This window comes from Pseudoalteromonas sp. SD03 (genome assembly GCF_040937955.1).
Taxonomy (GTDB): Bacteria; Pseudomonadota; Gammaproteobacteria; order Enterobacterales; family Alteromonadaceae; genus Pseudoalteromonas; species Pseudoalteromonas tetraodonis.
The window spans coordinates 2,074,536-2,189,878 of sequence record NZ_CP162514.1; the positions used below are offsets into that span (position 1 = coordinate 2,074,536).

The following is a 115,343-nucleotide window of genomic DNA, read 5'->3' on the forward strand; positions in this document are numbered from 1 at the left end:
TTGCCGATGGCGCGCAAGTTTATTTAGGTGACGTTGCCACCATAAATGATGGCTTTGAAGAAGGCCTGCAATACTCAAAATACAATGGTAAAAACTCATTGTCGTTTGAAGTAAACGCCTCTAAAGATCAAGATATTACCGATGTTGCTAAAGTACTTAAAACCTATATGGCTGAAAAAGAATCGCAACTGCCTGCAGGTGTTAAGCTCTCTCCTATTGTTGATTTAACTTACTACCTCGAAGGTCGCCTCGATATGATGGTCGACAATATGATTTGGGGTGGCTTATTAGTTATGTTGGTATTAGCGCTGTTTTTACCATTACGTTTAGCTTTTTGGGTAATGATGGGTTTACCTGTGTCATTTTTAGGTGCCTTTTTGTTTATGCCAATTGGCTTTTTAGATGTCACCATTAATTTAGCCTCGTTATTTGCCTTTATACTGGTGCTTGGGATAGTGGTTGATGACGCCATTGTTGTGGGCGAATCTGCTAGTGCTGAAATAGAAAAACACGGCCATACACTCGATAACGTAGTACGCGGCGTAAAGCGCGTGGCAATGCCAGCCACATTTGGCGTACTTACCACTATTGCGGCATTTTTACCGCAAACTCTTGCCACAGGCCCTGGTGCGGCTTTTTCTAAAGCCATTGGTGGGGTGATTATTTTATGTTTAATTTTCTCACTGATTGAATCAAAACTTATTTTACCAGCACATATTGCAGCAATGAAAGACCGTAAACCAAATCCAAAAAACCCGCTTCACCGTGCACGTAAAGTAATGGATAACGGCCTAAAAAGTTTTGTTGATAACTACTACACCCCGTTTGTTGGTCGCTGCATTCATTATCGCTATACCGTAATTGTCGGTTTTATGTGTTTACTGATTGTCAGTGCGGGAATGTTTGCCGGTGGTTTAGTTAAATTTGTGCCTAATCCTAAAATACCGCACGATTTTCCTCGCATTGATATAGAAATGAACTTAGCGTCTTCTGAGCAAGCAACGCTTGAGACAGCTAAAAAAGTAGAGCAGCTAATACTGAGCGTTGATAACCAGCTCAAAGAGCAATACGGTAAACCGATGATCCGCGATTTATCAGTTAGCTTACGTGGGCGAACGCAAGCAAACATTATGGCTATTTTAGTTGAACCCGACCTGCGCCCTATTGATACCTTTGCACTGAGTGCCTTATGGCGCGAACAAATGCCTAACTTACCGGGTGTTAAAACCCTAACCATTCAAGACAGTATTATGAACGGGGGTCGAGACGATGGCGATGTAAGCTTTAAACTCGAAGGTAAAAATGCACAAGTACTTAAAGAAGTTGCTGGTAAGCTTAAAACCAAGTTGCAAAGTATGGAAGGCGTAGGCGATGTTAATGACTCAATGCAAAGCGCTACCGATGAAGTACAGCTAGATTTAAAACCACTTGCTTACAGTATGGGCTTAACCCTTGCTGATGTGGCCTCTCAAGTAAGCTTTAGCTATTACGGTCTTGAAGCACAACGTATTCTTCGCGAAGGTGAAGAAATTAAAGTGATGATCCGCTACCCAGAAGATGAGCGTAACTCAATCAGTGATATCGACAGCGTACGTATTATCACCCCAACAGGCGCTGAAGTACCATTAAGTGAAGTTGCTAATATTTCATTAGTTGATGGGGTTAATCGTATTCGCCGTGAAAATTCAAAACGTACAGTAAACGTGTGGGCTGCGGTAAATACTGACCAAGTAGAACCCTTTGCCATTGCACAACAAATTCGTGATGAGTACTTACCTTCATTACTTAAAAACTACCCAGGGGTACAAAGTAATGTGGCTGGTCGTATTCAAGAGGAAATGGATAGCGCTGATGAGCAATTACGTGACTTTGCGCTATCGATGATCATAATTTTTGCATTATTGGCTATTCCTCTGCGCTCTTACTCGCAACCATTAATTATTATGTCGGTCATTCCATTTGGTGTGGTTGGCGCCATGTTTGGCCACATGGTACTAGGTATGACCATGAGCAGCTTATCGATGTTTGGCATTATTGCGGTAGCCGGTGTGGTGGTTAATGATTCACTTGTTATGGTGGATTTTGTAAACAAAGCCCGTGCAGAAGGTGTGGCAATAAAAGAAGCGGTAATGCAAGCCGGAGCGCGTCGCTTTAGAGCGATATTACTAACCTCTGTTACTACTTTTATTGGCGTAATGCCCATTATTATGGAAACCAGTTTACAAGCAAAAATTGTAATACCTATGGCCGTATCACTCGCCTTTGGTGTGCTGTTTGCCACAGTAATTACGCTTATTCTTATACCGTGTCAGTACGTTGCGCTTGAAGATTTGAAACGAGTGATACGTAAATTTCGAGGTAAAGAGTCGACTTCGGATACGAAACTGAGTAATACCATAATGGTAGATAAAACCACCCCTTCTCACTAATAAATTTGTTATCCCAACCAACAAGCCCGAGCTATTTACAACTCGGGCTTTTTATTGCAAAAAATAAAAAAAAACAAGCTGAACACAAAATTGCAACACGAAATAAGTTTACTTTTCATACTAACCACGCTAAAAATTCATTTTAAAACAAACAATAATAATTAAGGAAAATTATGAGTCACAAGACTAGAGTTTGGCTAACTCAATTATTAGCTATGAGTGTACTTTTTATATCTACAATAAGCTTAGCCGCTAATAAAGCCACAGAAATTGATTCTTTCATACAAGGCTTTCATGAGTTAAAACAATTTAATGGTAACGTGTTAGTTGCCAAACACGGCGAAGTTATTTTTGAAAAAAGCTATGGTTACGCAAACTTTGAATGGGATATTAAAAACACATCACAGACCAAGTTTCGAATAGGCTCTATTACAAAGCAATTTACAGCCCTACTCATTCTACAATTGGTTCAACAAAACAAAATACAGCTCGATGCCCCTTTAAGCACTTACCTACCCGGCTATCGTAAAGATATTGGCGATAAAATTACCATTCGCCAAATCCTTAACCATACTTCAGGCCTAAGTAATTATACTCATGCAAAAGCATTTAGAGATGATTACAGCCGCAACCCTTACAGCGTTGATGAGTTTATAACGCTGTTATGTAGTGATGATTTATTATTTGAGCCCGGTACACAATTTCGCTACAGCAATTCAGGCTACTTTATTTTAGGTGCCGTGATTGAAAAGGTCACTCAACAAACATACCAAGACGTACTGCAGCAGAACATTTTTACCCCGCTGAATATGCACAACAGCGGTTATGACTCTCATGAAAAGCTGCTCAAGCAACGTGCATCTGGTTATAACAATAACTTAGACGGTTACACTAATGCCGATTATCTAGATATGTCTATTCCCTATGCCGCGGGGTCTCTCTATTCAACCGCCCGCGATCTCGTAAAATGGGACCAAGCACTTTATACAAATAAGCTAATAAATGAAGAGCTAAAAAAGCAAATGTATACCGTATCGCAGCAGCGTAATTACGCATTTGGCTGGGAAGTTAATCAATTAAGTGCTTATAAATATGGCAAACCACTAACACAAGTACAACATGGTGGAGGTATAGATGGATTTAATGCATTTATTAGTCGTATATTGGAAGATCAGCTACTTATCGTGATTTTAAATAACACTGGCGGAGCTCCGCTCACGCCTATGACGAAAGGCTTAACCAATATTGTTTATGGTAAATCTTACGAGGTAGCAACCGAAAATGTTGATAGCATGCTGTTTCAGGCAATAAAAAGTGGTGGCATTAGTGAGTTAAATAAGAAATACGCAGAATTGGTCTCTAGTGGCGATACTCCTCGCGAGCGCTCAATTAATTATTTTGGCTATGAACTACTCGAAATGAAGATGATAAAAGAAGCCATTGCTGTATTTAAACTCAATGTGCAAACAAATCCAGACTCTGCGAATGCCCACGACAGTTTAGCGGAAGCATATTTAGCTGATGGTAACATTGCAAAGTCACTTGAGTTTTATCAACAAACTTTAGAGCTCGACCCTACGAGTGAAAATGCATCCCAGGCAATTAAAACACTCAGCAGCAAACTTTAAATCAACATGCACTTGGCTGGAAAAACATCATTCAAGTGCACTTTTTGCTAAAACACCTTTATCAACTAACTGTTGTAACAAACGAGTAGCTTTTTCTCTGCACACATCTCTTAGCAATCTCACTGCTGGCGTAATGGATTGGCGGCTTGGGCATATTAACCAAAGTTCGCCACAGGTGTGTTGATAACCAGGCATCAGCGTGATCACGCGATCATTTAGCAAATCATCTGCAATATCTAACGCTGATTTAACCGCTAAACCTTTACCTGCCACACACCAGCGCCTTACTAAATCGCCATCGTTTGAGGCACGTCTGCCCTGCATTTTTACTTTGTATTTTTTTTGGCCATCGGTAAACTCCCATACATTATTGATAATATCTTGCAGCTGATAAAATAACCCTTGATGCTGCGCTAAATCATCAGGGTGCTCTGGCTCACCATATTTAGCTAAATAGGTAGGTGTAGCACAGAGTAGTCGCGGTACGTTGCAAATTTTAAATCCATAAACACTGCTATCACTTGGGGAGCCATAACGCAGTGCAATATCAACCGAATCACGAAAAAAATCGATATTGCTATCGCTAATGTGCGTACGCAAGCTCACACTTGGGTACCTATCCATAATGTCATCAATCCAGGGGATCACTAGATTGCGCCCTAAATCAGATGAAGTAGCCACCCGCAATTCTCCCTCAATAGCATCATGTTCTCCTTTGAGGTTTTGCCTTGCCGTTTCAAGTACAGCCAGCGCTTGTTCGCATTGGGGTATGTACCGCTCCCCTGCACTGGATAAACGCAAATGGCGAGTTGTTCTAATAAATAATTCGCAGCCAAGGGCTGATTCTACGCGCTTAATAGCCGCACTGGCGGTTGCTGTGCGCATATCTAACTTAGCAGCAGCTAAAGTAATACTTCGACACTCTGCTACTTTTAAAATCAGTTTTAAGTCATCAATCTGCATATTATCTATTTTTATTTGATAATGATTCAATAATTATGCTGTTTATTTTAAATAAAGCAAATTGTATTATGTTGCTCATACACTCAGTGAACACTGTTTATTAGCCCTTTTTTATTATGGAGAGACTATGACTCACCCTATTATTCGCGACCTTGAAAGCCGCCATACTGCTAAACGTTACGACGCGACAAAGCGCATTTCTCAAGACGATTTAACGGTATTGTATGATGCTATGCGTCTTTCTCCTTCGTCAATTAATTCGCAGCCTTGGAAATTTGTAGTGATTGAATCAGACGCTGCAAAAGAGCGTATGCACACTACCTTTGCTAATAAGTTTCAATTTAATCAGCCACACATTAAAGCGGCGTCGCACATTATTTTATTTGCTCATAATCCGCAATATACTCGTGAAGATTACGGACACGTAATTGATGCCGATATAAAGAATGGCCGAACTCAAAAAGAAAACCGCGAGCAAGCTTTTGGCGCCTTTGCGTTTGTTGATTTAAATACCGATGAGCAAGGTAATAATGCCGCGTGGACCAAAGCACAAACCTACATTGCTTTAGGCAATACTATGCATGCAGCAGCACGCTTAGGGATTGATACCACGCCTATGGAAGGCGTTGATGCACAGCTGATTGGTGAAGAGTTTGCAAGCGAATTAGACGGCTACATCTGTGATGTGGCACTTGCGCTGGGTTACCATGATGCAGAAGAAGACTATAACGCTAAGTTGCCAAAGTCACGTTTAAGCAAAGAACAAGTAATTCAGGTTTTATAAGTTAAAGCTGCTCGCTTTAAATTGTTAGTGAGCAGCTTACTTTATTAGGCTAGTTTTGTAACCACAGATGCATTGGTCACTTTGCCTTGATCAACATCTGCGGTAACAGTGCACAAAGCTCCATTGATTAAATTTAAATTAGGAGGGATGTGACCAATATCGGCATCAATGATCACCGGAAATAAACACCCGCCAAAAGCGGTATTTAAGCCTTGGCGATAATCAAACCCCGGATCTTGCCCCTGTAAGGTTACATGGCGGCCAATAATAACCCCGTTTATATCATCAAACATACCGGCTAATTTGAGTGACAATAAAAACCGTGCAACCGTCGCAGGCGTAAGCTCTGCGCTTTCTAAATAAAGCACAATACCTTGCGAGGCATTATGCTTTTTAAACTCATGTAGTGCTAAAAAAGGCGAATCAAGCAACAGCCCTACCGTATCAAGACATCCACCAAACAATCGCCCTGACATTTCGATACTGCGTTTATCGGTGTAATTTAAACATTGCCACTGGGTTGGCGCGCTGTGATCAAATAATACGTTTGGGTTTTGTGCATAATCAGGCTTGCTATGTTGATGGTAAGTCGAGGGGGCTTGCTCAAACTCACTATTAGCCTCATAGCTTAGACTTTCAAAAATTTGTAAACAATACGGATCTTTTTCATCGGGGTGTAACTGAATTAAATTGGCGCTATGCAGTGTTGCCCAATTACATTTTGCTGTCAGTGCACAGGCAATCGTGCTGACATCTGAATAACCCACCAACCATTTAGGTTTGGCATTTTTAATTGCGCCAAAATCAAGTAACGGCAATATTTCCATTGCCAGCTCTCCGCCCATTGGCGGCATAATCGCATCTATTTTATCATCTAATAAAAAGTCCATTAATTGCTTGGCATGCTGCTTAGCAGTAAGTTGAGTTCGCGGCTCGTTTTGACGTAAAAACTCCCCCTCAACAACCTCATAACCTCGATGTTTTAAGCCATTAATGACGATGTCTAACCGTGGGTGATATTTTGATTTGATCCCCGCTGATAAAGAACACACGGCGATTTTAGATCCCACTTTTAAAGGTGCTGGATACAGTATATTTGCCATATTATTTCCTTATTGAAGAATAGGTTACTACCATAACAACATAGCCTACATTTACAAACAATGAATAATAATTGACCTGTATCTAAACCAAATATAAAAACCAAACATAAAAAAACCAGTGCTTATTGCTAAACACTGGTTTTTATAAAACGTTAAAGTGAGTTAACTAATTAAATATACTCAACCTCAATGATTTCGTACTCTACATCACCTTTTGGCGTTTTGATAATCACAGCGTCATCCGCTTGTTTACCAATTAAGCCGCGAGCAATTGGTGAATTAACAGAGATTAAATTACTTTTAATATCTGCTTCATCATCGCCAACAATCTGATATTTAACTTCAGCGTCGGTTTCAACATTAACGATGGTTACTGTAGTACCAAAAATCACTTTACCTGTATTAGGCATCTTTGTTACGTCAATCATCTGCATGTTTGAAAGTTTTGCTTCAATTTCTTGAATACGGCCTTCACAAAAACCCTGTTGCTCACGCGCAGCGTGATACTCAGCATTTTCTTTTAAGTCACCGTGTTCACGTGCATCAGCAATATCAGATACAATTTTTGGACGGGTAACAGTTTTTAATTCGTTAAGTTCATCGCGCAATAATTTTGCGCCACGAACTGTCATTGGAATTGATTGCATACTTTTCTCACTTAATCCCAAGGCCGTGGTTACGGCCTTGGCACATTTCCTTAGTTCAATCGCAGGTGTAGTTCTTGAACAGACGTCACTTTACTGCGGTCATCTGCTTGGTTAGCAGTACAGTTAGCAAATGCCGCATTCAATGTCGTAGTATAATTGGTTTTGTGCTGCAATGCACCACGACGTAACACCTTCGAATCTTCAATCGCTTGGCGACCTTCGGTGGTATTAACGATATAGCTATACTCGCCATTTTTGATTCTATCAAGAATGTGCGGACGACCTTCATATACTTTATTTACACGGCGAACCGTAATTCCAGCATCTTCAAGTGCAGCAGCTGTTCCACCTGTTGCATCTAGCTCAAAACCAAGGTCTGTCATGGTTTTAGCTAGTTCTACAATACGTGGCTTATCGCTATTACGTACAGATAGTAACGCGCGACCACCACGTGGTAAAGTGTTGCTTGCACCTAATTGTGCTTTTGCGAACGCTTCGGCGAAAGTATCACCAACACCCATTACTTCACCCGTAGAGCGCATTTCTGGGCCACGGATAGGATCCACACCTTGGAACTTAGCAAATGGCAATACCACTTCTTTTACGCTGTAGTACGGTGGAATCACTTCTTTAGTAATGCCTTGGCTTGCTAAAGATTGACCTGCCATACAACGTGCCGCAACTTTTGCAAGTGCTACACCCGTTGCTTTAGATACAAATGGAACTGTACGTGCTGCACGTGGGTTTACTTCGATTAAATACACTTTGCCATCTTTAACCGCAAACTGTGTATTCATCAAACCAACTACACCAAGCTCAAGGGCCATATCAGTTACTTGCTTACGCATTACATCTTGTACTTCTTGCGTTAGCGAGTGAGCTGGTAATGAACACGCTGAGTCACCAGAGTGAACGCCCGCTTGTTCAATATGCTCCATGATGCCGCCGATGATGACTTGCTCGCCATCACAGATAGCATCAACGTCAACTTCGATTGCGTTATCTAAGAAACGGTCAAGTAACACGGGTGCTTCGTTTGATGCAGATACGGCCTCGGTCATGTAACGACGTAAGTCTTGCTCATCGTATACAATTTCCATCGCACGACCACCTAATACGTACGAAGGACGTACTACCAGTGGGAAACCAATTTCAACTGATTTTAAAATAGCTTCTTCAGTTGAGGTTACGGTGGCATTTTCTGGCTGCAGTAAATCCAAACGCTCAACAAGTTGTTGGAAGCGTTCACGGTCTTCTGCACGGTCAATCGCATCTGGCGAAGTACCAATTACTGGCACGCCGTTCGCTTCAAGCTCACGCGCAAGTTTAAGTGGCGTTTGACCACCGTACTGTACGATAACGCCTTTTGGCTTTTCAACACGTACAATTTCAAGCACGTCTTCAAGGGTAACTGGTTCGAAGTATAAACGGTCTGACGTATCGTAATCGGTAGATACCGTTTCAGGGTTACAGTTAACCATAATAGTTTCGTAACCGTCTTCACGAAGCGCAAGCGCAGCATGAACACAACAGTAGTCAAATTCAATACCTTGGCCGATACGGTTAGGACCACCACCAATCACCATGATTTTATCACGGTCAGATGCGTTCGCTTCACACTCTTCATCGTAAGATGAGTACATGTAAGCTGTATCTGAGCTAAATTCGGCAGCGCACGTATCAACGCGTTTGTACACAGGCACAATATTGAGTTGATGACGCTTTTTACGGATTTCAGCTTCTGACACACCGGCAATTTCTGCAATACGCGGATCTGCAAACCCTTTGCGTTTAAGTTTACGCAAGAAGTCTGCATTTAAGCCGGCCATACCGACTTCTGAAATTTTAGCTTCGTCTTTTAAGATATCTTCAATTTGTACTAAGTACCAAGGGTCAATCTTAGTTAATTCAAATACATCTTCAACGCTCATACCATGGCGCATTGCATCGGCAATGTACCAAATACGCTCTGCACCTGGCTCACGTAATTCACGAATGATTTTTTCTTTTGCTTTAGGGTCATCAAGTGCCACAATTGGGTTAAAGCCTGTTGCGCCTACTTCTAAACCACGTAATGCTTTTTGTAATGACTCTTGTTGGTTACGACCAATCGCCATTACTTCGCCCACTGATTTCATTTGCGTCGTTAAACGGTCGTTTGCACCGGCAAATTTTTCAAAGTTAAAGCGAGGAATTTTTGTTACAACGTAATCGATTGAAGGTTCAAACGACGCTGGGGTTTTACCGCCAGTGATATCGTTTTGAAGCTCATCTAACGTGTAGCCTACCGCTAACTTAGCGGCGATTTTAGCAATAGGGAAACCGGTTGCTTTAGAGGCCAATGCAGATGAACGTGATACACGTGGGTTCATTTCAATGATAACCATACGGCCATCAACGGGGTTTACACCAAATTGTACGTTTGAACCGCCGGTTTCAACACCAATTTCACGCAATACGGCCATAGAGGCATTACGCATGATTTGGTATTCTTTGTCGGTTAATGTTTGTGCTGGAGCCACAGTGATTGAGTCACCTGTGTGCACACCCATTGGGTCAAAGTTTTCAATAGAACAGACGATAATACAGTTGTCTTTTTTGTCACGAACAACTTCCATTTCGTATTCTTTCCAACCAATTAACGACTCATCTATTAATAACTCGCTGGTTGGTGAAAGGTCTAAACCGCGCTCACAGATTTCTTCAAACTCTTCCATGTTGTAAGCCACACCGCCGCCGGTGCCGCCCATTGTGAAAGAAGGACGAATAATACACGGTAAGCCGATACGGGTCATGGTATCGCGCGCTTCATCCATTGAATGGGCAATTTCAGCACGTGGACATTCAAGGCCGATGTTACGCATAGCAACATCAAAGCGTTCACGGTTTTCTGCTTTATCGATTGCATCGGCTGTTGCGCCAATAAGCTCAACGCCATGCTTAGCCAATACACCATGCTTGTCTAAATCAAGCGCACAGTTTAATGCTGTTTGGCCACCCATTGTAGGCAGGACAGCATCTGGCTTTTCTTTTTCAATGATTTTTTCTACCACTTCCCAGTGAATTGGTTCGATGTATGTTGCATCGGCCATTTCTGGGTCAGTCATGATAGTTGCTGGGTTTGAGTTAACGAGTATAACTCGATAGCCTTCTTCTCTAAGTGCTTTACACGCTTGAGCACCAGAGTAGTCAAATTCACAAGCTTGACCAATTACAATTGGGCCTGCGCCTAAGATAAGAATGCTTTTTATGTCGGTACGTTTTGGCATTATTACTCCGGTTAAATTAGTGGTTACGCGCTTGCATCAAATCGATGAAGTGGTCAAATAATGGGGCTGCATCGTGCGGACCAGGACTCGCTTCAGGGTGACCTTGGAAGCTAAATGCTGGTTTATCCGTACGGTGAATACCTTGCAATGTGCCGTCAAATAACGATTTATGCGTTGCACGTAGGTTATCTGGTAATGTGGCTTCATCTGCAGCAAAACCATGGTTTTGTGCGGTGATCATTACGACATCGCGCTCAAGATCTTTAACTGGGTGGTTACCACCATGGTGGCCAAACTTCATTTTTACTGTTTTAGCACCTGAGGCAAGCGCTAATAGTTGATGCCCTAAACAAATACCAAAAATTGGCGTATCGGTTTCTAAAAAGGTTTTAATTGCATCAATGGCATAAGTACATGGCTCAGGATCGCCAGGGCCATTTGATAAGAAAATACCATCAGGGTTTAATGCTAGTACGTCAGCGGCAGAGGTTTGTGCGGGTACAACCGTTAGTTTACAACCACGATCTACAAGCATACGTAAAATATTACGTTTAACACCGAAGTCGTAGGCAACAACGTGAAACTTTTCATCGTCAGCGTGTAAGGTTTTAAACCCTTCGCCTAATGTCCAGCTTGATTCGCGCCACTCAAAATTTTCCTTGGTTGAGACAACTTTTGCTAAATCCATGCCTTTTAAGCCTGGGAAGGCTTGCGCAGCTTCAAGCGCTTTTTTCTCGTCTAGTTCGTCACCGGCAACGATACAGCCATTTTGTGCGCCTTTATCACGCAAAATACGGGTTAGTTTTCTGGTGTCGATGTCCGCAATACCTAAAATATTACGTTCTTTTAAGTAATCATCTAACGATTGCTCGTTACGAAAATTACTCGCTAGCAGTGGCAAATCACGGATCACTAGGCCTTTAGCCCAAATATGACTCGCTTCTTCGTCTTCGCTGTTGGTACCCGTATTACCGATATGTGGGTACGTCAAAGTTACGATTTGTTCCGCGTACGATGGATCAGTCAAAATTTCTTGATAACCAGTCATAGACGTATTGAATACTACTTCACCGACTGACATGCCGTCAGCGCCGATTGCAGTACCGCGAAACACTGTGCCGTCTTCTAGGACTAACAGAGCGGATTTAGTCAAGTTAAACCTCCTAACAGTAAAAAACGGGAGTAAGCAAATTGCTTAACACCCCGCCAATACTCAGATAATTGGTCAAAACCTGATTTCTGTGAGCTTAAATTGTTTTACGCAGTCTTAAATGATGCCGATGTAAACCACTAAACCTTCATTCATTTTTCTTGCCTAAAACTCTTTTCATTCCCACACAAACCCCGGTTTTGCTAACCATATGAGTATAATTGGAAACACGCATTTAGTAATTTTTGGCAAATTGGCTGCATTCTACATGAAGTTGGCTTTTAGGTCTAACGCTAATTAGTAAATTGTAATAAATAAGTGGTTATAGCAAAAAACCACTCCAAAGCGTTAAAAAAGGAACTTAACTACTTTAAATCTAGCACATCTTGCATATCATAAAGTCCTGCAGGTTTATTTTTCAACCACTGCGCAGCTCTTATAGCACCTAGCGCGAAGGTCATTCGCGAACTTGCTTTATGGGTTAATTCAAGTCTTTCGCCCATTGTAGCGAAGTAGGCCGTGTGTTCACCTACTATATCACCGCCCCTTAGCACCGAATAACCAATTTCATTTTGTGATTTGGCCTGCTCTATGTTGTTGCGATCATAAACGGCAACCTCATCATGATCCCACCCTTTTGCCTGAGCAATCGACTCGCCAATGGCAAGTGCAGTGCCCGATGGCGCATCAATTTTATGACGATGATGTGCTTCAAAAATTTCTATATCTAAATCATCGCCTAGTTTTGTCGCTGCCGTTTGCACTAAGTTAAGCAGTAAATTTACGCCCACGCTATAATTACGCGCAAATACAATCGGAATATGTTTAGCGGCATCCGTTAATAGCGCCATATCGTCATGAGTTAAGCCGGTGGTGCCAATTACCATAGGTGTTTTTTGCTCAACGGCTGTTTTTAAATGATTTCTCATGCCTTCAGGCAAAGTAAAGTCTATAAGCACATCTACATTTTCAACCTGCTGTTCACTGCTAAACTTAATCTCTTTTGCCGCTGCGCTATTAAGCTGATTAACGGGCAGGTCTAATAACGGTGACTGACTGCGCACATAGGCCGCCGCTAATTGTGAATTTTTATTGATTGTTGCTGCTTCTACAAGTGCCAGTCCCATACGGCCATTCGCACCAAACACACCTACTCGATTCATCTTTTTACAACCTATGTATTTTTTAGTTAGCTAGATTTTATCTAAAACTCATGTAATAGTCAGGAAAGCTTATAAAAAAGCTTCGATTATTTTAGGGTCTGTTGACCTTTGCGGATTAAAATTTGTTTAAACTAGGAGCGGTTTAATCGTGGCGCGAGGTTTGTAACCTAGTGGGCTAAGTAAAAACCGAGCAACAAAGAGTAAATCGCTCCTAGGCAGAACCCTTCGGGCAGCGCCTGTTTGGCATTGATGCTGCGTTATCGCCTATTTATGGGGAATACCACACCACATAGGCTCTGCCTTGCCTAAATACCAAACAGACTGCTGCAAATTTAACCTTGAAAGATCAACAGACCCTCATAATAATAACAGATAGTCTTTGCATTTAGCCATCTATACATTTAAACTTCTTTTTTTGCGCCGATTTGGTCTTTGGCTTGCGGGCGCTGTTGGATTACTTATCTGGTTAGATAGTAAAACAAACAACTAAATTCAGCTAAAAGAGGGATGCTTTGGCTGTTTAATATATCAATCGACTTCGATTGCTATGAATAATTAACGAGGATTATGATGCAGCCATCATTTGATAAAAATAAAGCAAGATTTTCTTTGCTTCCCCTACTCACCTTTGTTGCTATTTTTTTAGGCTCAGGCTTATATTTACAATCTCAAGGGGTTGATTACGCGTTTTATCAACTCCCAGCACCAGTCGCTATTTTACCCGCGATTGTTTTAGCCTTTATTTTAAATAAAACCAGCATCAACCAAAGCGTAGAAACCTTTATAAAGGGCGTAGGTAATAACAATATTATTACCATGTGTCTTATTTACTTACTAGCGGGTGCTTTTTCGGCGGTTGCTGGTGCAACCGGCGGTGTAGATGCGGTTGTTAATGCCGGACTTTCACTTATTCCCCCTTCGTTACTACTACCTGGTTTGTTTTTAATAGCGGCGGTTATTTCTACTGCTATGGGCACATCAATGGGAACTATTGGTGCTATTGGCCCAATTGCCTATGCAGTATCTATTAAAACAGGAATTGATCCTGCTTTAATGGCCGGTACCATTGTATCTGGTGCTATGTTTGGTGATAACTTATCAATAATTTCTGACACCACGATTGCTGCTACGCGTACGCAAGGCTGTGAAATGAAAGATAAGTTTAAAGAAAACCTTAAAATTGCTGTTCCGGCCGCCATACTCACTATTGCATTGCTATTATTTTTAACGCCTGCAGCACAAGTAGTTGATACCAAAGACTACGATATTTTATTAGTACTTCCTTATGCCTTTATTTTAGTCCTGGCGGTAATGGGCTTTAATGTGTTTGTAGTGCTGTTAAGCGGTATTGTGTTTGCCGCATTAATGGGCTTTACCGGCAGCTATGAAGGTGCAAGCTTTGTAAAAGATATTTACAAAGGCTTTAGTGAAATGCAGGAAATATTTTTACTGTCTATGTTTATTGGTGGCCTCTCTGAGTTTATTCGTATTAATGGCGGCCTCGACTATATCGCTCAAAAAATTCAAGCTATTACTAAAGTTATTGCCAAATGGCACCGTAAAGTAGCCGATCAGTTAGGGATCGCGGCATTAGTTGTAACCAGTAATATGTGTATTGCCAATAATACCGTGTCTATTATTGTGACAGGCCCTATTGCTAAAAAACTGGCTGATGATGGCGAAATTAGTGGTAAACGCTCTGCCAGTTTATTAGATATTTTTGCCTGTGTAACCCAAGGGTCTTTGCCTTATGGCGCGCAAGCATTATTACTCGGTGCTACATTTAAAATTAGCCCGTGGGATGTTTCAACCTCATCTTACTACTGCTTTATTTTAGCCTTTACTGCTATTGCTGTTATTTGTTTGCGCCGCAATAAAGCATAATCTCCTTTTTTACAGTGTATTAGCTGTGTGCTAATACACTGTTTATCACAATAAATAATTAACAAATTAACCGTGTTTGCTATAATGTGATATTCAGCGTGTCACATAAAATATGGTTATGAAAATTAAAAACTTACTTCCTCTCGTTGCACTAAGTGCGTGTGCCTTAAGTTCAACAGCTACCGCTGCTAATTGGAGCAATACGGCGCTTCATTTTAATAACGGCAACCACAAAAACCCATTTACTGAACAAAAATCTAATACCACGGTGTACTCAATTGAGCATGCTTCTGGGCATGATTATGGCGATAACTTTTTCTTTATTGATTACAGTACCGACAGCAACGATGATGGCTTTCAAGATCAAGACTTTTACTTTGAAGGTTACTCTACCCTTAGTTTATCTGCGGTAATGGACGAAAAAGTAGCGTCAGGGGCGCTTGTTGATGTTGGCCTAACCATGGGTATTAATGCTGCAGGCGATGCCAAAGTAGTTAAATATTTACCAGGCGTAAAATTAAGCTGGGATGTGCCTGGTTTTAATTTCTTTTCAACCCTTATCAGTGCATACATTGATGATAGCGAAGGCGTTGCAAAAGGCGGTGCACCCATTGAAACTAACAGCTGGATGTTTGATGTAGCCTTTGATTACCCGTTCATGATTGGCTCGCAAAAGTTTAACGTAAAAGGCCATGCAGAGTACATTGCTGAACGAAAAGATGAGTTTGGTAACGATGTGCGTGCTTGGTTTTTAGCCCAACCTATTATTGTATGGGATATGGGGCATGCGCTAGAAATGAAAGAAAATACCTTACTGTTAGGTATGGAATGGCAATACTGGCACAATAAATTTGGTACTGATGTTAGCGAATCCGTGCCGCAAGTTCATTTAGAGTGGACTTTCTAATATATAATTGAATGTTTTAATTATAAAAAATAAAACCTGTCATTAGACAGGTTTTTTATGGCTGATCACAACTTACACTGCGGATTTTTACCTTGTGCTTTAGCTGTTTTTTGCTCGCTAAGCGCTTTACTCATTTGCGATTGTAAATTTGCAATACGGCTCGTTGGTGCTGGGTGAGTTGATAAAAACTCTGGCGTAGCCCCACTGCCCGCTTGGCTCATATTTTGCCAAAGCGTTACAGACTCTTTGGGATTAAACCCTGCTTGCGCCATAAGATCTAAACCAATTGTATCTGCCTCTGACTCATGTGAGCGACTAAAGGGTAAAACCACACCATATTGAGCGCCTAAACCAAGGCCTTGCATAATTTCATTACGGTATTGCACGTTACCCATTTCAAGCGCCGCATTGCCCAGCTGCATACCCGTTTGTAAAATAGAACTTTGTGAGACCCGTTCATTTGAATGCTCAGCAATCACGTGTCCAACTTCATGGCCTAAAACAGTGGCAACCTGATCTTGATTTGTGGCTATTTTTAAGAGCCCCGTATGTACACCAATATAACCGCCAGGCAATGCAAAGGCGTTTGCAGATTCATCTTCAAATACCACCACTTCCCAATTTTGAGATGCATATTCTGTAGGAAGCACGGCCACTACTTTTTCAGCAATGCAATTGACGTAACTGTTTACTTTTGGATCTTTATTTATCGGCTGCGTTTTTTTCATCTCTGCAAAACTGGCAGTGCCCATTTGAGTCATTTGTTGATCTGAGTAAAGCGCAATTTGCGTGCGCCCAGTTGGTGATGTTTTACAACCTGCTAATACTGCACTGGCTAGAACTACCAAAACCAATTTTTTCATTGTGTTACCCTAAAAAAGTTTGTTACTAAGTATAGAATAGCAAACGCGGTGTTAGTTTAAAATCTTTGCTTTTTGCAATTAAACAATTAAGTTAGCAGGCAAACTAAGTTTATCCAAGGCTATTGCCCTGCTATAATGCTGGGCCTATATTCGTTGTTTTGAGTTTTTAAATGAGTGCTTCGGCTTCTTCTTTTAATACCCGTATTTTATTGCCTTTATTAGCCAGTATTGTCGCGATCACGCCTTTAGCCATTGATATGTATTTACCGGCGATGCTGGTGATTGCCAATGATCTCAATACCAGCATGCCAAATGTTCAAATATCGTTGAGTATATACTTAGCGGGTTATGCATTGGGCATGTTATTTTTTGGCCCCATAGCCGATCAAATTGGCAGGCGTAAACTGGCACGGATAGGTCTCAGTTTATTTGGCTTAAGTTCACTGGCGTTAGCATTTACCACTGAAGTGCATACTTTTTGGCTGTTAAGAGCTGTACAGGCATTTACAGGCGCGGCCGCTACGGTTGTCGTCCCTGGGATCATTAGGCATATATATCAAAAAAATACTGCTAAAGGTATGTCTTACGTGTCTATGATTATGATGATAGCACCGTTACTTGCCCCCTCTATCGGCTCGGTCATTTTAGGCTTTTCGGTATGGTCGACTATTTTTATTGTTTTAGCGACCTATAGCTTTGTTATTTTACTTTTTGTGCAACGTTACTTAATCGATATTCCAATATTTAAAAATGAGCGAAAAGGATTAGCATTATTCTTCTCAAGTTATAAAGTGGTATTAAGTAATACGCACGCCCGCGCCGATATTTTAAGCTCGATGTTTGTGTCGTTTGGCTTTTTTTGCTTTTTAACGTCCGTCCCTTATATTTACCTCGACCTATTTAAAGTATCAGAACAATTGTTTGGCCTGTTATTCGCTTTTAATGTAATGGCGTTGATGTTTGGTAATTTTTTAAATACTCGCGTAGTGCCACGTATTGGCTCACGCAAAATGCTTTATTATGGCTTAATGTGTGGCTTTATCTCTGGCGCAGCATTACTTAGCTTTAGCGTATTAAACTTGTCACTTTACTTTATTGTTGCGGCTATTGCTCCGTTGATGATGAGCCTAGGTATAATAGCAAGTAACGCAGATTCATTGATTTTGATGAAATTTGAGCAAAATACAGGGACTGCAACGGCGGTTATTGGCACCTTACGTTTTGGTAGTGGCGCATTAGTAGGCCCTATATTAGCGGTAATGCATGCACAAAGTGCAGTTCCATTTTCAAGTTTAATGTTCAGCGCAGTTGTACTCACTATCCTAGTGCAGTTAGTTCATTATTTTAAAGACAAAAAAAATGCCTCATAATGAGGCATTTTTTAATTGTATACTTAATTAAGCATCAGCTGCTTTAGATACCATAACCATTGCAGGACGTAATAAACGACCGTTTAATGTGTAACCTTTTTGCATTACTGCTAACACAGTATTAGGCGTCACATCATTACTTGGCTGAATCGACATTGCTTGATGAAAATCTGGGTTAAACTGCTCACCTTGTGGGTTTACAATTTCAACGCCAAATTTAGCCACTGCATCGTTAAAGCTTTTTACTGTCATATCAATACCTTCTAACAAAGGCTTAAGCGTTTCATTTTCTTTATCAGAGAACTCAATAGCACGCTCTAAGTTATCTATAACAGGAAGTAATTCGTTAGCAAATTTTTCAAGTGCAAATTTGTGCGCTTTCTCAACATCTTGTGCAGCACGACGACGCATATTGTCAACGTCAGCAGCAGCGCGAACGACGCTATCTTTCTGATCTGCAATAGTTTGTTTTGCCGCTTCTAACTCAGCATATAACATTGCAATTTCTGCTTCAGGGCTTTGCTCTTGCTCGGCGTGTTGTTCTGCTGCTTCTACTGCAGCCTCAACGTCGGCTTCCATTTGCGCCACTTCTTCGTTCAATTCTACTTCTTGCTCTGGGTTTTGTGTCTGCTCAGACATAAAATATACGCTCCAATTCTTTACAACTGCGGTAATTATGGGGATTGAATAAAAAGATTCAAGAGCCCGATGGCTCTAATAATTTAAATTCTTGGATTATTTTCTCTAATTGCGCTGATTTCGGACAAATAACACAAAAACGACTTTGATATTCCTGATTTTGAAAGTACGGCACAGTGATCACAATGAGATCATCACAAGTACTAAAAGGTAAATTTTCAGCACTGAGTATAGAGACCCCGTTTTTAAATGCGAGCTTATCTTCCACAAAATTTAAAAATGAAACACCAATATTAAGACTTTGCTCACAATCTATTTTTTTATAAAGGTAGTTTTCGCCCACCACAATACTGTTATCTGAGCCTAATTTTTGGCTTAACTCACGCGTCCATTGAGTTAAAGAGTCATGACAATTACGCGGTGCCGTATTTGCCATGGCCTGCATTCTGTATAGCCCTTCAATGAGCGTTTGCTGGCTAAATACAGTGTTAAGCCAAGTAGCAAACTCGTAGCGTTGGCCGTCACTGGGATCATCAGGCTTGTTAATGCAAATATTATGGCTTTGCCCTGCTCTGTCTAAAAGTAAGATAAGCCAATTATTAGCGTCAAAGTCGAGTACTTCTACTCTAAATACCTGCTGAGTTCTAACTTGTGGTAGCCCCACACAACAGCATACTTGATAACGTTGACTCAAGCCATGTGCCAATTCGACTAGCTCAGCCTGCTCAGGCTGCCAATAATTAGCAATAGCACCCAAAGTAAAAAACTCATCAAACCAATAGTCAAAGCCATCATTGGTGGGGACTCGTCCTGCAGATGTATGTGGTGAATACAATAAGCCTATTTTTTCAAGGCGTGCCATCGCGTTGCGAACAGTGGCAGAACACACCGCCATACCTTTTTGTTTTGCAATTTTTGTTGAAGGCACAGGTAAGCCATCACCATTACAGTACAGGCTCATAACAGCGGCAAAAATTTGCTGGTCTCGAGGATTTAATTTCATGTTATCTACATCTTTACGCATGACTGTTATATCGGGGCTAGGTATTATTATTTCAAGTATAAGAAATTTAATAAATCTAAATTTTACAGTGAATTAATTAAATCAATTAGTCACTATTAAGCTCTGTTATTTTTGCGGATTAAAATTTGTTCAAACTAGGGGCGATTTAATCGCGATACGAGCTTTGTAACCTAGTGGCCGAAGTGAAAACAGAAAACAAAAAGTTAATCGCCTCTAGTCAAAACCCTTCAGTCAGTGTCTGTTTCGCATTGAAAGGACAACAGACCCTAAGATCTGTGTTTTCAAACACTTCTGTTTTAGGTTACTCTACCAATACCGAAACTTTCAGTGTATTTATTATGGACTCTCCCTTTAACACTATTGGCTTGATTGGTAAGCCAAATCATCCTAATGCAGCCGCTACGTTACAACGATTACATACGTTTTTATTAGCTTTAGGCTTTGAGGTGATTGTTGAAAAACGCACGGGAGGTCAACTTAGTGATGTACCTGAGGAGAAGCTCGTAAAACTCGTTGATTTGGGAGCGCGCGCCGATTTAGCCATTGTGGTTGGTGGTGATGGCAATATGCTTGGCGCTGCAAGAGTACTCGCCCGTTTTGATATTGCGGTAATCGGTGTAAACAGAGGCAATTTAGGCTTTTTAACCGATTTAAATCCAGAAGGATTTGAAGGCAGTTTAGAACAAGTACTCAGTGGCGATTACATTGAAGAAAAACGTTTTTTATTAGAAGTAGAAGTGTACCGTCATAACGAACTTAAAAGCGCTAATTCGGCAGTAAACGAAGCGGTGCTTCATGCTGATAAAGTAGCACACATGATTGAGTTTGAAGCATTTATTAACGATGATTTTGTATTCTCACAACGCTCTGATGGATTAATTGTATCGACTCCAACAGGTTCAACAGCCTACTCTTTATCGGGCGGCGGCCCTATTTTAACCCCAGAACTCAACGCCATGTCATTGGTTCCTATGTTCCCGCATACTTTATCAAGCCGCCCTTTAGTGGTAGATGCCGATAACGAAGTACGTTTAAAGCTTAGTTTAGAAAATACCGATAGCTTACAGGTAAGTTGCGACAGCCATGTTGTACTTGCCGTATTACCCGGTGATGAGGTCGTTATTCGCAAAGCAGATAGAAAATTACGGTTAATTCACCCAAAAAATTACTCTTATTATAATGTGCTTCGTAAGAAGTTAAACTGGGGTAGCCGTTTATACTAAAAACGGTTGAGCTTTTAGGACTGAGAGTTGTTTAATTGAGAGGCGATGTAATCGCAGCAAGAGATAGTTAATCGAGTGGACAAAGTAAAAAGCGATTAAAACTACTGCGCATGCTCATATCCCTTGCCTCTAAACAGGTAGGCAAGGCTGAGTCTCTTTGAGTGTGCATGTTTCACCCCAAAAGATAAACAATCTCTCAGTTATTGCCAAACATGCAACTTTAGAGCAAAATATCGGGCTAGATTATTAATCATCACCATCAGGAAATTGTAGCAATGACTTATGTAGTATTTCTTGCTTTATTATTGTTAATTACTTTACTTGGCAGTTACTTACTCATTGAAAGTAATCGTAAAAAGACTATTGAAGCAAAGAAAAAGCTGTTTAACGAGCGCGTTGCAAGTACTCAATCACGTTTAAAAATAAAACTTAACGAGTTACTTGATGCAAAAGTCATTAGTGCTAAACACCTTCCTCGAATTCAAGCCGTTGTCAGTAATTTTTTTGTGGTACAGCCACACACTGATGAAAATTTAAATAAGCTAGAATCGCTATGCGATTTACTTATTAATATACTTAACGAAGAACTAATAAAAACCTATAAAAATAATAACAGCCAAGCTTTTTCCGATACCACTCAATATTTCATAGCAGAGTTACCAGCTCAAGGTATTTTATATAATAAAAACTTTTATCAAGAAGTCCTTCCTACGCTAATTTTAAAGTTAAAAACTGAAGACATAGCGCAACCAGTTGATAGTATTGACCTTAACGATGAAAACCTCCCTATTGATGAAGAAAAAAAAACATTAATTGAGTCCAGCCTTGCTTAAAATATAGAAATTTAATTTGCAAAAAACCAAAACACTGTATAAATTAACAGTTAATTCACTGGATGGATGAACAGTATGTTAATTGGTTTAGAAATTAAAAATTTTGCAATCGTAAGTAATTTAAGCACAGAATGGCATTCGGGTATGACCGCTATCACCGGTGAAACGGGAGCAGGTAAATCAATCGCCATTGATGCATTATCATTGTGTCTTGGAGAGCGAGCAGAAGCGTCTGCTGTGCGCCCAGGTACTGATAAAGCAGAGGTAAGTGCACAATTTGATTTAAGCAATTTACCACTCGCTCATGCTTTTTTAGAAGAGAACATGCTTAATAACGACGACAACGAATGTTTACTTCGTCGAGTTGTTTGTAAAAATGGTCGCAGTAAAAGCTACATTAATGGCAGCCCAGTTACCGCTGCACAACTAAAAGAGCTAGGCCAATATTTAATTTCTATTCATGGTCAACATGCGCACCAGCACCTATTAAAGGCAGAGCATCAGCTACAATTACTCGATGCATATGCAGGCCATCATAATCTTGTTAATGCTGTAAGCCAGCGTTATAAACAATTTGCTGACTTACAAAAAGAATTTAAACAGCTAGAACAACAGCAGCAGCAACAAGCCGCACAAAAGCAACTATTGGAGTATCAAGTCGCAGAGCTTGATGAATTTGCATTGCAGGCAGATGAATTTGAGCAAATAGAAGCCGAACATTATAAACTCAGCAATAGCCAAACTATATTGCAAGTCTGCCAGCGCGAGTTGCAGCATTTATATGAAAATGATGAACAAAATGCGTGTTCCATTATACAGCACAGCGCCCAACAATTTACTGAACTTGCACAGTATGATGAAAGCTTAGCCAGTGTGGCAACATTATTATCAGAAGCCGCTGTTCAAGTTGAAGAAGCAAGCCGAGAAGTTCGTAATTACACTGAACAAGCCGACTTGGATCCTCAGCGATTAACTGAAGTAGAAAATAGACTCAGTGGTGCAATGGACTTAGCCAGAAAACACCATATAAAACCCCAAGAGCTCGTTGGATTTCATCAAACTATTGCACAAGAGCTTGAGTCGATAAGTAATAACAGCTCACGTCTTGAGCAACTTGAAGGTGAAATTGAACATGCCCTTGAGGATTATCAAAACGCCAGTGAACAATTAAGTGCAAGTCGCCACCAGTATGCGAATACATTAAATGGATTGATCAGCGAAAGCATGGCTAATCTATCTATGGAAAATGGCGTATTTGAAATAGCATTGACTGCACAAAACGATCGCGCTCCAAATAGCTTAGGCTTTGATAATGTTTCGTTTTTAGTATCAACAAACCCAGGGCAACCATTGCAACCTTTAGCAAAAGTAGCCTCGGGTGGTGAGCTATCACGCATTAGTTTGGCTATTCAGGTTATTATTGCGCAAAAAGTCACGACCCCTACGCTTATATTTGATGAAGTGGATGTTGGTATTTCTGGCCCAACAGCTGCTGCTGTTGGTAAACTACTGCGCCAACTAGGTAAGTCTACGCAAGTAATTTGTGTAACCCATTTACCGCAAGTGGCCAGTAGCGCTCATCAGCAGTTTTTTGTTGCCAAAGAAATTGCAGACGGTGAAACATTTACGCATATGCTGGCATTGAATAAAGATGGTCGAGTAAATGAGATTGCTCGATTACTGGGTGGTGATAACATTAGCAAAACAGCTAAAGCAAATGCAAAAGAGCTTATAAAAGCGCACGGATAAAGTGAATCGCTTTATAGTGCGTTACCTTGATACGGTGAGGATACATTAATGCAAACGACGGTCATTTATTTTGGCTTAGCAATTAACTGGCTGCTACTGATTGTCAGTATACTTTTGGCTGTTTTTAGTAAGTTTAAACATACACAATTTAAGCAGAGCTTATATCGCTTTTTAAATGTGGCATTAATTGTACATATTGTTATTGCTGTTATGTTAGTTTTTAGCAGCACAGCTATTAGTGGCTTAATAACACTAAGTTGGTTAGTTATTGGCCTACAGCTTGTTTGTAACGTTATTTGCTATAAAAGTGTGAAACGCCGACAAGCCAGAGTGAAACCGAGCCTAGATCACTTCTCGATGGATTAACTAACAGCGCGTTTAAAAAAGCCCACAATCTATGTATTGCGGGCTTTTTTATTTGTAAAATCTTATAATTGTAAATAGCTAGGTCAAAACCTACGTCCCTTTTTGTAGACCTTAAACACCGACTATGGAACCATAAATATTTACCTTTGTTTGTAAAACTGAGGAAATAAAAAAAGCAAACCCGAAGGTTTGCTTTTGACTCCATTCTAACAAAAGCATTATTTACACTTTTAAATAATCCATAATGCCTTCTGCAGCGTTACGCCCCTCAAATATAGCGGTGACCACTAAGTCTGAACCACGAACAATATCGCCACCAGCAAATATTTTAGGATTAGTGGTTTGATGTGTAAATTCACCTTGCTCGGGTGCATTAATACCACCCCAGTGGTTAATTTCTACGTCGTACTGCTCTAGCCAATCCATTTTATGTGGCTTAAAACCAAATGCCATAATCACTTGTGTGGCTTCAATAATATGCTCTGAACCCGGTACTTCCTCAGCGCGACGGCGGCCGTTTTCATCTGCCTCGCCAAGCTGAGTTTTTACCATTTTAACACCGGCTACAGCACCTTTGTCATCAAGCACAATCCCTTTAGGCTGAACGTTATAAGTAAAAATGACGCCCTCTTCTTTGGCATTTTTTACTTCGCGTTTTGAACCAGGCATGTTCTCTTCATCACGACGATAAGCACACGTTACTTTTAACGCGTTATGACGAATAGAGGTACGCACACAGTCCATTGCTGTATCACCACCACCTAGTACCACTACTTTTTGGTTTGCCATATCAATACAAGCTTGTTTAGACTCATCGTAACCCATAACACGGTTAGTGTTACCAATTAAAAATGGCAGGGCATCATGCACCCCCGGCGCATCTTCGTTCTCAAGCCCCGCTCGCATACTCTGATAAGTCCCCACGCCCAAAAATACAGCGTCATACTCATTAAGTATTTCATCCATGCTAATGTCTTTACCTACTTCGACATTAAGCTTGAATTCAACACCCATTTCGGTAAATATTTCGCGACGTTTTTGCATGACTTCTTTTTCTAATTTAAAAGAAGGAATACCAAAGGTTAACAGCCCACCAATTTCAGGGTGACGGTCAAATACCACAGGCTTTACGCCATTACGCACTAAGATATCTGCACAGCCCAGGCCCGCAGGCCCTGCGCCAATAATGGCAACTTTTTTATCAGTCCATGTTACATAGGACATGTCTGGTTTCCAGCCCATTTTAAACGCGGTGTCGGTGATGTATTTTTCAATATTACCGATTGTTACTGCACCAAACTCTTCATCTAATGTACATGAGCCTTCGCATAAGCGGTCTTGCGGGCATACTCGTCCACACACTTCTGGCAAACTGTTAGTACGGTGCGATAGCTCAGCGGCCTCTAAAATGCGCCCTGTACGGATCAGTTTTAACCATTGTGGAATATAGTTATGTACTGGACATTTCCACTCACAATAAGGGTTACCACAATCAAGGCAACGATCCGCTTGTGAATTAACCTGATTTTCTGAAAAGGGTTCATAAATTTCTACGAACGATTTTTTACGCGACGAGATTGGTTTTTTGCGTGGGTCTACACGCTGCACGTCTATAAATTGATATACATTTTCGCTCATACTGCCCCCTTATTGCGCCTGAACACGTAGTTCGGCGCTACTGCGAGCGCGGTGCCCGAGTAAACTTTTTACGTCACTTGATTTAGGTTTTACTAATTTGAACATCGGTAAATAAAGTTCAAAGTTAGCTAAAATAGTTTCTGCTCTGCATGAGCCTGTTAGCTCTAAATGATCAGCAATTAAGCCGCGTAAATGCTCTTGATGTGAACTTAAGTCATCTAAAGTAACCACTTCAACCAACTCTGGGTTAATGCGTTTCTCAAAATCACCTCGTTCATCTAAAATGTAAGCGAAACCACCGGTCATACCTGCACCAAAGTTCACTCCTACATTACCAAGTACACACACAACGCCACCGGTCATGTATTCACAACCGTTATCACCTACGCCCTCAACAACAGCTTGCACGCCTGAGTTACGTACAGCAAAACGCTCGCCTGCACATCCTGCTGCAAACAATTTACCGCCGGTTGCACCATATAAACAGGTATTGCCAATAATTGTTGCTTTATGACTTTCAAATGACGAACCCAATGGTGGGCGAATAACTAGCTTACCGCCAGCCATGCCTTTACCAACGTAATCGTTAGCATCGCCAACCAAAGTCATTTCAAGGCCACCGGCATTCCATACACCGAATGACTGACCAGCTGTACCATGTAATTCAATAACTACCGGATCTGCGGCCATGCCTTGATTACCGTATTTATCAGCAATATACCCAGAAAGCATGGCACCTACTGATCTGTCGGTATTACAAATACGACTTACTAATGAAATGCCGCTTGAGTTATCTATTGCCTCTTGTGCCTTGCCTAGTAAGCTCTCATTTAACTCACCTAAATAATGCGAGCTATTTGGTGCACTGCAAAACAGAGTTTCACCTGTTGGGTTATTTGGCTGAGCGATAACCGCTGATAAATCTATTTTTTGCTGCTTCGCTGTTTTGCCTTCAATGGCTTCGAGTAAGTCTAAGCGACCAATTAAATCGGTTAGGTTTGCAACCCCTAAACTTGCCATAATTTCACGCGCTTCTTGAGCAATGAACTTAAAGTAATTCATCGCCATTTCTGGCAGACCATGATAATGCTTTTGACGTAATGTTTCGTCTTGTGTTGCCACACCTGTCGCACAGTTATTTAAGTGACAGATTCGTAAGTATTTACAGCCTAATGCAACCATAGGCCCTGTGCCAAAGCCAAAACTTTCGGCGCCTAAAATGGCCGCTTTGATGATATCAAGGCCGGTTTTTAAACCACCATCTGTTTGCAGGCGAATACGATGGCGAAGGCCATTTTCTACCAATGCTTGCTGTGTTTCAGCAAGTCCCAACTCCCATGGGCTGCCAGCGTATTTAACCGAGGTTAATGGACTTGCACCTGTGCCACCATCATAGCCTGAAATGGTAATTAAGTCGGCATACGCTTTTGCTACACCGGTTGCAATTGTGCCAACACCCGGTTCAGATACCAGTTTTACTGAAATCAATGCATTCGGGTTTACTTGTTTTAAGTCAAAAATAAGCTGGGCTAAATCTTCGATAGAATAAATATCGTGATGCGGCGGAGGTGAAATAAGTGTCACACCCGGTACCGAGTAACGAAGCTTGGCAATATAGGGAGTGACTTTTTCACCCGGTAATTGTCCGCCTTCCCCAGGTTTAGCGCCTTGTGCCACTTTTATTTGAATAACATCAGCGCTACGTAAGTAATGTGGGGTGACACCAAATCGACCCGAAGCTACTTGTTTAATACGTGAATTTTTTTCTGTACCGTAACGCAGCTTATCTTCGCCACCTTCACCAGAATTTGAGCAGCCACCTAAACGATTCATGGCAATTGCGAGTGCTTCATGCGCTTCTGGCGATAATGCACCAATACTCATGGCGGCTGAGTCAAACCGTTTATAAAGCTCAGTGGCAGGCTCTACCTCATCAATACTTATACCCTTTTCTGGCAGTTTTAAAGCCAACATATCACGCAGAGTCGCGACTGGACGTTGATTTACTAGCTTTGCGTATTCGCTGTAATCACTGTACTCGCCGCTACGTACTGCTTTTTGTAACGTTTGAATCACATCAGGGTTGTAAGCATGGTACTCGCCGCCGTGTACGTACTTAAATAAACCACCATGGCTTAATAATTTACGTTTACTAAGCGCCAGTTTATGCAAGCTTTGCTGATCGTCATCAAAGTCGCTAAAACACGCCCCTTTAATACGACTCGCCACGCCTTTAAAACACATCTCAACAATAGCGTCCGATAGACCAACTGCTTCAAACAGCATTGAACAACGATATGAAGCCACGGTACTAATGCCCATTTTAGACATGATTTTGTACAAGCCTTTATTAATTGCTTGACGATAAGCCAGTGTAACTTCACAGTATGACTTATTAATTACCTTGGTATCGCTCATAGCCACAAGTGACTCGTACGCTAAATACGGGTAAATTGCGGTTGCACCAAATCCAAGTAGTACCGCAAATTGATGCGCATCGCGAACGCTGCCAGTTTCAATAATAATATTTGACTCACAGCGTAAGTTATTATCTACCAAGCGTTTTTGTACCGCACCCACCGCCATAGCAGCAGGAATAGGTAATTGATTGTCATCAAAGTTACGATCCGTTAATACCAGCATAATACAGCCAGATGCGGCTTTTGCTTGTGCTTCATCACAGATGCGCTTAACCGCATTCTCAAGGCCTTCTTCTACGGTGTAAGTAATATCAATCTTACAATAGCTGTAATGCGCTTCATCGGCGTTAAGTAGCTGCTGCATATCAGCATACATTAAAATAGGCGTATCAAATTGCAGGCGTTTAGCGTGCCCTGTTGTTTCATTAAATACGTTTTGCTCACTGCCAATACACGTTGCAAGCGACATTACATGGTTTTCACGTAACGGATCAATTGGCGGATTAGTAACCTGAGCAAACTTTTGACGGAAATAATCATAAAGTGAACGGTGCCCTTCGCTCAGTACGGCAAACGGCGTATCGTCACCCATTGAGCCAGTGGCTTCTTGCCCATTTTCACCCATGACACGAATGACGCTGTCTAGCTCTTCGTTAGTATAGCCAAACATCTTTTGGTATTTGACAAGGGTTTCATCATCAAATGAGCGATTGCCCGCATCTTGCTCGGTAAGTGCTTCAAAAGGCGTTAATCGTTTAACGTTTTCTTCTAACCACGACTTATAAGGGTGGCGTGATTTTAAATCTTGGTCAATTTCATCTGAATGCCAAATTTTACCCAATTTAGTATCAATAACGAGGAGTTCGCCCGGGCCTACACGTCCTTTTTCTACCACCTCGTCAGCGGTGTAATCCCATATACCCACTTCAGAGGCTAAAGTAATAAAGCCATCTTGAGTAATAATATAACGCGCAGGGCGCAGGCCATTACGGTCTAGGTTACAGGCTGCAAAACGCCCATCCGACATAACGATGCCTGCAGGGCCATCCCACGGTTCCATATGCATCGAATTAAAATCATAGAATGCACGTAAGTCGTCATCCATAGCACGGTTTTTTTGCCATGCTGGCGGCACTAACATACGCATAGCACGGAATAAATCCATACCACCGGCTAAAAATAGCTCCAGCATATTATCGAGGCTAGATGAGTCAGACCCTGTTTCATTAACAAACGGCGCTGCGCTTTGTAAATCAGGAATAAGCGGCGAAGCAAATTTATAAGAGCGTGCACGGGCCCACTGGCGGTTACCTTCAATAGTATTAATTTCACCATTGTGCGCTAAATAACGAAATGGTTGCGCTAAAGGCCAGCGAGGCTGTGTGTTTGTAGAGAAGCGTTGATGAAAAACACAAATAGCACTGGTCATGCGAATATCAGCAAGATCGAGATAAAAATTTGGCAAGTCAGCAGGCATCATTAAGCCTTTATAGATGGTGACTAGCCCAGATAAGCTCGCAATATAAAATGATTCATCATCCATCAAGCGCTTTTCTGCACGACGACGTGCAACATATAAACGTCGCTCTAAATCTTTAGAACGCCACCCTTCAGGCGCACTAATAAAAATTTGTTCAAACCCAGGCAATTGCTTTAGGGCTATAGGTCCTAACATTGATGGATCGGTAGGGACAACACGCCAACCTAAAATATTAAGCGTTTCTTTTTCTAGTTCTTCGCTTAAAACATCTTTAGCTGCTTGTGCTAATACCGGATCAGCATTGAGGAAAATCATCCCAACGGCGTAATTTTTACCTAAATGCCAATTATTTTCAGCAGCAATAGCACGAAAGAAGCTGTCTGGTTTTTGAAGTAACAAGCCACAACCATCACCCGTTTTACCATCAGCAGATATACCGCCGCGGTGCTGCATGCGATCTAAACCGGTGATCGCCGTACGGATGAGTCGGTGACTCGCTTGGTTATTAACTTGGGCTATTAAGCCAAAGCCACAATTATCTTTTTCTAGTTTTGAGTCATATAACATGGACCCCTCCCCTTGCTGCACTGTTAACGTGGATGAACGGCTCGACGATTTGCTAACAGACGATCAAAATTAGCGTTATTCCTAACCTGAGTCAATATCTTTCTGAATACATATTCATTATATTGAATATATTTCAACTTCATTAAAAATCATAAAACAATGCTAAATATTAACATTTGAGTAGATATTGGATCGAAAACTTTAATGACACCGGTGTTATTTTTAAGAACTTGTAAATAAAACCTCCTCGCAATAGGCAGTTTACGTAAACGTAAAGGAGCCTTAAAATGAATAACTATTCACCAGATATCATTCCATCATTTTTGTTTTATTCGTAATACATCTAAACATGACATTTAATTACATCGACTTCTATTAGCACATAGTTTATTCAATGAATTTGCACGTTAGTCTTATGCTATGCATTAATTAACAACTTTCTTTGCTTTAGGTTGAGGTAATCTCACCCCACAGCCAAATCAAAAAAGTGCCCGCAGCGGACACTTTTTATGTCCGCGGACACATAAAAAGAAAGTTTAAAAATAAAAAGTAATTAAATTCAACAAGATAAAAAATGGCACGCTATTCGAATATCGCATAACTATATAAATTTTGAGGGCATTCGAATGTTTACTATTGGCTTATTTTTAATTTCACCAATTATTCTGTTTATTGCCTCGCTAATGATTACTGTGTTTGAAAAACACTAAGCAAAGAGAACAAATAATGATTAAAGACACTAGCGGGCAAGACACGCAAATCTCACGACCTATAAATTTTAAAAAAAACATATGGCTGTTTATATTTACTGTGGGCTTAGTTGCTCTATGTGTATATGCATTATTAAATACTGATCAAGAAGGTACTATCTCGGTTGATAGAGTAAGCCTACAAATAGCCACAGTGGTGCGCCAATCACTAATACGTGATGTTGCAGCCAGCGGTAAAATTGTAGCCGCCAGAGCACCAAAAGTTTACAGCCCTGAACGAGGCTTTGTTTCATTGAAGGTAAATGCTGGTGACTCAGTAAAACTGAATGATGTAATAGCCATGGTTGAGAGCCCCGAGCTCACAAACGAATTAAAGCAGCAACAGTCTGTTTTAGCTCGTCTTGAGGGCGAGCTACAACGTAAACACCTTGAGGCACGCCGCCAATCATTAAGCTTAAATAAAGCGCTTGATCTAGCACAAGTAGAATTAAACGCTGCCGATAGAGAAAATCGCAGAGCGACTTTGTCAATGCAAAAAAATGTGATCAGTCAAATTGATCATGAAAAAGCCATTGATGAGCTTGCCCGTGCAAAACTTTCTTATAAACATGCAGAGCAAGAAGTTGAATTGTCCAAAGATACACTTGCTTTTGAACTACAGGCCGCTAAACGAGATGTCACTCGTCAACAACTGATTGTCGATGATCTACTTCGCAAAGTTAATAACTTAACAATTAAAGCCACTGTGTCAGGGATTGTAGGTAACTTACTAGTTCAACAAAGAGAAGTGGTAACACAAAGCCAACCATTAATGACTTTAGTTGATTTGAGTAATTTTGAAGCAGAACTACAAGTCCCTGAAAGTTATGCAAATGACCTTGGTTTAGGTATGGACGTAGAGATAACAATGGGCGCTAGCAAAGTGATGGGTACCCTTTCTGCCATTTCACCAGAAGTCAATAATAGAGAAGTCACAACACGTGTACGTTTTAACAAAGACATGACGGGCATCAGACAAAACCAACGATTAACCGCACGTATTTTATTAGAAAATCGTGACGATGTTTTACAGGTTAAGCGTGGGGCATTTTTACAACAAGGCGGCACACAGGTTTATAAAATTACCGGTGATACAGCTCAGCTCATTGATATTTCAATTGGTGCAACCAGCATTAATGCGGTTGAGTTAATTTCAGGGGTTCAAGCTGGCGATGAATTGATTATCTCAAGCTATAACAGTTTCAAACACACACACACGTTATTACTTCGCTAACAATCGCGTAGAATCAAATAATAAAAGGAAAAAGCATGTTAAAGATGAATAATATAAGTAAAGTATATCAAACTGAAATGGTGCAAACCCATGCATTACGTGACTTTAATCTGCACGTTGATGAAGGCGAATTTATTGCTGTAACAGGCCCTAGCGGGTCAGGAAAAACGACCTTTTTAAATATCGCTGGAATGTTAGAGCCCTTCTCCGCAGGTGAATACTTACTTGATGGAATTGATGTCGGTAAGTTAAACGATAACCAACGTGCAGATTGTCGAAATCAAAAAATAGGCTTTATCTTCCAAGGGTTTAATTTAATACCTGACTTAAACTTATATGAAAATATTGAAGTACCGCTACGTTATAGGGGTATTAAAGCCGCAGAGCGTAAACGTCGCATTGAAAAATGCTTAGAACAAGTTGGCCTTGCCTCTAGGGCAAAACATTTGCCGCAGCAACTCTCTGGCGGACAGCAACAACGAGTGGCCATAGCACGCGCGCTTGCTGGCGAGCCACGGTTTTTACTTGCCGATGAGCCAACCGGTAATCTCGACAGCCTTATGGCTCGTCAAGTAATGGAGCTGCTTGAACAAATAAATCGTGATGGCGCAACCATTGTCATGGTCACCCATGATGCAGAGCTTGCTCGGCGTGCCCCTCGGAACATTCAAGTTGTCGACGGTCAACTTGCCGATTTCACCTTGTACCAAGGTGCACAAAACCTTAAAAATGTTGCTGGAGCCTAAGCCATGCTATTACATTACCTCGATTTAAGTTGGCGCAGCTTCAAGCGCACGCCTTTAGTGAGCTTTTTAATGGTACTGGCGATTGCCATTGGTATTGGCATCACTATGACCAGTTTAAGCGTTTATCACATGATGTCGGCGGATCCCATTGCGCATAAAAGTAGCCAGCTCTATGCTGTGCAGCTGCAAATAATGGATGATGGCCACACTTGGTGGACGTCTGATAACCTCCCGCAACAACTAACTTATCAAGATGCTGCTAACCTATATAAATCAGAAATAGGTGGCAAGCGTTTAAAAATGGTGCGCAGTGGATTCTCTGTTTACATAGATTCTGACACAGTAAAACCATTTAGCCAAAGTGCAAGACTAACAACCCCAGAATTTTTTAATATGTTTGATCTTGAGTTTCTCTATGGTGAAAAATGGTCTCAGCAGCAAGAAGAAAACGCGGCTCCCGTTGTTGTGATCAGTGAAGAGTTAAATAATAAGCTTTTTGCTGGCGAAAATTCAGTGGGTAAAATTATTTATCTTGATGATGCGAGTTATGAAGTGGTTGGGGTTACTAGAAACTGGCCATTAACCATCAAATACTACGATTTAAATAATGGTTCATTTAATGACCCTGAACAACTTTTTATGCCATTTAGTCTTCTTGAAGCAAAACAGCTTGGTAATTGGGGGAATACCAATGGTTGGAAACATGAGGATGTTAGAAGCTTTAGTGCCAAGTTACAGTCAGAAATGGTGTGGATTCAATTCTGGGTTGAATTAACTAACGAACAACAAAAAAATGATTATGAAAATTATTTATTAGCCTACATGCAAGAGCAACAAAAGCTTGGTCGTTTTAATCGCAAAGAGTTAGCTTACAGTATTCGAGATGTTAACCAGTGGATGGCCTATAACAACGTAGTCAGTGAAGATAACAAAATTTTAGTCGCACTTAGTTTTATGTTTTTGGCTGTATGTTTGGCGAATATTCTCGGCTTATTACTTGCAAAATTTTTACGTCGAGCCCCAGAAGTCGGTGTACGCCGTGCACTTGGAGCCAGTAAGCGACAGATTTTTATGCAACATATTATCGAAGTCGCCATGCTAGGACTATTAGGTGGGCTACTTGGTATTGTCCTTGCCCAGTTTGGCTTATTGGGTGTTCGCCAAAGCTATAGCTACTACGAAAGCTTAGCGACCATGGATTTAACCATGTTATTGAGCGCCCCACTCATTGCAATTAGCACCTGCATAATAGCTGGGCTTTACCCTGCTTGGCTGGTATGTAAAACCAATCCTGCAATTTACCTAAAAAGCCAATAAGGACGAACACTATGATGTTAGAAATTAAACCTATTTTCCATGCACTGTGTCGATCTAAAGTTGGTGCGCTGCTGTTACTTATCCAAATAGCTATTACTACTGCTATTGTCAGTAACGCAGCGTTTATTATTCAAGATAGAATGACTTATCTTAATCAGGATACAGGATACCCCGAAGATGAAATACTTGCTTTTCATGTCATGCACTTTGGCAAAGATGTCAAAAGCCACCAACAATTTGAACTTGATGAAGCGATGTTAAGAGCTTTACCCGCAGTGAAAGACGCCGCCTATATAAACAACATCCCCTTATCGGGAAGTGGTAGCTCTTCTGACTTCAGTATAAATTCAGCCCCTGAGCCTGGGCTTTCTGCAAGAACTGCTTACTTTTTTACAGATGATCATGCAATTAACACGCTTGGGGTTGAACTTATTGCTGGACGCAATTTTAGAGAAGACGAAGTTGTTGTAACTAACGATAATGATCAGCGAGCCAATGTTACCATTGTGACACAGGCATTATTAAATGAGCTATTTCCTGATGAAGATGGATTAGGAAAAACAATATTCCTTGGTGATATTCCAATGAAAGTCATTGGTGTAATTAAGCATGCAAAAGGCCCATGGCTCAAAGACAGCCGCCCAAATAATGTCGCATTAATTCCTTATATAAATCCTAATATCTCGGGGAATTTTTTAGTTCGCACAGCAGCCAATGAGCGGGCAAATATTGCTAAACGAATTGAAGACGAGATGCTAGAAAATTACAACAAACGTGTAATTATTCGAATTCGGGGCCTTGACCAAGATAAAGCCCAATACATGGCTGAAGACACATTGATGATGCGTATGTTAATTGTGCTCATAACCATACTGGTATTGGTAACCGCACTGGGCATTTTTGGTTTGACGCTATTTAATATAAATAAACGTACCAAGCAAATTGGAACCCGTCGTGCTTTAGGCGCTCGTAAATCTGCAATTGTTAATTATTTTTTAGTTGAAAATGCGCTGATTTGCATTGCTGGCTTATTTTTAGGTGCTATTTCAGCACTTTTACTCGGTCAGTTATTAATGCAACATTTTTCAATAGCGGCATTACCATCAAGTTATATTGCTGTCACGGCAATCATGGTGTTTACAATGAGTCTTTTGGCTGTATTTGGCCCAGCTAAACGCGCAGCAAATATTTCGCCGAGTATCGCAACCCGAACCATATAGCACAGCTCCCAACCTATGCTACACTGGCTAAACGCGGTGTAGCATTTTCAATATTTAAATAATAATAAACAGCGATTAAATTAACATGGAAAAAATACTTATCGTTGATGACAATCCTGCAATTTTAGATGCTCTGTCATTATTGCTAGAGATTCACGACTATAAAGTGGTTACTGCAAATAGCCCATTTGAAGCTATTCAAATTGTGCAATACCAGCGTATTGCACTTGTACTTCAAGATATGAACTTTAGTAACGACACAACTTCAGGAGAAGAGGGAAAGTTACTCTTTTATCAACTCAGAGAGCTAAATCCCCATCTGCCCATTATTCTGATCACTGCATGGACCGAGCTTGAAACAGCCGTTGAACTTGTCAAAGCCGGTGCGGCTGATTATTTACCAAAACCATGGGATGATGCCAAGCTTCTTACCTGTGTTAAAAACCTAATTGAACTAGGAAAGACAAAAAAACAAAATCAAACCTTATTGCGCCACCAGCAAGAGCGGGATGCATCTTTAGAAAATGCTAATTTAGTAGGTTTAATTTATCGCAGTACGGCCATGGAGCAATTAGTTAAAATGGCATTACAAGTCGCCAAATCTGATGTCTCTGTATTAATAACAGGCCCAAATGGCAGTGGTAAAGAGCGCATAGCACAAATTATTCAAGCAAACTCACCTCGCCAAAATGCTGCGTTTATTACGGTCAATGCAGGTGCCCTTCCCCATCAACTAATAGAAGCAGAATTATTTGGTGCAGAAGCAGGCGCTTTTACTGGGATCACAAAACAAAGGATTGGTCGATTTGAAGCAGCTGACGGTGGCACATTATTTTTAGATGAAATAGGTAATCTCCCTTTATCAGGGCAAATGAAGCTCCTACGGATTTTACAAACTGGAGAATTCGAGCGCTTAGGTTCAACCCAAACACGAAAAGTTAATGTCCGTGTAATATCAGCGACCAATGAAAACCTAACAGATGCAATCAGTAAAGGGCTGTTTAGAGAAGACTTATACTACCGCTTAAATGTGATTGAACTTAACCTACCAAGTCTTAGCCAACGACCGGATGACATACTTCCTCTTATTCGTCATTTTTTAGTAGAACGTGAGCTGGATTTACAATGCGAAAACCTACTTTTAGCCCATTCATGGCCCGGTAATGTTCGTGAGCTTGAAAATGCATGTAAACGTGTCAGTGTGCTCAAACCCAGCGGTGAGATAAGCATCGACGACTTTGGTTTAACTCCTGTTACGTCTCAAACACACACTCAAAAAGTAGAGCCTAACAAACAACAAATTGAGGATGCTATGCGTTTACATAAAGGGGTGATTGCCAAAGTAGCACGTGAATTTGGACTCAGCCGACAAGCACTGTACCGTCGCCTTGATAAGTTTGAGATAGCCTACTAATGGTTAAATCAAGATACCGCTTCTCTTTAACGTCTAAAGTGATTTTAGTATGTGTATTTTCCTCTGTGATCCCTGTTTTTATCTGTTGCTGGCTGCTGGGTGTTGACGCTATAAAAACAGCACTAAGTGTCATTTTTACAGCCATTCTAAGTAGTTTATTAGCTCATCGACTCAGTGGTAAACTGGTTCAAGGTATTACTTCATTAGAAACTGGCTTATTAAATTTTAAAGATGGGGAACTATCAACTTTACTGGCCTATAACCATAATGATGAATTAGGTCATTTGTGCCAGCTTTATAACCAAACTGCAAAGCAATTAAGACAAGAAAAACAATGGGTTTACCAACGAGAGTTAATGCTTGATAAGGTATTACAAAACGCCCCTCAAGCTGTATTATTGGTTAATGATAATGATTTTATTGTTTATAGTAACCACAGTGCGAGAGATTTTTTTAATGCAAGTACAGCCCTTGAAGGCGAAAAAATCTCACCATTATTGTCTAAAGCCCCACAGCAAATAATTAATGCCGTTAATAAAGGCGTAGATGGTTTATTTATTCTTGATAAAACAGAACAAGAACCGCAAACATGGCATCTTTCAATGGGTCGCTTATTGCTTAACAACCAACACCATAGGTTGTTTGTTTTTAAACAGTTGACCCGCGAATTGAGCCGCCAAGAAGTTGAAGTTTGGAAAAAGGTTATTAGGATCATTAGCCATGAACTCAATAACTCACTAGGGCCTATGTCATCCATGTTACATAGTGCACAACTGTTAACGCAAAAAGTGGATGAACCTCGTTTAAAGCGCGTTTTCACTACCATTGAAGAGCGAATAAAGCATTTAAACGAGTTCGTTCAAGGCTATGGTAGGTTTGCTAAACTTCCACCACCTAAAATAACAACGGTTGACTGGCATTCATTACTCGATCAATTACAAAGCCAATGGCAATTTAATTGCGACCTTCAAAAAGACATCACTACACAAGCCGATCAAACCCAAATAGAACAATTGCTGATTAACCTGTTGAAAAATGCACATGAATCAGAGTCGCTAGCAGAGCATATTAGTTTAAAAGTAACACAAGATAGCCTTGGCACTCATATTAATGTGAGCGACAAAGGAAAAGGTATGAGTGAAACAGTTATGGCCAGTGCGCTTATCCCTTTTTATTCTACCAAGGTGGCAGGAAGTGGATTAGGTTTGGCACTGTGTCGAGAAATTGTTGAAGCCCATCATGGGCAAATTAGCCTACACAATCGGGACGTCGGCGGGATCAGTGTTTTTGTAAGTTTACCTTGAGAGTTGTTTAGCTTTAAGGCTGAAAACTCATCCAATTTAGAAATGATACAATCGCGTTCTGAAGTTTATGACCTAGTGAGCTAAGTAAAAACCGCGAAAAGCTGCCTACTCATTCGGTACTGTCATTGTATAAGCAACTTTGAGTAAATACTTTATAGACATAAAAAAAGCTGCAAATCGCAGCTTTTTTTACCTAAACGCTTATTCAGCGTCTGCAGGTTTATGCTTTGCAGCTGTTTCAGTGATCAGTGGTTGTAATTCACCACGTTGAAACATTTCAATGATAATGTCACAGCCACCAATTAACTCGCCTTCAACCCAAAGTTGCGGGAAGGTAGGCCAGTTAGCGTAAGCAGGAAGCTCTGCACGAATGTCTGGATTAAGTAAAATATCCACATATGCAAACGGTTCACCGCACGACATTAATGCTTGTGATGCTTGTGAAGAAAAACCACAATTAGGCAGTTTTGGTGATCCTTTCATGTATAAGATGATTGGGTTTTCAGCAATTTGCTGTTTAATTTTATCGATGGTTTCCATTTACAACCTCAAAATGACGATAGCGAACACATTAGGCCTTGAAAAAGTTTCACTGTGGCCTCAGATATATAGATTAACATAGGCAATTAAAGCCTCAATCTTAAATAGCTTTAGCAAGAGCATTGCTGTTTGCTAAAACTTGAGTAAAATACTCAACAATTATAGTAACACTATATTCCTGTTTGGTATAGATAAGTGCCCTGTTTGCGCAGGCATTACGTATTACTAAATAGACTATCAACCAAAAGAAGATGGAGATAAAAAATGGCATTTGAACTACCGTCACTACCGTATGCAATTGATGCACTTGAGCCACATATTTCACAAGAAACGTTAGAGTTTCACCATGGTAAACACCACAACACTTATGTGACTAAACTTAACGGTTTAATCCCAGGCACTGAGTTTGAAGGTAAATCACTTGAAGAGATCGTATGTTCTTCAGAAGGCGGTGTATTTAACAACGCTGCTCAAATCTGGAACCACACTTTCTACTGGAACAGCCTATCTCCAAATGGCGGTGGCGCTCCAACAGGTGCAATTGCTGATGCAATTAACGCTAAATGGGGCTCATTTGACGCATTTAAAGACGCGTTAAACGACAAAGCAGTAAATAACTTTGGTTCAAGCTGGACTTGGTTAGTTAAACTAGCTGATGGTTCACTAGACATCGTTAATACATCTAACGCTGCAACACCATTAACAGATGCAGGTGTTACACCAATCCTAACCGTGGATTTATGGGAACACGCATACTATATTGATTACCGTAACGTGCGTCCAGATTACCTTAAAGGTTTCTGGTCACTCGTTAACTGGGAATTCGCGAACGCTAACTTCGCATAATTAGTTTTAAACTAATCTTTAAAAAGACGCTTAGGCGTCTTTTTTTATGTCCGCTACTTTATTTGATTAGGGTTATACGTAGGTTGTTTTCTAAAAGTGCATCATGATCATTTTTCATATAAATTTTTAATTTTATTGCACAAAAATTTAAATTCGTGACTAGACTTTAAATAGTGAATACATTTTCCAAGTAGGTTTCGGAGGTCATTATGACTATTTTTGATCACTACCAAGCACGTTATGAATCAACACAAGAAGAAGAGTACAGTGTTGCTGAGTTTCTAGAAATTTGTAAAACCGATAAGTCTGCTTATGCCAGTGCTCCTGAAAGATTACTGATGGCCATTGGCGAGCCTAAAATGGTAGATACCGCTACCGATACCCGTTTAAGTCGCTTATTTTCGAACCGTGTTGTTGCACGTTACCCTGCATTTGCCGATTTTTATGGTATGGAAGACGCCATTGAGCAAATTGTTTCTTATCTAAAACACGCCGCGCAAGGATTAGAAGAGTGTAAACAAGTGCTTTACTTGCTTGGTCCGGTGGGTGGCGGTAAGTCATCGATTGCTGAAAAGCTAAAGTATTTAATGCAACAAGTGCCTATTTATGCAATTAAGGGCTCCCCGGTTAATGACCATCCGCTGTCATTATTTGATCCCGTTGAAGATGCCAGCCTACTCGAAAAAGAATATGGAATTAAGTCTCGTTACCTCAAAACGGTAATGTCGCCATGGGCCGCAAAACGTTTACAAGAATTTAATGGTGATATTAGTCAATTTAGAGTGGTTAAACGTTTCCCATCAATTTTAAATCAAGTTGCGATTGCTAAAACAGAGCCCGGAGATGAAAACAATCAAGATATTTCTGCTCTTGTCGGTAAGGTCGATATTCGCCAACTTGAACACTTTGCACAAAATGATCCTGATGCTTATGCCTATTCAGGCGCATTATGTTTAGCCAACCAAGGCTTAATGGAATTTGTGGAAATGTTTAAAGCCCCCATAAAAGTGTTACATCCGCTTTTAACAGCTACCCAAGAAGGTAACTATAACGGCACAGAAGGCATAAGCGCCCTGCCATTTAACGGCATGATACTCGCCCACTCTAATGAATCAGAATGGCAAACCTTTAAAAACAATAAAAACAACGAAGCCTTTTTAGACCGTGTTTATATTGTTAAGGTTCCTTATTGCTTACGAGTGACCGAAGAAATTAAAATTTACGATAAGCTTATTGAACACAGTGAGCTTTACAACGCCCCCTGTGCGCCAGGTACACTTAAAATTTTAGCCCAATTTACCACTCTTTCGCGCTTAAAAGAGCCGGAAAACTCAAGCATTTACTCTAAGATGCGAGTTTACGATGGTGAAACCCTTAAAGACACCGATCCAAAAGCGAAGTCATATCAAGAGTATCGTGATTATGCTGGTGTTGATGAGGGCATGACCGGTCTTTCAACCCGTTTTGCGTTTAAGATTTTATCGCGAGTATTCAACTTTGACACTACCGAAGTGGCCGCCAACCCTGTGCATTTGTTTTATGTGCTTGAGCAACAAATTGAGCGTGAACAATTTAGTGCCGAGGTTGAAGAACGTTATTTAAGCTTTTTAAAAGGCTATTTAATTCCACAATATGTTGAGTTTATAGGTAAAGAGCTACAAACCGCGTACTTAGAGTCATATTCAGAATATGGCCAAAATATTTTTGACCGCTACGTTATTTATGCTGATTTTTGGATTCAAGATCAAGAATACCGCGACCCTGATACAGGGCAATTATTTGACCGTGATGCACTCAACGCTGAGCTTGAAAAAATAGAAAAGCCTGCAGGTATTTCAAACCCTAAAGATTTTAGAAATGAAATTGTTAACTTTGTACTGCGTGCTCGCGCTCATAACAATGGCAAAAATCCGCTTTGGACAAGTTATGAAAAACTACGCACGGTTATTGAGAAAAAAATGTTCTCAAACACGGAAGACTTACTCCCTGTTATTTCATTTAATGCAAAAACATCAGCTGAAGATCAGCAAAAGCATGAGGACTTTGTTAATCGTATGGTTGAAAAAGGCTACACGCAAAAACAAGTGCGCTTGCTATCTGAGTGGTATTTACGGGTTAGAAAATCGCAATAACCTTCATAATTGCAGTTTTTAGGAGGTCATTATGGCGCATTTTATCGACAGGCGTTTAAATGGCAAAAACAAAAGCACAGTTAACCGCCAGCGTTTTATTAGGCGTTATAAAAAGCAGATCAAAGAAGCGGTGTCTGATGCGATCAATAAACGCAGTGTCACTGATTCAAGCTCTGGAGAGAGTATCTCTATTCCGCAGCGTGATATTAGCGAACCTACTTTTCATCAAGGTAGAGGCGGTAATAGAGAGCAAATACACCCTGGGAACGATCAGTTCTCTACTGGCGACAAAATAGAACGCCCTAAAGGAGGCAAAGGCGGTGGCGCAGGCGAAGGTGAAGCAAGTGACTCTGGCGAAGGCCAAGATGAATTTGTTTTTTCTATCTCTAAAGATGAATACCTTGATTTGTTATTTGAGGATTTAGAACTCCCTAATTTGCAAGAAAATCAGCTTGATAAGCTAGTGCAAATGAAAACCCATCGCGCTGGGTTTTGCAGTGATGGTATGCCCAGTAATATTGATGTAGTGCGCTCATTACAAGGCTCTCTAGCTCGTCGTATTGCGATGACCGCAGGTAAAAAACGCCGCCTTAGCGAGCTTGAGGGGCAACTAGCACTGCTGCTTGAACAACCACACTGTGATAAAGCCGCTGTGGCCTTATTACAAAAAGAAATCGACACACTCAAACAGCAAATAAAAACCGTACCCTTTATCGATAATTACGACTTACGTTTTCGTAACTACGACAAACAACCACACCCAACTAGTAAAGCGGTGATGTTTTGTATTATGGATGTGTCAGGTTCAATGGATCAAGCAACAAAAGACATGGCAAAACGCTTTTACATTTTGCTTTATCAGTTTTTAACTCGCAGCTACAAAGACATCGACGTTGTGTATATTCGCCATCATACCCAAGCCAAAGAAGTTGATGAGCAAGAATTTTTTTATTCACAAGAAACAGGCGGTACCATTGTTTCAAGTGCACTAAAACTGATGAATGAAATAATAGCTGAGCGCTATAATGCTGATGAATGGAATATATACGCAGCACAAGCTTCTGATGGTGATAATTGGGCCGATGACACGCCCCAATGTGGACACATTTTACGTAATAAAATACTTAAAGCTGTTCGCTATTTTGCCTATATAGAAATTACCACACGTGCTCATCAAAGTTTATGGCGCGAGTATCAAAACATTAGTCAAACGAACAGTAATTTTGCCATCCAGCATATCCAAGGTGTTGAAGATATTTACCCTATATTTAGGGAGCTATTTAAAAAAGGTCGTCAACAGCAAGGGGCTGCATAGCCAAAGCGAGGTAGCATTATGAAAGATAATCGAATAAGTGATGGGCCCGATTGGACCTTTGAACTATTGCAACAATACCAAGACGAAATAGCCCGTGTGGCTGAGCACTATAAGCTAGACACCTACCCTAACCAAATTGAAGTGATCACCGCAGAACAAATGATGGATGCCTACTCAAGTGTAGGCATGCCCATTGGCTACACTCACTGGTCGTATGGTAAAAAATTTATTCAAACGGAGCAAAATTATAAACGCGGTCAAATGGGACTTGCGTATGAAATTGTGATTAATTCGAACCCCTGTATTGCTTACCTAATGGAAGAAAACACCCTTCCGATGCAGGCACTGGTTATGGCACATGCTTGCTATGGGCATAACTCATTTTTTAAAGGGAATTATTTATTTAAAACATGGACTGATGCAGGCTCAATTATTGATTATTTATTGTTTGCTAAAAACTATATTAGCCGCTGTGAAGAAAAGTACGGTATTTCCGAAGTAGAAAGCATACTCGACTCATGTCATGCATTAATGAGTTACGGTGTTGATAGATACAAACGTCCACAACGAATTTCGTTATTTGAAGAGCAAAAGCGTCAGCAAGAACGGGCTGAGTATTTGCAATCACAAGTTAACGAATTATGGCGTACCATTCCTTCTCAACAGCAAGAGTCAAAAAAACACGAACGCCACTTCCCTCAAGAGCCACAGGAAAATATTCTGTACTTTATTGAAAAAAATGCCCCTTTACTCGAGTCATGGCAGCGAGAAATCGTCAGGATAGTGCGAAAAATATCACAATACTTTTATCCGCAAAAACAAACCCAAGTAATGAATGAAGGTTGGGCCACTTTTTGGCACTATACTATTTTGAACCATTTATATGATGAGGGAAAACTAACCGACTCATTTATGTTGGAGTTTTTACAAAGCCATACTAATGTTGTGTACCAACCTCCATACAATAGCGATTATTACTCAGGTATTAACCCCTATGCACTGGGCTTTAATATGATGGTTGATATACGTCGTATTTGTGAAAACCCAACAGAAGAAGATAAACGCTGGTTTCCTGAGCATGCGGGCAGTGACTGGCTCGAGACACTGCACTTTGCAATGCAAAATTTCAAAGATGAGAGTTTTATTAGCCAATTTTTATCCCCTAAGCTGATTCGGGATTTTAAATTATTCACCATAGTCGACCATGCTAGTAACCCACATTTAGAAATAGGCGCTATTCACGACGATAATGGCTACAAAGCGGTTAGAGAAGCACTTTCTGCACAATATAACCTTAGTAATCATGAGCCTAACATACAAGTTTACGATGTTGACTTACGCGGCGACCGCTCTTTAACCCTACGATATGTACCTCATAATGCCGTTCCACTGGCTAACTCCCATGGGGAGGTATTAAAACACCTTTACAGACTATGGGGCTTTAAGGTAAAACTGGAACAGGAGTCAAATTCTGGTGAGATTTCAACCATTGGTCAATGTCCAATTGATGATTCACGCCATACAACAGAGTAAAAATAATGGACAAAAAAAAGCTTCTTGTACTGATTGATTCGGTTGAATTTGCAAAAACGTCATTGCAGCATGCTAAACAAAAAGCGCTGCAAGGCAATAAACATATTGATATTGTTGCATTTAGCTTTGAAGAAACCGGCAATATTTTATTTTCTCTGTCGCCAGAACAATTGCTTTCACTCCAAGATAAATGCCTTTCATCATTAAGGGCACAGTTGGAGCCACTGATTAGCGCAGAACTGGAGGGTTGCAGTTATACCTTTCAAACCGCATGGCATGAAGCCCCCGAGCAGTGGCTTAACGAAGATATTAATACTGATGATTACGAAATGGTGATAAAAACACGCCATATCGACAGCGACAGCCAATTTAGTGAACTTGATTGGCAACTTATCCGCTTTACGCCCATCGCTTTGTATTTAGCGGCAGATAACAAATGGCGCAAGCATACCAACATACTCGCCGCACTTGATTTAGCCAGCGAAAAAACCGCAAAACATAAGCTTAATCAGTCAATTATTAAATATGGCCTAGCATACGCACAGCGAACAGACTGTGAATTTTATGCCGGCTACACAGTGTATATTTCTCCAATATTAAGAGATTTAGGCTTAGTATTTTCAGAAGAGCAACTAGTCAATGCCTTTGAGAAATTACCTCAATCACAGCAACAACTCATTATTGATAATAACTTACGCGACAAACTTTATATTAAAGCGGGTTTACCTGAGCAGGTGATCCCAAGCTTAGCGGCCAAGCTCAATGCTGATTTAGTGATTATAGGATCTGTTGGGAATGTAGGAATTAAAGCAAAACTCATTGGTAATACTGCAGAAAAAATAATGCGCTTACTTAAAACTGACTTGCTTATTTTACCCCCCAATTAAAAAATGATGCCTAAGCATCATTTTTTATATCAGCGTATACCGACACTTTATTTCGACCTGTTTCTTTTGAATGATAAAGCGCTTTATCGGCAGCTTCAATCCAGCGTTCGTGATCTTTAAACTGATCATCAAAACACGCAATACCCACACTAATGGCCATATGCACCGTGTGCTCATTGTATTTCGCCGGAGAGGTTTCAATTAATTGGCGTAAACGTTCAGCAAATACAATCGCCCCTTGTTTATCGGTATCTAATAAAGTAACAACAAACTCTTCACCGCCGTATCGCCCAGCAATGTCTGTTTCACGCAATGCAGTTTTCAGTAAACTCGCTATATGACGAAGTGCTTCATCTCCAGCACTGTGTCCAAAATCATCATTTACCTTTTTAAAGTGGTCAATATCAAAAATTAATAACGAGCAACAACCTTCGTTTCGCTTCGTTCGTAAAAATTCTTGGTGCAGTAAGTGCTCCCAATGCCCTCTATTGGCAAGCTGGGTTAAACTATCTGTTTGGCTTACTTGTTCTAGTTTTTTATTTAACTCTTCTAGTTCTTTTTTGTTAACCGCAATATCTGTCACATCGTAAATAATAATACAAATATGCTCGACTTCGCCTCGCACATTGGTAAGTGGAATAAACGTGGCATTTTGATACATATAGTCCGCTTTACCGGTAATTGGTCGGTAGTTTTTAAAACGAAAAATATACGGCTGCTGCTCCCAAATAGTAAATGAACGATTCTTTAATACAAACACTGACTCAGATTTACTTCTAAACCATTTTTCATCAATGGCCGGAAATAAATCAAATAAGTCTTTGTCTTTCACAGCGCTCGGTAACAAACCAGAATGATTTTCCATAAAACCATTCCATACATGCACTTTGTATTCTCGATCGAGTACAACAAGACCGACATCAACCGTATTAAACATATCCATTAACCAATGGATTTCATTCAAATCTAAATCAGCTGGCATAAATATTTAATCTTCTAGTAGATAAGCAACTTTGTATTTCAAAGTTTTTAGTGAATCTTCAGTAAAGAGCAACATTAAATCACAACTAATATCATGATTTTCAATACCGTAACTTATTTCTATGGCTAGAGTCCGTTGCCAGCGCGACTTATTCGACTGAACAAGTTCAGAAACGTCCCGATGCTGCCCCAAAACTATTGGATGCCCTTGGCTAAAGGTCATGTCGAGCTGTTTTGACAAGCCGGTTAAAATAGCGCCTATTAAAATGTTACTTACATCCATTAGCAACTCTAACTCAACCTTGTCGTTTAGTTCACCTTCGTAATTCATCAGTGAGGCTATTTCTTTAAAACTAGAGTCATTTAAAAGTAATAATGCCTCGCCAGATACCCCGCCACCTATAAAGCCTTGGCAAATACCCGATGTAGTATCATTGGTATCAACAGAGCTTAACGCCATGTTGAGCTCACTGACTTCTAAAACATTAACATTAGGAATGGGTAACTTAACAAATACATTAAGCAGTCTTGCCAGTAAATCTCCCGCTTGACCCATGGCAACATTAGTCAGCTCTTGATATATATCACGAACATCAGGGTCAACTTGTTCACCTAACGAGTGAGACATGCGTTCACGCAGTGCTCTATCTCTAATACCATGATGTTCAATAATGGCAGCAAGCTTTTCTGGGGAACACGGTTTTTGAATAAAATCTATGGCGCCAAGCTCAAGCACACGTTGATGCGCACTCGGTTGAATATCGCCTGATACCACAACAGTGAGAACGTCGAGTCCTTGCTCTTTCATTGCAGCAAGCACGCCATAACCGTCCATTTCTGGCATATTTAAATCAAGGAAAAGAATTTCAGGCTGGGCTTTAGTTATTTGTTTTATGCAGTCTACACCGTCACATGCAAATTCAACTTTAATATCCCAATCATCGGGTAAAGAGCGAGCTAATTGACGTCTAGCTAGTTTTGAATCATCACAAATTAAAACCGATGTTGACATATTATCTCTCTATTTTAAAACTTGTTGTACGCTGACACCGCAAAAAATAAAGGCACGGATATTATTAATTAATACCTATTTCTTATATATACATAGTAATCAAAGTATTGCTTATTTACAATTTTAGGGAAAAATAAACGCGTCAATTATTCTGCTTGGTAACTCCATCACAGTATAATACACTCACCACTATTACGTTAATTCTTAAAAGGAAAAAATCCATGCGTCGTTCATTAGCCTTTGCATTGAGCCTGTTTTGTTGCACTAGTTTTGCATCAGAGTTACCTGAAAACACCTTAGATGCAGGAAAAGTAACAGCGCAAGGTAAACCTGTTACGTTACTAGGCCAAGGCCTTAAAGTCGGTGCTGATGCGCCAAATTTTAAAGTGGTCGACGACAGCTTTACTGCCATTACATTAGAAAATTACCAAGGGCAAGCTGTATTGATAAGCGTAGTACCAAGCTTAGATACTGGCATTTGTAGCCTACAAACAAAGCATTTTAATGAAAAAGTAGCACAACAGTTTCCTGGCGTGGCCATGTTGACGATTAGTGCCGACCTACCTTTTGCACAAAAACGTTTTTGCAAAGCAGAAAATATCGATAAAGTTACGACACTGTCTGATTCTGTATGGCGTGATTTTGGCCAAAAGTATGGGTTAATAATTAAAGATATGGGGTTACTTACTCGCGCTGTTTTTATTCTCGATAAAAGCCATAAAGTTATATATAAACAATTAGTTAGTAGCTTATCAACCGAGCCTGAATACGATAGCGTTATTGAAAAGCTTAAAACGCTTTAAAGGTCGAATTTCAGACAATAAAAAACCGCTATGAAGCGGTTTTTTTTGATTATGCTCTTAATTTTAGATAAAAATTAACCTAAAAGCTCAGCTAGTTGCTTGCTTACTGCTTCAACCGCTTGAGTACCGTCTAATTTATGGTACTGCGTATTACCTGCTTGCGCTTCTGCTTGATAGTAGTCAACCAGTGGCATTGTTTGCTCATGGTAAATACCTAAGCGCTTACGAACTGTCTCTTCTGTGTCATCCGCACGGATAATAAGCTCTTCGCCTGTTTCGTTGTCTTTACCTTCCTCTTTTGGTGGATTGTAAACAACATGATAAACACGACCAGAACCAGGATGAACACGACGGCCACCCATACGCTCAACAATCACTTCATCAGCAACATCAAATTCAATAACGTGATCAACGACAACGCCATTATCTTTCATTGCATCAGCTTGTGGAATGGTACGTGGGAAACCATCAAGTAAAAAGCCTTTCTCACAATCAGGTTTTGCAATGCGCTCTTTAACAAGGCCAATGATGATGTCATCAGAAATTAACTGACCTGCGTCCATTACTTTTTTTGCTTCAAGGCCAAGTGGTGTGCCCTCTTTAATTGCAGCTCGTAGCATATCACCGGTAGAAATTTGTGGAATACCGTATCTATCCATTAAAAACTGAGCTTGAGTACCTTTGCCTGCACCCGGCGCGCCCAAAAGAATAATGCGCATATCATTGTCCCCTAATATGAGAGTTTATTTTAAAGTCTGAATTCTTCCACAAGCGCCGCAGATACTCAAGTAACTTATACTAATTGTCTAGAGTCTGTTGGCCTTTGCGGATTAATATTTGTGCAAACTAGGGGCACTTTAATCGCGGCGCAAGGTTTGCAACTTAGTAGGCTGAGTAAAAATCGAGCAAAGCTTCTGCGTCCTGCTCACGCCATTTGCCACCATCCATGTAGGCAAACAGACCCATACGGGCAGCGCCTATGCAGCAAATTTAACCTTTAAAAATCAATAAACTCTATGCTCCAGCGCATAAAAAAAGGGAACAAACGTTCCCTTTTTACTCAATCATTGATTTTTAATACTTATTTGCTTAAATCAAGCATAAGTTTATTTAAGCGAGTGACAAATCCAGTTGGATCTTTAAGCGTACCGCGCTCAGCTAGTAATGCTTGATCTAGCAATACATGTGACCACTGCGCAAATTTATCTTCGTCTTGCTCATCATTTAAATGCTTAACAATCTGGTGCTCAGGGTTTAGCTCAAACACAGGTTTAGCTTCTGGCACTGCTTGACCTACTGACTCCATCAGCTTTTGCATTTGCGAGCTCATATCATTGTCATCGCTCACCACACAGGCTGGCGAATCGGTTAAACGATGTGTAAAGCGTACTTCTTTAACATCATCACCTAATGCGGTTTTAATACGCTCAATAAGGCCTGCAACTTCTTTTTCAGACTCTTCTTGTGCTTTTTTAGTTTCTTCGTCGTCTAAGTCACCTAAATCTAAATCACCGCGAGTAATTGATTGAAATTGCTTGTCTGCAAATTCAGTTAAGTGGCTCATCATCCACTCATCAACACGGTCACTTAGTAGTAAAACTTCAATGCCTTTTTTGCGGAAAATTTCTAAATGCGGTGAGTTTTTAGCTGCAATAAATGAGTCAGCAACAACATAGTAAATTTTATCTTGGCTGTCTTTCATACGCTCAATGTATTGTTCAAGCGATACATCTTGAGTGTCTGAATCGGTATGCGTTGAAGCAAAACGTAATAGCTTAGCAATGCTTTCTTTGTTGGCCGCATCTTCAGCTGGGCCTTCTTTCATTACCTGACCAAATTCATTCCAAAATGTTTGGTAATCATCGGCTTTGTTTTTAGCCATACGCTCAAGCATTTTAATAATACGCGACGTACACCCCTTGCGAATAGCCTGGGTTACTTTGTTGTCTTGTAAAATTTCACGCGATACGTTTAGTGGTAAATCGTTTGAGTCTAATAAGCCTTTAACAAAACGTAAGTAGCTTGGCATAAACTGTTCAGCGTCATCCATAATAAACACGCGTTGAACATAAAGTTTTAAACCACTTTGGCGCTCACGGTTCCATAAATCAAAGGGTGCTTTTTTAGGAATGTATAACAAACTGGTGTATTCAGTTTTACCTTCAACTTTGTTATGTCCCCAACTAAGTGGATCTTCCCAGTCATGGCTTACATGCTTGTAAAATTCTTTGTATTCATCTTCAGAGATTTCAGACTTATCACGCGTCCACAATGCCGTAGCACGGTTAATGCTTTCCCACTCACCAGGAACTGCTGGAATTTTCTCGCCGTCTTCGCCTTCAGACTCTGGTACTTCTGCTTTGTACATTTGTACTGGTGTAGAAATATGATCAGAGTATTTAGTCACGATACTACGAAGGCGCCATTCGTCTGCGTACTCTTTTTCTTCTTCACGTAGGTGTAGAATAATGTCTGTACCGCGGCCTTCTTTTTCAATTTCTTGCAGCGTGTATTCACCTTCACCTTTTGATTGCCACTCTACAGCTGTTGTCTCGCCTGCTTTACGGGTACGCACTGTCACTTCATCAGCAACAATAAACGCTGAGTAAAAGCCCACACCAAATTGACCAATAAGTTGTGAATCTTTGCTTTGGTCGCCCGTTAAGTTTTTGAAAAACTCTGCGGTACCCGACTTTGCAATTGTACCTAAAGAGCTGATCACTTCATCACGTGTCATACCAATACCATTATCAGAAATGGTTACCGTATTGGCTTCTTTATCAGCACTAATACGTACACGTAAATCAGCATCACCTTGATATAAGTCGCCGTTTGATAACGCTAAAAAGCGTAATTTATCGGCTGCATCAGATGCGTTTGATACAAGCTCACGTAAAAATATTTCTTTATTAGAATAAAGCGAGTGAATCATTAAGTTTAGTAATTGTTTTACTTCTGTTTGAAAGCCTAATGTTTCTTTTTGTGCTGCAGTCATTTATGTATCTCCAATTTGCAAAGTGTCTGCGTTATGCACTTAATATGGGGGGAGGTGTCAGAACTTCAAGGGAAAAAAGTAAAAAAAGCTGCCAGCAAAAAACAACAATATTATAAAAAACAATATCTGTTCAAAATGGGCTGGCACAGTGTAAATGCATCGGCTTTTGAGTGCTTGGGTGATGAAAATATATATCGCTGGCATGTAGCTGCAAACGCGACGCCATCTGCTCACTCTGTTCACTTTTATACAAATCGCAACCTAAAATAGGATGCCCAATTGCATGACTATGAATACGTAATTGATGCGTTCGACCAGTAACGGGGGTAAATTGCACTAACGTCTTGATTGGTTGTATAAAACGCTTAAGTACTGTGTAGTGTGTTAAGGCCGCTTTGCCTGTGGTGTTACATAATTTAACACGAGGAAAATGGAGTTTGTCTTTAGCAATCGGGTAATTTATTTGTCCGTGGTTATCGCACACTTTTCCTTGCAACATAGCGACATAGCGTTTGCTTATGGTGTGACTTTGAAATTGTTGATTGAGGTTTTTTGCCGACTCACTATTGAGTGCCACCAGCATGATCCCTGAGGTTCCAAAATCTAATCGATGAGGTAACTTTGCTTCTGCAAAGGCGGCTGTTTTACCCTGTTGACCATTGACTAAACGATAATGAACGGAATCCCAATTTAGTGGGTTTTTACCCGACAAACTCAATAAACCACTGGGCTTATTGATCACTAAAAGCGCCTCATCTTGATAAATAATTTTTATGTGTTCATGGCAAACAGGTGCGATAAAGTCATCAACAATCACATTAGCACTTTGGGTTATTGCAGCCATACCATCCTTAAACTTTTGTTTATATTGCAATTAAAGCCAACAAAAAAGCCTACAGCATGTATGTAGGCTTTTAAAGTAAGTTCAAATAGTTAAGCTTAAAATAAACTATTCATGGCTGACTAATCGCCTACCGCTAAATGCATGCATAAGCGTCATTCCATCGACTAAATCAAGCTCACCACCAACAGGAATACCATGAGCAATACGCGATGCACCCACATTGTTTTTGTGGCAAAGCTGAGCAATATAATGCGCCGTTGTTTCGCCTTCAACCGAAGGATTTGTGGCTAAAATGACTTCATTAATACCGCCTTGCGCAAGCTTTTGCTCGAGTACATCAAGGCCAATTTCTTTAGGCCCTATGCCATCAATCGGTGATAAATGCCCCATTAATACAAAGTAAAGCCCTTTGTATTGACCTGTTTGCTCAATGGCGAGTACATCCGTTGGCGATTCAACAACACATAAAATACCACTGTCTTGGCGTTTAGTGCTTAAGCAAATATCACACTGCGCCTGCTCGGTAAATGTGCGGCACGACTGACAATGCCCTACAGCCGTCATTGCTTTAGTCAAGGCATTACCAAGTTGAGCACCGCCTTTACGGTCGCGCTCTAACAAATGAAACGCAATACGCTGGGCAGACTTCGGACCGATGCCGGGCTGACAACGCAGTGCTTCAATAAGCGATGTTAAACTATCTGAAAGTTGCATAGTTGCTTAGAACGGCATTTTCATACCAGGTGGTAACTGCATACCGCCTGTCACTTTACCCATGCGTTCTTGCGTTTCATCGGCAACACGGCGCACAGCATCGTTACATGCTGCAGCTAATAAATCTTCAATCATGTCTTTGTCGTCTTCCATTAAGCTTTCATCAAGCTCAACACGGCGCACGTTGTGGTTACCAAGCATGGTTACTTTAACTAAACCGGCACCAGCTTCACCAACGACTTCCATTGTTGCGATTTCTTCTTGGGCTTTTTGCATGCGCTCTTGCATTTGCTGCGCTTGCTTCATCATGTTACCCATTCCACCTTTAAACATAATCGTCTCTCTTTCTTTTAATACATTAACTGAAGTATAAATAAGGGCACTGATAGTTAATTACAATGCCTGAATACTGTTTTCGTCAATTTCAGCGCTAAATAGCTGTTGAAATTGTACTATATTTTCATCGCTTGTGATCACATCAATCGCTTGCTGGTGACGACCTGCATCAATTTTTTGTTGAATTAGATAAGGCGAGTCAATCACCCCACTGGCAAAGTCGATATTTAGCTCAACGTTATGCCCATAAATAGTCGATAACGCCACATTTAACTTTTGGCGCAGCATAGGCGTATCTAAATGCTTTTGCGATTCATCCACTTCAATATGAAAATGATTGTCTTGCTTGGTAAAAATTGAATGCAAGGCAAACTGGCGCATGCGCCCGCCAAGCCCCATTCGCTTAATTAAATAAGCCCATTCATCTTGTTGATGGGCAAATCTAATTTCACTGATGGGGCTTTGAAAATCATCCGGCACCGGAATACTTGGTGCTTGTTCAACAGCAGGAGCTGGTTTTTGCGGATTAATTTGCTCTAATAGCTCAGGTGCAAGATTTTCGGTAATTGTTTGGTGCTTCGCTTTAAAGTCAACTTTATTTGCAGGTTTAGTGCTTACCTGTGGCTTGCTCCCTGACATGGGGAGCGCTGGCTTTTTTGGTAACTCATCACCCGTCTCACTATCCCATGGAGGCGGCTCCTGCGCTACAGCTTGAGGTGTATTGCTAATAGGTTTATCGACTTGCCTCGCAGGGGTCGATTTTGGCACAACAGGTTTTTCGGTTGCTGCGCTTGACAGTTTGCCCGCACCGGAAATATTTCTGTCACGTAAAATACGCGCTATTGCAGACTGTGCACGTGCTTCTTGCTCGCCCATTGTTGGCGCTGAATGCTCAGTGCTACTAGGTACGTTTGATAGCTCAGGATTAAATCCTTGGTCAACCGCGCTACTCATTACATCATCGTATTGCGCTGCAATGGTTTGTTCTACATCGCTGTGCTGCATGTAGGCATCATCTTCGCTTTGACGCTGCGCTTGTTCATCGCTCATTGGCGTTGTATCAGACATGTTTGGCTGACTTTGTGTTGACTCTTGCTCAATGTGAGTCGGGCTATTATCAGAGCGCGAAACCTCAGGCTCAGGAGCCTCTATTGGCTGTGGATTATGTATTGATGGCTGACTTTCAGTGCTATTGCTCTGCGCTGGTTTATTTTTATTTAAAATATCACGCAATGCATTGGTACGCCCTGTGGCATTTTGCTCTGGCGCGGGTTGCGAGCTAGGTGCTGAATGCGTCGTTTGAGAGTGCTCAGGTTGAAATGCTAACAATCGTAGCATAATCATCTCAAACCCTAAGCGTGGCTCAGGCGCCCACTGTAAATCTTTTTTGCCATTCAGTAATAACTGATAATACACTTGAATTTGCTGAGCATGAGTGTGCGCTGCAACATGCTTAATGTAGTCAGCATTATTGCTATCAAGTGCTGCCGCTTCAGGCACTAATTGGCTTAATTGAATAATATGCGTAAGTGCAATTAAGTCATCAAGTAGTGCAATGTAATTAGGATTTCTGCTCGCGACTTGGGCAACTTCAGCCATTAAGGCTGCGCCATCCTGCGCGAGTAATGCAGCGAGTAAACTCTGACTATAATGGGTATCCATTAAACCAAGCATGGCTTGAACAGCTTGATTATTAATATCGCCATTTGTTTGAGCAATAGCCTGATCGGTCAGGCTCAGCGCATCTCGCATACTGCCATCGGCTGCTTTAGCAATAATGCTTAGGGCATCATTATCAAAATTGAGCTGCTCTTGCGTAAGAACATGCTCAAGCTGTTGCTTAATTTCAGCTTGCGACAAGGCATTTAAATTAAACTGTAAGCAGCGTGATAAAATAGTTACCGGTAATTTTTGTGGATCGGTGGTCGCCAGTAAAAACTTTACATGCTCAGGTGGCTCTTCGAGCGTTTTTAATAAAGCATTAAAGCTGTGCTTTGACAACATGTGTACTTCATCAATTAAGTACACTTTATAGCGTCCGCGGGTTGGCGCATATTGAACGTTATCGAGTATTTCGCGAGTATCTTCAACTTTTGTGCGTGAGGCCGCATCTATTTCGAGTAAATCAATGTAGCGCCCTGCTTCTATATCAACACAGCTACTACATTGACCACATGGTGTGGCAGAAATGCCCTCATCACAATTTAAGCTTTTAGCAAAAATACGCGCAATGGTCGTTTTACCAACACCACGGGTTCCAGTGAATAAATAAGCGTGATGCAGTCTATTTTGACTCAGCGCATTAACCAGCGCTTGTTTAACATGAGACTGCCCAACCAATTCATGAAAGGTTTGAGGACGCCATTTTCTCGCTAGAACCTGATAACTCATCGATTATTCGCCTTCGAATTCAACCAATTTTAGGATTTTAATACCCATTTTTTCAACACGCTGCTCCCCACCTAGTTCAGGTAACGATACGACGAATGCTGCATCTGTGGCGTTGCCGCCTAATTTTGCAACCAACTTGGCTGTTGCTTCAATTGTACCACCGGTCGCCAACAAGTCGTCAACTAGCAATACTTTATCACCAGCTACAATCGCATCAGTATGAAGCTCTAATGTATCTTCACCATATTCGAGTTGGTAATCTTGGCGAATAACTTCGCGCGGTAATTTACCAGGTTTGCGAACAGGGATAAAAGGAATTCCCAAGGCATAAGATAGCGGTGCACCAAAAATAAAGCCACGCGATTCTGTGCCAATAATTTTAGTAAAACCTTGATCTTTATAGGCGTTAATAAATGCATCTATGGTTGCTTTAAACGCTTCAGGGTTTGCCATTAGGGTTGTTACATCGCGAAACATAATGCCCGCTTTAGGGTAATCAGCAATTGTAGTAATGCTGTTTTTGATAATTGCTGGTGTTACTTGAGTCATAATTTTAACTGCTCAATGGTTCATATTACAAAGCAGGTGATTATAACCTTAAGTGAGCGTAAATTGCGAGTTTGCGGTAGTTATAAAAATTCAGGAAGGGTAAACAAGATAAAAAAATATAAGGCTGATGAAAACAACAGCCTTATGAAATAAAGCAAAAATTACGTCAAGCTGGTGATCCAACCTAAAATAGCATTTAAACACCCTATTCCAGCAAACACGGCTAAAAATGCAAAAAAGTAAGCCGCATTAAACGGGTCTTTAAACTCTTTATCATCTGACATCGGTACAACCTTTTATTAAGCACAACAAATAAAGGCGTTATAATAGACGATGTGAAATAATCTATAAAGAGCTTAATCTTGATTTTTTGTCACTATAATTTGACGCTGTGCCATAGCCGTTAGGGTACTTAATGCGCCTTGAGTTATTTGCTCAAGGCTAAATTGAGGTGCATTTTCACTGACTTGCTGGCAAACATGCGCAAATGTGCTTCCTGCGTTATTGTCAATAATAGACAACAGCATGGCGGTCATCGCATTAGTTGCTAAAAATTGTACTTCATCGTCTTTATCTCTGTACACCACAAAATAATGTGGCTGCTCAGAGGGCTGTTGCGGTTGAAACGCTTCGCTAATATGTTGCACGGGGAATTCATAGCTTAAGTTACGTGCCGTTTTAGATAAATATAAAGGGCTATGGGTTAATTGATTCGTTGCCAGTTCGCTCTCATTCAAGTCAGCCTGAGTTACCGATACATCAAGTTCAATCCATTCATAATGCGCCAGCGCTAGCATAAACACAGGGTCGCACTCTTTGGGCACATAACTTGTCATTAAATACGTTATAAACTCTTCAGCAATATCTAAAAAGTAAGGAGACTGGCAATCATGTTCACTAAAAAATTGACGTACCAGTAATAGCCACTGTTGCTCACTATAGAGTGTTTTTAAAACTGGAAATGCTGATGAAACAAACCCATTGATGTTATTAAAAAAAAGCTCCCGATAAATAGCCATACGTCTGTCTTCAACATCTGCTGGGCAAGGGTTCGTGTTGGGCTGGCGAATATGAGCCATAAACTCATTTTGAATATCGATAAAACTCATAGTTAATACTCTTTTAAAACCATGCTGTTGTTATTACTAGCTGCATAGGACTGTTTAAGCACTTTGCTCAGTGGATAACAGCTGCAGGTGCTTTGCTTGTAATTGATGAATTATATCCAGCTCTTTGGTTAACACGTTAATAGGTGGAATATTAAAGTCCCGCTCTAACAGCGTCGGAAATACACCATGTGTTTCATAAGCGCTATCAAGCAACTGCCATACGGGATCAATAACATCGGCGCCATGAGTATCTATAATCAAGTCCTCGGCTTCGTTGTAATGCCCTGCAACATGGGCATAAGCAATTCGGTTAGTTGGCAATGCAGCTAAAAAGGCATGTGCATCGTAGCCATGATTAACTGAATTAACATAAATATTATTTACATCTAGTAGTAACTGGCAATCAGCCTGTTCTAAAATAGCGTTTGTAAATTCAAGCTCAGTTAACTGTTGTCCAGGCGCGCCATAATAAGACACATTTTCTAGCGCTAGCGGGCGTTCTAAAATATCTTGTACCTGTTTAACCCGAGAAACAACATGGTTAACCGCCTCCTCAGTGAAAGGGATCGGCATTAAGTCATACATGTGTCCTTTTCCTGAACAATAACTTAAATGCTCGCTGTATACTTTAATATTATGAGTATCAAAAAACGGTTTTAACGACTTTACAAATTCAAGGTCTAGTGGCTCAGGCGAGCCAATAGAAAGTGACAAACCATGGCAAACAAAATAATTAGTATTGGTTAACTGTTTGAACTGCTTTTCAAAGCGTCCACCTAACTTTAACCAGTTTTCTGGGGCCACTTCCATAAACTCAATTTGTTTTGGTACAGCACCGTCTAGCTCATCTAGCATTTCTCTTCGCAAACCTAAACCGACCATGCCAAAGTTAGGCGTTTGAATGTGAGCCATAATAAAACCTCATATTAAATAAAAAGGGCCTAATAGGCCCTATAGCTTAACGTATTTAAAAGAAAAGTTTATTGACCACCGCATTTACCTTCGCCACACTTGCCTTCTTTTTTGGCCTTAGCTTCGCCGCATTTACCTTCGCCGCACTTGCCTTCTTTTTTGGCCTTAGCTTCGCCGCATTTACCTTCGCCGCATTTGCCTTCTTTTTTGGCTTTAGCTTCACCGCATTTGCCTTCGCCGCACTTACCTTCTTTTTTGGCCTTCGCTTCGCCGCATTTACCTTCGCCGCACTTTCCTTCTTTTTTGGTTTTAGCTTCACCGCATTTACCTTCGCCGCACTTGCCTTCACCTGCGTCTAACTGGTAACCAGCAACCATTTGCTGAAATTCAAATGGGTTAGCTTGTACATCTGCACTGGCCATACTTGCACTGCCAACAACCACTGCGCCGAGTGTTAATGCAATTGAATTTTTCTTTATTGTATTCATTTTTTATTACCTTCTAAACTTGTCAGATATCATTATACAAGTAGACCTGCATAAAACTAAAAACTTTCACATTATCTATTTTTTCTAAAATAACTTAGTAAACTAACTATGAACCCTAATAAGCGTTTTATCAATTTATGATTTACAGGTAAACTGGCGCTCTTTTTCAGTAATAAATTAATCACACTATGAAACTTGTTTTAGCACCTATGGAAGGTGTCGTTGACTTTAAAATGCGCCAACTACTCACCGACATAGGTGGCTTTGATCTTTGTGTGACTGAATTTATCCGCGTTGTAGATACTTGCTTGCCTGATAAAGTATTTCACCGTTATTGCCCTGAACTAAAAAATGCAGGGCTAACTCGATGTGGCACGCCGGTTCGAATTCAGTTATTGGGCCAAGTGGCTGACGTCCTAGCTGAAAATGCAGTAAAAGCAGTTGGCTTAGGCTCCCATGGTGTTGACTTAAACTTTGGCTGCCCGGCAAAAACGGTGAATAAAAGCAAAGGGGGCGCTGTTTTACTCAAAGACCCTGAACATATGTATTCAATAATTAAAACTGTAAGGGATGCCGTAGACGCTGAACACGAGGTAAGTGCAAAAATTCGCTTAGGTTTTGATGATGATAGTAATAGCCAAGAGATTGTCGATGCCGTTGTCAGTGCAGGTGCGAGCAGTATTGCCATTCATGCGCGAACTAAACGCGATGGCTATAACCCGCCTGCCTATTGGGAAAAAATCCCTCCTTTAGTTAAAGATAAACAAATTGCGGTGGTCGCCAATGGGGAGATTTGGCAGGTAGAAGATGCCCTTTTATGCCAAAAGCGCAGCGGTTGCACTGACTTAATGATTGGCCGTGGCGCCCTTTCACATCCTGATTTAGCTCGTAAAATTAAAGCTCATATTAATAATGAAGATTATAGTGAGTTAACGTGGGAAAATATTTTACACCATATTATTTACTCATCCATGCACCAAACCGCCAGTAAAGATACCAAGTACTTTGCCTCACGCACAAAACAATGGCTTGGTTATTTAAAACGTCAGTACCCACAAGCAGGACTATTATTTGACGAAATACGTCGTTTAAAAGCCAAAGATGAAGTGGCAGAGGTATTAAAAAAATATGCGAAAGCGCCACAATTTGATACAAATCATAACATCTAAGATAATCTAACTAGATAATAGCAGTATCACTGAGGACTAATTTAAGGGTTATACTGCTAATGCATCATCAGCAACGACTAAACGATGAAATTGAAAGTGTTAAAGCGACTATATTAGGCTTGCTATCACAATCTACACACCCTACACATCAAAATTTGCTTTGTATACTAACCCGTACCTCAAATGAAGAGTGGCTTGATATAGCAGCTCAGCAATTAGGCACCGAGTATAATCCCTTGATTGAGCGTATGAATAAGCTTGAAGCGGCAATAAGCCAAATTGACATTGGCCAGTATGGTTACTGTTGTGACTGTGAGGAAAAAATATCAGCGCAGCGCTTAGAGCAAGACCCTGCAGCGCAGCGATGTGATCAGTGCGCTAGTTAATAGCGCACTAAAGTTTAATTAAGTAGTTGTGGAGCAAAACTAAACGCTTGCCCTGGATAAAAAAGAATATCTTCAACTAATAAAGTCGCTTCCTCTTCACTTATGTTTAATCGTTTAAGTAAATTTAAGCGTGCTTGTGACAATGTCCAAGCGTGATAATGCACCCCTAGATCAGTCTCCATCATAGCCATATAGAGCAGTTCATCGGCTGGTTCTAATTGTGAAGCGTTAGCCCTCAGAGGTAATAGCGTATAACCCGTTAACCAGTCTAAACCCGCTATTTTCGAATCAGTTAAAAGTAATGTGGTAAGCTGTGAGGCATTTGAGGCTTCTACCGTTGTTTGCTGTTTTTGACTCTGCATTGATTTGAATTTGCTATCAATACGACTTAGCCACTCAAGCGGTGAGAGCACAGCATTTGCAAAATAATTTAATTTACTTTGATACCACTGACTGCCATTAGCAAGGCCTGATAAACCAATGCTGCCTCTTGGCTTATAGTGCGCCAAATAATTGTTTAACTCACTCAACGCTGCATTAAGTTCAACCGGTGTGTTAGTGCGATTTATGGCTTGTTGCACGTACTTTTTTAAATAACTATGTTCAACTTTATTTAGCTTTAAATTACTTTGCTCGGCAGCTTCTAGCTGAGATTTTACAAACCTTAACCATTGCTCAATATTTTTATACTGGGCATCATTTTTCGCCATAGTGAGCATATTAGCCAAAACATTTGTTTGTACAGGCCATGCAAAATAGCGCTCTGGGAATCGCTCAGCAATAACTAAATAATTAACCTGATTGGTTTGCTCTGCTGATAACTGCATTTGCATTAGCTGCTGATAAATAGCGTGGCGACGCTCTAAATAAGCATCTGTAAAAGGGAGCTGCTCATTACTGAGCTGTGTAACCTGTGAATTCGGCTGCGCACTTAAAGCCGTATTAAGTGATATTAACGCGCTTTGCGCTTCTTCATAAGATGAAAATATATCTGTAGGCTTAGAGCAAGACGTTAACAGCAAACAAAATAGCAGTGAAATAATAGGCGTTTTTTTCATGTCAATTCCAATAAAAAAAGCCCCAATGGGGCTTTTTAAAAATACTAGAGTACATTAAATACTAAATTTTAACACCGTTGCGAGCGGCTTTATCTTTAATATATGTAGCCCAACCTTTAGCAAACCTACGTGTGCTTGGGTCGTCCATGGCTTTAGTAATAGCAGCATAAGCTTGCTTATACTTACCTTGGTAGTAAAACGCTTCAGCTAAATCTGAATAAATAGTGCCTTTTTTATCAGAGCCAAGCTCTAATGCTTTGTTCAAACGAACAACAGCAGCGCTGAATTTTTCAGATTGTAAAAGTAATGAACCTGCTTTGCGGTAGAGCTCAGCGTCGTCATCAAATTTAGCAGCTTCTTCGTAATACTTAGCAGCTTTCTCTATATCTTTCGAACGATGGTAGTTACTAGCAATCGCGCTAATATTTTGCTTAGTGCGTTTTACTTTCTCTTCTTTAACAGCCTTTTCAAGCGTTACTGCTGCTTTGTAAGGAATTTCGTTTAAAGAATAAAAGTTAGCCAGTACTTTGTATTCAACTTCGTTTTCGAAGTAACCATTCTTGTATGCAACTTCCATAGTTGCTAGACCTTTTTGGTAGTCTTCGGTTTGTAAATAATACTTACCTAAACCTACCCAAGACTTTTTGTCTTCAGGCCATACACGAACAATTTCTTCTGCAACTTTAACCATATCTTGATATTGCTTTTTCTCAAAATAGGCAGCTAATTTAAGTTGATAAGGAGCTTTATTTGGCTCTTCAGATAACTTAATTGCTTTGTTTGCCGGTTCAAGAACCTGATCAAATTGTTTAAGCTCATAGCTTGCTTGCGCAATACGAGTGTAAACTTTCGGGTCCTCTTCACCTGTGAAGTCCATCCAATCAGAATATGCTTGCTTGGCAGCACTGTATTGTTCAGTACCCGCATACATATCGCCCAAAGTTTTTAAACCTTGAGCCTGATCAGCAAAGTTCAATACATCCGGTGCAATCGCTGCTTTCATATACTTAATTGCAACTTTGTATTGCTCTTTTTGAGCGTACATGCTGCCTAAGTAACGATTAACAGTTGCTTTATCAAAGTCATTAGACGGATCTAACTCTTTCAATAACGCTATTGCACCATCAACATCATCTTCGTTATACAAATCAAACGCTTTAATTACTTTTTTACCAGTACGTTCGCCCATGATTTTAGTTTTTGCTTTCTTACGCTCTTCAATTTTCGCGTAATCTGGCGCCGCTAAAACAGGTGCAGTTAATGATGCACCTGACACAGACATAAGAATTGCAAGTGCAGTTACTTTAGAAAAATTTCTCATTACTCGCCTCCTTAGTTGCCTTGGTTAAGTTTAAAGTCTAGTTGAACTTGTAAACCAACTTGCTTTTGTGGTTTCCCGTCAATGATCTTAGGACGGTATTTCCACTTACGCAATGCACGTTTAGCTTCACGGTCAAAGATACGTTTTGGATCTGCGTCGATAACATCAACGTCAATCACGCCACCTAACTCATCAATTGTGAACGAAAGTTGAACCCAACCTTCTTTACCATCACGTGCTGCTTGTGTTGGATATTTTGGTTCAATACGAACGATAGGTGTCGCATCACCATCTCGTCCAAATGCACCTGGACCACTTAGTCCACCGGCCGTGCTTCCCACATCGATACTTGGCATATTAAATGACAAGCCACCAGTATTTGGGTTGCTATTTTCCGGCTGTGGCGGCTGCGGTTTAGGCGGCTGCTTTGGCGGTGGCGGAGGCGGAGGCGGTACACGCTTCCTCTCCTGCACCTTAGATTCAGGCGGATTCGTCATAATTTCGACTATGATCTGCTCTTTTTGTTCCGTATTACGGTCAGCCCCACCAGAGATGAGGTATGCCATGAAGTAGAACAAGCCGAAAGTAACTGCCCCACCTGCAATCAGTGAAAACAGAAAACGAATCATTACTGATCTCCAGCTATTGAAATTCTCAGGTTATCACCCGTCGCTTTAATCTGGTCCATCACTTTAACCACTGTGCCGTGTTTTGCTTCTTTATCAGCTTGCAAAATTACAACATCAGTAGGTTGTTCTGCTAATAAACTTTCGATTTTTGCTGAAACACGTTCAACATCAACTTGCTGTTTATCAATCCAGATTGCACCGTCACTGCGAATTGCAATAAAAATGTTAGCATTTTTTTGCTTCGTAGCTTGGGCAGCTTTTGGTTTATTGACCTCGATACCAGCCTCTTTAACGAACGATGTAGTTACGATAAAGAAAATAAGCATGATAAATACGATGTCAAGCATTGGCGTCATATCTACCGCTGCTTCTTCTTCTTCACGAAAACGTTGTTTACGTGCCATATTTAATTCTCTCTCTAGTGATGAGGCATACTATCTACAAGCTTGGCTTTCACCATTCTCGCTCTTGCCTCAAGGCGTGAGCTAAAGAATACCCCAGATAGTGCCGCAACCATTCCAGCCATTGTTGGGATTGTTGCCATTGATATGCCTGATGCCATTAAACGTGCATTACCTGTACCTTGGGTTGCCATGGTTTCAAAAACCGCGATCATACCCGTAACAGTACCAAGTAAGCCTATTAAAGGACATATAGCTACTAATGTTTTAATCAACAACATACGCTGATCTAATTTTTCAGACGCTTCAGAAATCCATGCTTCACGGATTCTGTGTGCGTACCAAGACGTAGTGTCTTGGCGGGCATCCCACTTAGCTACAATTTCCTTCGTTAAACGAGGAAACTCAGCAAGTAAGAACCAATAGCGCTCAATCATTAAAACCCACATAAGAAAGAGTGCTATCGCGACCACGTATAAAACCTGGCCGCCTGTGCCAACAAAATCCCTGATAGATTCCCAGATCTCCATCAGGACTAGCATTAGGCTTTCTCCTTCTCCGCGTGAGTCGCGATGATACCCGCGCTTTGCTCATCAAGGATATGTAGTACCGACTTACTACGACCTGCAACAATTGAATGAAGTAGGATAAGTGGTAGTGCTGCAATTAGACCTAGCGCTGTAGTTACAAGTGCTAGAGAGATGTTACCAGCCATGATCTTCGGATCGCCCGTACCGAACAATGTGATTGTTTGGAACGTTAGGATCATACCGATTACCGTACCTAGTAGACCTAGTAATGGTGCGATAGCAGCAAGGATCTTGATGATGTTAATACCTGCTTCGATGCGTGGCGTTTCACGTAGAATCGCTTCATCAAGTTTAAGCTCAAGGTTTTCAACATCTTGATTTTTGTTGTCAGAGTACACTTTAAGAATACGACCCAATGGGTTGTTTGTATTCGGTGTAGACAAGTTCTTAAGCTGAGCTTTGATCTTAGAAGTAGTAAGCGCTAAATCAACGAAACGTACTAAGAAGATTAAAAGACCTACAGCAAGCAATACGGTGATGATGTAACCAACTTCAGCACCTTGCTCGTAGTACTCCATAAGAGACTTCTTCTGCGTGTTGATACGTAAGATTGCACCACGTGTAGGATCCACGTATACGCCAGCGTAGTTATCAGCTGAAGTACCTTCTAGATCAGAAATACCTTTTAAGATATAGCTGTCAGGTTGCTTACCTAGAGGCTGTATAGACTTAGTCTCTGGTGAGTAGATTAAGTAGCCATCGTCTGTAACTAAGTTGAAGTTACCGATACGTGTTACTTTTTTCATTGACGGGTTACCGTCAAGACCTGCAACTTCAGTTTCAAACGTTGAAACTTTAGCTGACTCAGTCATTTCTGTTTGAAGTGAAATCCAAAGTTCTTCTAACTCACGAACTGTTGGAAGTTCTTTAGCCGCAGCTAATGAACGAAGTACTTCAGCACGTCCTGGTTTTTCAGCACTTACTAAAGATGCTTCAATTGAACCAATCGCGTCAGCTGCTGCACGACGAACAACACCAAACATTTCACCTAACGTACCTTGCGCGTTTTGAAGAGCTTGCTCTTTTTCCGCTAAAGTATTTTCGTTTTGTGCATATTCTTTGCTAAGACGATCACCACGTGCTTTTTCAGCAGCTAATTGGCTTTTCGCTTTGTTAAGTAACGCTTGCTTATCAGCACGATCTGATAAGAACTCTTGTTCACGTTGCTTATTGATTTTCCCTTCAGAAATACGCTCTTGCTTTACTTGCTCAAGAATTTTATCTAAAGCATCAGTATTTGCATGTGCATTAAGCGCGGTACCGGCAGAAACAGACAGTACTGCTGCAACAGCAAAACCTTTAAATAGTTTCTTCATTATTGATTACTCCGCGCCAAAAATTGGTAGTTTAACAAGTTCTAGTGTGGCTTGCTTACGCGCCATACGGATCACTTCTTTAACAGGTTTTAGGTATTCTTCACCTAATTCTTTCCACTGTTTAGTGTTGTTATCCCACACCCAAGCGTGTTTTAGATCGAATGATTGCGCTACATAAGTGATACGACCTAAACGACCGATATCAACGTTAATGCTACGACCATCAACATCTAAAGTACCTTGAGAAGCAGTTACAGCTGAACTGTATGCTGTTTCAACAGTGTACGCTTCAAGTACCTGACGGAACTTCTCAGACGTTGTTACAGATGCAGATGCCATGATCTCACGTAATCTTTCAACACGTCCAAGACGAGTTTCAAGGTTAAATGGAACGTCCGCTTTGATGAATTGCTCAAGCGTATCGATCATGCGATACATCAAAGGCACAACGTTTTGTTTAGTGTTATCGATAGTCGCGATTTGACGATCGAACGATGCGATAGACGCATTTTGGTCAGCGACCAAACGTGCTACGTGATCGTTGTACACTTTCATAAGTTCAGTCTCATCAACGATGCTACGGTACTCAGCGATTAGCTCCTGAGTTTGACCATATACATTGTCAATTTTAGTTTGAGACTTAACCGCAGCCTTTTGAATTGTTTGACCTGCTTTTTGCACGTCATTCAAAGGATCTGCAATCACATTGCTGCTTGCAAATGCAAAAGCGCCAACCAACGCAGTTGCTACAAGACTCTTTCTGATTTTAACAGACATAGTTCCCAACCAATTAAGTAATGTTACTTTTATAATTTAATTATCAACCCGCAAGGGGAAGACAACCCTGATATCTTTTAATAGATATCAACTTACCAATAATGCTAAATGCATTAAGTCATGTCAACTTCATGTTTCGCATAACCTATAAATAAATCAGCTTGTTTGTAAGATATTTAAAGGGCTCACACAAAAAAAATTAACATTATCGTAACTAACGTGACAAATGCAATTTCAGCAAAGCCAGATATAGTAAGAATACTGATAAACCACCTAGTTAAAGTAAACAAAAATATAACATTTAAAATTAACTTAATCGTGGCTGAAAAAAAATTAAAAATAAGCTTATTTTCTGTCCCGAATATTCTTTTTTAGTGGTTTTTGAGACTTTTTAAGCTAAAAATACAGCTAATCGTTATTATTCGCGCATTCGTCGCATAGTAATAAGGACGTGCCGATTATCTAAAAAGCAATACAAAGGAGGGGAAATAGATTACAAAGAATCATTTTTATTAACACCTGTGTTTTTTGTTTCTACTGATCATTAATATCCTGCCGATTTTTTATATTTCTCCATGGAGAAATATCAATCTTACGCACTTTTATGAACTCAATATAATTAAACTCACATCAAGCAGTAGACTAAATTTAAATCGCAAGGCGATCATTGGCCAACAACGGACTCGCGCATAAAGGTTTACGTTTAATTTGGTATATCGGAGTTAAAAATATGAATAACGGATATCAGAAATGAAAGGCAATACAGAGAGATTAAAAATAGAGTTGAAAATTATTTAAGAATTATGGTGAAACAGGTTAGTGTTTCACCACGATGAACTTAGGTTCACATAATAAATTATGCTACTTCTACGTTCTCAGCTTCAGGGCCTTTTTGACCTTGCTTGATGCTGAAAGTCACTGCTTGACCTTCGCTAAGAGTGCGAAAACCAGAACCAGTGATTGCGCTGAAATGTACAAACACGTCAGGACCATTTTCTTGTTCAATGAAACCAAAGCCTTTAGCTTCGTTGAAAAATTTTACTTTACCAGTAACCGACATACTAAATTTTCCTGTAAGTCAATAATTAAAATTCAGCCATATAATTATGGCAATATCCTCCCTGAGTCAATGCCCAAAAAACTGGAGGTGATAGTACAGGAAGAAGTAATAACCAAACCGGTAACCTTAAACGCAGCACAATACCGTAATTCAATACGCAAAAACTCAAAGCCAATTAAGATTAACACATTAAAATTTTTTTAGCTCTATTAATTAGGATTTATTTTTGAAGTTTCATTGTTTTACTAACGACGGTGTAACCTTTTAATTTTTATAGAAAATAACAAGCAAAATATTGTATTTTTTATAAACAGATTACAATTGCTTTAAAATAGTTTTTATCAGTATGTTTTTTAGCCACTTAAAATGAAAAACCACCTTGAATTTAAGGTGGTTTAAAGTTTAGTGTTTAAATATTAACTATTTAACTTGCCAGTCGATAACGCTCTCGGCTTTGATTGGTACTACTTCAGAGTCACCTAGCGAGTAGCTTGCCGGCACTGTCCAAGGCGATTTTTCTAAGGTAATAGTGTCGGTGTTACGCGCTAAGCCATAAAAATCTGGACCAAAATGGCTTGCAAAGCCCTCTAACTTATCAAGCGCACCAGCCTCTTCAAAAGCTTCAGCATAAAGTTCAATAGCAGCATGTGCAGTGTAAGCACCTGCACAACCGCATGCAGCTTCTTTTTTATCTTTATAATGTGGCGCTGAATCAGTGCCTAAAAAGAATTTTTTATTGCCACTCGTTGCAGCCGCCATAAGTGCTTGCTGATGAATGTTTCGCTTTAATATAGGTAAGCAATAATAATGTGGGCGAATGCCCCCTGCTAACATATGGTTACGGTTATATAGTAAATGATGCGCAGTAATTGTAGCGGCTACGTTATCAGAGGCACTTTCTACAAACTCGACTGCATCTTTCGTTGTTATGTGTTCAAGAACAATTTTAAGCTCAGGGAAGTCAGCGACAACATCGCCTAAAATAGTCTCTAAAAACACTTTTTCACGATCAAATATATCAATAGACGAGTCGGTTACTTCACCGTGGACGAGTAACAGCATGCCAACTTCTTGCATTGCTTTTAACACCGGATAAATATTTTTAACCGATGTTACGCCAGAATCTGAATTTGTGGTTGCACCCGCTGGGTACAATTTAGCTGCAAATATTTTACCCGTTGCTTTTGCCTTTTTTATCTCTTCTGGTGTCGTTTTATCAGTAAGATAAAGTACCATTAGTGGCTCAAACTGCCCTTGAGGTTTCGCTGCCATAATGCGCTCTCGGTACGATAATGCGGTTTCAGTACACGTGGCTGGCGGTACTAGGTTTGGCATAATGATCGCGCGGCCCATATAACGACTGATATCACGTACTGTATCTTTTAGCTGATCCCCGTCGCGTAAATGTACATGCCAATCATCGGGCCTAGTAATCGTTAGAGTTGTCATTTTGCTCGTCATCGTAAAATCCTAATGCTTAAGTTAACTGATCATAGGCATATGGGGTTTTCGAGTAAAGACCTTATTAAAAAATAATCCTTAGATACTATATATAAAGTAAACTTTACACTTCACGCTTCTCATTTATCGTTTTATTTTGTAGAAAGGTTAATATTAGGTTAACGTATGTACCTTTAATAATAATTATAAGGCCTACCTTCGTTGCCTATGTCGAACACTATCGATACTACTAAAGCGCTCGAAACTAAAACGGATCAATTGAGTATAATCAATCAGTTCTCCTCAAGTTTATTGCAACTGAATACATTAGAAGCGCTCTTTAGTTATGTCACCACACAAGTTGTTAATCGACTTGGATTTGTCGACTGCGTGATTTATTTAGCCGATGACAGCCAATCTACGCTAAATCAAGTGGCGTCTATGGGTATTGAAAGCGAACACACTAGTTATCAGTCAGAACGAAAGTTAATCCGCTTTAATGAGGGGATAACGGGCTATGCTGCATCAACTGGGCAAGCTTTAATAATAGGCGATGTAACTAAAGACAGCCGCTACATTGCTGATGAGCGCCCTGCGCAATCAGAGCTGTGTGTGCCTTTAATATATAAAGATAAAGTACTCGGCGTAATTGACTGTGAACACCCAATAAAAAATTACTTTACCAGTTCACATTTAGAAATTTTAACTACCGTTGCCCACTTACTAAGCGCAAAAATAAATCAAGTGAATACCGTCAACAGCTTGCAAGATACCGTTCGGCAACTTAATAATGCGCAAAAATTAGAAAGTAGCCTACTGCAAATAGCTAACTTAACCTATAAAGCACAAAATTTAGATACCTTTTTTAAATCGCTGCATGTGATTATTGATAGCCTTCTTAATGCAAGTAACTTTTTTATTGCTTTGTATGATAAAAAAGAAGATGTTCTAGATTTTGTCTATACCGTTGAAGGCGGTGTACAAACAAACACGCATAAAATTATTTCAAAAGATCAGTTAAAAGAAACAGCCTCTTACTATTTATTAATTAACGAGCGCCCTTTACTGCTTAATAAAGAGCAATACCGACACTATATAGAGCAAGGCCACTTTAAATTGGTCGGTGAACTAGCAGACTCTTGGCTTGGTGTGCCATATAAAGTTAATGAGCGCATGAGTGGCGTTATTGTCGTACAAAGCTATGACAAGCAACATTACTACAACGAACATGATAGCTCGCTGTTGACGTATGTAAGCCGACAAATAAGTATGGTTATAGACAGGCATTTAGCCCGCCAAGAACTCGAGCACAAAGCACTGCATGATGAACTAACAGGGCTTGCCAATCGTTCGTTACTAATAGAAAGAATGAAGCATGCAATTTTACGCTTGAATCGCGCTAAAAAAGGTACTTTTCATGCTCTGCTCTACCTTGATTTCGATCGCTTCAAAAGTATTAATGATTCGTTAGGCCATGAAGTAGGTGACCATTTTTTAATTGCTATTTGTAAATTGATTACTCAAACCGTCCGCAATACTGATACCTTTTCTCGTTTAGGCGGCGATGAGTTTGCTATTTTTATGGAAAATCTCAGTCATCGTGACCAAGTAAACGATGCCCTCGCTCGAATAAAAACCGCTCTGTCAGATCCCATTGATATTGATGGCCATTTACTGCAACCCTCTACCAGTATTGGCGTTGCATTTAGTGATAATGTAAACGATGAAGCATTTGTTTTATTACAGCAATCAGACGCGGCTATGTACGAAGCAAAATCATCAGGGCGTGGCCAAGTTAAGTTTTTTAATAATGTCATGCGTAACAAGTTAAAAACACACGCCGACCTTGAAAATGATTTACAACACGGTATTGAGCATGATGAGTTTGAACTGTATTTTCAGCCTATTTTTAACATTACTAGCAGTGACGTTATGGGGTTTGAAGCTTTAGTACGTTGGCATCACCCACGAAAAGGGTTTGTATCGCCAGGTGACTTTATCCCCATTGCAGAAAAAACGGGGCAGATTATCAATTTAGATTTGCATTTGCTCGACCTTGCAGCACAGCATATCGCTTTATGGCAACAACAAGGGCATCGTTTTTTACGCGTTACGGTTAATGTTTCATCTCGCCACTTCGCAAGTTTAGAGTTTGTGGATCAGCTTCATGCAATCTACAAAAAACATCAACTACCTTTAGGCTCATTATGTCTAGAAATAACCGAATCGGGATTGATTGAAAATTTAGAGTTAGCAACACAAATTATTCAAGGATTATCGCCTTTAAAAGTATTGCTCTGTTTAGATGACTTTGGCACCGGTTACTCTGCCCTTGGTTACTTGCATCAACTGCCTATTCATGTCCTTAAAATTGATAAAAGCTTTATCGATAATTTAAAAACCACAGTCAATCCATTGATTGATGCTATTTTAACCTTAGCCATTTCATTAGATCTTATTGTTATAGCAGAAGGGATAGAAAGCCCTGAACAACTCGCTATTTTGCAAAAAACCCAATGTGATTATGGCCAAGGCTTTTTAAAGTCTAAACCTGTTACAGCAAAAGAAGCTATTTTACTAATACATAGCCCTCTTTAATTAATAAGCCAGGGTTGCTGGCTTTTAAAAATCACAGTAATTTCTTACACGCTTTTGCCAGCCCATTAGCTGGCTGTTCTATTGAATGCTATATGACTTATTTTGCCAACACTAACTCATGCAACGTCACTCTATAGCTTTTTGCAACCTGCCTTAGAACTGCTTACTTAAGTAAGGGTCTATTTAACCAGTAGAAAACCTTATAATTAGTTTTATGTCACATTGTTCTTAATAAAAATCTTTAACCCCGTTAGCGAATGCTTTAATACATTATATTATTTAAAGGCGTATACGAATTGGTATTAATGTATGCCAATGAGTAGCCCCTAATCATTCAATCCTAGCATTCACTGCTTTTTCAATCGTGTATCCTTTACACCTCAGTTGCGTGTACTGAGCTTTTGCCTGCCAAACCCTTCGCCATAAATTTTAATTCGCATTTTAACCTCGCTATGAAACATCTAAATATTAAAGTCGCGCTATAACCTACCTATTTTAGAGAGTTACATGACAATAAAGTTATCTGTTACCAGAACAATAATCATTAATAAAAACTCAAACAAACATGAGAAAAATTCAACAATAAATAAAAAACTAAACACTATTTGACTCAGCAAAGTTAAAAAACTTAATGTTCGCAGTAAAAAACACACTAAAGCGCAATTTTATAGCCATCCAGACGTTGAAACGGTTTTTGTAAAGGCGTAGTATGTAATGAATCTGAGCTATACTCACCATATCCATGAGATTTATTAAAGATGATTGACATTAAACACTTAAAAACAATTGCTACCCTTAAAGAAACGGGTTCTCTCGTCAATACAGCCCGCGAACTATTTTTAACTCAGTCAGCTTTATCACATCAAATCAAAGATTTAGAAAACAAATTAGACTGCCAGTTGTTTGAGCGTAAAACTCAACCAGTCCGATTTACACCTCAAGGTATGTTATTACTTGAATTAGCACACGAAATATTACCTAAATTAGAAGCCACCAAGTGCCGACTCAAAGAAAGCCTAAACCAGCCTATTTCTCAGCTGCGTTTAAGCGTTGAATGTCACGCCTGTTTTCATTGGTTATTGCCTACCATTAAAGAATTTAATAACTTTTGGCCTGATATAAAAATTGATTACGAGCGTGGCTTTAGTTACGACGCTATCCCAGACTTATTAAGTGATGAATTAGATCTCGTGCTTACATCAGATATTCGCGACCCTGACAAACTTGAATACGCCCATTTGTTTGACTTTAAGCTGAAACTGATTGTGGCACCAGATCACGACTTAGCGAAAAAAGCCTATGTAACTGCGCTTGATTTGAAAAGCGAAACTATTATTTCTTACCCTATTCCGCGTGAGCGCCAAGATATATTTAAGCATTTCATCCAAAATGCGCGTTTTGACGGCACGCTAAAAACGGTTGATCAAGGTTTACTTATATTTCAATTAGTCAGTGCAGGTATGGGTGTGGCCGCCTTACCCGATTGGTTAGTAACCCCTTATGAAAGCCAAGGGTTAATTAAGTCAATTCCACTGGGCGCGCTTGGTTTAACGCGTCCAATGTACTTAGCGATGAAAAAAGACATGAAAGACAATCCAGTTTATCGTCACTTTTTAAACACCTGTAAATTAAATAACGGTCGATAAATCTTAAACTTATGAGTAACATGCTAATAAATATACTTAATCATGTTGCTCACTATGTTTGAACTAAAAAAAATACTGGGCGGCTTGCTCATGCCGTTACCTTTGTTGGGCTTAGTAAGCCTAATATTACTCATTTTTGCGCTCAAACAACGAAAGGTCACAATCGCTTTATCTTTAATGAGCCTTATAACTTTGCTACTTGCCAGCACCCCTTTGGTGGCCAACTTACTGATTAAAAATAGCCAACCAACCTCATTGGCATTTAATTATCTTAAACACCCCAATATAGATAAAATTGTGGTGCTTGGCTGTGACATAAACCCCAACCCTGCATTGAGTGCTAACAGTCAGTTAGGTAATTGTGCGTTAACCCGTTTGGTGGAAGGAATGAGACTTGCTAACATTTATCCTCATGCGCAGCTGATTGTTTCAGGTGGGGGGTATGAGAAAGTCACCAACAGCGCGTTAATGTATAAAACCGCGATTAGCTTAGGTATTAATAAAAATCGTATTGTGCAAAATCCAAACGCAATGGATACCGCCCAAGAGGCAAAACTTTTAGCCTCAAAACTCGTTGATTACAAGGTCGCTTTAGTCACCTCAGTAAGCCATATGCCCAGAGCAAAAAATTTATTTAATGCGCAAGGCATTAACGTTATCCCCGCCGCAACCGACTACCACAACTTTGCCGCTTTCCCTTGGTATAAACAACTCATACCCAATGCAAAAGCACTACTAGTAGTCACCCAGTATGCTCATGAAGTTATTGGCAATGCGTGGATAAATGTACGCCGTACAATTAACCCTGAAGCACTTTAATTAAGTTAACGCTTATTACGCTGCGTAAATTTCCCCTAAAAAACCGCGATTATTTGCGTTTTACACAGGGGGTTATGAAAAAATCAAACTGAATATTCGTTTATAGTAGCGTTGGGTGTTTTGTTATTCTTAGAGGGTTTTAACCTCAGCTGTTTTATTCCAAAGCCGGTACAGTGTCACTAAAAATACGCAAAGAAATAGCAGACTTAGTGCTGTTAAATTCTCAACACCTAAAGCATCAAAAGTAGCACCGAAAATGTAGCCTCCACCGACTAAAACAATAACCCATAGCAGTGCAGAGCATCCATTTAACACACTAAAGCGGCGCCAACTAATTGCTGTAAGCCCTACGGGAATGGCACCAATCGTGCGTAATCCTTTAGGATAACGATATAAAAAAATGTAGGCTGTGCCATGGCGTTCAGCAAGCTCACTGGCTGTTTTAAATACTCGACCAAGGCGGCCTGGTTTTTCAAGCCATGCCGCGCCATACGCTCTTGCTATAGCAAAACGTAATTCATCGCCCAAGTATCCCCCCATAAAAGTAGCCAAAGCAACAAAACCAACATCTAGTGCGCCAGTATGTGCAGCATAGCCTGCGAACAAAGGTAGCCAACCACTTTTTAACGCACAATAACCAAAAAGTAACAGATAAACCAACAACCCGTACTGCTCAATTAAAGCTAATACCCCTTCCATTTCATTCCTTTAAAGTAACTACCTTAGTAGCAAGCAAAGTAACATTGTAATTTAAACGAGGTAAGTACAGTGAAAGATCTGTGTTTTTTGCAATATAAGAATGGATGTAATCGTGGTTCTGAGCGTAAGTTGATACCTATTACGTTTATTCAATTTTTTGGATGTATAAAGCCAAAAATAATTAACTCACAAAAAGGATAAAAGGGTATATAAAAAACCAACATACTGGCTTACTATAGTTTGCTAAATTAGCTATTTAGAACGCTATATTTTAAATAACCCACCCGAAATACGTTACAAGTAGGTTATTTATAAAATTACTTTTAAGTCATGTGTTTACACAGGATTGTCTATGTCAATAAATGTCACATCAAAGCCATGTTTATCGGCAAGGTATTCACCCAACGCTTTAATACCGTAGCGCTCGGTGGCGTGATGACCAGCGGCAAAAAAGTCGATATTTTGCTCGCGTGAGCTGTGAATGGTTTGCTCTGATGCCTCACCGGTTAAGTAAGCATCAATACCTTGATCGGCTGCTAAGTCGATATAGCCTTGCCCGCCACCTGTACACAAAGCGATGGTTTCAATTTTATCAGTACGTACTAAACTCGTTAGTGGCTCGCGCTTAAGCACTTGGCTTATTTTTTTAGCAAATTCACTGCCCGTTAACGGTGTTTTTAAACGTCCTTTCATCGCTACACTGTTGTTAGTTGGCTCAAGGCCTGCTTCAATTTCAATATCGAGCAATTGCGCCAGCTGTGCGTTATTACCCATTTCAGGGTGAATATCTAATGGCAAATGATAGGCAAATAAATTGATGTCTTTAGCTAAAAGCGCAGCCACACGACGTTTTTTCATGCCAGTGATAGGTTGTGACTCGCCTTTCCAAAAATAGCCATGGTGTACCAAAATGGCATCGGCATTATTTTCAATCGCGGCATCAATAAGTGCTTGGCTTGCCGTTACACCCGTTACTATGGTGCGTATCTCATCTTTACCTTCTACCTGAAGCCCGTTTGGACAAAAATCGTTAATGGTTTCTGGCTTTAACAGGGTGTTTAATAATTGATTAAATTCTCTACGTTGCATACTACTTACCTTACTTTGCACTGAATTTTGTACAAATTTTGGCGGTTATGCGCTAAAAATGAAAGGAAAATCGCAAAAAATTGAAAAACAGTTCTAAAATAGGTATAAATACCTCTTCTTTATCTGTGTAAACAACGTATAGGGTCTCTGATGAGCAAACTAGACAAAACAGAAGTGTTATCTGCCTTTGAAGCTGCATATGAAGCTGCCAACGGTAAAAAACCTGAAATAACAACTAAACCTGGCTGGTATAGCATTGATGGCGGCAAGAACATGCGCCTAGCTGATGTAGCAGAGCTGACTAAAGAATTAAGCTCTGGTAAGTCTACAAAAAAAGCTGCAGTAAAAGCACCTGCTAAAAAAACTAAAAAAGCTGCTCCTGTAAAAGCACAGAAAAAAGCGCCTTTCACCGTGATCAAACAAAACGAAGAAGGCTACACAGCAGAAGAGCTTTGGATAGTTGAGCTTGCTCGCAAAGATCACGATTGCCGCCTACCTCGCGGTGTTGTTTGATCAGCTGAGTGCTTTGTATAAAAGAAACCGCGTTAAGCGGTTTTTTTATATTTATTATCCATCAAGTATTGAATAAACCACCTCGCAACAAAGCCAGACAAAACTATAAATACAGTTCCTGCCAGTACTGGCATTATTAAAAAATCCCAACTTTGGCCAGACTCAATAATTAAGATAGGGTTTGCGCCGGCAGCAGGGTGAATAGTTTTTGTGATTATCATTAATGTTATAGCAATACCCACAGCCAGCCCAATCATAATCGCACTATCAGCACTATAGTAGCTAAAAACAACCCCAATCATTGCGGTCAGTATATGCCCCCCTATTACGTTTTTTGGCATAGCTAACGGGCTCTGCGGTACGCCAAAAACAAGTACAGCTGTTGCGCCGAATGGCGCCATTAACCAAATACCGTAATCACCCATATAATTTAGCCACGCCAAAAACCCCAAAACAAAAGTAGAAAAAACGCCTGCGATTAATGCCGACTTTATTTGCTCACTATGCATATTACCTCCTCAAAAGTAGACCGACTTGTCTACACCTGCAATATAGACAAGTCGGTCTACCTATGTCAAGCTGTGTTTTTACTGCTCAAATTTGGAATATCATGGATAAACAACAACAAATAATCAGTACGGCACTGAGTCTTTTTTATAAAAAGGGTATACACGCTGTTGGTATTAATGAAATTTTAGCTGTATCGGGCATTGCAAAAAAAACCTTATATAAGCACTTTGAAAGCAAAGACGCGCTTATTTGTGCTTGTTTAGTCTCACGTGACATCTGCTTTAACGCTTGGCTTAAAAAAATATGTATACAACCAAGTGCTATGTTAGTCGCACAGGCAATTTTTGCCGGACTGAAAAAGTGGATTAATAATGAGGTTTCAGAGTTAGGGTGTTTTAATGGCTGTTTTTTTATTAATACTGCAGCTGAGTACCCTGTAGAGAACGACCCTATTGCCAAACTTTGCAAACAGCACAAGCAAGCGAACTTTGAAATCATACTATCAGCTCTTTTAGAAACACCTGAATTTGCTCACAATAGAGAAAAAGCAATTGAAGCCACGCAACACTTACTTATTTTAAAGGAAGGTTATATATGTAGAGCGAGGGTGATGCATGATGTAACAGTGACTCCACCTAGTGATAATATTTTAAAAGCGATAGTAGCGGTTAGTTAAATAGGTAAATACAGTATAAAAAAAGCGGCTAAATAGCCGCTTATTAACTAAAAAATGGCTGCATTATTCAAAAAATAATGGTTCACGCTGTTTTTTGCCTACTTCGTTCATGGTGCCTGCGTCGAACAAACGGCCGTTGATCATGGTGTAATCAATTTTGTCTGAATCACGAATGTTTTTCAGTGGGTCGCCATCAATAACCATTAAATCTGCCAGTTTACCGACCTCTAATGAACCCACATTTTTATCTAGGCCTAAATATTTTGCCGGATCGAGTGTAGATGCTCTAATTGCTTCCAGTGGCGTCATGCCGCCTTGGGCAAACATCCACATTTCCCAATGCGCACCTAACCCCTCACGTTGACCATGCGCCCCCAAATTAACAAGTACACCTAAATCTTGTAACTCAGCCGCTACGCGAGCATTGTTAAAGTGATTATAGTGATGATCGGGTGCTTTAACTCGGCGCATTGAGCGCGGTAATAATTGGTTTTTAGGCACAAATTTACTTAAACGTGGATGATTCCATACGTCCGTTTTATCATACCAGTAGTTTTCACCCCAAATACCGCCATAGGCAACCACCAATGTAGGTGTGTAACCTACATCACTTTGTGACCATAGCTGCTTAATATCGTCATAAATATGTTCAACAGGAATTGAATGTTCAATACCTGTATGACCATCGACTACCATGCTCAAGTTATGTTGTAATAATGACCCCCCTTCAGGGACTACCATCATTTCAAGCATTCGCCCTGCTTCTATAACTTGCTGACGCTGCTCTCTGCGCGGTTGGTTATAAGATTTAACACTAAACGCACCCACTTTTTTAAGACGCTCTAAATGAAATTTAGCATCATCTAATGAGTCAATATGCGAGGTATACCCAGGCATATTCGCGCCGTATAAAATAGTACCGGTAGAGAAAATACGCGGACCAACGATCATCCCCGCTTTTTGCATTTCACTCGCGGTAAATATTTCAGTGGTATCGTTTGATGGGTCGTGAATAGTAGTAACACCCAGCGCAAGACCTGCTAAGTTTTTCCAGTTTTGCTGCGGGATAATTTCATCACTGGCTTGTGAGCCATGAGCATGGGCATCTACAATGCCAGGCATAATTGTTTTACCTGTTACATCAATGACCTTTGCCCCCTTAGGAATACTCACATCAGCAGCAGTGCCAATGGCTTTGATATGTTTGCCATCGGTAATGATCACGCCATTTTCAATGACCTTTTCACCCTCCATGGTAATAATTTTAGCGCCAGTTAATGCAATCATGCCCTGCGGTTCAGCCATTTTTTTACTAAAGCCGATATTAGTCCCGCTTTTTACTTTAACGTCTTTATCATCTGCTTTATTAATCGCAAACATACCCTCTAAACTGGCATGGTAAAGCTCAGGCCCCAGTGTCCAATACAGTTTATTGCTGTTGGCACTCCAGCTAATGTTTTCACCGGCGCGTACAGATAGTTGCTCAATTGGAAATTGACTGTCTTTGGGCCCAATATTTATCGTTTTGCCGCGCTCTACAAATGGAGTAACAAATACTTTAAAGCGCTCAGCAAAAGCTAAATACTCACCATCTGGAGAGACTCTAAATTCAGTGGCGTGCTCTGACTCATACAGTTTACGTACTTTTTTACTTTCAAGCTCTACCACACTCAACGTTGGTTTAGGCCATGGGCTCATAATATAAACACGATCGTTGGCACTGCCAAACTGAGGTTGATAGCCACTTTTAGAAATGAGCTCACTTTTTCCGCCTTTAGCACTAACACTGTATACCCCAGGATGCAGTGACCACTTAGGGTTTAAAATGCTGCCGCCGTTGGCTTTACGATACACCACGGTTTTGCCATCTGGACTAAATGTTGGCTCTACGTATTTTCCCGGCTCTTGTGTAATAGTGTCGCCACGACCACTACGTGCAGAGACGACACGCACGGTGCCTTGTTCGTTATCATCCCACGTGGTGTAGACAATGTTTTTGCCATCACGAGAATACTGCGGGAATAACTCATAATGATCGGTTTGCTTAGTTAAGCGCTTTATTTTTCCTGATTCTAAATCGCGCTTGTAAATATAACCAAGCGCTTCAAAAAGTGCGGTTTCACCATCAGGGCTAATTTGCACATTACGCAGCATTTTTACATCAAACTCATCAGTGTCGATATTTTGAGTAAAACGCACTGCTTTTTGAATTTTTTTCGTGGTGTCTACTTTAAATGCAATATCGCTAACTGATTTATCATCGACATTGAGTTTATGAAGGGTGCCACCAGCCCAAAATACCAGCTCTTCGTTATCTGGGGTCCACGCAATAGTCGGATATACGCCATGAATCGCCCACGTTTCTTGCATATCGCGCTCTAGCTTGTCGTATAGCTTAGTATGCTCACCACTGGTTAAATCATATAAGTACAGGCTGGTTTGAAAGTCATCACGCTTTATGTACGCTAGTTTTTTACCATCTGGCGACGGCGTCGGTCTTATTGCCCCGCCCATGCCACTTATAATGGTTTCTATGTCGCCTGTTTCACGGTCATAACGCTTAATTTTATAAATACCGGCAACAGAGTCTTTTGAATAATGAAAAGTTTTACCCGGGGTTGCATCATGCGAAAAGTAAACATACCGACCATCCGGTGAAAACATGGGTTCACCTAAATCTTTTTGATCGTTTTCACGTTTAGTCAGTTGCACCCCTTTACCGCCGGCTTTGTGATAAAGCCAAACTTCACCCGCACCTAGCGAGCGACTGGCGGTAAAATGCTTACGTGCAACTAAATAATCGCCATCAGGGCTCCACGCAGGGCTATTGAGTAATCTAAATGTTTCGTCAGTGACGGCGGTTTGGTTTTCGCCGTTAACATCCATTATCCAAATATTGTCACCACCGCCTTGATCTGATGTAAAAGCAATGTGCTTGCCATCTGGGCTAAAGCGCGGCTGCATTTGCCATGCAATGTCTGAGGTTATTTTAGTCGCTTTACCACCACTCATTGGCATGGTGTAAATATCGCCCAGTAAATCAAATACTAAGGTTTCTCCGTCAGGACTTATATCGACATTCATCCATGTGCCTTGCTCTACACTAATAGATGCATCAACAAATTGCCCTTTAGGTGAATCAACTTGCCATTTTTTTTCATCTGTTTGCTCTGCGTGTGCGTGGCCTAATGTCAATGAAACCGATAACGCGAGTGCTGTTTGCAGCATTTTTTTCATGCTTATCTCACTTATTATTGTTGCTGTGTGTTGATCTATTACATGATTGCAACAAAAACGCCAGCAAGTTACCAGCGTAATAGGATGAAGTGCATAAAATTAGTGCCAAACAATAGGATCAAATTGATAAAAATCCACTAGCAAATGGTAAATTTCAGGGTCTTCACGGCGTAAATCGGCGGGTTTCTCTAAGAATGTTTCGGTGATCACCGCAAAAAACTCAGCCTCATTGGTGGCTCCATAGCTATGTATTACATGCGGCATACTATAAGCAACATGGGTTTTTAACTGCGAAAACGCTCGGCTAAACACTCTGCCCCATTGTTGGTATTTTGCCTGTGATGCAAGTAGTGGCGTGCCGGTGGTTTTACCGGTTTCTTGATCAAGTTGATGTGCAAATTCATGAAACACTAAGTTATGCCCATCACTGGGTAAGCGGTTGCCCTCAAGCACATCATGCCAGCTAAGCACCAATGTTCCCCCCGGCCACGATTCACCTTGCCTTACTGTATTATGAAAACTGACAAGGCCTGCGTTATTGCGGCTTGATTGGGGCGCGTAATACGCGCTGGGGTAGAGTAAAATTTCTTTTACGTTTTTATACAAAGGCCAAGGCTTGTTAAGCACCAGCAAGCAGGCATCGGCGGCAATAATGAGTTTCATTGCCTCCGTTAGTTGCAACCCATCGCAGCCAACAAAACGCTTTTCATTTAAAAACCACACAATATGGGATGCTAACTTGGCTCGCTCTGCATCGGTCATTTTGTTGTATATGGGCATAGCACGCAGTAACAACGTGTGTTGTTGCTCACTTAACAATAAATCACTGTATTTACGGTGCCACACGGCATTTTGAATATCAGGCCAGCGCCAAAACATTATAATAAATACAATTAAAACAAAAATTAATAGCCCATTTATCATTGGGTCGTCCTAAATCAAACCATTTAGCTTTAACGCCAAAATACTGCGCCCGTATTATTAAAATAGTAATGGGTGCAGTGAGGCTGTTTTTCAATCACATCACTTCAGTTCGATTTCGGCCGTTGTTTTTTGCCTTATACAAAGCTTGGTCAGCCCGTGATAATAATCGGTCATAATCATCAACATCACCAGAGTCAGAAACACCAAAACTCACGGTTACGCTGAGGCCTTCTGCGATATTTGAAAAGTTTTTATTTTCAATACATTTGCGTAACTTCTCGCACATTTCTTGTGCCTGCACTGCACTCGTATCAGGAAACACAAAAGTAAACTCTTCGCCGCCCCAGCGAGCTACCTCTTGCTCACCTTCGCAGTGCGCTTTAAGAATGTTAGCTACTTCACATATAACCTGATCACCTATGAGGTGTGACCAACCATCGTTAATCCGTTTAAAGTGATCAATATCCATAATAGCGATAGCAAGTGATTTATTACATGCTTTAAAGTCTGAAAAGTTATCCGCCAGCCAGCCATCAAATGCGCGGCGATTCGGTAAATCGGTAAGCTGATCGTGTGTGGCTTGATACGCAAAGGCACTGGCTTGCTCTTGCAGTGCTTGCGTTTGCTTCACCACTCGACTCGTTAATTCCTTTTCAACTTGTTTATAACGATATAAGCGGTAGCGATAAGCGCTATATATCACCACCACAAAAAGAAAAAACATAAACAACTTAAAGCTTGTTTTTTGCCAAAAGTGCGATTGAATTTCAAAGTTAACGACTTTGTGATTTTGTTGCCAATCAGTATTTGGATAGGCTGCACGTACAGCAAAAGAATACTTGCCCGCAGGTAAGTTAGTGTATTCAGCAGTCGCTATGTGTTGACGGTTGATCCATTCGTTATTAAAGCCTTCCAATTTTGTTTGAAAGTTTAATCGCTGCGGCATAATAAAGCTCAGTCCCGCGTATTGAAATGACAAGCGCGTCACCCCTGGTGGTAAAATAATAGTTTCACCGTCTATAGGTAACGACGTTGGTTTACCATCAACAGAAAAGCTTTCAACAATCGTTGGTAACGCTATTTTAGTGGCTTCTTTTAAGCGTTCCGGTTTTACTGTACTCACCCCTTTTGCGGTAGCAAACCAAATTGTGCCATCTGAATGAGCGGTTGCAGAGGGGGTTGAACCGCCATTTGCTTGTGCACTGAGCATGCCATCACCCTCATCGTATAATTGAAAGGCGAGCGTACCTCTATTGTTAGATTTTGAATCAAGCAGCTCATTTACCTGCTTATAATTGACTTCAATAATGCCACGGTTGCTTGATAGCCAAAGTGAGTCTTTAAACGGCACAATTTGAAAAAGCTTATCAACGGGTAAACCTAATTCACGCCCTAAAATAGTCATCTTTGCGTTTGAATGCTGATAACGAACTAAGCCGCGATCGGTAGCCATCCACGTGTATTTATCGTCAATGTAAAAGCCAAACGCATATTGCGCGGCAAATTCAGCAGGAAACTCAACAGGATTAAACACGTCAGTTTGAGTGTCATAAACCACGACCCCATTACCGGTTCCTACCCAAATATTAGCTGAGTTATCTTCACTCAAGGCTAAAATAAACCCACTCGGCAGCTCTTTTTCATTAGTAAATTGGTTTAAGCTACCGTCGGTATTAACGCGTGTCAGCCCCATGGCCGAGCCTATCCATAAGCGATTTTTTGAATCAAAAAGTAAAGATCTTACTTCATTACTACCTAAGCCATTATCACGGTTTAAATAAGGTATGAGTTCGTTATTAACCACTTTTAAAACACCCGAAGTGTATGTGCCTACCCAGACATCACCTTGGTTTTGCTCTAGTAAGCTTAATACTGAATATGGCGAGCCTTGTTTAGTGCCTTTAATATGGCTGATCTGATTATTGTGCAGCCGATCTAACCCCGTGCTTCCGCCTATCCATAAACTGCCATCAGAATGTGACAATACCGTACGCACATAATCGCTAGATAAGCCTCGCTTTTTGCCCCACGATGAAAACGGCGCTTCTCTTAACCTAAATACACCAGCATTGGTGCCTACCCAAATACTATTTTCTCTGTCTTGTAACAAAGAAAGAATACGGTTGGCGGGTAAACCATTTTTAGCATCTAATTGCTCTAAACCATCGACGCTAAGCCTAAAAACACCTTTATTAATGGTGCCAAACCACAGCTCCCCATGATCATCTTCTAACAAACTGGAAATAGATTCCGCGTCGAGTTGTGGGTGAGGCGATTCAAATAGCCCACCATTAAGGATTCGTGCCCCTCTTTCACTTCCTATAATGAGTCGACCTTCACGGGTGATTAATAAGGTATATACGGGAGCATCTGGTAACCCTTGTTGTGGCGTCATCAAAGTGGGTTTGTAGTTGACTATTTTATACAGGCCATCACTGGTCGCCGCCCATATAACCCCCTTGGGGTCTTCAATGATTCGATACGCACTGACATTTTGTATTATTGGGATGTCTTGAGTGCTACTAGCTGAACGATAAAACACACCATCATTCTCAAGCGCTAGCCACAAGTTATCATTTTTACTTTTAAATATATGATTAACCATCGCTTGGGCAGGTGGTTGCGTGTCCCATTGGCGATGTTGATATAAGCTAATACCGCCGCGCGCCCCTGCAATAAGTAAACCGCCATCAGATGTAGGGGTTAGCGCACGTACGCCTGAGTCAGGCAAGTCAGTAATTTCGGAGCGAGTAAATAACTTAAACTCTTGGCCATTGAAGCGGGCAAGTCCTTCCCAAGTACCCACCCATAGATACCCATCTTGTGTTTGTGCAAGGCTATTAATGCTATTGTGAGGAAGACCCGTACGTGTATTCCAAGTTTCAAAAAAATAATCACGTAACGGCAAACGAGTCTGCTGTTGTGCGTCAACAGAAAAAATCACCAACAAAATACATAAAATCACTAAGCGATTCATCAGATATTGCCTTTATAATTATAATTATTAATTTTTATATTTGGGTAAGTTTAGAGTGACAATTTAAGTTAAAAGCACTGCTGGCAAATAATAACATAAAATTTACAACTTTTTCATTAATTATTACTACTTAAATTATCAAATGTATACTGCAATTGCTTTATAAATTTAGCGACATGAAGCCCATCCAACAACGCATGATGAACATCAATAGCAAGCGGCATTTTACCTGTCTCAGTGTTGTATTGGCCAAACACAAATTTAGGAATACCATTACTTTGACCGTGGGTAAATGCATGCGAAAAGCTGCTAAAGTTTAACCAAGGTAATACAGAAACATGAATTAAATCTGCTTGCCCTTCAGTTGCTGCAAACGCATCAGAAAACAGTGGGTTTAATTTTGTGGTATTGCTAATAGCTTTCGCCTCACTGGCAAATTCATTTAACGACTCGTGTAATTTAAAATAACTAAAGCGAAACGACTCATCATCGGCAAGCTCGACTACACTTGCCCGCGTAGCACTTAAGTAACAAGGTTTTTGGTTAATAATGCGCAGCATCATCGGCTCATACTGATGACAGACTTTTAATAAGCAATAAATATAACCATGAAAAAAAGCAATATTAGCTTGTTTACAGGCGGTATATAACTTTTTCGCATTCAGTTGTACGCACACATTAAAATAAGGCTGAGTGAACTGCTGAAATAACTCAAAGTGTTGCTTTCGAGGCCATTGCTCAAAATCAAGAGGGGTAATAGAAAAATCAGTAGAGGACATAAAATATAGATAAAGTGTAAAACTAAATTTTACCGTGCTTTATCTATATTCGCATTAACTAAAATGACGCTTTGGGTGTAGTTATACCAAAGTCTTACATAAGGTATAAAAAAGGAGCGTATTTCGCTCCTATTTTAAACCGAGTGGAAACTTAAAGTCCGTTTTCAATAATTTCTTGTGCCAGTTCATCGGCAATTAAATGCGTTGATTTTTGCTCTTTTTCACTACGGGTAAAAATTTCACTAAGTGTATCGTAAATTCTTTCTACGTGTTTATTAGAAGCCTCTTTACTGTAACCCTCTGGTGCAGTTTCGTAATAAACGTTAATAATACCACCTGCATTTATTACATAATCAGGCGCATATAAAATACCTTTTTTACGTAAAATTTCACCATGGCGTGATTCAGCAAGTTGATTGTTTGCACAGCCTGCTACTATCGTTGCTTTTAAGCGTGGGATTGTTGTGTCATTAATAGTGGCACCTAATGCACAGGGTGCATAAACATCCACATCTAGGTCGTATATTTCATCAATACCAACTGCGGTTGCGCCAAAATCATTTGCTACACGATCTACTGCAGCTTGATTAATATCGGTAACAAATAACTCAGCACCAGCTTCAGACAAATGTTTACATAATCCATAAGCTACTGCACCTAAACCTTGCACCGCAACTTTAATACCAGAAAAGTCTTGAATACCGCGTTGATGGTTAAGCGCTGCTTTCATACCTAAAAACGTACCATAGGCTGTAAACGGCGAAGGGTTACCACTTTTTCCTTCAAGGCCTAGCACGTAATTTGTTTCTTTGTTCATTAACGCCACATCATCACAGGTAATGTTTACATCTTCTGCTGAGTAGTAGCTACCATTTAGTCGCTCTAACTGGCGACCAAATGCGCGAAATAACTGCTCTGATTTGATTTCTTTGGCATTACCAATAATAACCGATTTACCACCACCAAATGGCAAGCGTGCTACGGCATTTTTATAAGTCATCCCTTTTGATAAACGCAGCACATCATATACTGCGTCTTCATCGTTAGCATAATCCCACATTCTACAACCGCCTACCGCAGGGCCTAAGTTTGTGTTATGTACCGCAATAATGGCCTTCAAACCAGACGCTTTGTCTGAACAAAAAACCACTTGTTCATGGTTATCAAATTCAACTTGATTAAATACAACCACTTTAAATACTCCGAAAATAATGGGCCCTTTTGGGCAAGCACGCTACAAATTGTCGAGACTTTATCACTTCAGTTAATGGTTCGCCACACTATGAGTAGATAAACCAAATAAAGCGCGTCAAAGTGAAAAATAAAATGACTTATCGTTAAAAGTAAGCATAAAAATTCCAAAAATAACCATTTGATTAAGTATAAAAGCTAAAAACACCATCGCAATTAAAGCTTACGCTTACGTGAACGTCACCTTGCAGTTATTTGTAAACTTAACCATACACCCTAAAAAAGTATACTACAGCTTAAAATACAGTGGCTTATACACTAATTGCCTACGCAGCATAAACTGGTCTGAGGTGTATAAGTCTTTGCAAATGTAAAAGTAAATAAAAAAGCGAGCACACAGTGCTCGCTTATATGATTGCTTTTTAAGTAAAAATTTACTTCATTTTGCTGTCTAGCTCTTCAATTTTTGCTTTCCAAATAGCAGGGCCTTGGGTGTGAGCATTTGCTCCTTCACTGTCTACGGCAACTGTTACTGGCATATCTTCTACTTCAAATTCGTAGATAGCTTCCATACCTAAATCTTCAAAGGCAACAACACGTGCTTTTTTAATAGCTTTAGATACTAAGTAAGCCGCACCGCCTACCGCCATCAAATACACTGACTGGTGCTTTTTAATAGACTCAACCGTTGCAGGGCCTCGTTCAGCTTTACCAATCATTCCCACGATGCCGGTTTTTTCTAACATCATGTCGGTAAATTTATCCATACGAGTTGCCGTTGTAGGACCCGCTGGACCTACTGCTTCATCGCCTACTGCATCCACAGGGCCAACGTAGTAAATAAACTTGTTATCAAAATCAACACCTTCAGGTAAACCTTCCCCTGAGTTGATCATATCCTGAAGACGCTTATGAGCAGCATCTCGACCCGTTAAAATAGTACCTGAGAGTAAAACGGTTTCACCCATTTTCCATTCTTTAGTGTCTTCTTTAGTAAGAGTATCTAAATTAACACGGCGTGTGCCCTCACCCACTTCGAAAGTCACTTCTGGCCAATCTTCTAATTTAGGTGCTTTTAAATTCGCAGGGCCTGAACCATCAAGGGTAAAGTGAACGTGGCGCGTAGCAGCACAATTTGGGATCATAACCACTGGCTTTGAAGCCGCGTGAGTTGGCGCCGTTTTAATTTTAATATCAACAACCGTGGTTAAACCGCCAAGGCCTTGCGCACCAATACCTAATTTATTCGCACGTTCAAAGATTTCTAAACGCAGCTTTTCTTCTGTTGTTTCTGCGCCGCGCTCAATTAGTTCATGAATATCAACCGGATCCATTAATGACTCTTTGGCCATTACCGCTGCTTTTTCTGCCGTGCCACCAATACCTATGCCTAGCATGCCTGGTGGACACCAACCCGCCCCCATTGTTGGTAGCGTTTTTTCTACCCACTCAGCCACATCGTCAGATGGGTTTAACATCACCATTTTACTTTTGTTTTCTGAGCCGCCGCCCTTAGCAGCGACCATCACTTCGACTTTATCGCCTGCAACTAAGTCAATGTGAACCACTGATGGCGTATTATCTTTAGTGTTTTTACGTGTTCCCGCAGGATCTGCAACAATCGATGCACGTAAAGGGTTATCTGGATTTAAGTACGCACGACGCGTTCCCTCATCAACCATTTGTTGTACTGTTAAGTCGGTTTTATCCCAATTAACATCCATCCCTACTTTTACGAAACAAGTGATGATCCCGGTATCTTGACACAGTGGGCGCTTACCTTCTGCCGACATACGCGAGTTAATTAAAATTTGCGCAATCGCATCTTTAGCGGCTTTACTTTGTTCTTTGTTATACGCTTTCTCTAGTGCTTGAACAAAATCAAGAGGATGGTAAAACGAGATGTATTGCAAGGCATCTTCAATGCTATCAATAAAGTCTTGCTGACGAATTGTACTCATAGTGGTTCCTTAAGTTGTTGTTACTCACGCAGCACGTAAGCGATATCAAACCCGTGACGGTGGTTCGAACTGTTTTCAACTACAGCGCTCACTAAACGCTGCCAAATAAATTTGACTTATGATACCCTCCCAGCCCGTTTGGAGCCAGTTCTTATAGGGGTAGTAAATGCTAAACAATAAAAAAAATTGTGTTGAATTAGCCATATCACAAAATTGTATTGAGGTATTTTCGCATTTTGCTCATTTGCCTTACGCCATTTTATTAGATTCGGGTGATAGTGATCACATAAACAGTCGTTTTGACATTATTGCGATTGACCCCCAGAGCACCCTTGAAGTCGAAAATAATCAAAGCGTTTTTAATAACCAGCCAAACATAAAAAGCTGCTTTGAAATAATGAATAATGAACTGGCAAAGTTAGACAGCACTAAAGCCGCCAACAACTTACCTTTTAATGGTGGCTGGCTGGGTTATTTTGGCTATGACTTAGGCCGTACTATAGAGCAACTTCCAAGCAGCGCTTTACACGACATAAATTTACCGCAAATGGCGGTTGGACTTTACCTCGATGCACTGATTTACGATAAACAACTGCGCACGTGGTTTTATGTTTCGCAGCCCAATGTAGACCGCCTTTGGCTGTATCAACATCATTTAGCGCAACCACCTAAACACGAAAGCTTTTCGCTTACATCACCGTGGCAGTCAAATATGAGTCAGACTAGCTATAGCGAAAAGTTTGCCGCGATTGAAGAATACCTAAAAAGTGGTGATTGCTATCAAATTAACTTAGCGCAGCGTTTTAGCGCACATTACCAAGGCTCGCCTTGGAGCGCCTATGTTAAATTAACTCAGGCTAATAAAGCGCCTTTTTCTAGTTTTATTAATCATCCTCAGGGCGCTATTTTGTCAATCTCACCCGAGCGTTTTATTGCAGTACACGACAATAAAGTAGAAACAAAACCCATTAAAGGGACTTTACCTCGCAAAGCAGATGCCCTTGAGGATGCAAAACAAGCGACCTTGCTGGCAAATTCGAGTAAAGACCGCGCCGAAAATGTCATGATAGTGGACTTGCTGCGAAATGATTTAGGAAAAGTCGCTAAACCGGGCTCGGTTATTGTGCCCTCATTATTTGCTATTGAAAGTTTTCCGGCGGTACACCATTTAGTGAGTACGGTCACCTCAACCCTTGATGAGGGAAAAACAGCGGTTGATCAACTGGAAGCTGCGTTTCCCGGTGGTTCAATTACAGGCGCACCAAAAGTCCGTGCCATGGAAATAATAGAAGAACTAGAACCACATAGACGTAGCATTTATTGTGGCTCTATTGGTTACATTAGTGGCTGCGGCAATATGGATACCAGTATTACTATTCGAACTTTAGTCACACATCAACAACAAATATATTGTTGGGCTGGGGGTGGTATTGTTGCTGATTCAAAAGTCGAATTGGAATATCAAGAAACTTACGATAAAGTAAATAAAATACTTCCTATATTAAATGAAGGTCGCTTTGAATAGTGAAACCATTTCGGCTCGTTTTCAATTAAACCGCAGTTTAGCCGTGGATCAGCTCAAAGATAATAAAAAAAAGCGCGCAAGCGCAGTAATGCTGCCATTGATTGATATAGATAACGAGGCACATATTTTATTGTGTAAGCGACCAGCCTACCTTCATCACCACCCTGGGGAGATTTGTTTACCGGGCGGCAAGTTTGAAATTGATGATGTTAACCTACGCACCACCGCACTGCGTGAATTACATGAAGAGCTTAATATTGCCCCGCAAAATGTCCATGTGTTAGGTCAGTTACCTGAATATTCAACCCTGACCGGATTTACTATACGCCCCTTTGTAGGCTTAATTAAAAAAGAAACAGTGTGGGAAAACGACCACAACGAAGTGCAAGCTAGCTTTTTACTCTCTATAAAAGCGCTGAATAACGCGGCTAACTGGCAACCTTTGCCATTTGAACGAGGTGGAAAAATCATTACCTTAAATGGCTTTATCACCCCACATGGGCTTTTGTGGGGAGCCACAGCCAGCATTATTAAAAACTTTACAAAACAACTCGCCATACCAGTTTAAATCTTTACTAATAAGGGTTACACACCTGCGTTTCCACGTTATTATAGTCGACCGTTCAAAGAACAGCTTAATGCTGAGAAAACTAAGTAGAGACACACATTATGATCAGTGCATTTGATATGTTTAGCATTGGTATTGGCCCTTCATCGTCACATACCGTTGGCCCAATGCGTGCATCACGCTTATTTGTTAATGACCTAAACGAACAACAACTATTAGCAAATGTGACCGATGTAAAAGTAGAGCTTTACGGCTCGCTTGGCCAAACAGGTGTTGGCCACGGCTCTGGTAAAGCAGTGATACTTGGCTTAGCAGGGTATGATCCTGAAACCATTGATGCCGATTTAGTGGATGACATACTCGCTAAAATTGAAAAAGAACAGGTTATTTACCTAAACCAAACTCACAAAGCTAAATTCCCTAAGCAAGGCGCGATTGTTTTTCATCGCAGAAAGACACTCCCTAAACATTCCAACGCAATGGAAATTATTGCCTATAACAATGGCGAAAAAGTATATAGCAAAGTTTACTACTCTATTGGTGGCGGATTTATTGTTACTGATGAAGAGTTTGAAAAAGAAAAACAAGCCGCTTTAGATATCCGTGAAGAAAACCCAGCCCCGTTCCCGTTTGGCTCGGCTAAAGAATTACTCGAGATGTGCAAAGAGTCGGGTTACAGCGTATCAACGTTAATGATGAAAAACGAAAAGACGCTACGCAGTGAAGAAGCCATTAAAGATGAGCTATTTAATATTTGGCAAGTAATGAAAGCCTGTATTGAGCGAGGTATGCGCACCGAAGGTATTTTACCTGGCGGATTAAAAGTAAAACGTCGTGCGCCAAGCTTATATTTAAAGCTTAATGTAGAAGTCAGTAACGATCCGCTGCGCGCCATGGACTGGGTTGATTTATTCGCATTAGCTGTAAACGAAGAAAATGCAGCCGGAGGACGTGTAGTAACTGCCCCCACAAATGGCGCAGCCGGAATTTTACCTGCAGTATTAATGTATTATCATACTTTTATTAAAGAAGTAGACCGTGATATTGCTACCCGCTACTTATTAACTGCCGCTGCAATAGGCATTTTATATAAAAAGAATGCCTCTATTTCTGGTGCTGAAGTGGGTTGCCAAGGCGAAGTCGGTGTTGCTTGTTCAATGGCCGCAGGCGCACTTACTGAAATTGTTGGTGGTAACGTTGTACACGTAGAAAATGCCGCTGAAATTGGTATGGAACATAACTTAGGGTTAACCTGTGACCCTGTTGGCGGCTTAGTCCAAGTCCCCTGTATTGAACGTAATGCAATGGGCGCTATTAAAGCAATTAATGCGTCGCGCCTTGCTATACGCGGTAGTGGTGAGCAAAAAGTATCGCTGGATAAAGTAATAAAAACCATGCTCGATACGGGTAACGATATGAAAACAAAATACAAAGAAACCGCTCGCGGTGGACTGGCCGTTAATATTATCGAGTGCTAATTAACCTGAACTCTGGTTAAGAGATTTACTAACATATTCAATCAAAATGATATTTATGTTTATTTTCTCTAGCTAGAGATTTTTAGTGAAAACAAGGCGAAATTACGCGTCAATAGCTAGCCTATTGCAAGTAAATTCAACGCAGTTAGCGCTGAAAATAGCTGCTTGAGATGGATTTATTATCCACAGTTCAGGTTAATTACATAGCACAAAAAAGCCGCTTAGTTGCAAAACTAAGCGGCTTTTCATTGATGTTTATGGCGGTTACTTAACCGGCAATTCAATATCAGCAAATAACTTATCAACATCTTCTTGATTACGCAGTAAACTCGCACGCTCTACTCGCTCTTTAGTTAAATGCGGTGCAAAACGTTCGATAAAGTCATACATGTAGGTGCGTAAAAAACTGCCCTTTCTAAAGCCAATTTTAGTCGTGCTCGCCTCAAATAAATGGCTAGCATCAATGCACACTAAGTCGCTGTCGTTTACCTGATCAATTGCCATAGATGCAACCACACCCACACCTAGCCCTAAACGCACATACGTTTTAATGACATCGGCATCGGTGGCAGTAAATACAATATGTGGCTCTAATCCGTAAGCATTAAATGCTTTGTCGAGCTCCGAACGACCTGTAAAGCCAAATACGTAAGTAATGAGTGGGTATTGGGCTATATCAGCCACTGTTAAATTATCCACTTTTTTCGCAAGGGGATGATCTTTAGCAACCACAATACTACGATTCCAATGGTAGCAAGGCAGCATTACTAAATCTGAATATAAATGAAGCGCTTCTGTGGCAATGGCAAAGTCAGCATCACCGCGAGCGGCTGCATCCGATATTTGCTGTGGTGTACCTTGGTGCATATGCAGTGATACCGCAGGGTATTTTTGAGTAAAGCCTTTAATTACACTCGGTAACGCATACCGTGCTTGTGTATGCGTGGTAGCAATATTAAGTTTGCCTTGATCCGGTAAAGTATGTTCATTCGCCACCGCTTTAATACCCTCAACTTTTGAGAGTATTTCGCGTGATATGTTAATGATTTCCTCGCCAGCGCCTGTAACATGAGTTAAATGCTTACCACTGCGGCCAAAAATTTGTACACCGAGCTCATCTTCTAACATACGTACTTGCTTAGAAATACCAGGCTGGGAGGTAAATAAACTCTCAGCCGTAGCTGAAACATTTAATTTATGATTTTGAACTTCTACGATATATCTAAGTTGTTGTAATTTCATGGCTATGTAGTTTCGTTATAATTCACATTGACAGATAAAAGCGCACCCTAACTATAGGTAGCTATATAAAAGGCTGATTAATGTTACATAATATAACAATTAATTTGTTGAAATTTCAGGTTAACACAATAAATAAACTTGAGGTAGCAATGATTATCAGCAATCGAAACATAACATATTAAGATTTAAACGCTTTATGGTGACGCTTTTTTCAGTTAATCTGAGCAAAGTTTCCCACCTTTTATATATTTAATGTAAGATTAGATAATAAGGTTAAGAATTTGAGAATTATAACATGATAGTTTCCATTATAATTGTATTAATTGTTGCACTTATAGTCATTGCACTATGGGTTAGTGCTGTTCAGCAACACAAAGAAAAACAAGAAGCTGAACGACGCAAAGAGTTAACAAAACAAAAAGCAATCATTGAAGAAACCGAAGAAGCATTAATGAATAGCGCCAACATTCCACTTTCAGAGGCAACTCAGCGAATATTACAACGACGAATTCATGATGCGCTCAGTCAAATGGTGTCTATTTCAAGCGGAGGTAGTGGACTAAAAAACCGCTTAAAAGAAGCAAAAGAGCGACTACAAAACCCAATTCAAGACGGTTCAGATGGCTTTGTATTACCAGGCAACGACAAACAACTGATATCGCTGATACAAGGCATTAAAAAGTTACGCACTATTATTCGTTCTGAGCATAATAAAGGCAAAGTAGACAGCCAGGTATTTATTGCAGAAGACAAACGCCTTGAAAAGCTACAACTAAGAATCAACATTGAAAGCCAAATAAAACGTGGGTTATCAGCGCAAACAGCTGGAATGATAGGCTCTGCTAGGCAGTACTTTGAAAAAGCAGCTGCCACACTTAACAGTGTTTCATTTAATGACGATTACATTACGGCAAAACGAGCTGAAGTTGAAGGCTACCTTGAAACGATAAGTAATGAACTCAAGGCATCAAATGCTACATCATTGAAGAAAAAGAACGAACAAGAGCAAGATGATTTAGACGTATTATTTGCACCTAAAAAGAAATGGTAATTCCTTTCTAAATAAAAAAGCCCATGCAGTTGCATGGGCTTTTTTTTGAATAGGATTTTGCCCCACTTTGTGTTTACATACTAGGACATATACATATTCTAACAAGCTGCCTGCATTAAGATAAAAATGCGAACTTAACAATAAACAAGGCAGTTAAAATCCAAACACTAATGCTTACCTGATCTTTTTTGCCACACAGCACTTTTACCGCCGTATAAGAAATAAAACCAAGTGCAATACCGTGTGCAATTGAGAAAGTCAGCGGTGTCATTAATAATACAACACTCACCGGAATTGCATCAGTCATGTCGTCCCAATTTACAAACTTTAAGTTTTGTAGCATCAATACAGATACATATAAAATAGCTCCCGCGGTTGCGTATGCAGGCACCATTTGAGCTAAAGGCGCAAAAAACATCATCAGTAAAAAGCAGCAACCCACAACCACAGCGGTCAAACCCGTTCGACCACCAACAGATACACCTGCAACAGACTCAATGTATGACGTGGTTGTTGAAGTACCGAGCATTGCACCTGCAATGGTTGCTGTGCTGTCGGCGCTTAATGCACGACCTAAACGCGGCATATTACCGTTTTTATCTGCTAAACCAGCCTTCTGAGTTACCGCAACTAACGTGCCTGAGGTATCAAACAAATCAACGAATAAAAACGCAAAAATAACACTCAACATCGACAGTTCAAACGCGGCACTAAAGTCCAGTTGCATAAAGGTCGGCATGATAGAAGGTGGCATTGCAATAACACCATGATACTCCACTAACCCCATAGACACAGCAATCGCGGTGACTAGTAAAATACTAATCAGTACACCACTTTTAAAATCGCGATAAAGCAGTGCAGCAATAACAAAAAAGCTGAAAATAGCCAATAAAGGACCAGGCGAGGTAATATCACCCAACTGCACCAGTGTTGCGGGACTTGATACAATAATACCGGCACTTTTAAGTGCGATGAGAGCTAAAAATGCGCCAATACCCGTTGCTATTGCTTGCTTGAGCACCAGAGGGATTGCATTAATAATCCACTCTCGCACCTTAAATAAGCTTAGAATTAAAAATATACACCCTGACATAAATACCGCACCCAACGCAGCTTGCCAGCTATAACCCATACCTAATACAACACCATAGGTAAAAAATGCATTTAATCCCATACCCGGTGCCAATGCCAGTGGATAATTGGCCCACAAACCCATAATAAAACACCCTATTGCAGCAGCAATACAGGTGGCAACAAAAGCAGCACCTTGGTCCATACCGGCTTCTGCAAGCATAGCTGGGTTTACGAATACGATATAAACCATCGTAATAAATGTAGTCATACCGGCAATACATTCACGGCGAACCGAAGAATCATTTGCACGGATTTTGAATAAGGCTTCGAGCATAATAAACTTGTGGTTGTAAAAAGTGGCGAGATTTTAGCATAAAAATAACTTTTTACAGGACATTTTACCTTGCTATATACTAAACTAGCTAAGTGATTAAAATAACAAACGAAGTAGCATGATCAAAACGACACCAAGTGGCCAAGACTTAGAGCAACAATTAGACAACATTCTTTCTTTTGTAACGCAACCAAGCGATGCAAATCTCCTTGCGAGCTCTAAAAACACCGATCAAGACACATTAAATAAAGCCCTTTATTACCTTAAAAATGAACAAGGCGCCTTAGCCGCAAAATGGATGCGTTTGGCAGCAATGGCAGGAAATTATCGCGCGCAGTTTTATTTAGGGCTGTTTTTTATAAAAGGACAAGGTGTGCCGCAAAGTGTATTTCATGGTGCTGCGTGGCTTAGCTTAGCCAGTAGTCAAGGCTATGAACCCGCCATAGAAGCAATGAGCGATATACGAAAACATATTAGTACCAAACGACTTAAAGATGCTCAATGCTACGCAGCCAGCCTGTATGAACAAATTCATCAGTTACAATTTTCACATTTGATCCCTCCTAGTAGCGAAAAATAATTTCACTGCCCAGCAACTCATTTCATCTGTAAATTAATTAAGCGTTTATAGCCAAAGCAAGCACGCTTAATTAATTTAAACTACTGTATACCCCCTGTTCATCTGTATTTATTTGCTCCCAGCCTTAAAATTAATTCTGTGGGCATTAACTTTCAATAAAAATTAAACCATTGTTATATATAGATTATTTATATATTTATAGTAACTGTCGCGTTTTAAGATGAATAACTGTACAAAAAAATAGCAAAAAACACTTGCACCAAACAACTGTATAAACTACTGTATGAATGTACTGTATAAAAACCCAGTGAGTGAGAAGATTATGTTACAGCCAATTACCGTAAGAACAGTTAAAAGCTATCAACAAGATGACCAATCAGATTGTGTTAACGTTGTACAAATTGAAGATGAAATTTCAGCAACGTTTGAGTTATTAAAAGTATTACACCAATACAACAGCCTAAACGCATGGACACTGTTAATAGCACCCGATAACGTACCGAGCAAAGCGCTACTTGATTCATGCTCAATTGATACCAGTAAATTACTGGTTATTCGTCAAAAGCATTTAGTTAATTTAGAGTATGTTTTAAGTTCTGCACTTCACAATGGAAATTTTGCCGCGGTGATCACCTGGACTGATATAATAAATGACCAACAACTGTCGCAGTTATCATTAAACTTGAGCCATACGCGCACTAAGTTGTATTGCTTTAGCAAAAAAAGCGCTCACCCTGAGATTTCACTTACGCAATAAGCTTGATAAACTAGCGTTTTAATACACAGTACATTTATCATGACTTCTAACGCCCTATTATGTTTTTGTGGCAGTCAGCAACCTTATGCTGATTGCTGCGAGCCTTTTCATTTAAAAACCAAACAGCCACTCACACCAGAGCAACTTATGCGTGCACGCTACAGTGCTTATGCTGTTAAAAACGCGGTTTTTGTGCGTGAAAGTTATGCAAAAGAAAAACAAGCTGAAAATTCAATTTCAGAAATTAAAGATTTTGCAAATAGTTGCCGTTTTATAAACTTAGCCGTATTAGACTCTGGTTATAATGATGAAACAGGATTTGTTACATTTAAAGCTCACTACTTTTATCAAGATTTATATTGCGAGTTGGCAGAAAATTCAAGGTTTATTAAAGAAGATGGACAATGGCGGTACCTTGATGGTGAGATTACACCGGTTGCCGATATTAAAGTAAAACGTAATGATACGTGCCCTTGTGGCAGTAATAAAAAATACAAAAAATGTCATAGTGTATAAACTTCAGCTACAAAAAATGGGCCACAAGGCCCATTTTCAAAAACTACACTAAACGCAAATTAGCGTTTTACTCGCCATCATCTTGATCGAAATCTTGACGCTGTGCAGGTCTTGCTAAAATCTCTAAGTAAAAAGAAGTTAAACCTTGCTTTTCAATTTCACTGATGTGATTGTTAATTTCAGCAACGTGAACCACTTGGGCTTCTTCAGCCGTGTTACCAAACTTACAATCAAATGCCCAGTAGTCGGCATCAACAGGTAAAGTTTTATTACGTTCTCTTTTCAAATATTTTTTCACTTCATGCTTTGCAGCATCAACCATACGAGGGTATTTGATTTTCTCATGATTCAGCGTGAATGTTTTCTTCATTACGTTCCTAATTACCTTGGTTTAATGATAATGGCATTTAATGTCATACCATTTGCGCCATTATAGCAATTGCATTTAAATTTTGGATGCTTTTTTTGTATTAAATCAGTTATTAAAATAAAGCACTTATAAAACCAATAGTTACTTTCTACTATAAACACAGTTTATTACAATCAAATGGCATGTATAAAGCAGCAATTGAACACATATAATTAGGCACTAAACAAATGTAATGGCTGGTGGATAGCTTCATTTTGTAAATCATCATAAAATGCCACCGCATCCATTTGAGGGTTTGATAGCTCGGTGTTGGTATTTTGGATTCGTCGACGTACCGCTAATTCACAGTTATCCATTACGTTAAGCGGAATGTGGTTTTTATCATCACGAATATTAAATGGCTCAGGCTTTAAGCACTGAGTTAACTTTATATCACTCATCCCTACAGCGCTTCCCATTTTTGCTAAAAGCTCTGTGTTATTTTTACCAATTAACATATTAAAGGTATCTGGCGCTAATGGCTGCTTTGGACCTGCGCCAAATTGTTTACGCAGAGCATTTTCATCAGCTTGATAATGCTTAGTGTCACTTTTGGGTAGGTGGAATTCACTAAAATCGAGTGCATCGTGAGAGAGCATTGCTAATAAAAGTGCAAACTCGCCTCGGCGGTTTTCGTGCACACTTTCGTTAAGCCTCGTTTTTAACTGGCTCTCCGTGATTAACAAATCACCAATCTGCATAGACTTTAGCCTATTTAACTAATTAATAAGTATTTATCGGCTAAATTTGAATTTTCTTTAGCTTTTTTCTTTACTTAAATAAGAAGTTTGCTATTATCTGCCGCGTTGCATTGGAGGGGTTCCCGAGCGGCCAAAGGGATCAGACTGTAAATCTGACGGCTCAGCCTTCGCTGGTTCGAATCCAGCTCCCTCCACCACTTTTCTTAGGCTAAGTTAAGTGGGGCCAAATGCAATAACAATTAGTGTGGAGGGGTTCCCGAGCGGCCAAAGGGATCAGACTGTAAATCTGACGGCTCAGCCTTCGCTGGTTCGAATCCAGCTCCCTCCACCACTTCTCTTCTCTACCTTATTTCTTTTTATTCAAATACCCACTGTAAACTCATACCATGATTGTTTAACCAGTTACTTGCTTGTTTATAATCTGAATAAAATAATCCCACACGTTGCCAAAATTGAGCGCTGTGATTTAAATATTTTAAATGTGCTAATTCATGAACAATCACGTAGTCAATGACCCATGTCGGTGCACTTGCCAAGTGTAAGTTGAAGGTTAGTTCACGCCTGCGATTACAACTACCCCAGCGACGTTTATACAATTGAATACGAATATTACTCGGTAGCTTTTCACCCATCAGCTGACAATAATCGTTAACTCGCATTTCAATATAACTTTCTAATTTCTCATGCAAAAACTGCTCTAGCAAACTTTGATACATTTGCGTTTGATGCTTTACACGTGAAGAAATACTCAGTAACAGCGTTTGGCTTTCATTGTGCTGCTGCCATTGAGTGCGTGCTGCGTTTTCAAATTGCACATTAACAGCTTCATTAAATAATTTAATACTCTGGGTTTTGAGTGGAAACTGTCGTGTATCGGCTTGAATTTGTTGCTTATGTAACTGAGCATCAATCCAGTCCTGTTTACTTAACAGCCATTCATTAATTTGTGTTTTCGTTACAAAATGGGGCGCATATACCGTAAGCTCACGTTGTGCGACTTTGATAGCCACTGTTTTTCTTCGCTTACTTCGCTTTAAAGTGTAATCCAACAATGAATGCTGCCTATTTATAACTAACCACTGGGTTTTATTTTACCTTGTACCATAACGGCTGATCTATAAATAATCCCCACTAAATGCCATTTTAATAACAATGCATTTAGTGCTACTCAATAAATAGTATGGTTTAGAGCTTAAAACACTTACGTTGCTTTTGTAATTTATAACTCAATACCTTGTGATTATTATTGTATTTTATATTAGACTGAATTTAAGAGTTATTATGTGAATGATTGATGTTAGCTAATTTTTTTATAAACGAACCAGATCCAAGCCTAATTATTAATGGTGTATACGACCCAAGTTTAGTGACACTATCTATACTCACCGCAATTTTTGCAGCTTATTTTTCTTTGCACGTTATCGATTTAGCAAATAATACACATTTTAAATCTTATCGAAAGTTAGCCAATATAACCGCAGCCTTAGTCCTTGCCGGAGGGGTCTGGAGCATGCACTTTATTGCTATGCTGGCATTTTCTTTGTGCACTACAATTGAATACGACCCCACACTCACTTTTGTGTCGTTTATACCGGCGTTACTGGCATGTACCATTGCTTTTTCTTGTTTGAAAACATATAACTCTAACCCTCGTATTATCAATTTAATTCTAAGCTCTCTTTTATTTGGCGCGGGTGTTGGCACCATGCATTACAGCGGTATGGCAGCGATGCAATTAAGTCCTTTACTTCGTTATGATCCAATATGGTTTGGCGCTTCAATTGTTGTTGCAGTGCTGCTGTCTTTTATAAGTCTCTATGCACGTTTTCATTTACCAGCACACTTTAAAAAATTAACGCCTGTGCATAATCGTATTATTTGCGCCCTTATTCTTGGCCTTGCCGTGGCTGGTATGCATTATATGGGCATGGCTGCTACGCGATTTATTGCAACAAGCCCGATAATTAACGAGCAAACAAACCAATCACATCTAACCTTTATTGCTATTAGTGTGTCGTTCGCCACGCTTTTATTAACAGCGGTGGTTGTGATCATCAATGGCATGATCCGTTACAGAATGCTATTGGGGAAAAAATCAGCTGAAGAGTCTCGCCTTGATGCTATTTTATCAACTGCCATTGACGGCATCGTTACTATCAATATCAAAGGCACTATTTTGAGCTTTAATAAAGCCGCAGAAACAATTTTTGGCTGGCAAGATAATGAGGTTATTGGCCAGAATGTAAAAATATTAATGGCTGATGATATTGCTAATCAACACGATGCTTTTTTAAAAAATACAACAAACCATGAGGTAAAACGTGTTATTGGTGTTAATCGCGATGTGTGGGCAAAACATAAAAATGGTCATCAATTTCCAATTCGCTTAGGGATTGGTGAAGTAAAGCAATTACAAACTGAAACATTGTTTGTAGGCTTTATTACCGATTTAACTGAGCAAAGAGCGTTACAACAAAGCTTAATTGAAAAAGAGCGACAATACCGTACCTTAATGAACAATATGCCCGGTGTGGTATTTCGCTGCTTGTTAGATGAACACTGGAGTATGTTGTTTATCAGCCCTAGCGTCTATGAACTAACGGGTTATCGCGCTGAAGAATTTACTGAGCAGCGTATTACCTTTGCCGAGCTTATTGTTAAAGAAGATGAAGCGGCGATTTCTTTAGCGATTGATCAAGCAGTTGCATCGACCAGTCAATACTCAATTGAGTACCGCATTCGCCATCGCAACGGCAATATTATTTGGGTACTCGATCAAGCAAGTATTATCACTAACTCTAAAGATGATACTCGCTGGGTTGATGGCGTTTTAGTTGATATAACCAAGCGCCATGAATATGAGCAAAGCTTAAAGCAAGCTAAATACGAAGCTGAAGCAGCCGCGCAAGCTAAACAGTCTTTTATGGCAAATATGAGCCATGAGATACGTACCCCCATGAATGCAATTATTGGCTTTAGTGATATTTTAATGGATAGTCCGCTTAATAAAGAACAACAAAAACAAATTATTACCGTTAATAACGCTGCGCGTTCTTTATTGCATTTACTCAACGATATCCTTGACTCAGCAAAGCTAGAGAAAGGTAAACTCGAAATTCAAAAAGTACATTTTAACTTGCAAGAATTGCTCGATAATATTGTGTCGACATTTTGGCTTGATGCAAAACGCAAAGACTTACAGCTCATTTTAAAAATAGCTGACAATGTAAATCCATTTTATTTTGGTGATGATACGCGTTTACGCCAAGTGCTAACCAATTTAATCGGCAATGCGATAAAGTTTACTGAGCAAGGCCATGTTACTGTTTCGGTTACTCATAAACCCAATCAACCCATTTTATTTGAAGTACAAGATAGTGGTATAGGTATCGAAAAAGGTCGCCTTGAGGCTATTTTTAAACCCTTTGAGCAAGCAGATGGCACCACAACACGCCGATTTGGTGGCACAGGGCTTGGCACAACAATTAGTAAGCAGCTGGTTGAATTAATGGGCGGCAAAATATATGCACAAAGTACCCTTGGTCAAGGTAGCTGTTTTTCCTTTACTGTTGGGCTTGAGCCAGGCGAAAAAAGTCAGGTGCAAGCCATTAGTAAAAACGCATTTAGCTTACCCCCATTAAAAATCTTAGTGGTGGATGATATTGAACAAAATATCGAACTACTCACTATTATGCTTTCCCAAGCAGGCCATCAGGTAAGTAAAGCAAATAATGGTTTTGAGGCCATTGACATGTTTAATCAGCATCGCTTTGATATTATCCTAATGGATATTCATATGCCTAAATGTGATGGGATCAGTGCCACAGCATCAATTCGCTCTTTAGAGCAGCAAAAAAAACTAAAGCACACGCCAATAATTGCCTTAACGGCCAGTGTGCTACAGCAAGATAAGCTAACAGCCAAACAAGCGGGTATGAATGGTTTTACAACGAAACCCGTTGACATAAACCAACTCAACCAAGAAATAGCACGGGTGCTTGGGCTTACTATCAGCCAGTTAGTAACTAACGATCCAATAGATTCAAAACTTCGTATAGATTTTAATAAAGGCGAAAAAATGTGGGGCAGCAAAGAGAAACATCTCAAAGAGGTTGTACTCTTTTTAGCTCAGCATCAAAATAGTATGCTAACTTTGGCGACCACTAAGCTAAACGATAAGCATAATGCTCATATTTTGCATAATTTAAAAGGTCTTGCCGGTAATTTAGCGCTCAATAATTTATCTTACTTAATTGCGCAAGCTGAAAAACAACGTGATATAGCCAGTTATACTCAGTGCATATTAAAATGTCAGCAAGAATGGCAGCAGCTAGCAGATGAATTATCACACTTACACATTGCTTTTAAAGAGAATGAATTACAAAAAGAAACCGTGTCAGATGCTGAATTTATTCACCAATTAACGCTTTTACTCAGCCAAGCTAAACGAGCAGAGTTGGATGATACGTTATTAAGTTATATTGAAAGAATAACACCCGAACAACACAAAGCTGCTATTTTGAATATTTATGAGCAGTTTAATGACTTTGAATTTGATAATGCACAAACACAGCTCAACGCATTATTAACAACACTCAATAACTAGCTCTTCTGAGGATGACGATGGATCAATCGATAAGTCAGGCGCGAATATTAATCGTCGATGATGAACCTGCAAATTTAAAAGTAATGCGCGAGGTCTTAGCGAGTAACTACCGTTTATCGTTTGCTAAATCGGGGGCTGTGGCACTGCAATTAATAGAAAACGATCCGCCAAAACTCATTTTACTTGATGTAATGATGCCAGATATGAATGGCTTTGAAGTGTGCAAAATTTTAAAAGCTAATCCTAAAACCGCACACATTCCGGTCATTTTTGTCACCGCCCTCACGCAAGAACAAGATGAATCGGAAGGGTTTTCGCTAGGTGCGGTTGACTATATAACCAAACCTATTAGCCCTGCGATTGTAAAGGCAAGGGTAAAAACTCATCTTTCTTTAGTACAAGCCGAGCAACTAAAACAAGCACATGTAGATTTAGTTGAGCGATTGGGTCGCGCGGCAGAGTATAAAGATACCGATACGGGTGAGCATATTGCACGAATGAGCCAATACAGCAAAGTACTTGCTTTAGCACTGGGAATGAATGAACAACACGCAGAATTATTACGTCAAGCTGCGCCAATGCACGATGTCGGAAAAATAGGTATTCCTGATTCGATACTGTTAAAACCTGGCAAATTAACCCCCGACGAATTTGCACACATGAAAGAGCATGCCGCTATAGGGGCTAAAATATTGGCTAACTCACCTTCCCCCTACTGCAACTTGCCCATGTGTTGGCTATTGAACATCATGAAAAATGGGATGGCACAGGTTATCCTAATGGGTTAAAAGGCGAGGAAATCTCTATTGAGGGGCGGATTGTAGCGATTGCTGATGTATTTGATGCACTTACATCAAAACGTCCTTATAAAGAGCCGTGGAGCATTGAGCAAACACTAGAGCATATGCAACAACAAGCAGGAAAACACTTTGACCCTCAGCTGGTTGATCTTTTTATTAGCAAAATAGACGCTATTTTAGCGATAAAAAAGGCTCATCAAGAACGCGATTAAATCGTCTCTTTTTTGAACAAATATTACTGCACAAAGTTCAACAGGACCTAGCCTCTTTTGGCATTGTGAGAGCCTAACGCTACAGCTGGAAAATGCTGTTTTATAATGCGGTAGTCATGGGAAGTGATCTCATGGCTATTGCCACTGTTATCTTTAAAATACATAGAAAAAGTCACGCCATGATCAGCCAGTATCGTTTTAATTTCAAGCTGCTCAAAATGTGCTAACCACGCAATAAATTGCTCACCGGCTGCAGCAAAAGCAATTCCTTTGCTTGTCCCTGGTGCCTCAAATAAAGCTAAACGTGTGGATGCGTTTTCATCTTCAAGCGTTAAAGGGCCTTTGCCTTCTTCATTCCAAAATGCTAATTCCTCTACTACGGTAAAACCAAGCACCTTTTCATACCAATCAACGGCTTGGGTGAGGCTTTGAACATTTAAATGACAATGATCAATACCGCTCAATTTTGGCCTCACTGTCTTACCCTCCAATTTCAGATTTTAACTGCTCTAAAAAGTCATACATATAATCTGTTCTTCTAAGTGCTTCAGCTTTAGCTGAAGGTGTATTCATACTTTTTGCAATATGCAGCAACTTTATAAAAAAATGATCTAAGGTGTACTGTTTATCATCAGGTTCACGCTCTAAACAAAATGGATCATTAGGATTGTACAAAAGTCGGCTTATTGAGCCCCCCACTTTCATACAACGACTAACACCAATAGCCCCTAAGGCATCCATTCTGTCAGCATCTTGTACAATCTGTGCTTCAACGGTTTTAATAGCAATATTGGCGCTAAAACTATGCGCGGCTATGGCGTGGTGAATATCACCAAATAGCGCTTCATCATAGCCAATAGACGCTAAAAAACTAATCGCTTTATCGGCAGCCATCGTTGAAGCTTTTGCCCTATCGGGATGGTTTTTTGCTACGGCCACACAATCATGTAACCACGCAGCAGGTAAAACAACATTCATATTGGCTTTTTCAGCAGTGCATAATTTAACTGCGACACGGACAACGCGTTCAATATGAGTGATATCATGGGCTACATCAGCATGGATAAGCGCTGTTATAAATTCTCTGCATTGCTGATCAAGTTGCTTTAATGAAGGGCTAAGGGCTAAATTGTTCACCGAGCTTCCAAAAATCTATTTAAACGAGGTTATATCCCCTACTTTAACGCGATTTATAAGGCCCTTGCAAAACATTCATTGTATGTTGCGCGTGGCTTGACTAAAATACAGCGCTTATTTATTACTACAGAGAAGCCCTATGTCATCTGCCGTTTACCTGCAAGCTGGTCGCGATAAATCATTAAAAAGAAAACATCCTTGGTTATTTTCTAAAGCCATCAAAAAAATTAAAGGTAAACCTGGATTAGGTGACACGGTAACCATACACGACAGTGAAGGTAAGTTTTTAGCCACCGCGGCTTACAGCCCGCATTCACAAATTCGCGCGCGTGTTTGGAGCTTTGATGAAAAAGAAGTCATTGATCAACATTTTTTCGAGCGTCGCCTACGTCGTGCTTTAGAAGCTCGCAGCCATGCGATTGAAGAAGGTGGACTGACCGGTTTTAGGCTTTGCGCCGCTGAATCAGATTATTTACCGGGTGTTACCATAGATAAATTTGATAACACCTTGGTTTGTCAGTTACTCAGTGCCGGTGCTGAGCGCCACAAAGGTGAAATTGTTGGCGCATTAATGGCTATTTTCCCAGGCTCAAATATTTATGAGCGCTCAGATGTAGATGTGCGTACTAAAGAAGGCTTGGAGCCAATTAAAGGAGTGCTTTGGGGTAATGAACCCACAGCGCCAGTTATCATTGAAGAAAATGGTTTAAAAATTGAAGTTGATATTCTTGAAGGCCATAAAACCGGCTTTTATTTAGATCAACGTGATAGCCGTGCTGCGCTGGAGCGTTTTTCAAAAGATAAAACCGTATTAAATTGCTTTAGTTATACGGGGACGTTTTCTCTTTATGCCCTGCGTGGTGGCTGTAAGCATGTAACCAATGTCGATGTTTCACAACCAGCTCTTGATACAGCAAAGCGCAATGTTGAACATAACAACCTTGATTTAAATAAAGTCGACTTTGTAAAACAAGATGTATTTAAGTTATTGCGCCAATACCGTGAAGACGGCGTGATGTTTGATACGATTGTGATGGATCCGCCTAAATTTGCTGATAATAAAGCGCAGTTAACTGGGGCATGTCGGGGTTACAAAGATATTAATATGATTGCGATGCAAATATTAAAACCAGGCGGCACACTGCTTACTTTCTCATGCTCTGGTTTAATGGAACAAAATTTGTTTCAAAAAGTGGTTGCAGATGCAGCACTTGATGCAGGTAAAGATTTGCTGATCATGGAGCGCTTAAATCAAGCAGCTGACCACCCTATTGCGGGCAGCTACCCTGAAGGCTTTTATCTTAAAGGCCTTATTTGTAAGGTTTACTAAACACTAATTTTAGTTAAACTCAATAATTTCTAGCCCCGCGGTTATCGTGCCATCCTCTTCTGTGCTGGCACGTATCACCTTTGCAGTGGCTTTTAACGGTGCAATGCTTGGATGGGTTGATGCAATATCAACCGATAAAATTGAGTTAAGCTCTAATAAATCATCGAGCTGCAAGGAGAGCCCTGTTGCACTTAAGTCAAGGCAGGTGCCTGTGTAACTTAGTCCTGCGACGGGCTCAATCGAGGTTAACTTAGCGGGTGTGTTAACCTGCATACGTCTGTAGTTTCGCTTATCTTCAGTAAACATAATTCCCTCTACACAATATTATTAATTTTTTCTCGTAGTACGGCGATAGAAAAAGGTTTTACAACGTAAGCATCACACCCTGAGTCAAAGCCTGCTTGTTGCTCAAGCTCTGACTCAAGTCCTGATATCATCACCACCGGAATGTGTTTTGTCTCTGGCGTATGTTTAAGTATGCGACAGGTATCATAACCATCAAGCCCCGGCATACATACATCAAGCAAAATAATATCAGGCGGATTAGCAATGGCAGATGCTAAACAACTTTTACCAGAATCAGCATAGCTTAAATCAAATGTTGATGCTAACCCTGCTTTGAGTATTTCAAAATTGAAATACTCATCATCAACCACTAACAATTGTCGCGCTTGGTGTTTTAGTAATGAGGACATAGCAATGTCATTTCCTTCTCAAGTTAGTCCCTTAGGGTCTGTTGACCGTTCAAGGTTGAATTTGCAGTAGCCTGTTTGGTATTTAGGCAAGGCAGAGCCTATGTGGTGTGGTTTTTACTTAGCCCACTAGGTTACAAACCTCGCGCCGCGATTAAACCGCCCTTAGTTTGAACAAATTTTAATCCGCAAAGGTCAACAGACCCTAGCTTAATAGCGAATAAAGGGATTATTCAATTTCTTTTATCGCATTCAACACACGTTTCGCTGAAATTGGATAAGGTGTACCTAAGGTTTGCGCAAATAAGGATACGCGTAATTCTTGCTGCATCCAAAAAATAGCCTCAACATCATCAGGCAATGGCATTCCTTTAGGGGTTTTATTCGTCAGTTTTTTATATTCTTGCGCCACTTTTTCAAGCTCTAGCACACATAATCTATCACGATTTGGGTCAACGGGTAGCTTTTCTAGTCGTTTTTGAATCGCTTTTAAGTAACGAATTAAATCGCCGAGCTTATCCGCCCCATGCTGGCTCACAAAACCTTTAAAAATAAGCGATTCTAACTGAGATTTAATATCGCCATGGGCAGTGATCATGGTTAAATCTACTCGCCCTTTCATTTTTTTATGCAGCGCATGAGCAATACTCAGTACTTGCTCTACTTGGGTTGCAATTGCTACTACGGTGTCGCCTAATTCGCCGCGAATATGCTCTTTAACCGCTTCAAATGCATCACTTGTACGAATATCACCATATTTAACTAATAGGCTATCAACACCCGATGCGATACAGTCATCAATTAAATCTGCAATTTTACCAAAAGGATTAAAGTACAACCCTAGCTTAGCCTTGTTTGGTAAATTTTGCTGCAGGTATTTAATGGGTGATGGTACGTTTAATAACACTAAACGACGCAACCCCTGCTGGTGCGCTAATTGCGCTTTAATTTCGTTATCGAATAACTCCACTGCCGCCGTTGATTTTTTATCCACCAGCGCAGGGTACGCTTTAATTTCGTACTGACCTTGCTTTTTCACATAGGATGTTGGTAACTCTCCAAAATCCCACTGTGTTAAATCGGTTTTTTCTATGCCTTTGTCGGCGACTTTAGATAAGGTGTCGGTGACCTTGCCTTGTAGCTGCGCTTTAAGTTTAGCTAAATCGAGTCCACGTGCCAGTAGCTTGTCGTGTTCATCGCGCACTTCAAATTGCAGCCTTAAATGCGGAGCAAGCGCAGTTAAATCCCACGCCTCAGGGTCTACACGGACGCCGGTCATACGTAGTAATCGATTGCTTAGCGAGTCGATTAACGAGCCTTGTAATGGCTCTATAGCCGCTAACACCGCATCGGCATAATTAGGCGCAGGAACAAAGTTACGACGCAATGACTTAGGTAATGACTTAATTAACCCACAAATTAGCTCATGACGAAATGCCGGTATATGCCAATCAAAGCCACTTTCTTGCACTTGGTTTAACAGTGCAACGGGTATTTGTACGGCAACGCCATCAACCGCTTGGCCTGGATCAAAGTGATAGGTAAGCGGCAGCATCAAATTATCTTGCTGCCATGTATCTGGGTAGTCAAATTCGGTAATGCTGCTGGCGCCATGTTGCATGAGCTCTTCGCGCGTCATGTGCAGGTAGTGTTTGTCTTGTTGTTTTTGTGTTTTATACCATTTGATAAACGCAGCACGATTGTTAATATCGCTGGGTATTTTCTTCTCGTAAAACTCAAACAAGGTTTGCTCATCAACTAAAATATCGCGTCTACGAGACTTGTTCTCGAGCACTTGAATATCTTCAATTAATTCGCGGTTATACGCTAAAAATGCTTCATTTAATCCAAGCTCTTGTTCAACCAGCGCCGAGCGGATAAATAATTCGCGGCTTACTTTAGGATCAATCTTGCTATACACACACCGGCGTTTATTAACGATAAGCAGGCCGTAAAGTGTTTGTTGCTCAAAGGCAATGACTGCACCGGGCTTTTTCTCCCAGTGTGGCTCTGTATAGCTTCGTTTTACCAAATGTTGAGCAAACGGTTCTACCCAGTTCACATCTATTTTGGCATTAATACGGGCATAGAGTTTACTGGTTTCTACCAATTCAGCCGACATCATCCACTTGGGGCTCTTTTTAAACAAGCCAGATCCTGGAAAAATATGAAATTGGCTATTACGTGCGCCTTTATACAGCTGCTTTTCGTCTTTAAAACCGATATGACTGAGCATGCCACTTAACAGTGCTTTGTGAATAAGCTCGCTGTCTGCAACATTCGTGGTGGCTTTCATTTTCATTTCATTGCACACAGTGCTGATTTGATAAACGATGTCTTGCCATTCACGAATGCGCATATACGCTAAAAAATCTTTTTGACATAGCTTTCTAAACTGGCTATTGGTCAGCTCACTTTGCTGCTCTTCGAGGTAATTCCACAAGTTTAAAAAGGCGATAAAGTCAGAGTCTGGATCGTCAAAGCGACCGTGTTTTTCATTCGCTGCCTGGCGTTTTTCTTGTGGTCGTTCTCGTGGGTCTTGAATTGAGAGCGCAGCAACAATAATAATCACCTCACGCAATGCACCCAGCTTATGCGCAGTCAGCACCATTTTTGCTAAACGCGGATCCACTGGCAAACGACTCAGCTCTCGACCAGATTGCGTTAAACTGGTTTTTTGATGACGTTTAGCTTCTTTTACCGCTTGTAACTCTTCAAGCAGTGTTAAACCATCGTTAATGTTGCGGCTATCTGGGGCTTGCACAAAAGGAAATTGCGCCATATCACCCAACCCTAATGCCAGCATTTGTAAAATAACTGACGCTAAGTTAGTACGCAATATTTCAGGATCGGTAAATTCAGGACGTGATAAAAAATCGTCCTCTGAATACAAGCGAATACAAATACCCGCTTCAACACGTCCACAACGCCCCATTCGCTGATTAGCACTAGCTTGCGAAATAGGCTCTATGGGTAAACGTTGAACCTTTGTACGGTAACTGTAACGACTAATACGCGCCGTACCCGGGTCAATAACATAACGAATACCTGGCACCGTTAGCGATGTTTCAGCGACGTTAGTTGAGAGAATAATGTGGCGGCGCGAATGCGGCGCAAAAATACGATTTTGCTCAGCGTTCGATAGCCTTGAATACAAAGGTAATATATCGGTGTGTTTTAAATTACGCTTACTTAGTGCATCGGCGGTATCGCGTATTTCTCGTTCACCGTTTAAAAAGATCAGAATATCACCGGGGCCTTCAGCGCAAAGCTCATCGACCGCATCAAAAATCCCCTGTAACTGGTCGCCTTCGGCTTCCATGTCTTCTTTTTGGATGTCACTGATGGGGTTATAGCGTACATCCACAGGGAATGTCCGGCCTGATACTTCAATAATTGGCGCATCATCAAAGTGCTTAGAAAAACGTTCTGGATCAATGGTCGCAGAGGTAATAATAACTTTTAAGTCAGGACGTTTAGGAAGTAAATTTTTAAGGTAACCTAAAATAAAATCAATGTTTAAACTGCGCTCATGCGCCTCATCAATAATAATGGTGTCGTATTGATTCAAAAAACGGTCTTGTTGTATTTCAGCTAATAGAATACCGTCGGTCATCAGTTTTATATAACTGTTATTAGAAACCTGATCGCTAAAGCGAATTTTAAAACCCACTTGCTGACCAAGCTCGCATTGCATTTCTTCTGCTATACGATTGGCAACGCTACGTGCAGCTAAACGTCTAGGTTGAGTATGGCCTATATACCCATCAACCCCGCGGCCTAACTCTAAACACATTTTAGGAATTTGTGTGGTTTTACCTGAGCCGGTTTCACCAGCAATGATCACCACTTGATTATTAGCAATGGCCTCTTTAATGGTGTCTTTTTTTTGACTGACCGGTAATTGCTCAGGATAAGTAACGTTAGGTAGCCCAGCTAAACGCTGCTCGCGAAGCGATTGACTGCGACTGATATCAGCCGTAATTTTTTCAAGCGCACTGGTAAGTTTTGCCTCGTCGGTAATTTTTTTTACGCCATGAAGGCGCTTTTTAAAACTGAATTGATCTTTTTTTAAGCACGTTTTTAGCTCGCCAAACAACTGACCTAGGTTTACCACCTGCATACCTTATAAAAATTAGTCAAAGAGCCCCGATTGTAGCAAATTAAATGGCTGGGGTTAATCCTGTAAAGGACATAACAATCAGCGGATTATTATATAAACCTCCAGCCACTAAAGAAAAACGCTTATTCGTCGCTAAAAATACCTACATAAGTCGCTTGCGTATTCAATTTACTCGCACGGTACATGCCTGTGGTGTTAAACGGCAGGCTAATATTGCCTTTTGTATCAACAATAATAACACCGCCTGTGCCGCCAATCGGTTTAAGCACCCCATTTATTACTTCATTCCCAGCTTGAGCAATAGTTTTACCTTGATATTTTACTCGTGCGCAAATATCGCTTGCCACATTATAACGAATAAAATATTCGCCATGGCCAGTTGCCGATACCGCACACGAGGCGTTTTCTGCAAAGGTCCCCGCGCCAATAACTGGTGCATCACCAATACGGCCAAAACGTTTTGCGGTCATTCCGCCAGTTGACGTACCCGCGGCTAAATTACCTTGTTTATCCAGTGCAACCGCACCCACAGTCCCCATTTTATAATTAGCGGGTAACGCCTTGTGCGCTGCTTGATAATCTTTATTGGTGCTTTTGCTCGCCTCTAGTTTTTCCTTTGCTTTTAATAAAGCTTCATAGCGATGCTTTGTATCAAATATATTATTCTCTACTAAGCTAACGCCTTGCTCTTTAGCAAACTCTTCTGCACCTTGGCCACTTAACATCACATGCACTGATTTTTCCATCACTAAACGGGCAAGTTTAATTGGACTTTCTATGTGCTTAATGCCCGAAACCGCTCCAGCTTGGCGGTTACGACCATCCATAATAGAGGCATCTAACTCATGGCTACCATCATAGGTGTATACCGCGCCGCGTCCGGCGTTAAAATAAGGCGATTGCTCTAACACTTCAATGGCTGCTGTGACTGCATCAAGGCTTTCTCCGCCTTGTTCAAGTACCTTATACCCAGTCTCAACAGCTTGAGCTAATTTATCGCGGTAAGCTTGCTCTTGAGCAGGTGTAAATTTACTTTTTTCGATTGTGCCTGCCCCGCCATGAATCGCAATGGCAAACGGCGTGCTCGCACTCAATGCAGATGAGCTCACACTCATTAAACTACCGCAAAGCAGTCCTAGTAATAGTGATTTTTTCATTGTGCGTTCTTTTGTTAGTTAAGATTAAAACTAATGTGAATGGTTACGTGGGGTTTTTCAAGTGAACTGAGTTTAATGGCATAAAAAAAGCGCCCTGAGGCGCTTTTTAAATTCTGTTTAAAAATTACGCTTGTTGCGCTTTTAAACGTGCTAAACGTGCTACTTGGTGAGTAGACGTTAAGAAAGAATAGATAGGTGCTAAATAACCGCGTTTACGAAGCTCTAGAAAGTCTGCATCGCTTAGCTCATTTAGTTTTTTCTCATCGATAAGGTAAATACCGTTGATGTCTTTTTTCTCGCCTTTAATATCAACCGTTAGCGTTTGTGCTACTAGTAATTCTTTATCAGCAAGGAATTTAGTGAACGCATCAGTGACTTGTGAAAACTCAATGAACGATACTAGCGCTTCTTTACGACGCTTAAGGTAATCAGTTTCTTCACCGTTTTCGAATAATGCATTACCCTCTTCTTCACCAACTAATGAGCTCGCTTCGTCAATTACAATACCAAATTGATCTTGCTCAGGGTGCTTTACTAAACCTAATGGGTAACGCGTTGTTGCCATAGGTGCAAATGCTGCTGTCCATTTGTCGCCATCAACAAATAAGTTTTCGCCAGGCTCTAGGCCAAACATAGCAACCGCTTGAAAAGTACCTGTTTCGTTATTTTTAACAAAAGACATTGGAAACTCATTGGCGATACGCGCAAACTCGTGTGCTACAACTGGCACTAAGTGTTGAGTTTTCATAAATTCGATATTGATGCCATTTTTAATTTTAGTGTTGGCATGTTTTTCGTTGTGTAAAGGCTGTACTTGTTGCTCCGCCATGTTACTGCTCCGTTATTTTATAAATTTGATTTTTTACTGTTAGTGCCCTAAGGCTAAAGGTTTTGGCAACAAAAAGGAAGTGAAAATTTTGTGGCAGTTTGTAGGATATTAATTAACAAAAAATTATCGTTGATTATTTAGACAAATATATAAAAAACGTTACTTTTGCCAACGTTCACTGGTCTATTAGCCATTAAATACACTCGCTGATAGCTTTGACAGCGTTGTCAGAGGTGATATATTAATTTTACAGCGAGGTAAGATGTTTACACTTAAATATTCTCATCAAAAATTAGACCTTAAAAATGAAAAATTTAACCATAAATCCACAGTTAAAAATTGAAAAGTTGATGATCCCTGGCACACAGGTATACGCTTACGTTGTTGATGATTTTCTTTTAGATACAAGTAGTGTAATGAATTTTGCCCATAACATAGCTTACTTTAATCCTATGTTCTCAGATAATTCCTTTTATCCGGGGATCCGCGATAATATGCCACAACCGTACTTGAGGTTGCTGCACGCATTTTTTCAAAATGAAATACTGCCTAAAATAGAAAACAAAAACTACCACGAGTCTATTCTTCATAAAAGTTTGCTTTCATTAGTTTCATGTAAACCGGCTAATTTAATTGTCGATCAAAAAGTGCCCCATATCGATTCATGTGATGAAAGAGACTATGCGTTTGTGCATTATTTATCTGGTGAGGAACTCGGTGGCACCAGTATTTATAAATACATACCGCAAAACATTATTGAATTTAAAGAGCAACACAAACCACTATTGGCAGATATAGTTAACGATGTTAAAAATAACCCTGATGAACATCAAGGCTATTTAGCGGGTACCACTAGCTTATTTGAGCAGGTATTTAAAATAGATGCTAAATTTAATCGCCTTGTTATTTACCAAGGTAACTTATTACACAGTGCAAATATTTACTCTGAGCAAAGCTGCTTAGCCGATGCTAAAAAAGGCCGTCTGTCGATAGCCTCTTTTGCAAGTGTAAGATAAGGGTTAGATTGACTGAAGCCCATACTGTTTAATTTTATTTAAAAGCGCTCTGTGATCAGGAAGCTTATTTATTAAATAGTGATCAATCTCAGCTCTTTGTTTTAAACGCGCTAAACAGTGTGCCTGTTCTTTATCGGGGCTGTTAGACGCCTTAGTATTGTAATTCATTCCATAAAGTACAAATAAGAAGTTCTCTAGATAAAACACTTCAAACTGACTAAAAAAATCATCTCTGACTGGGGTAAACTCTTTCCACAAATTAAGTTTTTCTTTTAATGACGTGGAAATAGTGTCTTGGTTTTTATTTGCTATCCAAAAAGCTGAATCAGTGCGGTCTGATATACAGTAGTGAAGTTTAATAAAATCAATCACCCGCTCCCATGCATACCCCATAGCATGATTAAAACGCTCTTCTAATTGCTCTAGCTGCGTTGTTGATGATGGAAAGCGCAACGTTAAAAATTTAGCTGAAAAGTCAGTTAATAATATTGACGTTGCCTCTAATGGTTCTAAAAAGCCTTGCGCTAAGCCAAGGGCAACACAATTTTTATGCCAAAACTTTTTCCGGTAACCGACCCGCATTGGTATTTTTCTGTAGGTAAGATCTTGCTTACTGTCACCTAAATAACGGTCAAGTTTTTCATGTGCCTGTTCATCCGTCATATGGTTATCTGAATAAACAAAACCGACTCCACGCCTATTGGTGAGCGCAATATCCCAAATCCAGCCAGCTTGATGAGCGGTGGCAAGTGTATAAGGAGGAATAGCATCATCGGCTTTGGTTGGTACTTGCACCACTAATGCGCTGTTAATTAATAAACTCTCAGATACATCAACAAAAGGAATCTTTAACGCTTTACTCATAAGTAAAGATTCAAAGCCTGAGCAGTCAATATAAAAGTCAAACTCAAGCTCTTCATTGTTATCTGTAATAAGTGCAGCAATAGCGCCGTCATCGCCAAGCTTTACC

95 protein-coding genes, 2 tRNA genes and 1 pseudogene (2 of these 98 cut by a window edge) are annotated in these 115,343 nt (G+C 40.3%); 42 read left to right on the forward strand and 56 right to left on the reverse strand.

What is annotated here, in order from left to right; all coding sequences use genetic code 11:
- Both ABZP26_RS09645 and ABZP26_RS09650 read left to right on the forward strand, forming a co-directional pair.
- Window positions 1-2,429, forward strand: the 3' portion of a protein-coding gene (locus tag ABZP26_RS09645; RefSeq protein ID WP_024602955.1) for an efflux RND transporter permease subunit. It extends 745 nt beyond the left edge of the window; 2,429 of the gene's 3,174 nt are visible here — the last part of the coding sequence; its start codon lies beyond the left edge, outside the window; the stop codon is at window positions 2,427-2,429.
- A gap of 173 nt (window positions 2,430-2,602) precedes the next feature.
- Complete coding sequence (locus tag ABZP26_RS09650; protein ID WP_024602954.1) at window positions 2,603-4,057, forward strand: serine hydrolase; 1,455 nt, start codon at window positions 2,603-2,605, stop codon at window positions 4,055-4,057.
- A 27-nt stretch (window positions 4,058-4,084) separates the two neighbouring features.
- Here the strand turns inward: ABZP26_RS09650 and ABZP26_RS09655 are convergent, their stop codons facing one another.
- The gene (locus tag ABZP26_RS09655) at window positions 4,085-5,020 is read right to left on the reverse strand and encodes a LysR family transcriptional regulator (protein WP_024602953.1); all 936 of its coding nucleotides are present in this window, start codon (window positions 5,018-5,020) and stop codon (window positions 4,085-4,087) included.
- Window positions 5,021-5,147: 127 nt separating this feature from the next.
- Between ABZP26_RS09655 and ABZP26_RS09660 the strand changes: the two genes are divergently transcribed.
- Window positions 5,148-5,804 (forward strand): nitroreductase family protein, encoded by a 657-nt coding sequence (locus tag ABZP26_RS09660; protein WP_008109298.1) that lies wholly within the window; start codon window positions 5,148-5,150, stop codon window positions 5,802-5,804.
- 44 nt (window positions 5,805-5,848) lie between these two features.
- On the opposite strand, the gene ABZP26_RS09665 is transcribed toward ABZP26_RS09660, so the two are convergent.
- The 5 genes from ABZP26_RS09665 to dapB form a co-directional block, all read right to left on the reverse strand.
- Window positions 5,849-6,907, reverse strand: a complete 1,059-nt coding sequence (locus ABZP26_RS09665; RefSeq protein ID WP_368484895.1) for a S66 peptidase family protein — start codon at window positions 6,905-6,907, stop codon at window positions 5,849-5,851.
- 170 nt (window positions 6,908-7,077) lie between these two features.
- Window positions 7,078-7,554, reverse strand: a complete 477-nt coding sequence (gene greA, locus ABZP26_RS09670) for a transcription elongation factor GreA (RefSeq protein WP_010388635.1) — start codon at window positions 7,552-7,554, stop codon at window positions 7,078-7,080.
- Window positions 7,555-7,604: 50 nt separating this feature from the next.
- Window positions 7,605-10,823 carry a carbamoyl-phosphate synthase large subunit gene (gene carB, locus ABZP26_RS09675; protein ID WP_368484896.1) on the reverse strand — a complete coding sequence of 1,073 codons (3,219 nt, stop codon included), beginning with the start codon at window positions 10,821-10,823 and terminating at the stop codon, window positions 7,605-7,607.
- Window positions 10,824-10,839: 16 nt separating this feature from the next.
- The gene (carA, locus tag ABZP26_RS09680) at window positions 10,840-11,976 is read right to left on the reverse strand and encodes a glutamine-hydrolyzing carbamoyl-phosphate synthase small subunit (RefSeq protein WP_016900401.1); all 1,137 of its coding nucleotides are present in this window, start codon (window positions 11,974-11,976) and stop codon (window positions 10,840-10,842) included.
- A gap of 362 nt (window positions 11,977-12,338) precedes the next feature.
- A complete protein-coding gene (dapB, locus tag ABZP26_RS09685) occupies window positions 12,339-13,136 on the reverse strand; it encodes a 4-hydroxy-tetrahydrodipicolinate reductase (RefSeq protein WP_008463955.1) in 798 nt (265 codons plus the stop codon).
- Window positions 13,137-13,706: 570 nt separating this feature from the next.
- Between dapB and ABZP26_RS09690 the strand changes: the two genes are divergently transcribed.
- Together ABZP26_RS09690 and ABZP26_RS09695 are read left to right on the forward strand one after the other, a co-directional pair.
- Window positions 13,707-15,020 (forward strand): Na+/H+ antiporter NhaC family protein, encoded by a 1,314-nt coding sequence (locus tag ABZP26_RS09690; RefSeq protein ID WP_013465160.1) that lies wholly within the window; start codon window positions 13,707-13,709, stop codon window positions 15,018-15,020.
- A 118-nt stretch (window positions 15,021-15,138) separates the two neighbouring features.
- Window positions 15,139-15,927, forward strand: coding sequence for a nucleoside-binding protein (locus tag ABZP26_RS09695; protein WP_368484897.1), 789 nt, complete (start codon window positions 15,139-15,141; stop codon window positions 15,925-15,927).
- Window positions 15,928-15,992: 65 nt separating this feature from the next.
- On the opposite strand, the gene ABZP26_RS09700 is transcribed toward ABZP26_RS09695, so the two are convergent.
- Window positions 15,993-16,790, reverse strand: coding sequence for a M48 family metallopeptidase (locus ABZP26_RS09700; protein ID WP_013465162.1), 798 nt, complete (start codon window positions 16,788-16,790; stop codon window positions 15,993-15,995).
- 170 nt (window positions 16,791-16,960) lie between these two features.
- Between ABZP26_RS09700 and ABZP26_RS09705 the strand changes: the two genes are divergently transcribed.
- On the forward strand, window positions 16,961-18,160 hold the full coding sequence (locus tag ABZP26_RS09705) for a Bcr/CflA family efflux MFS transporter (RefSeq protein WP_013465163.1): 1,200 nt from the start codon (window positions 16,961-16,963) through the stop codon (window positions 18,158-18,160).
- Between the two features lie 27 nt (window positions 18,161-18,187).
- Here the strand turns inward: ABZP26_RS09705 and grpE are convergent, their stop codons facing one another.
- Together grpE and ABZP26_RS09715 are read right to left on the reverse strand one after the other, a co-directional pair.
- Complete coding sequence (gene grpE, locus ABZP26_RS09710; RefSeq protein WP_013465165.1) at window positions 18,188-18,799, reverse strand: nucleotide exchange factor GrpE; 612 nt, start codon at window positions 18,797-18,799, stop codon at window positions 18,188-18,190.
- 58 nt (window positions 18,800-18,857) lie between these two features.
- Window positions 18,858-19,823, reverse strand: coding sequence for an HrcA family transcriptional regulator (locus tag ABZP26_RS09715; RefSeq protein WP_016900402.1), 966 nt, complete (start codon window positions 19,821-19,823; stop codon window positions 18,858-18,860).
- A 338-nt stretch (window positions 19,824-20,161) separates the two neighbouring features.
- On the opposite strand from ABZP26_RS09715, the gene nadK reads away from it, so the two are divergent.
- The 4 genes from nadK to ABZP26_RS09735 all read left to right on the forward strand — a co-directional run bounded on the left by nadK (window position 20,162) and on the right by ABZP26_RS09735 (window position 23,994).
- On the forward strand, window positions 20,162-21,046 hold the full coding sequence (nadK, locus tag ABZP26_RS09720) for an NAD(+) kinase (RefSeq protein ID WP_013465167.1): 885 nt from the start codon (window positions 20,162-20,164) through the stop codon (window positions 21,044-21,046).
- 275 nt (window positions 21,047-21,321) lie between these two features.
- Window positions 21,322-21,879, forward strand: a complete 558-nt coding sequence (locus ABZP26_RS09725; protein WP_013465168.1) for a hypothetical protein — start codon at window positions 21,322-21,324, stop codon at window positions 21,877-21,879.
- Between the two features lie 75 nt (window positions 21,880-21,954).
- Window positions 21,955-23,628 (forward strand): DNA repair protein RecN, encoded by a 1,674-nt coding sequence (gene recN, locus ABZP26_RS09730; protein ID WP_013465169.1) that lies wholly within the window; start codon window positions 21,955-21,957, stop codon window positions 23,626-23,628.
- 48 nt (window positions 23,629-23,676) lie between these two features.
- Window positions 23,677-23,994, forward strand: coding sequence for a hypothetical protein (locus tag ABZP26_RS09735; protein ID WP_013465170.1), 318 nt, complete (start codon window positions 23,677-23,679; stop codon window positions 23,992-23,994).
- Between the two features lie 222 nt (window positions 23,995-24,216).
- On the opposite strand, the gene ABZP26_RS09740 is transcribed toward ABZP26_RS09735, so the two are convergent.
- On the reverse strand, window positions 24,217-25,632 hold the full coding sequence (locus ABZP26_RS09740; RefSeq protein WP_013465171.1) for an FAD-dependent oxidoreductase: 1,416 nt from the start codon (window positions 25,630-25,632) through the stop codon (window positions 24,217-24,219).
- A gap of 9 nt (window positions 25,633-25,641) precedes the next feature.
- Entirely contained in the window at window positions 25,642-30,099 is a 4,458-nt protein-coding gene (gene gltB, locus ABZP26_RS09745) for a glutamate synthase large subunit (RefSeq protein WP_058154827.1), read from the reverse strand.
- A 726-nt stretch (window positions 30,100-30,825) separates the two neighbouring features.
- On the opposite strand from gltB, the gene ABZP26_RS09750 reads away from it, so the two are divergent.
- The 6 genes from ABZP26_RS09750 (at window position 30,826) to ABZP26_RS09775 (ending at window position 38,083) form a co-directional block, all read left to right on the forward strand.
- Entirely contained in the window at window positions 30,826-32,082 is a 1,257-nt protein-coding gene (locus ABZP26_RS09750; protein WP_058154829.1) for an efflux RND transporter periplasmic adaptor subunit, read from the forward strand.
- 35 nt (window positions 32,083-32,117) lie between these two features.
- Entirely contained in the window at window positions 32,118-32,828 is a 711-nt protein-coding gene (locus ABZP26_RS09755) for an ABC transporter ATP-binding protein (RefSeq protein WP_013465175.1), read from the forward strand.
- Between the two features lie 3 nt (window positions 32,829-32,831).
- Window positions 32,832-34,145: an ABC transporter permease gene (locus ABZP26_RS09760; RefSeq protein ID WP_058154830.1), complete on the forward strand. Its 1,314-nt coding sequence runs from the start codon at window positions 32,832-32,834 to the stop codon at window positions 34,143-34,145.
- A 14-nt stretch (window positions 34,146-34,159) separates the two neighbouring features.
- Window positions 34,160-35,365, forward strand: a complete 1,206-nt coding sequence (locus tag ABZP26_RS09765) for an ABC transporter permease (protein ID WP_028835078.1) — start codon at window positions 34,160-34,162, stop codon at window positions 35,363-35,365.
- A gap of 85 nt (window positions 35,366-35,450) precedes the next feature.
- Window positions 35,451-36,779 carry a sigma-54 dependent transcriptional regulator gene (locus ABZP26_RS09770; protein ID WP_013465178.1) on the forward strand — a complete coding sequence of 443 codons (1,329 nt, stop codon included), beginning with the start codon at window positions 35,451-35,453 and terminating at the stop codon, window positions 36,777-36,779.
- Window positions 36,779-38,083 carry a PAS domain-containing sensor histidine kinase gene (locus ABZP26_RS09775; RefSeq protein ID WP_368484899.1) on the forward strand — a complete coding sequence of 435 codons (1,305 nt, stop codon included), beginning with the start codon at window positions 36,779-36,781 and terminating at the stop codon, window positions 38,081-38,083. Before ABZP26_RS09770 ends, ABZP26_RS09775 begins: the two co-directional genes overlap by 1 nt.
- 201 nt (window positions 38,084-38,284) lie before the next feature.
- On the opposite strand, the gene ABZP26_RS09780 is transcribed toward ABZP26_RS09775, so the two are convergent.
- Window positions 38,285-38,623, reverse strand: coding sequence for a Grx4 family monothiol glutaredoxin (locus ABZP26_RS09780; RefSeq protein ID WP_008113155.1), 339 nt, complete (start codon window positions 38,621-38,623; stop codon window positions 38,285-38,287).
- Between the two features lie 264 nt (window positions 38,624-38,887).
- On the opposite strand from ABZP26_RS09780, the gene ABZP26_RS09785 reads away from it, so the two are divergent.
- The 5 genes from ABZP26_RS09785 (at window position 38,888) to ABZP26_RS09805 (ending at window position 45,336) form a co-directional block, all read left to right on the forward strand.
- Entirely contained in the window at window positions 38,888-39,469 is a 582-nt protein-coding gene (locus tag ABZP26_RS09785; RefSeq protein ID WP_010388603.1) for a superoxide dismutase, read from the forward strand.
- A 209-nt stretch (window positions 39,470-39,678) separates the two neighbouring features.
- Window positions 39,679-41,601, forward strand: a complete 1,923-nt coding sequence (locus ABZP26_RS09790) for a PrkA family serine protein kinase (protein WP_013465180.1) — start codon at window positions 39,679-39,681, stop codon at window positions 41,599-41,601.
- A gap of 31 nt (window positions 41,602-41,632) precedes the next feature.
- Entirely contained in the window at window positions 41,633-42,916 is a 1,284-nt protein-coding gene (locus tag ABZP26_RS09795) for a YeaH/YhbH family protein (RefSeq protein WP_058154832.1), read from the forward strand.
- An 18-nt stretch (window positions 42,917-42,934) separates the two neighbouring features.
- On the forward strand, window positions 42,935-44,449 hold the full coding sequence (locus ABZP26_RS09800; protein ID WP_028835074.1) for a SpoVR family protein: 1,515 nt from the start codon (window positions 42,935-42,937) through the stop codon (window positions 44,447-44,449).
- Window positions 44,450-44,454: 5 nt separating this feature from the next.
- Complete coding sequence (locus ABZP26_RS09805; protein WP_013465183.1) at window positions 44,455-45,336, forward strand: universal stress protein; 882 nt, start codon at window positions 44,455-44,457, stop codon at window positions 45,334-45,336.
- A gap of 10 nt (window positions 45,337-45,346) precedes the next feature.
- On the opposite strand, the gene ABZP26_RS09810 is transcribed toward ABZP26_RS09805, so the two are convergent.
- Together ABZP26_RS09810 and ABZP26_RS09815 are read right to left on the reverse strand one after the other, a co-directional pair.
- Window positions 45,347-46,318, reverse strand: a complete 972-nt coding sequence (locus ABZP26_RS09810; protein WP_013465184.1) for a diguanylate cyclase — start codon at window positions 46,316-46,318, stop codon at window positions 45,347-45,349.
- Between the two features lie 6 nt (window positions 46,319-46,324).
- On the reverse strand, window positions 46,325-47,329 hold the full coding sequence (locus ABZP26_RS09815; RefSeq protein ID WP_013465185.1) for a response regulator: 1,005 nt from the start codon (window positions 47,327-47,329) through the stop codon (window positions 46,325-46,327).
- 221 nt (window positions 47,330-47,550) lie between these two features.
- On the opposite strand from ABZP26_RS09815, the gene tpx reads away from it, so the two are divergent.
- On the forward strand, window positions 47,551-48,132 hold the full coding sequence (gene tpx, locus ABZP26_RS09820; RefSeq protein WP_013465186.1) for a thiol peroxidase: 582 nt from the start codon (window positions 47,551-47,553) through the stop codon (window positions 48,130-48,132).
- Between the two features lie 74 nt (window positions 48,133-48,206).
- On the opposite strand, the gene adk is transcribed toward tpx, so the two are convergent.
- The 11 genes from adk to ABZP26_RS09875 form a co-directional block, all read right to left on the reverse strand.
- Window positions 48,207-48,851, reverse strand: coding sequence for an adenylate kinase (gene adk, locus ABZP26_RS09825; protein WP_013465187.1), 645 nt, complete (start codon window positions 48,849-48,851; stop codon window positions 48,207-48,209).
- Window positions 48,852-49,213: 362 nt separating this feature from the next.
- Window positions 49,214-51,127 carry a molecular chaperone HtpG gene (htpG, locus tag ABZP26_RS09830; protein ID WP_036954359.1) on the reverse strand — a complete coding sequence of 638 codons (1,914 nt, stop codon included), beginning with the start codon at window positions 51,125-51,127 and terminating at the stop codon, window positions 49,214-49,216.
- Window positions 51,128-51,257: 130 nt separating this feature from the next.
- On the reverse strand, window positions 51,258-51,971 hold the full coding sequence (locus ABZP26_RS09835; RefSeq protein WP_058154835.1) for an RluA family pseudouridine synthase: 714 nt from the start codon (window positions 51,969-51,971) through the stop codon (window positions 51,258-51,260).
- Between the two features lie 105 nt (window positions 51,972-52,076).
- Complete coding sequence (gene recR / locus ABZP26_RS09840) at window positions 52,077-52,685, reverse strand: recombination mediator RecR (protein ID WP_368484902.1); 609 nt, start codon at window positions 52,683-52,685, stop codon at window positions 52,077-52,079.
- A gap of 6 nt (window positions 52,686-52,691) precedes the next feature.
- Complete coding sequence (locus ABZP26_RS09845; protein WP_013465191.1) at window positions 52,692-53,018, reverse strand: YbaB/EbfC family nucleoid-associated protein; 327 nt, start codon at window positions 53,016-53,018, stop codon at window positions 52,692-52,694.
- 60 nt (window positions 53,019-53,078) lie between these two features.
- Window positions 53,079-55,412 (reverse strand): DNA polymerase III subunit gamma/tau, encoded by a 2,334-nt coding sequence (gene dnaX / locus ABZP26_RS09850; RefSeq protein WP_368484903.1) that lies wholly within the window; start codon window positions 55,410-55,412, stop codon window positions 53,079-53,081.
- A 3-nt stretch (window positions 55,413-55,415) separates the two neighbouring features.
- Window positions 55,416-55,961, reverse strand: a complete 546-nt coding sequence (apt, locus tag ABZP26_RS09855; RefSeq protein ID WP_013465193.1) for an adenine phosphoribosyltransferase — start codon at window positions 55,959-55,961, stop codon at window positions 55,416-55,418.
- A gap of 161 nt (window positions 55,962-56,122) precedes the next feature.
- Window positions 56,123-56,245, reverse strand: coding sequence for a hypothetical protein (locus ABZP26_RS09860; RefSeq protein WP_255314607.1), 123 nt, complete (start codon window positions 56,243-56,245; stop codon window positions 56,123-56,125).
- Window positions 56,246-56,317: 72 nt separating this feature from the next.
- Complete coding sequence (locus ABZP26_RS09865) at window positions 56,318-57,070, reverse strand: DUF2063 domain-containing protein (protein ID WP_368484904.1); 753 nt, start codon at window positions 57,068-57,070, stop codon at window positions 56,318-56,320.
- 54 nt (window positions 57,071-57,124) lie between these two features.
- Window positions 57,125-57,982, reverse strand: a complete 858-nt coding sequence (locus tag ABZP26_RS09870; RefSeq protein ID WP_058154839.1) for a DUF692 domain-containing protein — start codon at window positions 57,980-57,982, stop codon at window positions 57,125-57,127.
- Between the two features lie 68 nt (window positions 57,983-58,050).
- Window positions 58,051-58,470 (reverse strand): hypothetical protein, encoded by a 420-nt coding sequence (locus ABZP26_RS09875; protein WP_058154841.1) that lies wholly within the window; start codon window positions 58,468-58,470, stop codon window positions 58,051-58,053.
- Window positions 58,471-58,658: 188 nt separating this feature from the next.
- Between ABZP26_RS09875 and ABZP26_RS09880 the strand changes: the two genes are divergently transcribed.
- Window positions 58,659-59,639 carry a tRNA-dihydrouridine synthase gene (locus ABZP26_RS09880; RefSeq protein WP_028835056.1) on the forward strand — a complete coding sequence of 327 codons (981 nt, stop codon included), beginning with the start codon at window positions 58,659-58,661 and terminating at the stop codon, window positions 59,637-59,639.
- A 59-nt stretch (window positions 59,640-59,698) separates the two neighbouring features.
- Entirely contained in the window at window positions 59,699-60,025 is a 327-nt protein-coding gene (locus tag ABZP26_RS09885) for a TraR/DksA C4-type zinc finger protein (RefSeq protein ID WP_013465198.1), read from the forward strand.
- A gap of 14 nt (window positions 60,026-60,039) precedes the next feature.
- On the opposite strand, the gene ABZP26_RS09890 is transcribed toward ABZP26_RS09885, so the two are convergent.
- The 9 genes from ABZP26_RS09890 to pyrC form a co-directional block, all read right to left on the reverse strand.
- The gene (locus ABZP26_RS09890; protein WP_368484905.1) at window positions 60,040-61,083 is read right to left on the reverse strand and encodes a hypothetical protein; all 1,044 of its coding nucleotides are present in this window, start codon (window positions 61,081-61,083) and stop codon (window positions 60,040-60,042) included.
- Between the two features lie 61 nt (window positions 61,084-61,144).
- A complete protein-coding gene (locus tag ABZP26_RS09895; protein WP_028835054.1) occupies window positions 61,145-62,404 on the reverse strand; it encodes a tetratricopeptide repeat protein in 1,260 nt (419 codons plus the stop codon).
- Window positions 62,405-62,415: 11 nt separating this feature from the next.
- On the reverse strand, window positions 62,416-63,033 hold the full coding sequence (locus ABZP26_RS09900; protein WP_008109338.1) for an energy transducer TonB: 618 nt from the start codon (window positions 63,031-63,033) through the stop codon (window positions 62,416-62,418).
- A complete protein-coding gene (locus ABZP26_RS09905; protein WP_006792384.1) occupies window positions 63,033-63,437 on the reverse strand; it encodes a biopolymer transporter ExbD in 405 nt (134 codons plus the stop codon). The genes ABZP26_RS09900 and ABZP26_RS09905 overlap by 1 nt, the downstream gene beginning before the upstream one ends.
- A gap of 14 nt (window positions 63,438-63,451) precedes the next feature.
- The gene (locus ABZP26_RS09910) at window positions 63,452-63,976 is read right to left on the reverse strand and encodes a MotA/TolQ/ExbB proton channel family protein (RefSeq protein WP_008109346.1); all 525 of its coding nucleotides are present in this window, start codon (window positions 63,974-63,976) and stop codon (window positions 63,452-63,454) included.
- Window positions 63,976-65,340 (reverse strand): MotA/TolQ/ExbB proton channel family protein, encoded by a 1,365-nt coding sequence (locus tag ABZP26_RS09915; RefSeq protein WP_013465203.1) that lies wholly within the window; start codon window positions 65,338-65,340, stop codon window positions 63,976-63,978. Before ABZP26_RS09915 ends, ABZP26_RS09910 begins: the two co-directional genes overlap by 1 nt.
- 6 nt (window positions 65,341-65,346) lie before the next feature.
- Window positions 65,347-66,117 (reverse strand): DUF3450 domain-containing protein, encoded by a 771-nt coding sequence (locus tag ABZP26_RS09920; protein WP_013465204.1) that lies wholly within the window; start codon window positions 66,115-66,117, stop codon window positions 65,347-65,349.
- A gap of 856 nt (window positions 66,118-66,973) precedes the next feature.
- Window positions 66,974-67,177, reverse strand: coding sequence for a cold-shock protein (locus tag ABZP26_RS09925; RefSeq protein ID WP_004588138.1), 204 nt, complete (start codon window positions 67,175-67,177; stop codon window positions 66,974-66,976).
- A gap of 420 nt (window positions 67,178-67,597) precedes the next feature.
- The gene (pyrC, locus tag ABZP26_RS09930) at window positions 67,598-68,638 is read right to left on the reverse strand and encodes a dihydroorotase (protein WP_013465206.1); all 1,041 of its coding nucleotides are present in this window, start codon (window positions 68,636-68,638) and stop codon (window positions 67,598-67,600) included.
- A 207-nt stretch (window positions 68,639-68,845) separates the two neighbouring features.
- Here pyrC and ABZP26_RS09935 point away from each other — a divergent pair, with 207 nt between their 5' ends.
- The 3 genes from ABZP26_RS09935 to ABZP26_RS09945 all read left to right on the forward strand — a co-directional run bounded on the left by ABZP26_RS09935 (window position 68,846) and on the right by ABZP26_RS09945 (window position 73,680).
- Window positions 68,846-71,215 (forward strand): EAL domain-containing protein, encoded by a 2,370-nt coding sequence (locus ABZP26_RS09935; RefSeq protein ID WP_090492295.1) that lies wholly within the window; start codon window positions 68,846-68,848, stop codon window positions 71,213-71,215.
- A gap of 758 nt (window positions 71,216-71,973) precedes the next feature.
- Window positions 71,974-72,861 (forward strand): LysR family transcriptional regulator, encoded by an 888-nt coding sequence (locus ABZP26_RS09940; protein ID WP_368484907.1) that lies wholly within the window; start codon window positions 71,974-71,976, stop codon window positions 72,859-72,861.
- A 54-nt stretch (window positions 72,862-72,915) separates the two neighbouring features.
- Complete coding sequence (locus ABZP26_RS09945) at window positions 72,916-73,680, forward strand: YdcF family protein (protein WP_368484908.1); 765 nt, start codon at window positions 72,916-72,918, stop codon at window positions 73,678-73,680.
- Between the two features lie 129 nt (window positions 73,681-73,809).
- Here ABZP26_RS09945 and ABZP26_RS09950 read toward each other — a convergent pair whose 3' ends face one another.
- Together ABZP26_RS09950 and ABZP26_RS09955 are read right to left on the reverse strand one after the other, a co-directional pair.
- Window positions 73,810-74,379 (reverse strand): DedA family protein, encoded by a 570-nt coding sequence (locus tag ABZP26_RS09950; RefSeq protein ID WP_368484909.1) that lies wholly within the window; start codon window positions 74,377-74,379, stop codon window positions 73,810-73,812.
- Between the two features lie 336 nt (window positions 74,380-74,715).
- The gene (locus tag ABZP26_RS09955) at window positions 74,716-75,468 is read right to left on the reverse strand and encodes a Nif3-like dinuclear metal center hexameric protein (protein WP_013465212.1); all 753 of its coding nucleotides are present in this window, start codon (window positions 75,466-75,468) and stop codon (window positions 74,716-74,718) included.
- 150 nt (window positions 75,469-75,618) lie between these two features.
- Here ABZP26_RS09955 and ABZP26_RS09960 point away from each other — a divergent pair, with 150 nt between their 5' ends.
- Window positions 75,619-75,981: a hypothetical protein gene (locus ABZP26_RS09960; protein ID WP_013465213.1), complete on the forward strand. Its 363-nt coding sequence runs from the start codon at window positions 75,619-75,621 to the stop codon at window positions 75,979-75,981.
- Between the two features lie 32 nt (window positions 75,982-76,013).
- Here ABZP26_RS09960 and ABZP26_RS09965 read toward each other — a convergent pair whose 3' ends face one another.
- Window positions 76,014-76,490, reverse strand: coding sequence for an HPP family protein (locus ABZP26_RS09965; RefSeq protein ID WP_013465215.1), 477 nt, complete (start codon window positions 76,488-76,490; stop codon window positions 76,014-76,016).
- 101 nt (window positions 76,491-76,591) lie between these two features.
- Here ABZP26_RS09965 and ABZP26_RS09970 point away from each other — a divergent pair, with 101 nt between their 5' ends.
- On the forward strand, window positions 76,592-77,167 hold the full coding sequence (locus tag ABZP26_RS09970; RefSeq protein WP_013465216.1) for a TetR/AcrR family transcriptional regulator: 576 nt from the start codon (window positions 76,592-76,594) through the stop codon (window positions 77,165-77,167).
- 63 nt (window positions 77,168-77,230) lie between these two features.
- On the opposite strand, the gene ABZP26_RS09975 is transcribed toward ABZP26_RS09970, so the two are convergent.
- From ABZP26_RS09975 to ABZP26_RS10000, 6 genes are all read right to left on the reverse strand, one after another.
- Window positions 77,231-80,404 (reverse strand): amidohydrolase family protein, encoded by a 3,174-nt coding sequence (locus tag ABZP26_RS09975; protein ID WP_368484910.1) that lies wholly within the window; start codon window positions 80,402-80,404, stop codon window positions 77,231-77,233.
- 99 nt (window positions 80,405-80,503) lie between these two features.
- Entirely contained in the window at window positions 80,504-81,328 is an 825-nt protein-coding gene (locus ABZP26_RS09980; RefSeq protein ID WP_368484911.1) for a M90 family metallopeptidase, read from the reverse strand.
- A gap of 94 nt (window positions 81,329-81,422) precedes the next feature.
- On the reverse strand, window positions 81,423-84,305 hold the full coding sequence (locus tag ABZP26_RS09985; RefSeq protein ID WP_368484912.1) for a two-component regulator propeller domain-containing protein: 2,883 nt from the start codon (window positions 84,303-84,305) through the stop codon (window positions 81,423-81,425).
- A 116-nt stretch (window positions 84,306-84,421) separates the two neighbouring features.
- Window positions 84,422-85,084: a CatA-like O-acetyltransferase gene (locus ABZP26_RS09990; protein WP_350654565.1), complete on the reverse strand. Its 663-nt coding sequence runs from the start codon at window positions 85,082-85,084 to the stop codon at window positions 84,422-84,424.
- A 151-nt stretch (window positions 85,085-85,235) separates the two neighbouring features.
- A complete protein-coding gene (locus ABZP26_RS09995) occupies window positions 85,236-86,276 on the reverse strand; it encodes a Leu/Phe/Val dehydrogenase (RefSeq protein WP_368484914.1) in 1,041 nt (346 codons plus the stop codon).
- A gap of 433 nt (window positions 86,277-86,709) precedes the next feature.
- Window positions 86,710-88,236, reverse strand: a complete 1,527-nt coding sequence (locus ABZP26_RS10000; protein ID WP_008112774.1) for a fumarate hydratase — start codon at window positions 88,234-88,236, stop codon at window positions 86,710-86,712.
- A 166-nt stretch (window positions 88,237-88,402) separates the two neighbouring features.
- Here ABZP26_RS10000 and pabB point away from each other — a divergent pair, with 166 nt between their 5' ends.
- The 3 genes from pabB (at window position 88,403) to ABZP26_RS10015 (ending at window position 91,807) form a co-directional block, all read left to right on the forward strand.
- Window positions 88,403-89,761, forward strand: a complete 1,359-nt coding sequence (gene pabB, locus ABZP26_RS10005; RefSeq protein ID WP_368484915.1) for an aminodeoxychorismate synthase component I — start codon at window positions 88,403-88,405, stop codon at window positions 89,759-89,761.
- Window positions 89,754-90,329 carry a CoA pyrophosphatase gene (locus tag ABZP26_RS10010; protein WP_350654569.1) on the forward strand — a complete coding sequence of 192 codons (576 nt, stop codon included), beginning with the start codon at window positions 89,754-89,756 and terminating at the stop codon, window positions 90,327-90,329. The genes pabB and ABZP26_RS10010 overlap by 8 nt, the downstream gene beginning before the upstream one ends.
- Before the next feature lie 101 nt (window positions 90,330-90,430).
- Window positions 90,431-91,807, forward strand: a complete 1,377-nt coding sequence (locus ABZP26_RS10015; protein ID WP_008112780.1) for an L-serine ammonia-lyase — start codon at window positions 90,431-90,433, stop codon at window positions 91,805-91,807.
- 264 nt (window positions 91,808-92,071) lie between these two features.
- On the opposite strand, the gene cysB is transcribed toward ABZP26_RS10015, so the two are convergent.
- Window positions 92,072-93,049: an HTH-type transcriptional regulator CysB gene (gene cysB / locus ABZP26_RS10020; RefSeq protein ID WP_008466190.1), complete on the reverse strand. Its 978-nt coding sequence runs from the start codon at window positions 93,047-93,049 to the stop codon at window positions 92,072-92,074.
- A gap of 295 nt (window positions 93,050-93,344) precedes the next feature.
- Between cysB and ABZP26_RS10025 the strand changes: the two genes are divergently transcribed.
- Window positions 93,345-94,100, forward strand: coding sequence for a hypothetical protein (locus ABZP26_RS10025; RefSeq protein WP_013465225.1), 756 nt, complete (start codon window positions 93,345-93,347; stop codon window positions 94,098-94,100).
- Between the two features lie 115 nt (window positions 94,101-94,215).
- On the opposite strand, the gene ABZP26_RS10030 is transcribed toward ABZP26_RS10025, so the two are convergent.
- Entirely contained in the window at window positions 94,216-95,508 is a 1,293-nt protein-coding gene (locus tag ABZP26_RS10030) for an NCS2 family permease (protein ID WP_008113045.1), read from the reverse strand.
- A gap of 118 nt (window positions 95,509-95,626) precedes the next feature.
- Between ABZP26_RS10030 and ABZP26_RS10035 the strand changes: the two genes are divergently transcribed.
- The 3 genes from ABZP26_RS10035 to ABZP26_RS10045 all read left to right on the forward strand — a co-directional run bounded on the left by ABZP26_RS10035 (window position 95,627) and on the right by ABZP26_RS10045 (window position 97,361).
- Window positions 95,627-96,088 (forward strand): tetratricopeptide repeat protein, encoded by a 462-nt coding sequence (locus ABZP26_RS10035; RefSeq protein ID WP_368484916.1) that lies wholly within the window; start codon window positions 95,627-95,629, stop codon window positions 96,086-96,088.
- Between the two features lie 322 nt (window positions 96,089-96,410).
- Window positions 96,411-96,845: a SulA-like leucine-rich domain-containing protein gene (locus ABZP26_RS10040; RefSeq protein WP_368484917.1), complete on the forward strand. Its 435-nt coding sequence runs from the start codon at window positions 96,411-96,413 to the stop codon at window positions 96,843-96,845.
- A gap of 39 nt (window positions 96,846-96,884) precedes the next feature.
- Window positions 96,885-97,361 (forward strand): YchJ family protein, encoded by a 477-nt coding sequence (locus tag ABZP26_RS10045; RefSeq protein WP_368484918.1) that lies wholly within the window; start codon window positions 96,885-96,887, stop codon window positions 97,359-97,361.
- Between the two features lie 67 nt (window positions 97,362-97,428).
- Here the strand turns inward: ABZP26_RS10045 and ABZP26_RS10050 are convergent, their stop codons facing one another.
- Both ABZP26_RS10050 and ABZP26_RS10055 read right to left on the reverse strand, forming a co-directional pair.
- Window positions 97,429-97,731, reverse strand: a complete 303-nt coding sequence (locus ABZP26_RS10050; RefSeq protein ID WP_368484919.1) for a DUF6172 family protein — start codon at window positions 97,729-97,731, stop codon at window positions 97,429-97,431.
- Between the two features lie 212 nt (window positions 97,732-97,943).
- On the reverse strand, window positions 97,944-98,471 hold the full coding sequence (locus tag ABZP26_RS10055) for a VC2046/SO_2500 family protein (RefSeq protein ID WP_368484920.1): 528 nt from the start codon (window positions 98,469-98,471) through the stop codon (window positions 97,944-97,946).
- A gap of 112 nt (window positions 98,472-98,583) precedes the next feature.
- Between ABZP26_RS10055 and ABZP26_RS10060 the strand changes: the two genes are divergently transcribed.
- Both ABZP26_RS10060 and ABZP26_RS10065 read left to right on the forward strand, forming a co-directional pair.
- A tRNA-Tyr gene (locus ABZP26_RS10060) sits at window positions 98,584-98,668 on the forward strand.
- Window positions 98,669-98,717: 49 nt separating this feature from the next.
- Window positions 98,718-98,802: transfer RNA gene (locus tag ABZP26_RS10065), tRNA-Tyr, on the forward strand.
- 25 nt (window positions 98,803-98,827) lie between these two features.
- Here the strand turns inward: ABZP26_RS10065 and ABZP26_RS10070 are convergent.
- Window positions 98,828-99,520, reverse strand: coding sequence for a M48 family metallopeptidase (locus ABZP26_RS10070; RefSeq protein WP_013465231.1), 693 nt, complete (start codon window positions 99,518-99,520; stop codon window positions 98,828-98,830).
- Between the two features lie 245 nt (window positions 99,521-99,765).
- Between ABZP26_RS10070 and ABZP26_RS10075 the strand changes: the two genes are divergently transcribed.
- Window positions 99,766-103,077, forward strand: coding sequence for a PAS domain S-box protein (locus tag ABZP26_RS10075; RefSeq protein WP_368484921.1), 3,312 nt, complete (start codon window positions 99,766-99,768; stop codon window positions 103,075-103,077).
- Between the two features lie 17 nt (window positions 103,078-103,094).
- Window positions 103,095-104,089 (forward strand): annotated as a pseudogene (locus tag ABZP26_RS10080) (two-component system response regulator).
- Between the two features lie 47 nt (window positions 104,090-104,136).
- Here the strand turns inward: ABZP26_RS10080 and ABZP26_RS10085 are convergent.
- Together ABZP26_RS10085 and ABZP26_RS10090 are read right to left on the reverse strand one after the other, a co-directional pair.
- Window positions 104,137-104,565, reverse strand: coding sequence for a VOC family protein (locus tag ABZP26_RS10085; RefSeq protein WP_368484922.1), 429 nt, complete (start codon window positions 104,563-104,565; stop codon window positions 104,137-104,139).
- Window positions 104,566-104,569: 4 nt separating this feature from the next.
- A complete protein-coding gene (locus ABZP26_RS10090) occupies window positions 104,570-105,226 on the reverse strand; it encodes an HD domain-containing protein (protein WP_368484923.1) in 657 nt (218 codons plus the stop codon).
- A 139-nt stretch (window positions 105,227-105,365) separates the two neighbouring features.
- Between ABZP26_RS10090 and ABZP26_RS10095 the strand changes: the two genes are divergently transcribed.
- Complete coding sequence (locus ABZP26_RS10095; protein ID WP_013465236.1) at window positions 105,366-106,556, forward strand: class I SAM-dependent methyltransferase; 1,191 nt, start codon at window positions 105,366-105,368, stop codon at window positions 106,554-106,556.
- Window positions 106,557-106,565: 9 nt separating this feature from the next.
- Here the strand turns inward: ABZP26_RS10095 and ABZP26_RS10100 are convergent, their stop codons facing one another.
- The 5 genes from ABZP26_RS10100 to ABZP26_RS10120 form a co-directional block, all read right to left on the reverse strand.
- Window positions 106,566-106,862 (reverse strand): PilZ domain-containing protein, encoded by a 297-nt coding sequence (locus tag ABZP26_RS10100; protein ID WP_013465237.1) that lies wholly within the window; start codon window positions 106,860-106,862, stop codon window positions 106,566-106,568.
- An 8-nt stretch (window positions 106,863-106,870) separates the two neighbouring features.
- Window positions 106,871-107,251: a two-component system response regulator gene (locus ABZP26_RS10105; protein WP_013465238.1), complete on the reverse strand. Its 381-nt coding sequence runs from the start codon at window positions 107,249-107,251 to the stop codon at window positions 106,871-106,873.
- Between the two features lie 226 nt (window positions 107,252-107,477).
- Complete coding sequence (gene hrpA / locus ABZP26_RS10110; RefSeq protein ID WP_174818632.1) at window positions 107,478-111,365, reverse strand: ATP-dependent RNA helicase HrpA; 3,888 nt, start codon at window positions 111,363-111,365, stop codon at window positions 107,478-107,480.
- 128 nt (window positions 111,366-111,493) lie between these two features.
- Entirely contained in the window at window positions 111,494-112,528 is a 1,035-nt protein-coding gene (locus ABZP26_RS10115) for an isoaspartyl peptidase/L-asparaginase family protein (protein WP_368484924.1), read from the reverse strand.
- Window positions 112,529-112,652: 124 nt separating this feature from the next.
- Window positions 112,653-113,357, reverse strand: a complete 705-nt coding sequence (locus ABZP26_RS10120; RefSeq protein WP_013465241.1) for a SapC family protein — start codon at window positions 113,355-113,357, stop codon at window positions 112,653-112,655.
- A gap of 305 nt (window positions 113,358-113,662) precedes the next feature.
- On the opposite strand from ABZP26_RS10120, the gene ABZP26_RS10125 reads away from it, so the two are divergent.
- Entirely contained in the window at window positions 113,663-114,373 is a 711-nt protein-coding gene (locus tag ABZP26_RS10125; protein ID WP_024601129.1) for a DUF6445 family protein, read from the forward strand.
- A gap of 3 nt (window positions 114,374-114,376) precedes the next feature.
- Here ABZP26_RS10125 and ABZP26_RS10130 read toward each other — a convergent pair whose 3' ends face one another.
- Window positions 114,377-115,343, reverse strand: the 3' portion of a protein-coding gene (locus ABZP26_RS10130; RefSeq protein ID WP_350655000.1) for a tryptophan halogenase family protein. Its footprint extends 569 nt past the window's final position; 967 of the gene's 1,536 nt are visible here — the last part of the coding sequence; its start codon lies beyond the right edge, outside the window; it ends in the stop codon at window positions 114,377-114,379.

Excerpts from the sequence above, each read along its gene's own strand:
- ABZP26_RS09650 (WP_024602954.1), top strand. The coding sequence starts at position 2,603 with ATGAGTCACAAGACTAGAGTTTGGCTAACTCAATTATTAGCTATGAGT.
- ABZP26_RS09655 (WP_024602953.1), bottom strand. The coding sequence starts at position 5,020 with ATGCAGATTGATGACTTAAAACTGATTTTAAAAGTAGCAGAGTGTCGA.
- ABZP26_RS09660 (WP_008109298.1), top strand. The coding sequence starts at position 5,148 with ATGACTCACCCTATTATTCGCGACCTTGAAAGCCGCCATACTGCTAAA.
- ABZP26_RS09665 (WP_368484895.1), bottom strand. The coding sequence starts at position 6,907 with ATGGCAAATATACTGTATCCAGCACCTTTAAAAGTGGGATCTAAAATC.
- greA (WP_010388635.1), bottom strand. The coding sequence starts at position 7,554 with ATGCAATCAATTCCAATGACAGTTCGTGGCGCAAAATTATTGCGCGAT.
- carB (WP_368484896.1), bottom strand. The coding sequence starts at position 10,823 with ATGCCAAAACGTACCGACATAAAAAGCATTCTTATCTTAGGCGCAGGC.
- dapB (WP_008463955.1), bottom strand. The coding sequence starts at position 13,136 with ATGAATCGAGTAGGTGTGTTTGGTGCGAATGGCCGTATGGGACTGGCA.
- ABZP26_RS09690 (WP_013465160.1), top strand. The coding sequence starts at position 13,707 with ATGCAGCCATCATTTGATAAAAATAAAGCAAGATTTTCTTTGCTTCCC.
- ABZP26_RS09695 (WP_368484897.1), top strand. The coding sequence starts at position 15,139 with ATGAAAATTAAAAACTTACTTCCTCTCGTTGCACTAAGTGCGTGTGCC.
- ABZP26_RS09700 (WP_013465162.1), bottom strand. The coding sequence starts at position 16,790 with ATGAAAAAATTGGTTTTGGTAGTTCTAGCCAGTGCAGTATTAGCAGGT.
- ABZP26_RS09705 (WP_013465163.1), top strand. The coding sequence starts at position 16,961 with ATGAGTGCTTCGGCTTCTTCTTTTAATACCCGTATTTTATTGCCTTTA.
- grpE (WP_013465165.1), bottom strand. The coding sequence starts at position 18,799 with ATGTCTGAGCAGACACAAAACCCAGAGCAAGAAGTAGAATTGAACGAA.
- ABZP26_RS09715 (WP_016900402.1), bottom strand. The coding sequence starts at position 19,823 with ATGCGTAAAGATGTAGATAACATGAAATTAAATCCTCGAGACCAGCAA.
- nadK (WP_013465167.1), top strand. The coding sequence starts at position 20,162 with ATGGACTCTCCCTTTAACACTATTGGCTTGATTGGTAAGCCAAATCAT.
- ABZP26_RS09725 (WP_013465168.1), top strand. The coding sequence starts at position 21,322 with ATGACTTATGTAGTATTTCTTGCTTTATTATTGTTAATTACTTTACTT.
- recN (WP_013465169.1), top strand. The coding sequence starts at position 21,955 with ATGTTAATTGGTTTAGAAATTAAAAATTTTGCAATCGTAAGTAATTTA.
- ABZP26_RS09735 (WP_013465170.1), top strand. The coding sequence starts at position 23,677 with ATGCAAACGACGGTCATTTATTTTGGCTTAGCAATTAACTGGCTGCTA.
- ABZP26_RS09740 (WP_013465171.1), bottom strand. The coding sequence starts at position 25,632 with ATGAGCGAAAATGTATATCAATTTATAGACGTGCAGCGTGTAGACCCA.
- gltB (WP_058154827.1), bottom strand. The coding sequence starts at position 30,099 with ATGTTATATGACTCAAAACTAGAAAAAGATAATTGTGGCTTTGGCTTA.
- ABZP26_RS09750 (WP_058154829.1), top strand. The coding sequence starts at position 30,826 with ATGATTAAAGACACTAGCGGGCAAGACACGCAAATCTCACGACCTATA.
- ABZP26_RS09755 (WP_013465175.1), top strand. The coding sequence starts at position 32,118 with ATGTTAAAGATGAATAATATAAGTAAAGTATATCAAACTGAAATGGTG.
- ABZP26_RS09760 (WP_058154830.1), top strand. The coding sequence starts at position 32,832 with ATGCTATTACATTACCTCGATTTAAGTTGGCGCAGCTTCAAGCGCACG.
- ABZP26_RS09765 (WP_028835078.1), top strand. The coding sequence starts at position 34,160 with ATGTTAGAAATTAAACCTATTTTCCATGCACTGTGTCGATCTAAAGTT.
- ABZP26_RS09770 (WP_013465178.1), top strand. The coding sequence starts at position 35,451 with ATGGAAAAAATACTTATCGTTGATGACAATCCTGCAATTTTAGATGCT.
- ABZP26_RS09775 (WP_368484899.1), top strand. The coding sequence starts at position 36,779 with ATGGTTAAATCAAGATACCGCTTCTCTTTAACGTCTAAAGTGATTTTA.
- ABZP26_RS09780 (WP_008113155.1), bottom strand. The coding sequence starts at position 38,623 with ATGGAAACCATCGATAAAATTAAACAGCAAATTGCTGAAAACCCAATC.
- ABZP26_RS09785 (WP_010388603.1), top strand. The coding sequence starts at position 38,888 with ATGGCATTTGAACTACCGTCACTACCGTATGCAATTGATGCACTTGAG.
- ABZP26_RS09790 (WP_013465180.1), top strand. The coding sequence starts at position 39,679 with ATGACTATTTTTGATCACTACCAAGCACGTTATGAATCAACACAAGAA.
- ABZP26_RS09795 (WP_058154832.1), top strand. The coding sequence starts at position 41,633 with ATGGCGCATTTTATCGACAGGCGTTTAAATGGCAAAAACAAAAGCACA.
- ABZP26_RS09800 (WP_028835074.1), top strand. The coding sequence starts at position 42,935 with ATGAAAGATAATCGAATAAGTGATGGGCCCGATTGGACCTTTGAACTA.
- ABZP26_RS09805 (WP_013465183.1), top strand. The coding sequence starts at position 44,455 with ATGGACAAAAAAAAGCTTCTTGTACTGATTGATTCGGTTGAATTTGCA.
- ABZP26_RS09810 (WP_013465184.1), bottom strand. The coding sequence starts at position 46,318 with ATGCCAGCTGATTTAGATTTGAATGAAATCCATTGGTTAATGGATATG.
- ABZP26_RS09815 (WP_013465185.1), bottom strand. The coding sequence starts at position 47,329 with ATGTCAACATCGGTTTTAATTTGTGATGATTCAAAACTAGCTAGACGT.
- tpx (WP_013465186.1), top strand. The coding sequence starts at position 47,551 with ATGCGTCGTTCATTAGCCTTTGCATTGAGCCTGTTTTGTTGCACTAGT.
- adk (WP_013465187.1), bottom strand. The coding sequence starts at position 48,851 with ATGCGCATTATTCTTTTGGGCGCGCCGGGTGCAGGCAAAGGTACTCAA.
- htpG (WP_036954359.1), bottom strand. The coding sequence starts at position 51,127 with ATGACTGCAGCACAAAAAGAAACATTAGGCTTTCAAACAGAAGTAAAA.
- ABZP26_RS09835 (WP_058154835.1), bottom strand. The coding sequence starts at position 51,971 with ATGGCTGCAATAACCCAAAGTGCTAATGTGATTGTTGATGACTTTATC.
- recR (WP_368484902.1), bottom strand. The coding sequence starts at position 52,685 with ATGCAACTTTCAGATAGTTTAACATCGCTTATTGAAGCACTGCGTTGT.
- ABZP26_RS09845 (WP_013465191.1), bottom strand. The coding sequence starts at position 53,018 with ATGTTTAAAGGTGGAATGGGTAACATGATGAAGCAAGCGCAGCAAATG.
- dnaX (WP_368484903.1), bottom strand. The coding sequence starts at position 55,412 with ATGAGTTATCAGGTTCTAGCGAGAAAATGGCGTCCTCAAACCTTTCAT.
- apt (WP_013465193.1), bottom strand. The coding sequence starts at position 55,961 with ATGACTCAAGTAACACCAGCAATTATCAAAAACAGCATTACTACAATT.
- ABZP26_RS09860 (WP_255314607.1), bottom strand. The coding sequence starts at position 56,245 with ATGTCAGATGATAAAGAGTTTAAAGACCCGTTTAATGCGGCTTACTTT.
- ABZP26_RS09865 (WP_368484904.1), bottom strand. The coding sequence starts at position 57,070 with ATGAGTTTTATCGATATTCAAAATGAGTTTATGGCTCATATTCGCCAG.
- ABZP26_RS09870 (WP_058154839.1), bottom strand. The coding sequence starts at position 57,982 with ATGGCTCACATTCAAACGCCTAACTTTGGCATGGTCGGTTTAGGTTTG.
- ABZP26_RS09875 (WP_058154841.1), bottom strand. The coding sequence starts at position 58,470 with ATGAATACAATAAAGAAAAATTCAATTGCATTAACACTCGGCGCAGTG.
- ABZP26_RS09880 (WP_028835056.1), top strand. The coding sequence starts at position 58,659 with ATGAAACTTGTTTTAGCACCTATGGAAGGTGTCGTTGACTTTAAAATG.
- ABZP26_RS09885 (WP_013465198.1), top strand. The coding sequence starts at position 59,699 with ATGCATCATCAGCAACGACTAAACGATGAAATTGAAAGTGTTAAAGCG.
- ABZP26_RS09890 (WP_368484905.1), bottom strand. The coding sequence starts at position 61,083 with ATGAAAAAAACGCCTATTATTTCACTGCTATTTTGTTTGCTGTTAACG.
- ABZP26_RS09895 (WP_028835054.1), bottom strand. The coding sequence starts at position 62,404 with ATGAGAAATTTTTCTAAAGTAACTGCACTTGCAATTCTTATGTCTGTG.
- ABZP26_RS09900 (WP_008109338.1), bottom strand. The coding sequence starts at position 63,033 with ATGATTCGTTTTCTGTTTTCACTGATTGCAGGTGGGGCAGTTACTTTC.
- ABZP26_RS09905 (WP_006792384.1), bottom strand. The coding sequence starts at position 63,437 with ATGGCACGTAAACAACGTTTTCGTGAAGAAGAAGAAGCAGCGGTAGAT.
- ABZP26_RS09910 (WP_008109346.1), bottom strand. The coding sequence starts at position 63,976 with ATGCTAGTCCTGATGGAGATCTGGGAATCTATCAGGGATTTTGTTGGC.
- ABZP26_RS09915 (WP_013465203.1), bottom strand. The coding sequence starts at position 65,340 with ATGAAGAAACTATTTAAAGGTTTTGCTGTTGCAGCAGTACTGTCTGTT.
- ABZP26_RS09920 (WP_013465204.1), bottom strand. The coding sequence starts at position 66,117 with ATGTCTGTTAAAATCAGAAAGAGTCTTGTAGCAACTGCGTTGGTTGGC.
- ABZP26_RS09925 (WP_004588138.1), bottom strand. The coding sequence starts at position 67,177 with ATGTCGGTTACTGGTAAAGTAAAATTTTTCAACGAAGCTAAAGGCTTT.
- pyrC (WP_013465206.1), bottom strand. The coding sequence starts at position 68,638 with ATGACGAGCAAAATGACAACTCTAACGATTACTAGGCCCGATGATTGG.
- ABZP26_RS09935 (WP_090492295.1), top strand. The coding sequence starts at position 68,846 with ATGTCGAACACTATCGATACTACTAAAGCGCTCGAAACTAAAACGGAT.
- ABZP26_RS09940 (WP_368484907.1), top strand. The coding sequence starts at position 71,974 with ATGATTGACATTAAACACTTAAAAACAATTGCTACCCTTAAAGAAACG.
- ABZP26_RS09945 (WP_368484908.1), top strand. The coding sequence starts at position 72,916 with ATGTTTGAACTAAAAAAAATACTGGGCGGCTTGCTCATGCCGTTACCT.
- ABZP26_RS09950 (WP_368484909.1), bottom strand. The coding sequence starts at position 74,379 with ATGGAAGGGGTATTAGCTTTAATTGAGCAGTACGGGTTGTTGGTTTAT.
- ABZP26_RS09955 (WP_013465212.1), bottom strand. The coding sequence starts at position 75,468 with ATGCAACGTAGAGAATTTAATCAATTATTAAACACCCTGTTAAAGCCA.
- ABZP26_RS09960 (WP_013465213.1), top strand. The coding sequence starts at position 75,619 with ATGAGCAAACTAGACAAAACAGAAGTGTTATCTGCCTTTGAAGCTGCA.
- ABZP26_RS09965 (WP_013465215.1), bottom strand. The coding sequence starts at position 76,490 with ATGCATAGTGAGCAAATAAAGTCGGCATTAATCGCAGGCGTTTTTTCT.
- ABZP26_RS09970 (WP_013465216.1), top strand. The coding sequence starts at position 76,592 with ATGGATAAACAACAACAAATAATCAGTACGGCACTGAGTCTTTTTTAT.
- ABZP26_RS09975 (WP_368484910.1), bottom strand. The coding sequence starts at position 80,404 with ATGAAAAAAATGCTGCAAACAGCACTCGCGTTATCGGTTTCATTGACA.
- ABZP26_RS09980 (WP_368484911.1), bottom strand. The coding sequence starts at position 81,328 with ATGATAAATGGGCTATTAATTTTTGTTTTAATTGTATTTATTATAATG.
- ABZP26_RS09985 (WP_368484912.1), bottom strand. The coding sequence starts at position 84,305 with ATGAATCGCTTAGTGATTTTATGTATTTTGTTGGTGATTTTTTCTGTT.
- ABZP26_RS09990 (WP_350654565.1), bottom strand. The coding sequence starts at position 85,084 with ATGTCCTCTACTGATTTTTCTATTACCCCTCTTGATTTTGAGCAATGG.
- ABZP26_RS10000 (WP_008112774.1), bottom strand. The coding sequence starts at position 88,236 with ATGAGTACAATTCGTCAGCAAGACTTTATTGATAGCATTGAAGATGCC.
- pabB (WP_368484915.1), top strand. The coding sequence starts at position 88,403 with ATGCTAAACAATAAAAAAAATTGTGTTGAATTAGCCATATCACAAAAT.
- ABZP26_RS10015 (WP_008112780.1), top strand. The coding sequence starts at position 90,431 with ATGATCAGTGCATTTGATATGTTTAGCATTGGTATTGGCCCTTCATCG.
- cysB (WP_008466190.1), bottom strand. The coding sequence starts at position 93,049 with ATGAAATTACAACAACTTAGATATATCGTAGAAGTTCAAAATCATAAA.
- ABZP26_RS10025 (WP_013465225.1), top strand. The coding sequence starts at position 93,345 with ATGATAGTTTCCATTATAATTGTATTAATTGTTGCACTTATAGTCATT.
- ABZP26_RS10030 (WP_008113045.1), bottom strand. The coding sequence starts at position 95,508 with ATGCTCGAAGCCTTATTCAAAATCCGTGCAAATGATTCTTCGGTTCGC.
- ABZP26_RS10035 (WP_368484916.1), top strand. The coding sequence starts at position 95,627 with ATGATCAAAACGACACCAAGTGGCCAAGACTTAGAGCAACAATTAGAC.
- ABZP26_RS10040 (WP_368484917.1), top strand. The coding sequence starts at position 96,411 with ATGTTACAGCCAATTACCGTAAGAACAGTTAAAAGCTATCAACAAGAT.
- ABZP26_RS10045 (WP_368484918.1), top strand. The coding sequence starts at position 96,885 with ATGACTTCTAACGCCCTATTATGTTTTTGTGGCAGTCAGCAACCTTAT.
- ABZP26_RS10050 (WP_368484919.1), bottom strand. The coding sequence starts at position 97,731 with ATGAAGAAAACATTCACGCTGAATCATGAGAAAATCAAATACCCTCGT.
- ABZP26_RS10055 (WP_368484920.1), bottom strand. The coding sequence starts at position 98,471 with ATGCAGATTGGTGATTTGTTAATCACGGAGAGCCAGTTAAAAACGAGG.
- ABZP26_RS10075 (WP_368484921.1), top strand. The coding sequence starts at position 99,766 with ATGTTAGCTAATTTTTTTATAAACGAACCAGATCCAAGCCTAATTATT.
- ABZP26_RS10095 (WP_013465236.1), top strand. The coding sequence starts at position 105,366 with ATGTCATCTGCCGTTTACCTGCAAGCTGGTCGCGATAAATCATTAAAA.
- ABZP26_RS10100 (WP_013465237.1), bottom strand. The coding sequence starts at position 106,862 with ATGTTTACTGAAGATAAGCGAAACTACAGACGTATGCAGGTTAACACA.
- ABZP26_RS10105 (WP_013465238.1), bottom strand. The coding sequence starts at position 107,251 with ATGTCCTCATTACTAAAACACCAAGCGCGACAATTGTTAGTGGTTGAT.
- ABZP26_RS10115 (WP_368484924.1), bottom strand. The coding sequence starts at position 112,528 with ATGAAAAAATCACTATTACTAGGACTGCTTTGCGGTAGTTTAATGAGT.
- ABZP26_RS10120 (WP_013465241.1), bottom strand. The coding sequence starts at position 113,357 with ATGGCGGAGCAACAAGTACAGCCTTTACACAACGAAAAACATGCCAAC.
- ABZP26_RS10125 (WP_024601129.1), top strand. The coding sequence starts at position 113,663 with ATGAAAAATTTAACCATAAATCCACAGTTAAAAATTGAAAAGTTGATG.